Genomic DNA, 112,878 nt, shown 5'->3' with positions numbered 1-112,878 from the left:
CCGTGGGCCCGGATGCACGACGCCCCCGGCCGCCTCGACGCCCTGCTCGGCTGGTGGGAGCGCGATGTCGCCGCCGGCCTCGGCGAGCTGCCGTTCCCGCCCGACTTCCCCAAGATGCCGGGCGAGCCGCCCCGCGTGCAGCCCAGCCGCGCGAAGAAGGCCTAGCCGAGGACGTCGCCGAGGTCGTACGCGGTCGGCTGCTCCAGCTGCTCCATGGTGCAGGAGGCGGCGTCGCGGTCCGGGCGCCAGCGCTCGAACTGCACGGTGTGCCGGAAGCGGTCGCCCTCGCGCTGGTCGTAGCGGACCTCGAGCACGAGCTCGGGACGCAGGCGCACGAAGGAGGTGTCGCGGCCGCTCGAGAACCGGCTCCGCTCGCCCTCGCCGCGCACCGGCGCTCCCCCCGCGTCGCGCTCGACCGCGGGTGCGAGCTCCTCCAGCAGCTGCACGCGACGCTCGTCGCTGAAGGCCGAGGCCCCGCCGACCTGGCGGACCTCTCCGTCGTCGCCGCGCAGGCCGAGCAGGATCGAGCCCACGCCCGGCTTGGAGGCGTGCTCGCGGTACCCGATCGCGATCACGTCGGCCGTGCGGTGGTGCTTGACCTTGAGCACGGCGCGCTTCCCGGGGGAGTATGGCGCGGCCAGGGGCTTCGCCACGACGCCGTCCAGTCCTGCGCCCTCGAAGCGCTCCAGCCAGTCGCGCGCCAGGGCCTCGTCGTCGGTGGCGCGGCCGAGGTGCAGCGGATGCGGGACGCCGGCCATCACCGCGGCGAGCGCCTCCCGCCGCGCCGAGTACGGCTCCTCGAGCATGCTGCGCCCGTCCACGGCGAGCAGGTCGAAGGCGACGAGCATCGCCGGGGTGGTCTCCGCCAGCATCCTCACGCGGCTCGCGGCCGGATGGATGCGCTGCGAGAGCAGGTCCCAGTCGAGCCGCTGGGCACCCGGCTCGCCGGTCGCCAGGACGATCTCGCCGTCGAGCACGCAGCCGTCGGGGAGCAGCCGGAGGAAGGCCTCGACGAGCTCGGGGAAGTACCGGGTCAGCGGCTTGGAGCCGCGGCTCCCGATCTCGCACTCGCCGCCGGAGACCGAGACGATCGCGCGGAACCCGTCCCACTTCGGCTCGTAGGAGTATCCGCCCGCGACGGCGGTCTGCTCCGGCACCGCCGGAACGGCCTTGGCGAGCATCGGGGCGACGGGGAGCGCGAACGGGAGGTCCATGCCCTGATCATCCCGGCCGCGGTCTCGGACCGCACCCCCTTCCGGAAGGCTGTGGACCGGGACGTTCCGGGCCCGCCGCGGAGGTTCGAGGCGTAGCGTTCCCGGCATGAGCATTGACTGGAAGCGCTGGACGCCCGTCGCCGTCGTCCCCGCGGTCGTCGTCGCCGCGGCCGTCGCCCTCCCCCTCTCGGCGAGCGCCGCGGGGGACCTCCCCGAGAAGTCCGCCGCCGACCTCCTCGCCTTCGTCGCCGAGAGCGACGCCACGGCGTTCTCCGGCGAGATCCGGCAGACCTCGGACCTCGGCCTGCCCGACCTCTCGGCGCTCGGCGGCTCCGCCGGCTCGGCGTCCGCCGACCCCGCCGACTCCCTCGTCGAGCTCGCCACCGGCTCGCACCAGGCGCGCGTGTACGTCGACGCCGAGAAGGGCGCGCGCCTCCAGGTGCTCGACCGGCTGGCCGAGCGCGACGTCGTCGCCTCGACGACCGACGGAGTCTGGATCTACGACTCGAGCGCGAACACCGCCACCCACCTCGTGCCTCCCGCGGGCGGAGCCCCCGAGGCCTCGCCAGGCGATCAGGTCGTGACGCCGTCGTCCGCCGCCGAGCAGCTGCTCGCCGCGATCGACCCGACGACCACGGTCGCGGTCGGCTCGGACGTCAGCGTCGCCGGGCGCGATGCGTACGAGCTCGTGCTCACGCCCCGCGACGGCGGCACCCTCGTGGGCTCCGTGACCGTCTCGGTCGACGGCGAGACGGGCCTCCCGCTCGGGGTAGCCGTGACCGCCCGCGGGGGCACCGCGCCCGCGTTCAGCGTCGCGTACACGAGCATCGACTTCTCGACACCCGACGCGTCCCTCTTCTCCTTCACGCCCCCGGCCGGCGCCGAGGTGACGGAGCAGGCCGCTCCGGTCGACGACGAGGCGGACGCCTCCGACGCGCCCGCCGCGGACACGGCCGAGCACTCCGACGTCGTCACCACGGGCTCCGGCTGGACGAGCGTCGTCGAGCTGCCCGCCGGTGACGCCGACGCGCTCTCCTCGCTCGACGCGGTCACCACTCCCGTCGACGGGGGCCGCATCCTCTCCTCCGCCCTGCTGACCGTCCTCGTCACCGACGACGGACACGTCCTCGCCGGCGCGGTCCAGGCCGAGACGCTCCGCGACGCGGCCTCCGCTCGGTGACGGCGGGCGAGCTCGCCGTCGAGACGCGGGGCCTCACCAAGCGCTTCGGGCGCCAGGAAGCGGTCTCCGGTCTCGACCTCGCCGTTCCCCGCGGCGCCGTCTTCGGCTTCCTCGGCCCGAACGGCTCGGGCAAGACCACGACGATCCGGATGCTGCTCGCCCTCGCCGCGCCGACCGCGGGCAGCATCACCGTCCTCGGGCAGGCCATGCCCCGGCGCGCAGCCGAGGTCCTGCCCCGGGTGGGGGCGCTGGTCGAGGGGCCGGGCTTCTACCCGTTCCTCTCCGGAGCGGCCAACCTCCGGCGCTTCGACGCCGCGGAGGCGGGCACTTCGTCCCGCACCCGCGACACCCGCGCGAAGGAGGCCCTCGCCCGCGTCGGCCTCTCGGCCGCGGCGCGCAAGAAGGTCGGCTCCTACTCCCTGGGCATGAAGCAGCGGCTCGGCATCGCGGTCGCCCTCCTCTCGCCGCGCGACCTGATCGTGCTGGATGAGCCCACGAACGGCCTCGACCCGCAGGGCACCCGCGAGGTCCGCGCTCTCGTGCGCGGACTGAACCAGGACGGCACGACCGTCCTCGTCTCCAGCCACCTCCTGGCCGAGATCGAGCAGCTCTGCACCCACGCCGCCGTCATGCGCACCGGGCGCCTCGTCGCCCAGGGCGGGCTCGACGAGCTGCGCGGGGACGCCGCCTCGGTCGAGCTGCTGACGCCCGACCGCGAGCGCGCGATCGTGGCTCTGCACACCCGGGGTCTGGAGCCGCGCACCGCGCCGGGCCCGCACCCCGCCGATCCGCCGCTGGTCGTCGCCGCTCTGCCGCCCGGGCTCGCGGCCGAGACGCTGGTCGCCGACCTCGTGCGGGCCGACGTCCGCGTCCGCGGGTTCGCCGTCCGCCGCCCCTCGCTCGAGGAGCGCTTCGTCGAGCTGACCGGGGAGGGCTTCGATGTCGAGCGCTGACGCGACCGTCCGCCGCGCGGGGATCGGGTCCCTGCTCGCCTCCGAGCTCGCCCTGCTCTTCCGTCGGCGCCGCACCTGGGCGCTGCTCGCGGCCCTGGCCGCCATCCCGATCCTGCTCGCCGTCGCGGTGCGGCTCTCGGGCGGCGACGGAGGCGGGCCCTCCTTCGTGGGCGCGATCGCCGGCAACGGCCTCTTCACCGGCTTCGCGGCCATCACGGTCGCCGTCCCGCTGTTCCTCCCGCTCACGGTCGGGGTCGTCGCCGGCGACGCGATCGCGGGCGAGGCCTCGCTCGGGACGCTGCGCTACCTGCTGGTCAGCCCCGTCGGCCGCGTGCGGCTGCTCGCGGTGAAGTTCGCCGCCTCCCTCGCCTTCTGCCTCGCCGCAGCACTCACCGTCATGGTGGTCGGGATCCTGATCGGCCTGGCGCTCTTCCCGGCGGGACCGGTGACGCTCCTCTCCGGCAGCACCGTCCCGCTCGGCGACGCGATCGGCCGGGCCCTGGCGATCGCCGTGTACGCGGCGCTCTCGCTCGTCGGGCTCTCGGCGATCGGCCTCTTCATCTCGACGCTGACCGATGTGCCGGTCGGCGCCATGGCGGCCACCGTCGTCGTCTCCATCGCGGCGCAGATCGTCGGCTCGCTCTCGCAGCTGGACGCCCTCCACCCGTTCCTGCTGACGGACCGGTGGTTCGACTTCGCCGACCTCCTGCGCGACCCGATCGCGTGGAGCTCCTTCGGCGAGAACGCGCTGCTCCAGCTCGCCTACGTCGCCGTGTTCGGGTCGCTCGCGATCGGCCGCTTCACCACTCGCGACGTCCTCTCCTGATCCCGGGGACGACGGAGGCCGCCCTCCCGCACTGCGGTGGGGGCGGCCTCCGGGTCGACGGGGTCAGCCCTGCGGAGCGATCCCGAAGCTGACGGAGCCGCCCTCGTCCACCTGCGCGTCGAGGACCTTGTCGCCGAGAGCGACGGAGGCGGCGACGTCGAGGAACACGCGCGCTCCGTCCTGCTCCACGACGGCGTCCGTCGTCTCGGGGGCCGCGGCGACCGCGACAGCGAAGTTGCGGGCGTCGAGATCGGTGCCGCTGATGCGCAGGCCTCCCTCGACGGGGGTCTCGGTCTGCCCGGTGATGGTCTTGACGACGGTGCTGGCGTTGTCGGTGAGCGTGAGCATCGGGTCGTTCCTTCCGTCCGTGGTCGATGAGGGGGCCACGTTGCCGGGATCCGGCGGCACCCTCAAGGCGGCGGAGCGGATGTGGAGGGGATGCACACCTGGGCGGCCCGGGGAGTCGCGGCGCTCGCCGGAGCCGCGCCGGGCCGGGGGCGCCGCATCGCCTGCCACACTGGCCGGATGCATCCCGCCGACTCCTGCCCCTGCGGAAGCCGCCGCCACTACGCCGACTGCTGCCGCCCCGCCCACCTCGGCGAGGAGCCCTCGCCGACGGCAGAGCGCCTGATGCGCAGCCGCTACAGCGCTAACGTCCTCGGCAGCGCCCCCTACCTGCTCGGGAGCTGGCACCCCTCGACCCGGCCGCGCCGCATCGACCTCGATCCCGACGTCCAGTGGCGCCGGCTCCAGATCGTCGACACCTCGTTCGGCGGGGAGGGCGACGAGGAGGGCCTGGTCGAGTTCCGCGCCTCCTACCGCTCGCCCGCCGGCCCCGGCCTCGTGCACGAGCGCAGCCGCTTCCTGCGCGAGGACGGTCGCTGGCTCTACGTCGACGGCGAGATGCTCGGCGACGAGACCTGATCCGTCCGGGCCGTCCTACTCTGGAGGCATGGCCAAGGACTTCCGCCGGGCGGACGACGCGTCGCGCTACGAGCTCCACCTCGACGGCGCCCTGGTGGGCGTCCTCGACTACCGCGAGGCGCCCGGCAGCGTCTCCCTCGTCCGCTCCTTCACGACCCCGCCCTTCCGAGGCCGCGGGCTCGCAGGGGAGCTGGTCTCCTTCGCCGTCGACGACATCGAGGCCGCCGGCGGGCGGAGCGTCGTGCCGATGTGCTGGTACGTCGGGCAGTGGTTCGAGCAGCACCCCGAGAAGGCGCACCTCCTCGCTCCCTCCTGAGCCGCTCACTCACTCGCGGACCGCGGGCTCCACTCCGGCCAGGTCCGGGCCGAGGCCGATGTCGACCAGGCGCAGACGGCCCGCGTAGGAGTCGCCCGGAGGCAGCAGCAGACCGGCCTTGATCGCGCCGAAGGCGACCGTCACATCGGCGCGCAGCACGGTGGGATCGGGGACCGACCCGTCGTCGGGATGGACGCCGCTCGGCAGGTCGACCGCGACGACCACCGGGCGCTCGGCCCGCCGCTCCAGCGCGTCGAGCACCGCCTCGACGACGACGCGCGGCCGTCCCCGCAGCGCGGGCTCCGTCGCTCCGATGCCGAGGATCCCGTCGACCAGGACGTCCGCCCGCGCCACCGCCGCGGCGAGGCCGGGCGCGTCGTCGGCCGGCACCTGCCCGCAGCCCTCGTCGAGCGCCACGGCGAGGCCCCGGCGGTGCACCCGCTCGGCCGTGAGGACGAGGACGACGTCGGTTCCGGAGGAGGAGAGCTCGGCGGCCGCGTAGAGCGCGTCACCGCCGTTGTCGCCCGGACCGACCAGGACGAGCACCGAGCCCGGACGGGAGCGGTCGGAGCGCCCGGCGAGCACGAGACGCAGCTCGCGGGCGAGGCCGTCGGCGGCGCGCTGCATCAGCGGCTCCCGCCGGGCCAGGTGCGGAGCCTCGGCGGCCCGCACCTGCGCGGACGTGTATCCCTCGACCATGCGCTCCACTGTGCGCGCGGCGCAGCGGGGGTGCAACCCCGTCAGCTCTCCTGCACCGCCCGGTCCGACTCCTCGACGATCGCCCGCATCGCGGCCTCCGCAGCGTCCGCGTCGCCCGAGGCGACGGCGGCGGCCACCGCCCGGTGCAGCCGCACCGCGGTGGAGTCGGCCTCGCGCGGCATGAGCGCATTGCGGGTGCGGCCGGCGAGGACCTCGGCGACCAGATCGCCCAGCTGCGCGAGCATCCGGTTGCCGGACGCGGCCAGGAGGGAGCGGTGGAAGGCGGTGTCGGCGGCGAGGTAGGCGGACTGGTCGGCTGCGCGGGAGTGGGTGGAGAGGGCGTCGCCCGCCTCCGTGAGCGCCCGCCGCTGCTCCTCGGTCGCGTTCGCCGCTGCGAGCCTTGCGGCGAGCGGCTCCACCCCGAGTCGGAGCTCGCTGAGCTGGTGCAGCTGGCGCCGCCGGTCCGGGCCGTCCAGTCCCCATGCGACGACCCGCGTGTCCAGGGCGTTCCAGCACTCCGGAGGCTGGACCCGCGTCCCCGCGCGGCGGCGGGACGTCACGAGCCCGAGCGTCTCGAGGACGCGCACCGCCTCCCGCATCACCGAGCGGGAGACCCCGCGCCGCTCCGCACGCTCGTCGGCGCTGAAGGTGGTGCCCGGCGCGAGCTCGCCGCGCACGATCTGCGAGCCGAGCTCGTCCAGCACCGAGTGGTGCAGCGAGGGCGTCGGCGCGGGCATGCGGTCATCCTGCCATCGCCGGAGTCGCGCCCCGGCCGATCTTCGGGCATGATCGGGACACACGCAGGTTATGTCGGACAAAAGCCGGCCGCTGGCCGTCGGCTCGACCAAGGACGCTCATGACACCGACCCTCCTCCCCGCCCTCCGCGCCGCCGCCGGGGACGCCCCCGCCACCACCGCCGGGCAGGGGCAGCTGATCCTCGCCGCCGTCGTCGGCATCGCCGTGATCGTCGTGCTGATCACCTGGCTGAAGCTGCACCCCTTCGTCTCCCTGCTGATCGGAGCGCTGACGACGGGCCTGATCGCGGGGCTCGCGGCGGCGGACGCGGTCGCCAGCTTCGCGCTGGGGTTCGGCAACACCATGGGCGGCGTCGGCATCCTCATCGGCCTCGGCGCGATGTACGGCAAGCTCCTCGCCGACTCGGGCGGCGCGGACCGCATCGTGGACACCCTCATCGCCCGCTCGAGCACTCGCGCGCTGCCCTGGATGATGGGCTTCGTCGGCGCGCTGATCGGGCTGCCGATGTTCTTCGAGGTCGGGCTCGTGCTGCTGATCCCGGTCGTGATCCTGGTCGCCCGCCGGAGCGGTCTGCCGCTGATGAAGGTGGCGATCCCGACGCTCGCCGGCCTCTCGGTGATGCACGGCCTCGTCCCGCCCCACCCCGGACCGCTGGTCGCGATCGACGCGCTCGGCGCGAACCTCGGCGTGACCCTCGCGTTCGGCGTCCTGGTCGCGATCCCCACCGTCGTCGTCGCCGGCCCGCTCTTCGGCCGGGTCGCCGCCCGCTGGGCGCCGGTGGAGACGCCGCCGCTCTTCGGCGAGGGCGCGGGCGAGACGCGCGAGCACCGCCCGGGCTTCGCCGCCGCCGTCGCGAGCATCCTGCTGCCGGTCGTGCTGATGCTGGGCAAGGCGGTCGCCGACATCGCGGCCCCGGGCTCCACGGACGCCTGGAAGGGCGCCCTCGACTTCCTCGGCACGCCGACCATCGCGCTGGGGATCGCGCTCCTGGCCGGTCTGGTCCTGCTCGGCCGCGGCGGCCGGATGAACCGCACCGAGCTGCAGGCCTCGCTCTCGAGCTCGCTGCCGCCGATCGCGGGCATCCTGCTCATCGTCGGCGCGGGCGGCGGTTTCAAGCAGGTCCTCGTCGACACCGGGATCGGCGGGGTGGTCGCCCAGCTCGCGGAGGGGAGCGGCGCCTCGGCGCTGCTGCTCGCCTGGCTCGTGGCCGTCGTGATCCGCGTCGCCACCGGCTCCGCGACCGTCGCCACCGTGACCGCCGCAGGGATCCTCCAGCCGCTGACCGAGACCATGGACGGGCCGATGGTCGCCCTCATGGTGCTCGCGATCGGCGCCGGCTCGGTGTTCCTGTCGCACGTCAACGACGCCGGGTTCTGGCTGGTGAAGGAGTACCTCGGGCTCAGCATCGGCCAGACGCTCAAGACCTGGACCGTGATGGAGTGCCTGGTCTCGGTGACCGGGCTCGCCGGGGTCCTCCTGATCGGTCTCTTCGTAGGAGGTATCTGATGACCGCTCTTCCCACCGTCCCCGTCCGCGCCGTCGTCGTCATGGGCGTCTCCGGCAGCGGCAAGTCGACCGTCGCGTCGCTCCTGGCGCGCCGACTGGGCTGGGAGTTCCTCGAGGGGGACGACCTGCACCCGCAGGCGAATGTCGACAAGATGCACGCCGGCATCCCGCTGACCGACGAGGACCGGGCGCCCTGGCTGGCCGAGATCGCCCGCGTGGTGGACCAGCGGATCGCCGCGGGCGGCTCGGTCGTCGTGACCTGCTCTGCCCTGCGCCGCCGCTACCGCGACGTCCTGCGCCGCGACGACCTCGTCTTCGCGCACCTCGCGGGATCGAGGGACCGTATCGCCGGGCGGCTCGCCTCGCGGGTCGGCCACTTCATGCCGACCACGCTGCTCGACTCGCAGTTCGAGGCGCTCGAGCCCCTCGGCGACGACGAGCTCCACGTCACGGTCGACGTGGGCGGCGCTCCGGAGGAGGAGATCGCCGAGATCCTCGGGGGGCTCGGCCTCGCGCCCGCGGGCGCCTAGAGCAGCAGCGACTCCACCGGCACGGCCGGGAGGTCGAAGGCCGCGGCGACGGCGGTGTTCGTCACCCGGCCGTCGTGGGTGCTCAGGCCGCGGGCGAGCGCCGGGTCGGCGGCCAGGGCGGCCCGCCACCCGCGGTCGGCCAGCGCGAGCGCGTAGGGGAGCGTCGCGTTGGTGAGCGCGCGGGTCGAGGTCTCGGGGACGGCGCCGGGCATGTTCGCGACGCAGTAGTAGACGCTCCGGTGCACGGGGAACACCGGGTCGTCGTGCGTGGTCGGACGCGAGCCCTCGAAGCAGCCGCCCTGGTCGATCGCGATGTCGACCAGCACCGAGCCCGGCTTCATCGTGGCGACCATCTCGTCGGTCACCAGCTTGGGCGCCTTGGCGCCCGGGATGAGGACGGATCCAATCACGAGGTCGGCGTCGGCCAGCTGCGCGGCGATCTCGTAGGCCGAGGAGGCGCGGGTCTGGATCGCGCCCTGGAAGCGGTTCTCGAGCTGCGCGAGGCGGGGGAGCGAGAGGTCGACGATCGTGACGTCGGCTCCCATGCCGAGGGCGTTCGCCGCGGCGTGCTCGCCGGCCGTGCCGCCGCCGATCACGACGACCCTCGCCTTCGGAGTGCCGGGGACCCCGCCGAGCAGCGTGCCCCGTCCGCCGACGGCGCTCATGAGGTGGTAGGCGCCGACCGTGATCGACAGGCGCCCGGCGACCTCGCTCATCGGCGAGAGCAGCGGCAGCCGCCGGTCGTCCAGCTGGACCGTCTCGTAGGCGATGGAGGTCGTCCCCGCCGCGAGCAGCGCATCGGTGCACGGGCGGGAGGCGGCGAGGTGGAGGTAGGTGAAGAGCACCTGGTCGCGGCGCATCCGCGGGTACTCGGCCTCGATCGGCTCCTTGACCTTGAGGACCAGCTCGGACTCGCCCCAGACCTCGTCGGGCCCGTCGACGACGAGGGCGCCGGCGCGGCGGAAGTCGTCGTCCGACACGCGCGAGCCCAGGCCCGCGCCGGCCTCGACGAGGACCTCGTGGCCGCGGCGCACCAGCTCGTGGACGCCGGCCGGAGTGGCGGCGACCCGGTTCTCGTTGTTCTTGATCTCGGTGGGGATCCCGACGCGCACGGCGGCTCCTTCGCTGCGGCCCGCGGGGCGGGCGGTGGGCGCCGATCCTGCACCGGCTCTGCCCCCATCGTGCGAAGATCGTGCCCGGAGCGGGGGAACTCCGCAGGATCGGTCGGAAGTCACCGCACGGGCCGAAGGTTCGTCGGCGGAGTGAGGGAGCGGGCGCATGCCACCGAAGGATCTGCACGACCTCGACGACCTGGATCCGGTCGACCGGACCCTGGTGCGCCTCCTCCGCGCCGACGCGCGGACGCCCAACAGCCGGCTCGCCGAGCGCGCCGGCATCGCCCCGTCGACCTGCGTCGCACGCGTCCGGGGCCTCGTCGAGCGCGGCGTCATCACCGGCTTCACCGCCGAGCTCGACCCGGCGGCGCTCGGCCTGACCCTGCAGGCGCTGATCAGCGTCAGCATCCGCGTCGGCCAGCGCCAGGCGATCACGCGCTTCGCGGAGGAGATCCGCGCGCTGCCCGAGGTGGTGCAGGTGTTCTTCCTCGGCGGCTCGGAGGACTTCATCATCCACGTCGCGGTCCGCGACTCCAGCGACGTGCGGGACTTCGTGGTCTCGAACCTCTCGGCGAACCCGGCGGTGGCCTCGACGCGCACGAGCCTGGTGTTCGACCACCACCGCAAGGGCCCGGCGGTCCCCGAGTAGCGCGGGCAGGCGCGGGTCCGAGCGGCCGCTCGGCCCGCGCCCGTCCCTCGGGGCTAGTGCGCCCCGGGGTTCACGTCGCCGCCCCCGCGCTGCATGAGGCCGGGGATGCGCTCGGCGAGCCCCGGGATCGCCTCGTCCGAGATCGAGATGCGCGTGTCGCGCAGGCGCTGGCGCAGCAGGGTCTCGACGTCCTCCTCCGGTCGCAGCTCGGCGTCGCCGGCGACCTGCAGCAGCACGCCGCGCAGCTTCTCGTCGAGCTGCGCGTCGTCGCTGCCGTGCTGGATCGGGTGGTCCTGGGATGCGTTCGTCATGCCTCCATGCTGGCACCGGCGACCCCGAGCCGAGAGGACTTGCGCCGCGGCAGGATGGTCGCATGCCGTTCACCCGCGCCGAGCTCGCAGCGTTCCAGGACCGCACCGTCGAGGACCTGCTGGGCGACGACGTCCGGCTCCTCTTCGTCGGCATCAACCCGGGGCTGTGGACCGCCGCCACCGGCGCGCACTTCGCCCACCCCGGCAACCGCTTCTACCCGGCGCTCGTCGCGGCCGGGATCCTCGAGCGCGCGCCGCGCGTGTCCGAGGGGATGAGCGCTGCGGACCGCGCGGAGCTCGTCTCCCGCGGCGTCGGCATCACCAATCTCGCCTCCCGGGCGACCGCCCGCGCCGACGAGCTGACCGCGGAGGAGCTGCGCGAGGGCGCTCAGCGGCTGGTCGCCACCGTGGAGCGGGTGCGGCCCCGGGCCGTCGCGGTCGTCGGCATCACCGCCTACCGGATCGCGTTCGGACGCCGCAGGGCGGTGCAGGGCAGGCAGGAGGAGGACGTGGCGGGCGCGCCGCTCTGGGTGCTGCCGAACCCGAGCGGCCTGAACGCGCACGACACCGTCGCCTCGCTCGGGCGCGCCTACCGCGAGCCGGCGCTCGAGGCGGGGATCGTCTCTTCCGACGCGCTCCTGCCCGGGGACGTCGGACCCCGCCCGCAGGAATAGCCGTCGACCCCCGGAGGTTGCAGAAGTCCATGAGTATGCATGAAGTCAAGTTCGGCGTCGACACGTTCGGCGACGTCACCGCCGGCCCCGACGGCGCCCCGCTGCCGCACGGCCAGGTCCTCCGCGACGTGGTCGAGGAGGGAGTCCTGGCCGACCGGGTCGGCATCGACTTCTTCGGGATCGGCGAGCACCACCGCGCCGACTTCGCCGTGAGCGCACCGGACGTCGTGCTCGCCGCGATCGCGGCCCGCACCGAGCGCATCCACCTCGGCTCCGCCGTGACGGTCCTCTCCTCGGACGACCCGGTGCGCGTCTACCAGCGCTTCGCCACCCTCGACGGTCTCTCCGGCGGCCGGGCCGAGGTCATCCTCGGCCGCGGCTCCTTCACCGAGTCCTTCCCGCTCTTCGGCTACGACCTCGCGCAGTACGAGGTCCTCTTCGAGGAGAAGCTCGACCTCTTCCACGCCCTGATCCAGGGCGGCCCGGTCACCTGGCAGGGCACGACCCGCCCCGCGCTCACCGAGCAGAGCGTCTACCCGACCCTCGACAACGGCACCCTCCGCACCTGGATCGGCGTCGGCGGCAGCCCCGAGTCGGTCGTCCGCGCCGCCCGGTACGGCTTCCCGCTCGTCCTGGCGATCATCGGCGGCTCGCCGGCCCGCTTCCGCCCCTACGTCGACCTCTTCGGCCGCGCGCTCGACCAGCTCGAGCAGCCCCGCCTCCCGGTCGCCGTGCACTCGCCCGGCTTCGTCGCCGACACCGACGAGGAGGCGCGCGAGCTGTACTTCCCGCACCACAAGGCGATGATGGACGCCATCGGCCGCGAGCGCGGCTGGTCCCCGATGACCCGCGAGCGCTTCGAGGAGGAGGCCGGCCCCGACGGCGCCATCCACCTCGGCTCGCCCGAGACGGTCGCCCGGAAGATCGCGCGAACGGTCGAGGCCCTGGGCATCGACCGCTTCGACCTCAAGTACAGCGCCGGGACGTTGCCGCACCCGGCGATCATGCGCAACATCGAGCTCTACGGCACGCAGGTCATCCCGCGGGTGCGCGAGCTGCTCGCGCACTGACCCCCGCCGGGCGCCCGTTCCCCCGCTGGGCGCTCGGCGCGTTCCGAGCCGACGCGGTGCGCGCTCCCACCGGGCGCCCGGCCCGCGTCGATACACTCGGAACCCCCCGCCCCGACCCTCCCGGAAGCACATGCCCGACAGCCACGCCGCCCGCACCCCCTACGAGGTGCTGGGCGTCGCCGCCACCGCGTCCGACGACGAGCTCCGCCGGGCGTACCGGCTCCGCCTCCGCGAGACCCATCCGGACACGGGAGGCGACGCCGCGTCGTTCCACGCGGTGCAGCTCGCCTGGGAGCGGATCGGCAGCGCCTCCGCCCGCGGCGACTACGACCGAGGCGCTCCCGCCCCCGGGAGGTCCTCCCCGCAGTCGCCGTACACCGGCTCACCGCGCCCGCAGACCGCCTCGGCCGTGCGCGCCCGCTCCTACGGTCACCCGGGAGGCGCGGCGCGCGAGTACTACCTGCGCCTGGTGCGCGAGTGGCTCGGCCGCGGCGTCGAGACCGAGGACCCCTTCGACCCGGCGATCGTCCGCTCCGCTCCTCGCGAGGTCCGCTCCTGGCTCGCGAAGGCTCAGGCCGAGGAGGCGACGGCCGCGCTCGTCGGCGCGCTCGGCATCGCCTACACGATCTGGAACGACGTCGCGGTCGGCGACGGCGGGCTCAAGATCGACCACCTCGTGCTCGGGCCGGCCGGCCTGCTCGCGCTGACCTCCGCCGACTGGGGCGACCCGGTCCGTCTGAGGAAGGGCGAGCTCGAGGGCCCCGGGATCGCCGAGGACGACAAGCCGATCTCCTCGCTCGCGAAGGCCGCGCGCCGTCTCGGCCGCGAGCTGGGCGTCCGCTTCTCGACGAGCGTCGTGGTCGTGCCGGACGACGCGCTGGAGCAGCCGTTCGAGCAGGTCGAGCGCGGCAGGCACCAGGGCGCCGTCGTCATCCGCCGCTCGCTGCTGCCGCAGCTGCTGCGCTCCGGCACGGACGACCCGCGGCTCGGCGGGTACGGCGAGTCGTTCGAGGTCCGCACCCGCGTGCAGAACCGCATCCGCTTCGTCTGACGCCGCGCTAGCCGCCGCTCGCGACCGGGGCAAGGGGTTAGCGCGCATCCGGCGCCCCGCCCACCATGGGACGTGCCCCCGGGCATCCCACGACGAGCGGAACGAGGACGGACCATGGTGCGATTCGGATACACCCTGATGACCGAGCAGAGCGGACCCAAGCAGCTGGTGGGCTACGCGGTCGACGCCGAGAGGCTCGGCTTCGAGTTCGCGGTCTCGAGCGACCACTACTCGCCGTGGCTGACCGAGCAGGGGCACGCCTCCTACGCCTGGACGCTGCTCGGAGCGGTCGCGCAGGCCACGTCGACCATCGACCTCACGACCTACGTCACCGCGCCGACCATCCGCTACCACCCGGCCGTGGTCGCGCAGAAGGCCGCGACGCTCGCGATCCTCTCCGACGACCGCTTCACGCTCGGCCTCGGCTCGGGCGAGAACCTCAACGAGCACGTCGTCGGCGAGGGCTGGCCCTCGGTCGCCGTGCGCCAGGACATGCTCGAGGAGGCCGTCCACCTCATCCGCGAGCTGCACACCGGCGAGCTGGTGACCTGGGAGGGCGAGTACTTCCGCGTCGACTCCGCCCGCATCTGGGACCTGCCGGACAAGCCGGTCGAGATCGGCCTGGCGGTCTCGGGGGAGAAGTCGATCGCCCGCTTCGCGCCGATCGGCGACCACCTCATCACGACCGAGCCCGACGCGGAGCTGATCTCGCAGTGGACCGCGGTCCGCGGTGCGGACGCCGCCCCCTCGCGCACGATCGGCCAGATCCCGATCTGCTGGGCGCCGGACAAGGAGCAGGGAGTGTCGCTGGCCCACGAGCAGTTCCGCTGGTTCGCCGGCGGCTGGGCGGTCAACTCCGATCTGCCGACCCCCGCCGGCTTCGCCGGAGCGAGCCAGTTCGTGCGCCCGGAGGACGTCGCCGAGCAGATCGCCTGCGGCCCCGACCTCGACGAGCTCGCCCAGAGCTTCGTGCCCTACATCGAGGCGGGCTTCACCGACATCGCCCTCGTCCAGGTCGGCGACGAGCTGCAGCAGCGGTTCCTCGACGAGGCGGCGGAGGGGCTCCTGGAGCGCCTGCGCGCACTCGCCCCCTGAGGCCGCTGGCGGGTCGCGCGGTCAGAATCCGCGGAGGCGCTCGATGTCGCGCCGGTCGCGCTTGGTCGGGCGGCCCGCTCCGCGGTCACGGACGATCACGCCCGGCGCGGACTCCCGGGATGGCGGCGGGGGCGTCCGGTCCTCCATGCACTCGGCAGCCACCGGCGCACCGACCCGCTTGACCACGAGTCCGCGGACGATCAGCTCCCGGTCGAAGCCGCCGATCCGGGCGCGGACCTCATCGCCCACCCGCACGGTCTGCGCTGCCTTGGCCCGCTCGCCGTTGACGCGGATGTGGCCGGCCCGAGCCGCGGTCGTCGCGGCGGAGCGCGTCTTGTAGATGCGCACCGCCCAGAGCCACGCGTCCACCCGCACGGCACCGGTCACCGGGATCTGCATCCCCCCAGTCTACGAACGGCGCCCGCTCACCACCCACCCCGCGGTCCTACACTGGCCGCCGACAAGGAGGTTCCCATGAACCGAGACGACAGCATCTACACCGGAGCGGACGACGCGCTGCGGAGCGGCGACGACCGCATGGTCGCGGCGAACGACAGCTCCGGAGCCGGCGGAACCCGTGGCGACGTCGGCATGAGCACGACGAGCGGCGAGGGCACCGGGGTCCCCACCCGCGGCGCGCCTCCGCAGAGCGGATCCCCGTCCGAGCTGCGCCCCACCGGCTTCCCGCACGCGGGCCTGGAGTTCTCGCTCGTCCCGTCCGGGCACGAGGAGTGGCGGATCGAGCACCCGGGCGGTCGCACCGTCGGCGTCCTCGCCGTCATCTCGCACGCGGGCGAGGAGTCGGAGGCCGTGTTCGTCACGCGCCGCGTCGGCTCCGAGGACGCCGTGGCCGAGGGCACCGACTGGCGCGGCATCGTCTCGGCCGTGATCAACGACGAGGCGGCGGACGAGCGCGAGCCGGTCCAGCTCGACCCCACCGTCGAGCACGTCCGCGGCGGACTGATCAGCCGCGGCCCCGCGGACGTCGACGGCCTCTCCTGAGCCCTCTCTCCTCCGGGACGCCGTCCGCGCTCGGCGCGGGGCGTCCCACGGGGGAGGATCGGAGTCTCAGCGGGCGAGCAGCGCGGCGTTGATCCGGGCCGAGAGGTCGGCGTCGACACGGCGGTCGGTCCCGTCGACGGCGCGGACGGGAGCGGCGTTGCGTGCGCTCGAGACCAGCCACGCCGCGTCCGCCGCCTCCAGATCGCCCGCGCGCAGCGGACGCACCGCCGTCCCGAGGCCGAGGCCCGGCGCGAGCGCGAACAGGTCGGCCTGCGTGGTGCCGGGCAGCAGCCCGAGGCTCGGCGGAGGAGTCACGAGCTCCCCGCCCGTCAGCAGCACGAGGTTCGAGGTCGGCCCCTCGAGCAGGTAGCCGTCGCTCGACACGAACAGGGCGTCGTCGGCACCGCGCCGGGCGGCCTCCCGCGCGGCCGCACGGTTCACCGCGTACGAGAGCGTCTTCGCGCCGGCGAGCAGCCAGGGGGACGTCGACTGCACGTCCGAGCGCAGCCCGCGGTCCAGGAGCACCACGCGCACGCCGTCGCGGCGGGCCGGGCCGAAGTCCGGGCTGGTCTGGACGAAGACGACGCCGGTGGGCCGCCCGCCGCCCTCGACGCCGCGGGTCAGGATCGTCTTCACCATCGCCTCGGCGACGGGCGGGTGCGCGGCCACCGCCGCTCCGATCGCCTCGAGCCAGGCGGGCCGGTCCGGCCGGGGCAGGTCGAGCATCCGGGCCGAGCGCTCGAAGCGGTCCAGGTGCGCGTCGAGCGCCTGCAGCCGTCCGTCGACCAGGTTGATCGTCTCGAACACGCCGTCGCCGCGGGTGAAGCCGAGGTCGGTGACGTCCAGATCGCCGCGCCCGCTCGGATCGATGCGGTGCGCGGGTCCTCCCGGCGAGTGCGCCTCGGCGTCGAGGGAGGGTCGGTCGAGGACGACGAGGGTCTCAGCGGGCATGGGCGGTGCGGTCCTTCCGGGAGCGGCGGCGGGGGGAGAAGCGGAGCAGCGCGATCGTCAGCAGGGCGCCGATCAGGGAGCCGCTGCCGTTCGAGACGAGGTCCTGCACGTCGGAGACGCGGGTCGGCAGCCACAGCAGCTGCGCGGTCTCGACGGCCGCCGACACGGCGAGCCCGATGGCGGCGGCCCACAGGCGGCGCCCCGCCGGCAGCTGCGCGGCGATCAGCGCACCGAGTGGCACGAAGAGCAGCACGTTCGCGGTGAACTCCGCCACGTCGAAGTCGAACCAGCCGGTGAGCGGCGTGGAGGCGAGGAACGCGATGATCCCGCGGATCAGCGCGTTGGGCTCCCCGGCCGGGTAGGGCGCGGGCGTCAGCGTGATCAGGGCGATCAGCGCGAGCCAGGCGAGCGTCGCGAGGCGGAGGGGTCTCGAGCGGCGCATCGTCCGATTCTGCCAGCCCGTCGGGGTCGGGTGCGGCGGGCGCGGTGTGGGAGGCTGGAGGGCATGACCAGCGAGGACCCCGGCGCGGACGCCGTGCTCCCGCGTCACCCCTTCGACGCGTCGCTCGGCGACGGCTGGGTCGAGATCGGCGACGGACGCCGCTTCTGGGGGCGCTTCGGCGCCGCCGGCCTCCTCCTGCGCGATCCGTCGGGACGCGTCCTGCTCCAGCACCGCGTCAGCTGGAGCCACTTCGGGGACACCTGGGGGCTGCCCGGCGGCGCCCGTCACCCCGAGGAGACGGCCTTCGAGGCGGCCCTCCGGGAGTCGGAGGAGGAGGCGGGCGTCCCCGCCGACCTGATCCGGCCCGTGCTCTCCAGCGTCGTCGTGATCGGACCGTGGAGCTACTCCACAGTCCTGGCCGAGTCCCGCGAGCACTTCACTCCCCGCATCAGCGACGCCGAGAGCACCGAGCTGCGCTGGGTCGCCCCCGACGAGGTCGACTCCCTGCCGCTGCACCCGGGCTTCGGAGCGGCCTGGCCGGGCCTGCGCGCGCTCGGCTCCTCGATCCCGGTGCTCGTCGTGGACGCCGCCAACGTGGTCGGCTCACGCCCCGACGGCTGGTGGCGCGACCGCGCCGGCGCCGCGGAGCGCCTCCTCGCCACCCTGGCCCGCCTCGCGGAGGCAGGCGTCCCCGGCCGTCTCCTGGGGATCGACGCCGACACGGTCTGGCCGCGCATCGCCGTGGTGCTCGAGGGAGCGGCGCGCGCCGCCCGCCCGGAGGCGGGCGCTCTCACGGAGCGGCTCACGGTCCACTCGGCCGACGGCTCGGGCGACGACGCGATCGTCGAGCTGGTCGGCGCGCTCGAGACCGCGGTCGTCGTCACGGCCGACCGGGGACTGGCCGCCCGCGTCGAGGCGCTCGGGGCCGCCGTGGTCGGTCCGCGCTCGCTGCTCGACCTCCTCGATCCCGCCCGGGAATAGGCCGCGGGGGCACCCGGTTGCATCCCCCATGGCTACGACTGCGATGACCCTCGACTCCCACGACCAGACGATCGCCGACGGCATCGTCCTCATCGATTTCTGGGCCGACTGGTGCGGCCCGTGCAAGCAGTTCGCTCCGGTCTTCGAGGCCACGAGCGAGAAGAACGCCGACATCACGTTCGCGAAGGTCGACACGGAGGACCAGCAGCAGCTCGCCGCGAGCTACGGCATCTCCTCCATCCCCACCCTCGTGGTGTACCGCGACGGCATCCCGCTGATGGCTCAGCCCGGCGCCCTGCCCGCCCCCGCGCTCGACAACCTGATCGAGCAGGTCCGCGGCCTCGACATGGTCGAGGTGCGCCGCCAGTACCAGGAGGCGAAGGCCGCTCAGGAGGCCGGCGCCGCCCCACAGGCCTGATCCGCCCGGCGCCTCGACCCGCTCCGCAGGCGGGAGGCGCCCGCAGACGCACGAGAACCCCCGGCAGCCGTGAGGCCGCCGGGGGTTCCGTCGTTCCGAGCCGGGATCAGCCGGTGTTCTGCAGCCCCGCCGCGACTCCGTTGACCGCGAGCAGGAGCAGCCGCTGGTTCTGCTCCGTCCCGGATCCGCCCGGGTCGGTGCGGAGCGCCTTCAGTGCGCGCAGCTGCAGGAGCGAGAGCGCGTTGACGTACGGGGTGCGCAGGCGCACGGCACGGCCGAGCACGCGGTGGCCCGTGAGCAGGCTCTCCTCGCCGGTGATCGAGAGCACCCACCGGCGGGTGAGCGCCATCTCGTCGAGCACGAGTCCGGCGAGGTCGTCGCGGGAGTCGAGGGCGAGGTACCGGCGGGCGATGCCCTCGTCGGTCTTCGCGAGCGACATCTCGACGTTGTCGACCATCGTCGTGAACAGCGGCCAGGAGGCGTAGGCCTCGCGGAGCAGGTCGAGGTCGCCGACGGCCTCGAGCGCGCTGCCCAGCCCGAACCAGCCGGTCAGGTTGACGCGGGCCTGGGTCCAGGCGAAGACCCACGGGATCGCTCGCAGGTCCTCGAGCGACTCGACGGAGAGGCCGCGGCGGGCCGGACGCGAGCCGAGGGCGAGCAGGCCTACCTCCTCCTGCGGGGTGACCCGGGCGAACCACGGCGCGAAGCCGTCGGCCTTCACGAGCTCGAAGAAGCGGCGGCGCGACTCGCGGTCCATCGTCGCCGCCACCTCGGCGAAGCGCTCCGCGGCGCCCGCGTTGCGCTCGCCGACCGCGGGGGAGGAGGCGAGCAGCGTCGCTCCCGCCACCTGCTCGATGTGCCGGGTGGCGATGTCCGGGTTGCCGTAGCGGGCGAAGATGACCTCGCCCTGCTCCGTCAGCTTGAAGCGGCCGTCCACCGATCCGGGCGGCTGCGCGAGGACGGCCCGGTTGGCCGGCCCGCCGCCGCGGCCGAGCGCTCCGCCGCGCCCGTGGAACAGCGTGAGCACGATGCCCTCGTCGGCCGCCCACTGCGCGATGCGCGCCTGCGCGTCGTAGAGCGCGAGCGTCGCCGAGACCGGTCCGACGTCCTTCGACGAGTCGGAGTAGCCGAGCATCACCTCGAGCCGGTTGCCGGTGGCCGCGAGGCGCGCCTGCACCTGGGGGAGGCGGATCATCTCGGCGAGGATGTCGGTCGAGGCGTCGAGGTCGGCGAAGGTCTCGAAGAGCGGGACCGCGTCGATGATCGGCGGCTTGCCGTCGGTCGCCGCCTCGGCCAGTTCGAAGACCGTCCGCAGGTCGTCGGCCGACTGCGTGAAGGAGACGATGTACCGCCTCGCCGCGTCGGTGCCGAAGCGCTCCTGGACCTTCGCGATCGCCCGGAACACCGACAGGACCTCGAGGCCGCGCTCGTCGAGCTCCTCGCCGGCGCGGATCGCGGCGATCGTCTCGCGGTGCACCTTCGAGTGCTGGCGCACCTCGATCTCGGCGAGGTGGAAGCCGAAGGTCTCGAGCTGCCAGACGAAGTCCTGGAGGTCGCCGTAGGCGGCGCGGACGTCCTCGGCCTCGACCAGGGACTCCTGGAGGGTGCGCAGCTCGGCCAGCAGCTCGGCGGCGGCGGAGTAGGCCAGCGGCCCCTCGGACCGGGTCGCGGCCAGGCGCTCGGCCGCGAAGAGCAGGACGCGGCGGTGCGCCTCGTTGGGCGAGCGCTCGGCGATGTCGGCGGCGAGCTCGGGAGCCCGCTCGACGCAGGAGGCCCAGAGCGCCTCGACGGCGGCCGACGGGGGAGTGGTCGAGGCGTCGAGGGTCAGCGCGCGGCCCACGCGGCGGGCGACGCGCTCGAGACCCATGAGGACGTGCTCGGAGGCGATGTCGACCGCAGCGAGGGTCGTCTCGGCGGTGACGAAGGGGTTGCCGTCGCGGTCGCCGCCGATCCAGGTGCCCAGGCGGACGAAGGCCGGTGCGACCGGAGCCCGGGTGCCCGAGCCCTCGCCGAGCAGGGCGTCGTCGAGGCGGCGGTAGACGCGGGGGAGCACCGAGAACAGCGACTCGTCGAAGACGCTCATCGCGGTGCGCACCTCGTCGAGGGGAGTGGGCTTGGACTCGCGCAGCGGAGCGGTGCGCCACAGCGTGTCGACCTCGGCCAGCAGCCTGCGGCGGATCTCCACCAGCACGACGCCGCCCATGCGCGGGTCGTCGCGCTGCTCGAGCAGGTCGCTGATGCGGCGGATGGTCGAGGCCACCGCGCGGCGGCGCGCCTCGGTCGGGTGCGCCGTGAGGACGGGGCGGAACTCCAGTCGTGACAGGCGCGCGAACGCCTCGTCCTCCCCGAGCTCCCCGGTCAGCCGGCGCATCGAGGCGAGGATCGAGTCCTCGGGCGACTGCGCACCGGCGTCGGCCTCGCGCCGGCGCAGCACGCGGACGCGGTGGAACTCCTCCGCCACGTTGACGAGGTGGAAGTAGCAGGTGAACGCCCGGGCGACCTCCTCGGCGCGCTCGAGCGTGAGCGAGGCGACGAACTCCTCCGCCTCCGCGGTCCCGGCCGCGTCGCCGCTGTCGTAGGCGCTGATCGTGAGCGCGCGCAGGCGCTCCACGTCCTCGTAGAGGGAGGGCTCGCCCGACTCGCGGAGCACCTGGCCGAGCAGCTCGCCCAGCAGGTGGACGTCGGCGCGGATCCTCTCGTCGAGCGGAGGTGCGGTCGTCCCGTCGGCGGAGGAGGGGGCGGTGGCGGAGGCGGGTGCTGCGGTCGCGGCGGACGCGTCGGAGAACGGAGGCACGGGAGAGACCTTAGCGGCGGTGCGTATCGAGCACATGACGCCTGCGTCACGATCCGAACTGGAATGATCGAGGGGTGACCGTGACAACCGCACCCCCCGCTCCCGCCGTCCAGACCGAGCAGGCGGCACCCCATGTCGTCGTGCTGTTCGGCGCCGTCGGCGACCTGGCCCGGCGCAAGCTCATCCCGGGGATGGCCCACCTCGCGCTCTCCTCCCTCGCACCGGACCTGCAGATCGTCGGCACCTCGCTCGAGGAGCACGACGACGCCTCGTTCCGCGCCTTCGCGAAGCTGGCCTACGACGAGTTCGGGAGCCGCTCCCTGACGCCGGCGCAGTGGGACGAGTTCGCGTCCAAGCTCCGCTACGTCCCGCAGTCCGCCGGCCCGGCCGCGCTGGCCGCCGCCGTGACCGACGCCGAGGCGGTCCTCGGCCCGGACGTGAGCCGGCTGCACTACCTCAGCGTCCCGCCCAGGGCAGCTCTCTCCGTCGTGCGGATGCTCGCCGAGGCCGGGCTGGTCGAGCGCTCGCGGATCATCATGGAGAAGCCGTTCGGCGTCGACCTCGAGAGCGCGGTCGTCCTCAACGCGGAGCTCCACGAGACCTTCAGCGAGGAGCAGATCTTCCGGATCGACCACTTCCTCGGCAAGGAGCCGGCGCAGAACATCCTGGCCTTCCGCTTCGCCAACGGCCTCTTCGAGCCCATCTGGAACCGCAACTTCATCGATCACGTCCAGATCGACATCCCCGAGCGCCTCACGCTCGACCGTCGCGCCGAGTTCTACGAGTCCACCGGCGCCTATAAGGACATGGTCGTCACCCACCTCTTCCAGGTGCTGGCGTTCATGGCCATGGAGCCGCCGACCGCGCTGGAGCCCCAGGCCATCAGCGAGGAGAAGAACAAGGTCTTCCGCTCGATGCGTCCGCTCAACCCCGAGAACGTGGTGCGCGGCCAGTACATCGGCTACCGCGACGAGCCGGGCGTCGCCGCCGACTCCGAGACCGACACCTTCGTCGCGCTGAAGTGCGAGATCGACAACTGGCGCTGGGCGGGAGTGCCGTTCTACCTCCGCACCGGCAAGCGGATGGCCGAGGGTCAGCGCATCATCTCGATCGCGTTCCGCGAGCCCCCGAAGAGCATGTTCCCGCAGGGCTCCGGAGTCGGTGCCCACGGCCCGGACCACCTCACCTTCGACCTGGCGGACGCCTCGAAGGTCTCGCTCTCGTTCTACGGGAAGCGCCCCGGTCCCGGCATGCGGCTCGACAAGCTGAGCATGCAGTTCGCGCTCCAGGAGACCGACCGCGCGGGCGACGCGCTCGAGGCCTACGAGCGCCTGATCCTCGACGCGATGCGCGGAGACCACACGCTGTTCACCACCGCGGAGGGCATCGAGCGGCTCTGGGAGGTCTCCGCGCCGCTCCTGCAGGATCCGCCGCCCGTCCGTCTCTACGCGCCCGGCTCCTGGGGGCCGAACGCGATCCACCAGCTGATCGCGCCGCACGCCTGGCGCCTGCCGTTCGAGCGGGTCTGGCGCGACAAGCGCTGACCACGCCGCCGTGCGCCCCGCCTAGGCTGGGCGCATGGCGAGCACCGGTGAGGACCGGATCTGGACGGTCCCGAACGTCCTCAGCATGGTGCGTCTCGCGCTGGTGCCGGTGTTCCTCGTGCTCGTGGTCCTCGGCGAGGACGCGCTCGCGCTCCTGACCCTCGTCGTCTCGAGCCTCACCGACTACCTCGACGGCTGGATCGCGCGCCGCTTCGACCAGATGACGCGCCTCGGCCGCGTCCTCGATCCGGCCGCCGACCGCCTCTACATCTTCGCCACCGTCCTGGGCCTCGCGGCCCGCGGACTGGTGCCCTGGTGGCTGGTCGCCGTGCTGCTCGCCCGCGACCTGATGCTCGTGGTCCTGGCGGTCGTCCTGGCGAACAACGGCTACGGACCGCTTCCCGTGCACCACCTGGGGAAATTCGCGACCTTCTGCCTCTTCTACGCGCTCCCGCTGATCATGCTGGGGCAGGCGTTCCCGGCCCTCGCGCCCGCCTCGCTCCCCATCGCCTGGGCCTTCGCGCTGTGGGGCGCGTTCCTCTACTGGTGGGCCGGGATCGTCTACGCCGTCCAGACGCGGGACCTCGTCCTGGGGGTCCGCACAGGTGCTCAGGGGTCCGACGAGGGTCACGATTCGGATACGCTGACCTGATAGGAGGTACGTCTTGGTCGAGCCCGTCGGTGGAGCATCATCCGCCCAGCACAATTCCGTTCCCGGTGAGCCGTCGACGGAGACGACTCTGACGTTCACCGACGACATCGGCGCCCAGCTCGCCGCTCTCGACAACCGCGCGTCGCGCGAGGAGGCCGAGGCCGTCGGCGCTCTGCCCTCGGGATCCGCGCTGCTGGTCGTGCGGCGCGGACCGAACACCGGCGCCCGCTTCCTCCTCGACACCGACTCCACGACGGTCGGCCGTCACCCCGATGCGGGCATCTTCCTCGACGACGTCACGGTCTCGCGCCGGCACGCCGAGTTCGTCCGCCGGGGCACGGCGTTCGAGGTCCACGACCTCGGCTCCCTGAACGGCACCTACTTCGACGGGGTCCGGATCGAGTCCGCGATCCTCACCGACGGCTCCGAGGTGCAGGTCGGCAAGTTCCGACTCACCTTCTACGCGTCCCGCGCCGACCTCGTCGCCGCTCCGGACGCGTGAGCCGTGGGCCGCTCCTCCGCGCGCGCCCTCCCCACCGGCTCCGCCGCTCTGCTGAGCATCGGGCAGGTGCTGGCCAGGCTGACCAGTGAGTTCCCGGACGTCACCCCGTCCAAGCTGCGCTTCCTCGAGGAGCAGGGGCTCGTCTCGCCGGCCCGCACCGACTCCGGCTACCGCAAGTTCTCGGGCTCCGACGTCGAGCGGCTCCGGATGATCCTCGCTCTGCAGCGCGACCACTACCTCCCCCTCAAGGTCATCCGCGGATACCTCGACGACATCGACGCCGGACGCGAGCCCGCCCTGCCGGCCGGTGTCGGGGGTCCGAGCGCCTCGCTCCTCGGCCCCGCCACGCGGTTGACCCGCGAGGGCCTCGCGGCCGAGTCCGGTGCCACGCCCGCTCTCGTCCAGGAGGCCATCGCCGCCGGGCTCGTGCGGGGCGGCGACGTGTTCGGGGACGAGGCCGTGACGACGCTCAAGGCGCTCGTCGACCTCGGCCGATCGGGTATCGAGCCCCGTCACCTCCGACCGCTCCGCGTCGCCGTCGAGCGCGAGATGTCGCTCATCGAGAGCGTCGTCGCCTCCAGCGCCCGCCGCGGAGAGGCGTCCGGCTCCGCCGGTGCTGCCGAGAACGCGGTGGGGCTCGCGACCCAGCTGGGCACGATCCGCGGTGCGATGGTGCGCAGCGCCCTCTCGCGGATCGCCCGCTCGTGAGGGCCCCGCCGCCGGCCGACGGGCGGCCCGTGCGACACGCCGCGGCGCCGAGGCCGATGTCGTTTACTCGGCCTGCGCCGGTCGGTACGGTAGGGAGCGCGTTCGGAGGATCCGGCGTTCGGATCCGAGAGGCACAGGGATGAGAGAAGTCAGCCGCGACGTCAGCGGCCAGCGCGACCTCGTCCTGTTCACCGACGGACTGCCCGAGCTCGACGCCGACGCGGGCTACCGCGGGGCCGTCGCGGCGCGCGCCGCGGGGATCACCTACCGTCAGCTCGACTACTGGGCGCGGACCGAGCTCGTCGAGCCCACAGTGCGCGGCGCGTCCGGCTCCGGCACGCAGCGCCTCTACGGCTTCCGCGACATCCTCGTGCTGAAGCTGGTCAAGCGCCTGCTCGACACCGGGATCTCGCTCCAGCAGATCCGCACGGCGGTCAACCAGCTCCGCGAGTCCGGGGTCGACGACCTCGCGCAGACGACCCTGATGAGCGACGGCGCGAGCGTCTACCTCTGCACCTCGAACGACGAGGTCATCGACCTGCTCAGCCGCGGCCAGGGCGTCTTCGGCATCGCCGTCGGCAAGGTCCTCCGCGAAGTCGAGTCGAGCCTCGTCGAGCTCGACCATCAGTCGGTCGACCCGGGCGACGAGCTCGCCCAGCGCCGCGCCTCCCGCCGCGTCGGCTGACCGCCCACCCCTCGCGGGTCGGCCGCTGCTCCGGGGACTCCCGGGTCTCCTCCGCGCGCTCAACTGGTCAGGAGCGGACCCGCCTGTAGCCGTGCTGTGCAAGCAACGGGCGCCACCCGAGTCTCACCGTGCTGATCGAGTGGCGGGCTCCGCCCGCGCATCGAGAGTCCGCGCCGAACTCCGACGCCGAGCGTCCGCCGGCGCTGTCCCTGGCGCTCCTCGAGCACCGAGCATCGCCCGCGTCCCGAGACCTCGAGCCGGAGAAGTCCGGCGGACCCGCCGGCCCTAGGTCGCGGCGGGGACCTGCTCGCCGATGCGACCGGTGCGGATCACGCGGTCGAGCAGCAGGTCGAAGTTGTGCGCCATCTCCTGAGCGCTCTCCCCGGGCCAGACGTGGACGGGCTTCGCCGCGCCCTGCGCCTGCTGGAGGGAGGTGCGCTCCGGGAGCTGCGGGCTGAGGACGAGCGGCCCGAACATGTCGCGCAGCTCCTTGATCCGGAACTGGTGCTCCAGCGACTGGACGCGGGCGCGGTTGACGATGATGCCCAGCGGCTGGAGGCGCGGGCTGAGTCCGCGGCGGATCTCCTCGATCGCCCGGAGCGCCCGGTCGGCGGCGGCCACCGAGAACAGGCCCGGCTCCGTGACGACGGCGACGCGGTCGCTCGCGGCCCAGGCCGTGCGGGTCAGGGCGTTGAGCGACGGGGCGCAGTCGATCAGCACGAGGTCGTAGTCGGCCTCGACGCTCGCGAGGGCCTCCTCGAGCTTCCAGATGTCGCGGATGCTGGGGTGCGGCCCGTCGAAGTTGATCGCGGAGGGGCTGCCGATCAGCACGTCGATCGTGCCGTGGTGCTCCTTGGTCCAGCCGGAGGGGGCGATCGCCGAGCGGACGATCTTCTCCTTCGGCGACGTCAGGACGTCGGCGATGTTGAGGTGGCCGGCGACGTTGATGTCCATTCCGGTCGACACGTCGGACTGGGGATCGAGGTCGACGACCAGCGTTCGCAGGCCCTTCGAGAACGCCGCGGATGCAAGGCCGAGCGTCACCGTGGTCTTGCCGACGCCGCCCTTGAGGGAGCTCACGCTGAGTACATGCATGGCTGACTACTTTACGTTCCTCCGGGCGGCAGAACCTAACCGTTCGCTGCACGCGCCGTCCGCGCCGTCTCCGGAAGCGGGGAGCACTAGCAGTCGGAGCGCGCTCCGACCAAGCCGCCCGGCGCGATCCGGGCCCGCCGGTACACTCGTCCTGAGCGGAAGGAGGCTCGTTCGCATGGATGAGCGCAACGACGAACAGCCCGACACCGGCACCGGTCCCACGCCGCGGACCGCCATGGACGCGGCTCGGGAATCGGGTCAGTACTCCCCGCGAGCGAGCGACACCGCTCCGACCCTCCTGCCCGACGGCGTGCGGATCACCCCGCCCGGCCCGCGGCGCCGCTCCACCGCCCCTGCTCCGGTCGAGGACGAGGACGCGATCGACGTCGGCCGCCTCGGCTTGCCGCCCTCGCGCTCGCACGCTCTCGTGCCCCCGGAGCCGAGTCCTGCTCCGACCCCCTCACCGGCTCCCGCTCACCCGTCCGGCGCGAACGGACCGGTCTCGGCGGGGATCCCCGCCCGACCGGAGTCCGCCGAGAAGCCCGCGGCGTCCGAGTCCGCGGGGGAGCCCGCCGCCGTCCCCACGCGCCGCGACCGCCTCCGCGCCGAGTCCTCGAGCGCCGCTCCCGCCCCGTCCGCGCCGAGCGCCGCCGTCCCCGAGTCGGCGTCGATGCTCACCCCGGACAGGCTCCTGGAGGTCAACCGCAAGACCCGTCCCGCTCCCACGGGCGGCTGGCACCGCTTCCTCTACGGCCTGACCTTCCACACGGTCAACCTCGGCGACTCCGCGAAGGTGAAGGCGTGGAAGGCGATGGACGAGCGGATCGGCCGGCAGTTCGAGGGCGGCACCCGCTTCGTCCCGGTCATGACCCGCAAGGGCGGCGTCGGCAAGACCACGGTCACGACGCTCCTGGGCATGGCCCTCGCCGATGCGCGCGAGGACCGCATCATCGCGGTCGACGCGAACCCCGACCGCGGCACCCTGGCCGAGCGCGTCCCCAAGCAGACGCGGGCGACCGTCCGCGACGTCGTGAACCGCGCGGCCGGCGTGACCGGGTTCACCGAGTTCTCGACGATGGTCTCCCGCGACGAGACCCGCCTCGACGTCCTCGCCTCCGACACCGACCCGCAGCTCTCCGAGGCCTTCGACGAGGACGACTACAACGTGGTCGCCGACCTGGTCGAGCGCTTCTACTCGATCATGCTCACCGACTGCGGCACGGGCATCGTGCACTCGGTGATGCGGCCCACGCTGCAGCGCGCCGACACGGTGGTGATCGTCTCGGGCGGCAGCGTCGACGAGGCCCGCCTGGCCTCCGAGACCCTCACCTGGCTGGACGCGAACGGCTACGGCGCCCTGGTGCGCAACGCGGTCGTCGCGCTCAACACGGCGACGCAGGGCACGAGCCTGGTGAAGCTGGAGGAGATCGAGTCGCACTTCCGCTCCCGTGTCCGCGACATCGTCCGCATCCCCTACGACCCGGTGCTCGCCGCCGGCTCCGTGGTGAAGTGGGAGCAGCTGCGCGAGGGCACGAAGGACGCCGCACGCCTGCTCGCCGCGCTCGTGGTCGAGGGCATGCCGGTCCGACGTGTCTGAGCCCCGGGCTTCCGGGGCGGCGTCCGCCGCGCACCAGGACCGCACCGACGGACCCGACGCGACCACCGACGCCTTCGACCTGATCGTCATCGGGGCCGGCTCCGGCAACTCGATCGTCGGTCCGGAGTTCGACGGCCTGCGGGTCGCGATCCTCGACGACGGGGAGTGGTTCGGCGGCACCTGCCTCAACGCCGGCTGCATCCCGACCAAGATGTTCGTCCATGTCGCCGATGTGGTCACCGACGTCGACCAGGGCGGCCCGATCGGCGTCCACTCCCGCCTCCGCCGCCCCGAGTGGGCCGAGGTGCGCGACCGGGTGTTCGGCCGGATCGACGCGATCAGCGAGGGCGGTTTCGAGTACCGCGATCAGCGCTCCCCGAACGTGACCGTCCTCCGCGAGAGCTTCGGCTTCGAGTCGCTCGGAGACGGCGACCGCCCGCACGTCCTCGTCAGCGCCAGCGGTGCCCGCATCAGTGCGCCGCAGGTGGTCGTGGCCGCCGGCTCGCGGCCCAGGCCGCTCCTGGCCGCGTACGAGCCGGACCCCCGCATCCAGGACTCCTCCTCCGTCATGCGGCTCGATGAGCTCCCCGAGCGGATGCTGATCCTCGGCGGCGGCGCGGTGGCCGTCGAGTTCGCCCACGTCTTCTCCTCCTTCGGCACGGCCGTGACCGTCGCCGTCCGCGGCGACCGCCTCCTCCGCGCCCTCGACGAGGACGTCTCGCGCCGGTTCACCGGGATCGCCGCCGAGCGGTACACGGTGCTCACCGGAGTGAGCGCCGAGAGCGTCGACGCCCGCCCTGACGGGCTCCGCGTCGCCCTCAGCGACGGCACGACGGTCGAGACCGACCTGCTGCTCGTCGCGCTCGGCCGCGACCCCAACAGCGACACGGTCGCCGCCGCCTCCGTCGGGATCGATCTGCACGAGGACGGCCGGATCAGCGTCGACACCGAGCAGCGCGTCCTCTCCGGCGGACACCCCGTGCCCGGCCTCTTCGCCCTCGGCGACGTGTCGTCCCGCTGGCAGCTCAAGCACGTCGCCAACCACGAGGCGCGCCTCGTGGCGCACAACCTCCTGCACCCGGGCGAGCTGCTCTCCGACACCCTCTCGCCGGTGCCCGGCGCGATCTTCGCCCACCCGCAGATCGCCCACTTCGGGCTCACCGCGGCCGAAGCGCGGGACCAGGGCCTGGACGTCGTCACCGTCACCCAGGAGTACGGCTCCACCGCCTTCGGCTGGGCGCTCGAGGACGACTCCAGCGCCTGCCTCCTGGTCGTCGGACTCGACGGCGCCCTCCTCGGCGCGCACATCATCGGGCCGCAGGCCAGTATCCTCATTCAGCCGCTCGTCCAGGCCGCCAGCGCCGGCACCGGCATCCGCGGACTCGCCCGCAGCCAGTACTGGCCGCACCCCGCAGCGAGCGAAGTCGTCGAGAACGCCCTCCTGAGCGCGGAGGAGGCCCTGAGGGAGCGCACCACATGACCGAACGCCAGATCCGCATCTTCGGGGACCCGGTGCTGAAGACCCCGTCCACGACCATCGAGACGGTCGACGCCGGCGTCCGCGGCCTCGTCGAGGACCTCGTCGACAGCGTCCGACCGCCCGGACGCGCCGGCGTCGCAGCCCCCCAGATCGGCGTCAACCTCCGCGCCTTCAGCTACAACGTCGACGGCGTCATCGGGTACATCCTCAACCCCGAGATCATCGAGCTCAGCGGAGACCCGCGACCGGTCGACGAGGGCTGCCTCTCCGTCCCGAACCTCTGGTACCCCGCGATCCGCTACCCGCACGCGAAGGTCCGCGGCACCGACCTCGACGGCAACGAGATCGTCCTCGAAGGCGACGGCCTCATGGCCCAGGCCCTCCAGCACGAATGCGACCACCTCGACGGACGCCTCTACCTCGACCGCCTCTCCAAGGACGACCGCCGCGCCGCCATGAAGGCCGTCCGGGAATCCGACTGGTTCTGAGTTCGATTCCGGGCCGGTCCCTGCCCGGCCCGGCGCGGTCGGCTCAGCGAGGTGGGGGCGTTCCGTGGAGCGTCGTGCGTTCCGCCGACGGTGAAGCGCTGGCACGCGCTTCACCGGATACGGCTGTGTTGAGGGGGGAGCCGGTCCCTGCCCGGCCCGGCGCGGTCGGCTCAGCGAGGTGGGGGCGTTCCGTGGAGCGTCGTGCGTTCCGCCGACGGGAAAGCGCTGGGACGCGCTTGCCCGGATACGGCTGTGTTGGTGGGGAGCCGGTCCTTGCCCGGCTCCACGCAGTCGGCCGCTCGAGGTGGGCGCGTTCCATGGAGCGTCGTGCGTCCCCCCACGGTGAAGCGCTCGCACGCGCTTCACCGGATACGGCTGTGTTGAGGGGGAGCCGGTCCCTGCCCGGCTCCGCGCGGTCGGCTTTTCGAGGTGGGCGCGTTCTGTGGAGCGTCGTGCGTTCCGCCGACGGGAAAGCGCTGGGACGCGCTTTCCCGGATACGGCTGTGTCGAGGGGAGCCGGTCCTTGCCCGGCTCCGCGCGGTCGGCCTTTCGAGGTGGGCGCGTTCCGAGGAGCGTCGGGCGTTCCGCCGACGGGATAGAGCTGGGCGCGCTGTCCCGGAGGCGGCTGCGATCGGGACGGCCTGCTGGTAACGGCGGGAGAGCGCGGGGTCAGCGGAGGGAGATGCCCTCGGTGGCGGGGGCGGCGGAGTAGACGGCGGCGATGGTGTCGGCGAAGTCGGCGAGGATGACGTTCCGCTTGATGCTCATCTTCGGAGTCAGGTGACCGCTCGCCTCCGTGAACTCGGTCGGGAGGATCACGAACTTCCGGATCGACTCTGCACGGGAGACGCGCTCGTTCGCCGCGTCGACAGCCCGCTGCACCTCGGCCAGAACGACCGGGTTCACGGCCGCGTCCTCGAGTGAGAGGCCCTTGTCCTGCCCGTTGTTGGCGAGCCACGTCGGCAGCATCTCGGAGTCGAGCGTGACCAGAGCAGCGATGAACGGGCGCTGATCGCCGACGACGACGACCTGGCCGACCAGCGGGTTCGCGCGGATCGGATCCTCCAGCGCCGCCGGAGCGACGTTCTTGCCGCCGGCGGTGACGATGATCTCCTTCTTCCGCCCGGTGACGCGCAGGTACCCGTCCTCGTCCAGGGTTCCGAGGTCGCCCGTGCGGAACCACTCGCCGTCGAACGACTCGGCCGTCGCCGCCTCGTTGTTCCAGTAGCCGCCGAAGACGTCGATGCCGCGCACCTGGATCTCGCCGTCGCCCGCGATCCGGATCGAGACGCCGGGCATCGCCGGGCCCACCGAGCCGATCTTGAAACGCTCGGTGCGGTTGACCGTGGCGGGCGCCGTCGTCTCCGTGAGGCCGTAGCCCTCGAGGATCTTGATGCCGAGGCTGTGGAAGAAGTGCCCGAGCCGGTCTCCCAGCGGCGCCGAGCCGGACACCGCGAAGCTGACGTTCCCGCCCATGGCGGTGCGCAGCTTCGAGTAGACGAGCCGGTCGAAGAGGAGGAACTGCAGCTTCAGCGCGAGCGGCACCGAGCCCGCCTCGAGCGCCATCGAGTGGGCGACGGCGACGTCGGCCGCGCGGCGGAAGATCTTCCCCTTCCCCCCGGCCTCGGCCTTCTGCTCGGCGGAGTTGTAGACCTTCTCGAACACGCGCGGCACGGCCAGGAGGAACGTCGGCTTGAAGGACGCGAGCGAGGGGAGCAGCTGCCTGGTGTCGGCCTGGTGCCCCACCTTCACCCCGCCGTGCACGCAGAGGATCGCGATGAAGCGGGCGAACACGTGCGCCGTGGTGATGAACAGCAGCGTCGACGCGCCGGGCTGGTGGATCAGCTCCGTCAGGGCGACCGCCGAGTTGCGGCTGAGCTCGACGAAGTTCGAGTGCCGGATGATGCAGCCCTTGGGGCGCCCGGTGGAGCCGGAGGTGTAGATGATCGTCGCGATGTCGGTGCCGGTCGCCAGCGAGCGGCGGCGCTCGATCTCGGCGTCCGGCACGTCGACGCCGCGGGCGACGAGCTTGTCCAGATCGCCCAGCCCGATCTGCCAGGCGAGGCGGACCTCGGGAAGGTCGGCGCGGATCTCGTCGAAGCGGGCGAAGTGCTCGGGGGTCTCGACGATCACGGCGTGCGCGCCGGAGTCGGCGAGGTTCCACTGCACCTGCGCGGGGGAGGAGGTCTCGTACACCGGGACGAGGACCCCGCCGGCGAACCAGACGGCGAAGTCGATCAGCGTCCACTCGTAGCGCGTCTTGCAGATCAGTCCGACCTTCTCGCCCGGCTCGAGGCCGACGGCGACGAAGCCCTTCGCGAGGGCCGTGACCTGGTCGAGGAACTCCTGCGCCGTCACATCGCGCCAGCCGTCGCCGTCGGGCAACGCGAAGAGCGGGCGATCGGGCGTCTCGCGGACGCGGTCCAGCAGGAGGGCGGTCGTGTTGGCCTGGGGATCGGCCGGAACCACCAGGGGGGAATCGAACTGGTCCACGGCAACTCCTTCGGTACCTGAATGAACGTCGTCTCCACCCTACCGGCGCGGCGCAGGCTGTGGATCCGTTCAGGGTAACGATCCAGCGGTGGCTCCGCGAGGAGGGCCGACACGCGTCGCCGGGTCTCGCCGCTGAGCCGCATCGGAGCGCTCGCGGTCACTACACTCGTCCTGGCCGCCGCTCAGGGCGGCCCGCCGACGCTGCCGCGCCGGTGGCGACGGGAAGGCGGTTCGCGTGCACGCGATCGGGATCGACATCGGCGGCACGAAGATCGCCGGAGCCCTGGTCGACGAGTTCGGGGGGATCCTCCGCGAGGACCGTCGGCCCACGCCCGCCGGGCACCCCGAGCTGATCGTCGACGTCGTGGTCGAGATGGTCGAGCATCTGCGCTCCGGCCTGCTCCCGGGAGACGTCTCCGCGGTCGGAGTCGCCGCCGCCGGCTTCATCGACGCCTCGCAGTCGATCGTCTACTACGCCCCGAACATCAACTGGCGCAACGAGCCCTTCCGCGAGAAGCTCTCGGCCCGCATCGACCTGCCGATCATCATCGAGAACGATGCGAACGCCGCCGGCTGGGCCGAGTTCCGCTACGGCTCGGGCCGCCTCGTCAGCGACATGCTGATGCTCACCATCGGCACCGGAGTGGGTGGTGCGATCGTCATCAACGACCGGCTCCTGCGCGGCGGCTTCGGCGCCGCGGCCGAGATCGGGCACATGCGCGTCGTCCCCGGAGGCCTGCCCTGCGGCTGCGGCGCCCGCGGCTGCATCGAGCAGTACGGCTCGGGCCGCGCGCTCCAGCGCTTCGCCGGCGAGCTGGCCGACGCGGGCGGGATCGGCCAGGGCATCGCCGACGCCCGCGCCCGCAACGGCGGCGAGCTGAACGGCCACCTCATCTCCGAGCTGATCACCGCCGGCGACCTCGGCGCCCTCGCGGCGCTGCGACAGCTCGGCCACTGGCTGGGCGAGGCGGCGGCCAGCCTGAGCGCCGTCCTCGACCCGCAGATGTTCGTCATCGGCGGCGGAGTGGCGCAGGCGGGCGACCTCCTGCTGGACCCCATCCGCCAGGCCTACCTCGACAACCTCCCCGCCCGGGGCTACCACCCCGAGCCCGAGTTCCGCATCGCGGAGCTCGTCAACGACGCCGGAGTCGTGGGGGCCGCCGACCTGGCGCGCCTGCACGCGAGCTCCCTCTAGCGGCACCCGCCGCACCCGATCCGCCGCACCGCCGAGGAGCCCGATGTTCTACTGGTTCATGAAGCACATCGTCGCGGGCCCGCTCCTGAAGACGATCTTCCGGCCGTGGGTGGTCGGCGCCGACAAGGTGCCGCAGAACGGCGGCGTGATCCTCGCGAGCAACCACCTCTCCTTCATCGACTCCGTGATCCTCCCGCTGGTGATCGAGCGGAACATGGTCTTCCTCGCCAAGAGCGACTACTTCACCGGCAAGGGCCTCAAGGGCTGGGCGACGCGGACGTTCTTCACCGCCACGGGGATGCTGCCCATCGACCGCTCCGGTGGCAAGGCGTCGGAGGCCTCGCTCAACACGGGCCTCCGCGTCCTCGCGGGCGGCCACGCCCTGGGCATCTATCCCGAGGGCACGCGCAGCCCCGACGGCCGCATGTACCGCGGCCGCACCGGTGTCGCGCGCATGGTCCTCGAGGCCCGCGTGCCCGTCATCCCGGTAGCCATGATCGACACCGCGCGCATCATGCCCATCGGCAAGCGCCTGCCGAAGCTGGGCCGCATCGGCATCGTCTTCGGGGAGCCGCTCGACTTCAGCCGCTTCGAGGGCATGGAGGGCGACCGGTTCATCCTCCGCTCGATCACCGACGAGATCATGTACGAGCTCCTCGCCCTGAGCGGCCAGGAGTACCTCGACGTCTACGCGACCTCGGTCAAGGAGAAGCGCGCGGCCCTCACCCGCTGAGCGCCCGCTCGACGCCGGGGCCCCCTCCCGGCCGAGCGCTCTGCCAGGCGATAAGCTCGTCAACCGCTGCCGTCCGTCCGGACGGCGGCCCTCCGCGCGCCGCTGGCGCCCGTCAGAACCGGGAACACCCTCGTGGTCATCGATCCGAACGAACCGTACGTCCTCGCCGCCCCCTCCGTGGTCGCCGGCCTGGACTATTGGCGCGAGCTCGAGATCAAGCAGCAGCCGCAGTGGCCCGATGCGGAGGCCGTGCGAGCGGCGTCCGCCGAGGTGGCCGCGCTCCCTCCGCTGGTGTTCGCCGGCGAGGTGGACCAGCTGCGCGAGCGTCTCGGAGCCGCGGCCCGCGGCGAGGCGTTCCTCCTGCAGGGCGGCGACTGCGCCGAGACCTTCGCCGGAGCGACCGCCGAGCAGATCCGGAACCGCGTCAAGACCGTGCTGCAGATGGCCGTCGTCCTGACCTACGGCGCGAGCATGCCCGTCATCAAGATGGGCCGGATGGCCGGCCAGTTCGCGAAGCCGCGCTCGAGCGACCTCGAGACCCGCGGCGACGTGACCCTGCCCGCCTACCGCGGCGACATCGTCAACGGCTACGACTTCACCCCGGAGTCGCGCGCCGCGGACCCGCGCCGCATCGTGCAGGGCTACCACACCGCCGCCTCGACGCTGAACCTCATCCGCGCCTTCACGCAGGGCGGATTCGCCGACCTGCGCCTCGTCCACTACTGGAACAAGGGCTTCACCGAGAACCCGCAGAACCAGCGCTACGAGCAGCTGGCCCGCGAGATCGACCGCGCGGTCAAGTTCATGGTGGCGTGCGGGGCCGACTTCGAGGGCATGAAGCGCACCGAGTTCTACACCGGCCACGAGGGACTGCTGATGGACTACGAGCGCCCCATGACGCGCATCGACTCGCGGACCGGCACGCCGTACAACACCTCCAGCCACTTCATCTGGATCGGCGAGCGCACCCGCGAGCTCGACGGCGCGCACGTCGACTTCCTGTCGCGGGTGCGCAACCCGATCGGCGTGAAGCTCGGCCCGTCGACCACGCCCGAGACGATGCTCGAGCTGATCGACAAGCTCGACCCCGAGCGGGAGCCCGGTCGCCTCACCTTCATCACCCGCATGGGTGCCGGGAGGATCCGCGACGCCCTCCCGCCGCTGCTCGAGGCCGTCAAGCGGAGCGACGCCCTGCCGCTGTGGGTGACCGATCCGATGCACGGCAACGGGCTGACGACGCCGACCGGCTACAAGACCCGTCGCTTCGACGACGTGGTCGACGAGGTCAAGGGCTTCTTCGAGGCGCACCGCGCCGCGGGGACGCACCCGGGCGGCATCCACGTCGAGCTCACGGGCGACGACGTCACCGAGTGCCTCGGCGGCTCGGAGCACATCGACGAGGCGACGCTCGCCACGCGGTACGAGTCGGTCTGCGACCCGCGCCTCAACCACATGCAGTCGCTCGAGCTCGCGTTCCTCGTGGCGGAGGAGCTTCGGGGCCGCGCGATCTGATCCGGCCCCGACCGCCGGTCGAGTCCCCGTCGAGGGGCTCGACCGGCGGCGTCAGGTCGTGATGGTGATCGACAGCTGGATCGTCGTGCCGCGCTGCACGAGATCGCCGGCCTTGTTGGACTGGTTCGTGACCTTGGTCAGCTCGTTCGGCGCCGCGTCGATCAGCGGGCCGAGCGTCGTCAGGGAGTAGCTCCACGACAGGTCCGCCGCCTCGAGGGCCGCCTTCGCCTCGTCGCGGTTCATCCCCACGACGTTCGGCACGGCGACGGGCTCGGGCCCCTTCGACACGACGACCGAGACGGTGTCGCCGGTCACGGCGGGCGCCTCCGGGTTCGCCTGCGTGAGGACGACGCCCGCGGCCACGGTGTCGCTCCAGTCCTCGCCGCTGCGGTCGAGGGCGAGACCGGCCGCCTCCGCCTTCGCCGTCGCGTCGTCGATCGAGAGGCCGACCACGTTCGGGATCGGTCCGAGACTCACCACCATCGCGATGGTGCTGGTCTCGGACATCGTCTCGGGCAGCGCCGATCCGTCAGGCAGCGAGGCGGAGACGACCACACCCGCGTCGACGTCGGCGTCGAAGATCTTCGAGACGTCGCCGACGGTGAAGGAGCCGCCCGTCACCGCGGCGGCAGCGTCGGCCTCCGAGAGGCCGGCGAGCGACGGGACCGGCAGCTGGCGCGGCCCGCTCGAGACGGTCAGCGTGATGACGGAGCCCTTGTGCACCCCCTGCCCGCCGGGCGGATCGGAGCTCACCACCGTCCCCGCGGGCACGGTGAGGTCGGGCGTCTCCTGCGGCTGCACCTCGAAGCCCTGCGCCTGCAGCTGGGCCGTCGCGTCCTGCTGCGACTGGCTGACGACGTCCGGGATCGACACGATCGCGCCGGGTCCCTCGCCGAACCACCAGGCCGTCCCGCCGCCGATGAGCGCCAGGAGGAGGACGACCACCGTGAGCAGGACGCCGCGGCGCCGTCGGACGCGGCGCCTGCTCGCGAGCCGGGCGACGGTGTCGTCGTCCTCGTCGACCACGAGCACCGCTCCGGGGGCCGGCGCCGGGTCGAAGACCGAGGTCTGCCCGGGCTCCGCCGTATCGAAGACGGCCGTCGCGGGCGCCGGATCGGCGACGGGCGCCGGGAGCGGGGTGACCGCCTGCGTGTCGCCGCGGCGGTCGCTCGGTGTGATGCCCATGAGCCGCTCGGCCTCGAGCAGCTGCGCGAGCATGACACCGGCGTCGCGGGGCCGCATGTCCGGGTCGCGCTCGGTCGCCCAGAGGACGAGCTCGTCGAGCGAGGTGGGGACGGAGGCGACCGTCGCGCTGGGGTACGGGACGGAGTCGTTCGCGTGCTGGTACGCGATCTGCATCGGCTGCTCGCCCGTGAAGGGCTGCTCTCCGGTGAGCATCTCGTAGATCATGATCCCGATGGCGTAGATGTCGCTGCGGGTGTCGGCGGTGCCCCGCGTGACCAGCTCGGGGGAGAGGTAGGCGATCGTGCCGAGGAGGGCCTGACCGGAGGCGGTGTTGGCGGAGGCGGCGCGCGCGAGGCCGAAGTCGCCGATCTTGATCCGGCCGTCGTCGGCGAGGAGCACGTTCTCGGGCTTGAGGTCGCGGTGGAGGATCCCGGCGCGGTGCGCGGCGGCGAGACCCGAGAGCACGGAGTGCATGATGTCGACGACCTGCTGGGCGGTCAGCCGGCCGCGCTCCTTGAGCAGGTCGCGCAGGGTGATCCCGGGGAGGTACTCCATCACCAGGTAGGCCATGTCCGAGTCCTGGCCCTGGTCGAAGACGCTGACCACGTTCGGGTGGGCGAGACGGGCGGCGGAGCGCGCCTCCTGGACGAAGCGGTTCTTGAACGTCGCGTCGTCGGAGAGGTGGCCGTGCATGACCTTCATCGCCACGCGGCGCTCGAGGCGCTGATCGTGCGCGAGGTAGACCGTCGCCATGCCGCCGCGGGCGATCCTCGAGCGCACCTCGTACCGGCCGTCGACGAGACGGCCGAGGAGAGGGTCGAGCTGGCTGGTGGTCACGCGACGAGTCTAGGCAAGACCCCCGGGGGAACCGGTGAGCGACGCCCGGGCGGCGCAGGACGGGCCCGACTCCTTCTCCGGGGCGCCCGCAGTTGGCGGCCCTCCGGGCTCGTGGCAGTCTTGACGCGTGACCGACTCGTCCGCTTCCCCCGCCACCTCGACCGATTCCGAGCTCGAGTGGCTGACCGTCCCCGACCTCGTGGAGCTGACCGGGCTCGGCGCCGGCCGGGTCCGCCGCCTCCTCGAGGAGCGCCACCTGCTCGGCACCCGCCGCGACGGCGTGCTGAAAGTCCCCGCCCTCTTCCTCCGCGACGGGGAGCCGATGAGCGAGATCCGCGGCACCGCGATCCTGCTCGCCGACTCCGGCTTCACCGACGACGAGGCGGTCGACTGGATGCTGACGGTCGAGGAGAGCCTGGGCACGAGCCCGATCGTCGCCCTCCGCGCCGGCCGCAAGGCCGAGGTCCGGCGGGTCGCCCAGGCCCTGGCCTGATCCCGCCGGTCCGCTCCTAGGAGGTGCGGACCGTGACCTGGGCGGCCAGCTCGCGCAGCTCCGCCACGCCCTCCGTGCGGAGCGGCGCGTCGGGGAGGACCGCGATCGCCGCGGCCACCTCCTGGTCGATGCGCTCCTCGAGCCGCTCGAGGGCGCCGCTGCCCGCGATGATCTCCTGCGCCCGCGCGATGGACGCCGCGTCGGCGTCGCTCCGGCCCACGACCGCGTCGAGCTCGGCCCGCTCGCCCGGCGAGCACGCGCCGCGGGCGAGGCCGAGCAGCACGGTGCGCTTGCCCTCCCGCAGATCGTCGCCGGCCGGCTTGCCCGTCACTGCCGGGTCGCCGAAGACTCCGAGGACGTCGTCGCGCAGCTGGAAGGCGATCCCGACCGGGAGCCCGAAGCGGCGCAGGGCGTCCAGCTGAGCGTCGTCGCCGCCGGCGAGGGAGCCGCCGATCACCAGCGGCGCCTCGATGCTGTACTTCGCGCTCTTGTAGACCACCACCCGCTCCGCCCGCTGCAGGTGCTCGTGCTCGGGGTGCTGCACCCACGCGCTCTCCTCGAGGATGTCGAGGTACTGGCCCAGCGTGACCTCGGTGCGCATCAGGTTGAACTCCGCGCGCGCGCGCTCGGCTGCGACTCGATCCCCGAGCGACCACTCCGCCGCGGCGAAGATCTCGTCCGACCAGACCAGGAGGAGGTCGCCGAGGAGGATCGCGGAGGAGCGGCCGAACTCGTCGCGGTCGCCGGTCCAGCCGCCGTCGGCGTGGAAGGAGGAGAAGCGCCGGTGGGCCGCGGGAGCGCCGCGGCGGGTGTCGGAGTTGTCGATCACGTCGTCGTGGACGAGGGCGGCGGCGTGGAACAGCTCCAGCCCGGCGCCCACCCTCGCGATCGGATCGGAGTCGCTCGGATGGGCCTCGCTCGAGGTGCTCGACACCGCGTTCCAGCCCGCCTCGCAGAAGCGCGCGCGGAACCGCTTGCCCCCGCTGAGAAAGTCCCGCGAAAGGTCGCCGAGGGCGGAGACGTCCTCTCCTATGGAGCGCAGAATTGGCGTGCGCCCGGTGAGGAATTCATCGATTCGGAGCTGGACGCGATCGACCAGTCGAGAGCTGTGGTTCACCCGACCAGCCTATGCACCGAAGGTGCCTGGTGCCTGCGTCGGGCTCGGACTACACTGAAGCGCCGCCCGACCGGTCGAGCCCAGACGCCGCCTATTCCGGTGCCGATCCCCGAAAGGGTCGACGCCGCACCCTGAAGGGGTCACGATGCCGCTTTCGGAACACGAGCAACGGCTCCTCGATGAGATGGAGCGGAACCTCTACCAGAACGACGCCGATTTCGTGGCGGCGGTCGGCAAGGGACGCGGCGGCACCAACTACCGGGCCCTCGTGCTCGGCATCCTCCTCGGCATCCTCGGTCTCGCCGTGCTCGTCGCGGGAGTGGTCGTGCGCCAGCCCCTCGTCGGCATCCTCGGGTTCGCCTTCATGCTCGGCGGCGTGATCGTGGCCATGCGCCCGGCCGCCGGCGGCTCCTCCGAGCCCGGCCTGCCCGACGTCGGCCGTCCGTCGAAGCCCCGCTCGGGCAACCGCCAGGGGTCCGGCTTCATGGACCGTTTGAACGACAGGTGGGACAACCGCGGAGACGGACGCGGCTAGCCTCCCATCCGCTCCACCACAGGGTCGATCCTCACGGATCGGCCCTTTTTTCGTGCCCGCGGCCTCCCTCCCGCGGCATTCCCCCTCCACTTCGCCCCACTGTCGCGATTCCGCGGAAACACGCGGATGACCGGGGCCTCTCCGGCGCGCCCCGCGCCGCGCCGGGGTTGTGAGTGGGGGGAAGTGGAGTACTGTGGAGGACACACCATCCTTGGCCGGAAGAAGTGGGGGGCAGTCCGTGTTCCTCGGCACCTATTCCCCCAAGCTCGACGAGAAGGGCCGCGTGATCCTCCCCGCCAAGTTCCGCGACGAGCTCTCCTCCGGAGTCGTCGTCACGCGCGGCCAGGAGCGGTGCCTGTACGTGTTCAGCCAGGCCGAGTTCGAGGTGATGCACGAGAAGATCCGGCAGGCGCCGGTGACCAGCAAGCAGGCGCGGGACTTCCTCCGGGTGTTCCTCTCGGGCGCGAGCGCCGAGACGCCGGACAAGCAGAACCGCGTGACTCTCCCGGCTCCGCTGCGTGCGTACGCGGGCCTCGACCGCGACCTCACCGTCATCGGAGCGGGCAACCGCGCCGAGATCTGGGCGCAGGGCGCCTGGGAGACCTACCTGCAGGAGCAGGAGTCCGTGTTCTCCGACACCCAGGAGGAGGTGATCCCCGGCCTGTTCTAGGTCCTGTCGCGCGACTCCCAGCCACTCGGCGCCCGGACGCACCTTCCCCGGTGTCCGGACGCGAGGTGGATGGGGATCGGACGACAGGAACGGGAACGGCGGGACCGCCATGGCAGAGAACACTCCGAAGGGCGCTCCGCGCCCGACCGAGGAGCGGCACCTCCCGGTGCTGCTCGAGCGCTGCGTCGAGCTCCTGGCTCCGGCACTGGAGCGCGACGGGGCGGTCGTCGTCGACGCGACGCTCGGCATGGGCGGGCACTCGCTCGCGCTGCTCGAGCGCTTCCCCGGCCTGCACCTCGTGGGCCTGGACCGCGACCCCGAGGCGCTGCAGCTCGCGGGGGAGCGGCTCTCCGCCCACGCCTCCAGGATCGACCTCGTGCACGCCGTCTACGACGAGCTGCCCGACGTGCTCGACGAGCTGGGCATCGACACGATCGACGGTGCGCTCTTCGACCTCGGCGTCTCCTCGCTCCAGCTCGACGAGACCGAGCGCGGGTTCTCCTACTCCAAGGACGCGCCGCTCGACATGCGGATGGACTCGACCGCCCCGCTCACGGCGGCGAGCATCCTCGCCGACTACGACGAGACCGCCCTGCGCCGCATCTTCCACGAGTACGGCGAGGAGCGCCTCGCCGCGCGCTACGCCAAGAAGATCGTGGAGGCCCGCCGCGACGCTCCGCTGGAGCGCTCCGGCCGTCTCGTCGAGATCATCCAGGCGGCGACCCCGGTCGCGATCCAGCGGAACGGCCACCCCGCCAAGCGCGTCTTCCAGGCGCTGCGGATCGAGGTCAACCAGGAGCTGTCCGTCCTCGAGCGGGCGATCCCCGCCGCCCTGGGCCGGATCAACGAGGGCGGGCGGATCGTCGTCGAGGCGTACCAGTCGCTCGAGGACCGGATCGTCAAGCGCGCGCTCCAGGCAGCGTCCTCCTCCACCGCCCCGGCCGGCCTCCCGATGGAGCTGCCGGAGCACCGACCCGAGTTCCGACTCGTCATCCGCGGAGCCGAGCTCGCCTCCGACGACGAGAAGGCCCGCAACCCCCGAGCGACACCCGTGCGTCTGCGCGCGGCCGAGAGGATCAGGAGCACCGCATGAGCGCCACCGCCGTCATCGACCCCGCCGTCATCGACCCCGCCGTCATCGACACCGCCCGCCGAGCACGCCCCGAGGAGGAGGCGCCCCGCCCCCGCATCGAGGCCGTCCCGGCCGGTCAGGCGCAGTCGCGCCCGAAGCTCGTCTACGGGATCGTCGCCGTCGCCGGCCTCTTCGCGATCATCGTCGTCCAGCTCCTGGTGAGCGTCGGCCTCTCGCAGGGGGCCTACCAGATCTCGGCGCTGCAGACCGAGCAGAAGTCGCTCACCCGCAGCAACGCGGAGAAGCAGGACGCCGTCGACACGCTGAGCTCGCCGCAGAACCTCGCCACCGCCGCGCAGGGCCTGGGGATGGTCGCCAACACCGCGCCGGTCTACCTCCGCCTCTCGGACGGCGCCGTGCTGGGCGACCCCTCCTCCGCCGCGTCGAGCGAAGTCGCGGGCACCGCCTCCGCGCCGCTCGTGCCCAACGCCCTCGTCCCGGCTCTCCAGCCCGGCGCGAGCGCGTCCTCCCCGGCTGTCGACGGCGCGGCCGTACCGTTGCAGGGCGAGCTGCCCGCGCCCATCACGCACTGACGCACGGCGTCGCGGTCCGCCTCCGTGCGGGCACCCGCCCCGCGGGGCGCACGGCGACCATCCGGACCCGACGAACGGCGGCCCGCCCGCCCGGAGCAAGAAGGACACCGCCGCAGTGAGACACCACCGCTCGAGCAGACGCCGCACGGCCGTCACGTTCGTCATCATCGTCGCCGTCGTCGGACTCTTCATCGGCAAGCTGGTGGACATCCAGATCGTGCGGGCGAACGAGCTCACCGATGCGGCCGCCCAGAACCAGTCGAACAGCGTCGTCACCTACGGCCAGCGCGGCCCCATCGTGGACCGCTCCGGGACGGTGCTCGCGGACACCACCACGCGCTACCGGCTGACGACCTCGCCGAAGAACGTGGCCGAGTTCCCGCGCGAGCTGGGCGAGGACCAGAAGGTCATGGTCAGCGTGCAGCAGGCCGCCTCCGAGATCGGCGCGATCACCGGGCAGTCGGTCGAGCAGATCACCGGAGCGGTGGACGCCGCGCTCGCGAAGGACGCGAAGGCCAACTACCTGATCCTCTCGGAGGGGCTCGACCTCGAGGCCTACCAGAAGCTCGTCGCGCTCGACATCCCGTGGACCTACTTCGAGACCCAGCAGGGACGCAGCTACCCCAACGGCGCGGTGGCCGGCAACCTCGTCGGCTACGTCGGGGCGGACGGAGCGGCCCAGGAGGGCATGGAGTACGCGGAGAACACCTGCCTCGCGGGGCAGAACGGGTCCGAGAGCTACGAGCGCAGCGCCGACTACGTCCGGATCCCGGGCAGCACCGTCTCGGAGACCCCGGCCGTCGACGGCGGGACGCTGAAGCTCACCATCGACTCCGACCTCCAGTACTACTCCCAGCAGGTCCTCTCGCAGCGCGTCGCCGAGGTCGGCGGCAGCTACGGGATCGTCGTGGTGCAGGAGGTCAAGACCGGCAAGCTGCTCGCCGTGGCCGAGACGCCGACCGTCGACCCCAACAACGTCGAGGCGAGCGCCTCCGCCGACCGCAGCTCGCGCGCCTTCCGCGCGCCGTTCGAGCCGGGCTCGACCTTCAAGCCGATGACGGCCGCGATGCTGATCGACCAGGGCCAGGCGGGCCCGACGACCCAGGTCGTCGTCCCGGACTCCTTCGAGAAGGACGGCGCCTCGTTCAGCGACGACTTCGCGCACACCCCGACGAACTACACGCTGACCGGCATCCTCAAGGACTCGTCGAACGTCGGCATCTCGATGCTCGGCTCCCGCCTGTCGGCCCAGACCCGCTACGACTACCTGCAGAAGTTCGGTCTCGGCACGCCCACCACGAGCGGCTTCCCCGGCGAGGAGGGCGGCCTGCTCGCCGACTACCAGGACTGGGACAACCAGACGAACTACACGACGATGTTCGGCCAGGGCGTCTCGGCGACCGCGGTGCAGGTCGCGAGCATCTACCAGACGCTCGGCAACGGCGGAGTGCGGCTCCCGTCGCAGCTGATCGACGGCTGCACCACGGCCGACGGCTCCGTCGTGGACGTCCCCGATGCGACGGGCACCCAGGTGGTGTCGAGCTCGGCCGCGAAGCAGGTCGTCGACATGCTGCAGACGCACTACAACGAGGGCTGGCTGGCGAACGACATCCACGTCGACGGCTACAACATCGCCACCAAGACCGGTACCGCGCAGCAGCCCGACGGCAAGGGCGGCTACTCGAAGAGCTACACCGTCTCGCTCGCCGGGCTCGCGCCGGCGGAGGACCCGGAGTACGTCGTGACGGTCACCATCGCCGATCCGGTTAAGATGAACACGTCCCAGGCGACGGCTCCCGTCTTCCAGCAGGTCATGACCCAGGTGCTCAAGACCAACCGGGTGGAGCCGTCCACGGTGCCGCCCGTCGAGTACCCGACGACGTGGTGAGCCCCGCCGGGACCACGATCCACGCACCAGAACGAGAGAAAGAGCGGGCAGTGCACGACCCTCGCCCGCAGTCCTCCCTCCGCCCCGAGCACCCCGTGCCGCGGAGTCTCTCGCAGCTCGTGGCCGAGTTCTCCCTCGGCCCGGTCCGCGGCCTCGAGGGCGTCGAGGTGAGCGGAGTCACGCTGGACTCGAACCAGGTCGAGTCCGGAGACCTCTACGTCGGTGTCGCAGGACGCCGTGCCCATGGCGCGGCCTTCGCGTCGGCCGCCGCGGCGTCCGGAGCCGTCGCCGTGCTGACCGACCCGGCCGGAGCGGAGCTCGCCGCCGACAGCGGCCTGCCCGTGCTGGTGACCCCCGACCCGCGGGCCGCCCTCGGCGACGTCGCCGCGTGGATCCACCGCACCCGCGAGGACGTCCCGACGCTCTTCGGCGTGACGGGGACCAACGGCAAGACGAGCGTCGTCTACATCCTCGACGCGCTGCTGCGCCGGCTCGGAGTCGTCTCCGGCCTCAGCTCCACCGCCGAGCGCCGGATCGGCGACGTCGCCGTGGTCAGCTCGCTGACCACTCCCGAGGCGAGCGAGCTGCACGGCCTGCTCGCGCGGATGCGCGAGTCCGCCGTCCGCGCGGTCTCCATCGAGGTGTCGGCGCAGGCGCTCACGCGGCACCGGATCGACGGCCTCGTCTTCGACGTCGTCGGCTTCACGAACCTCAGCCACGACCACCTCGACGACTACTCCGATCTGCGCGAGTACTTCGAGGCCAAGGCCGACCTCTTCGAGCCGGAGCGCGCACGCCGCGGCGTCGTCACGGTCGACAGCGCCTGGGGGCGCGAGCTCGCCGAGCGCAGCCGCATCCCCGTCGCGACGCTCGCCGGCTCGCCGGTCGTCGGAGTCGCCCCGACGACGCCCGCCGACTGGTCGATGACGGTGCTGGACGCGACGCCCGACAGCACCACCTTCCGCCTGGAGGGGCCCGAGAACCGCTCCGTCGTCGTCACCGTCTCGCTGATCGGCTGGTACATGGCGTCCAACGCCGCGCTGGCGATCGTGATGCTGGTGGAGTCGGGCTTCGACCTGGACGCCGTCGCGCACGCGCTCGAGGACAGCCGTCTCGACGTCTACATCCCGGGCCGCGCAGAGCTCGTCTCGGGGGAGCGCGGACCGCGCGTCTACGTCGACTACGGCCACACCCCCGACGCGTTCCAGAACGCGCTCGAGGCGCTGCGGTCCATCACGCCCGGCCGCCTGTTCATGGTGTTCGGGGCGGACGGGGACCGCGACACGACCAAGCGGAGCGACATGGGCGCCATCGCCGCCCGCCTCGCCGACGTCGTGGTCGTCACCGACTTCCACCCGCGCTGGGAGGATCCGGCCGCCATCCGCGCCGCGCTCCTCCAGGGCGCCCGGGCCGCCGTGCCCGACCGGGAGATCCACGAGATCGCCGACCCGCGCGCCGCCGTGCGCGCCGCCGTCGCCCTCGCGCGCGAAGGGGACTCGATCCTCTACGCCGGGCCCGGCCACGAGGACCACCAGGAGATCGCAGGAGTGCACATGCCGTATTCGGCCAGAGACGACGTCCGTCACGCGCTGCGCGAGGCGGGCTGGCTGTAGATGATCGCCCTCACCCTCACCGAGATCGCCGAGGCCGTCTCCGGACGCCTCCACCTGGCCGGCTCGTCCGCCACGGCCGCCACCGTGATCGACGGAGCGACCGAGACCGACTCCCGCGAGATCGCGCCCGGCGGGATCTTCGTCGCCAAGCGCGGCGAGCACACCGACGGCCACCTCTTCGCTCCCGCCGCTCTCGAGCGCGGTGCCGCGCTCCTCATCGTGGAGCGCCCGCTCGACCTCGACGTGCCGCAGGTCCTCGTCGACGACTCCGTCGAGGCGCTCGGAGCGCTGGCGACCGAGGTCGTCCGGCGCGTCCGCGCGAAGGGCGGGCTCACCGTCATCGGCGTCACCGGCTCGAACGGCAAAACGACGACCAAGAACCTCCTCCGCACCGTCCTCGAGCGGGTCGGCGAGACGGTCGCTCCGCGCGGATCCTTCAACAACGAGGTCGGCGCGCCGATCACGATGCTCCAGGTCTCCGAGTCGACGCGCTTCCTCGTCGCCGAGATGGGCGCGAGCGCGGTCGGCGAGATCCGCCGCCTCGTCCGGATGGCCAGGCCCGACGTCGGCGTCGTCCTCGCCGTGGGCCTCGCGCACGCCGGCGAGTTCGGCGGGATCGAGCGCACGCTCGAGGCCAAGACCGAGATGGTCGCCGACCTCACCGCCGACGACGTCGCCGTGCTGAACGCCGACGACGGCCGGGTCGCCTCGATGGCGGGCCGCACCGCCGCCCGGGTCCTCTGGTTCGGCCGCGGCGAGAGCGCGGACGTCCGCGCCGTCGACATCGACGCGACCGCCGACGGCACCCGCTTCGCCATCGAGGTCTCGGCGGGGGAGGGCCGCGAGGCCGCTCGCGCCGAGCTCCTGCTGCGCGTCCTCGGCGAGCACCACGTGATGAACGCCCTCGCGGCGACCGCCGCCGCGCTCTCGGTCGGAGTGGCGCTGCCCGCGATCGTCGAGGCTCTCGCGACCGTCACCCTCGCCGAGCGCGGCCGCATGGAGGTCCTGGGCGGCGAGGACGTCCGCGTCATCAACGACGCGTACAACGCGAGTCCCGACTCCACCGCGGCCGCCCTGCGCACCCTCGCCCAGATCGCGAAGCCCGGGGGGCGCACCGTCGCCGTCCTGGGAGAGATGAGCGAGCTCGGCGAGTGGGCCGACGAGGAGCACGAGCGCGTGGGCCTGCTGGCCGTCCGCCTCAACATCTCCCAGATCGTGGTGGTGGGCCGAGGCGCCCGCCGGATCCACGTCGCGGCCGAGCGCGAGGGATCGTGGAGCGGCGAGTCCGTCTTCGCGGAGACCTCCGACGAGGCGTTCAACCTCCTCGAGGACTACCTGCGACCCGGCGACACCGTGCTGGTCAAGTCGTCCAACTCCGCGGGGCTGCGCTTCCTCGCCGACCGTCTCGGGGAGCGTCACCGATGAGGGCACTCCTCCTGTCCGGCGCGTTCTCGGGAGCCTTCACGCTCCTGATGACGCCCCTGTTCATCCGCCTCTTCCACCGCCTGCAGTGGGGCCAGTTCATCCGCGAGGACGGACCGAAGTCGCACCACGTCAAGCACGGCACGGCGACGATGGGCGGCATCGTCATCATCATCGGTACCGTGGTCGGCTACTTCCTCGGGATGCTGTTCGGCAACCGGGCGATCGCGCCGTCGGCCCTGCTGGTGCTCTTCATGATGGTCGGGCTCGGACTCGTCGGCTTCGTCGACGACTTCCTGAAGACCCGCAACCAGCGCAGCCTCGGCCTCGGCGGCTGGGCGAAGATCGCCGGCCAGGTCATCGTCGCCGCGGCCTTCGCGGTGATCGCGATCATGGTCCGCGACTCCAACGGGCTCACCCCCGCGTCCACCTCGATCTCGTTCATCCGCGACCTGCCGTTCGACTTCGCCTCCCTCGGCTGGATCGGCATCGGCCTGTTCGTGCTGTGGATCTGCATCATCGTCACCAGCACGTCGAACGGCGTGAACGTCGCCGACGGGCTCGACGGACTCGCGACCGGGTCCTCGATCCTCGCGATCGGCTCCTACGTCATCATCGGGTTCTGGCAGTCGAACCAGTGGTGCTTCGACCAGCACCTCAACCCCGAGGTCGTCGACAAGTGCTACCAGGTGAGCGACCCGTTCGACCTGGCCATCATCGCGGCGGCCGTCTCCGGTGCCCTGGTGGGCTTCCTCTGGTGGAACACCTCGCCGGCGCAGATCTTCATGGGCGACACCGGCTCGCTCGGCCTCGGCGGCGCGCTCGCGGCCCTGGCGATCCTCACCCGCACCGAGCTGCTGGTCATCCTCATCGGCGGCCTGTTCGTCATCGTGACCGGCTCGGTCATCCTCCAGCGGATCTACTTCAAGCTGACCCGGGGCAAGCGCATCTTCCTGATGAGCCCGCTCCACCACCACTTCGAGCTCAAGGGCTGGGCCGAGATCACCGTCGTGGTCCGGTTCTGGATCATCGCCGGCATCTTCGTCGCCGCCGGAGTCGGGCTCTTCTACCTGGAATGGCTGTCGCTGGCATGACCGATCCCGCCCGTCCCGACTCCCTCCGCAGCTGGCACTCGGACTGGCGCGGCCTGCGCGTCGCCGTGCTGGGCCTGGGCGTCACCGGGTTCTCGGTGGCCGACACCCTGACCGAGCTCGACTCCGAGGTGCTGGTCCTCGCCGACCGCGCCGACGAGGAGCGCGAGCGCCTGCTCGAGGTGATCGGCGCCCGCCTGCACCGGGCCGACCGCCTCGACTCCGCTCCGGAGGAGCTTCACGCGTTCTCACCGGAGCTGGTCGTGGTGTCGCCCGGCTTCCGGCCGACGCACCCGATCCTCGTGTGGGCGGCGGAGTCCGGGATCCCCGTGTGGGGCGACGTCGAGCTCGCCTGGCGTGTCCGCGACAAGGTCGTGCGCGCCGACGGCACTCCGGCCGACTGGGTGGCCGTCACCGGCACCAACGGGAAGACCACGACCGTCCAGCTCACGGCGACGATGCTCGTGGCCGGCGGCCTCCGCGCCGCCCCCTGCGGCAACATCGGCGTGCCCGTGCTCGACGCGGTCCGCGACCCGCAGGGCTTCGACGTCCTCGTCGTGGAGCTCTCGAGCTACCAGCTGCACTACCTGGGCGCGATCGAGCCGATCGCGAGCGCGTGCCTCAACATCGCCGACGACCACCTCGACTGGCACGGCTCGTTCGACGCCTACCGCGCGGCCAAGGGCAAGGTCTACGCCGGCACCCGCGTCGCCTGCGTGTACAACCGCGCCGACGCGGCGACCGAGCAGATGGTCCTCGACGCCGAGGTGGTGGAGGGCGCCCGGGCGATCGGGTTCGGCCTCGGCGTGCCCGGCCCGAGCGACTTCGGGATCGTCGACGGCATCCTCTGCGACCGCGCCTTCCTCGAGGACCGCCGCACCAGTGCCCTCGAGATCACCACCGTGGACGAGCTCGCCGAACGGAACCTCGCCGCTCCGCACATCGTCCAGAACGTGCTCGCCGCGGCAGCGCTCTCCCGAGCGTGCGGGATCGAGGTCACGGCCGTCCGCACCGCGCTGGCGTCCTTCGAGCTCGACGCCCACCGCATCCAGGTCGTCGCCGAGCACGACGGGGTGACCTGGGTGAACGACTCCAAGGCCACGAACCCGCACGCCGCCGACGCCTCGCTGCGCGCGTACCCGTCGGTCGTCTGGGTCGTCGGCGGCCTGCTCAAGGGCGTCGACGTGGACGCCCTCGTGGCCGCGCACGTCGGCCGCCTGCGGGGCGCCGTGGTGATCGGCGCCGACCGCTCGGCGCTGCTCGCGGCATTCCGACGACACGCGCCCGCCCTCCCCGTGAGCGAGGCGGTGCCGGACGACACTGGTGCGGTGATGCAGGCGGCCGTCGAGGCGGCCGCGACGCTCGCCCGCTCGGGGGACGTCGTCCTGCTCGCACCCGCCGCGGCCTCGATGGACCAGTTCCTCGACTACGCGGCTCGGGGCCGCTCCTTCGCGGCCGCCGTGGCGACACACCTGGGAGGGGGAGCCGATGACCGCTCCGACGACGAGCCGCCCCGCGGGCCGCTCGCGCACTGAGCCGCGCGGGAAGGACCGGAGCGGGGCCCGCTCCGCGCGGATCGTCCTGTCGAAGGTCTTCGCCTCCCACTCGCCGAACTTCTACCTCCTCTTCGGCACCACGCTCTTCCTGGTGCTGTTCGGACTGACAATGGTGCTCTCCTCCTCGTCGGTCACCTCCTACGTGTCGAGCGACGACTCCTTCGGCGGCTTCCTGCGCCAGGGCGGGTTCGCCCTCCTCGGGATCCCGATGATGCTGGTGGTCTCGCGGCTGCCCCTCGGCGTGTGGAAGCGCGTGACGCCGATCCTGCTCATCGCCGGCTGCGTCCTCCAGTGCCTCGTGCTCTTCACGCCGCTCGGCGACTCCGTCGGCGGGAACCGCAACTGGATCCGACTCGGCGCCTTCAGCATGCAGCCCTCCGAGATCATCAAGCTCGCGCTCGCCCTCTGGCTGGGGCTCCTGCTCGCCCGCCGCTACCGGTCGCCGAAGGACTGGAAGGACGCGCTCATCCCCGTCCTGATCGTCGGCGGCGCAGCGATCGGACTGGTCCTCATCGGAGGCGACCTGGGCACGGTCGTGATCATGGCGGGCATCGTCCTCGCCGCGCTCTTCTACGCGAACGTCCAGATGAAAGTCCTCGTGCCGATCGTGGTGGTCGGTGCGATCGGAGCGGTGCTGTTCGCCGTCTCCAGCGACAACCGCCTCACCCGGATCATGTCCTTCCTCGGCGACTGCTCCAACGTCGAGGAGTACCAGAACTCGTGCTGGCAGCCGGTGCACGGCACCTGGGCGATGGCCTCCGGCGGGATCTTCGGCGTGGGCCTCGGCAACTCCAAGGCCAAGTGGTCCTGGCTGCCCGCCGCGGACAACGACTACATCTTCGCCATCATCGGCGAGGAGCTCGGGCTGATCGGAGCGATCGTCGTCCTGGCGCTGTTCGTGGTCCTCGCGGTCGCCTTCTTCCGCGTCATCCACGCGTCCTCCGATCCGTTCGTGCGGATCAGCACCGGCGCGATCATGGTCTGGCTGATCGGCCAGGCGTTCGTCAACATCGGCGTCGTCCTGGGGGTGCTCCCGGTGCTGGGGGTCCCGCTGCCGCTGATCTCCTCCGGAGGCACCGCCCTGCTCAGCTCGCTCCTCGCCATCGGCGTCGTCCTCTCCTTCGCCCGCACTCAGACCGCGCCCCTGCCCGGCGCGGGCGTGCTGCGCCGCAGGAAGGCGGCGGCGGAGTGACCCGCTACCTCCTCGCCGGCGGCGGCACCGCCGGCCACGTCAATCCGCTGCTCGCGACGGCCGACGAGATCCGCAGGCGGAACCCGGACGACGAGGTGCTCGTGCTCGGCACCGCCGAGGGGCTCGAGGCCCGCCTCGTCCCCCTCCGCGGCTACGAGCTCTCGGTGATCCCGCGGCTGCCGTTCCCGCGCCGTCCGAACGCGGCGGCGCTGCGGTTCCCCGGAGCCTTCCGTGCGACCATCGCCGGCATCGTCCGGACGATCCGCGACCGGCGGATCGACGCGGTGGTCGGCTTCGGCGGGTACGCGGCAGCACCCGCCTACCTGGCGGCGCGCCGCGCCGGCGTCCCCTTCACCGTCCACGAGGCCAACGCGCGCCCCGGGCTCGCCAACCGTCTCGGCGCGCGCGCGACCCGCTCGGTCGGCGTGGCCTTCGAGGGCACGCCCCTGCCGCACGCGCGGGTCGTCGGCATGCCGCTGCGCCGCGAGATCGCCGAGCTCGACCGGGCCGCGCGCCGCGACGAGGCGATGGCGGCGCTGGGTCTCGACCCGTCCCGGCAGACCCTCCTGGTGACCGGCGGCTCCCTCGGCGCTCGACGGATCAACGCGACGGTGCACGCCGCCGCCCGGGATCTCGTCGCCACCGGCTTCCAGGTCCTCCACATCACGGGCGACCGCGCCGAGATCACGGACCCGGGGGTGGCCGGCTACCACCTCCTCGCCTACTGCGACCGGATGGACCTCGCGCTGTCCGCCGCGGACGTGGCCGTCTCCCGCGCGGGGGCAGCGACGGTCAGCGAGCTGACAGCCCTCGGCCTGCCCGCGGTCTACGTCCCGTACCCGGTCGGCAACGGCGAGCAGCGCTACAACGCGCGCGGCGTCGTCGACGCCGGGGGAGCGGTCCTCGTCGAGGACGCCGCCTTCCTCCCCGGCTGGGTCCAGCGGGAGCTCGTACCGCTCCTGGGCGACACCGCCCGTCGCGACGAGATGGCGCGCCGGGCCGCCCGCGTGGGAGTCCGCGACGGCTCCGGGCGGCTCGTCGACCTGATCGAGTCGACCCTCTCCGACCCGCGCTGAGCCCGCTCCGCGCGGCTCGGGAGAGCACTCCCGCCCACCGTCTACACTGATCCGGCGCACCGCGGGAGGCCCCTCCCGCCCGCCGCGACCCACCCGAAAGCGAGAGCCCCGTGATCAAGCCCGACCTCGGCATCACCGTCCCCGACGAGCTCGGCTCGGTCCACTTCATCGGCATCGGCGGCTCCGGGATGAGCGGGATCGCCCGGCTGTTCCACCACGCCGGGCACCGGGTCACCGGTTCCGACGTCCGCGAGTCCCACCCCATCGAGCAGCTGCGGGAGCTCGGCGTCCCGGTCGCCATCGGCCACGACGCGGCGAACCTCGGGGACGCCGAGGCGGTCGTCGTCACCTCCGCCCTGTGGCCCGACAATCCGGAGTACCTGCTCGCGAAGGAGCGCGGCCTGCCCGTGCTGCACCGCTCGCAGGCCCTCGCCTGGCTGGTGCGCGGCAAGCGCCTGGTCGCGGTCGCCGGAGCGCACGGCAAGACCACGTCGACCGGGATGATCGTCACCGGCCTCCTCGGCGTCGACGCCGACCCCAGCTTCGTCAACGGCGGCATCATCGAGAGCCTCGGCACCTCCTCCGCCGCCGGCTCCGGCGAGGTCTTCGTCGTCGAGGCCGACGAGTCGGACGGCAGCTTCCTCCTGTACGACACCGCGGTCGCCCTCATCACGAACGTCGACCCGGACCACCTCGACCACTACGGATCGCTGGAGGCGTTCGAGGAGGCCTTCGTCACCTTCGCCTCCTCCGCGAGTGAGCTCGTCGTCATCTCCTCCGACGACCCCGGCGCCGTCCGCGTCACCGAGCGGCTGGACGGCGGACGGGTGCTGACCTTCGGCGAGGCCGAGGGGGCGGACGTCCGCGTCGTCGACCTCGACCTCGTCGGCCCCGTCGGCTTCTCGGTCGAGTACGAGGGCAGGCGCTACTCGGCCCGCCTCCGCATCCCCGGCCGGCACAACGCGATCAACGCGGCCGGCGCGTTCGCAGTGCTGGTGGGCCTGGGCTTCGATCCGGCCGCCTCGCTCGAGGCCGTGTCGGCGTTCGGAGGCACGGAGCGCCGTTTCGAGCTGCACGGAGCGGTCCGCGGAGTCAGCGTCTACGACGACTACGCCCACCACCCCACCGAGGTGGCCGCCGCCCTCTCCGCCGCGCGCACCGTGGTCGGCGAGGGCCGCATCATCGCCGTGCACCAGCCGCACCTCTACAGCCGCACCCGCCTCTTCGCCCGCGAGTTCGCCGAGACGCTCGAGCGCTACGCCGACGAGACGATCGTCCTCGACGTCTACGGGGCGCGCGAGGATCCGGAGCCCGGAGTGACCGGAACGCTGGTCAGCGAGAAGTTCGCCGACCCGTCGCACGTCTCGTTCGTCCCGGACTGGGCGGAGGCGGCCCGCCTCGCGGCCGGCATCGCGCGCGAGGGCGACTTCGTCATCACCCTCGGCTGCGGCGACGTCTACCGGATCATCCCGCAGGTGCTCGAGTCGCTCGGCGCGAGCGAGGCCGCGCCGGTCGCACGATGACCGCGGTCCTCGCGCCCGAAGCGGGGGAGCGGCCGTGAAGCGGCCCGACGGCGGACGCCCTCCGGCGCGCGGTCGGAGCGTCCCCACGCGCGGCGGCGAGCCGGAGCCGGACACCGAGCCGATCCGGATCGTCCCCGCGATCCGCGTGGACCCGGAGCCGGCCGAGCGAACTCCGTCGCGCGCGGGCGCGGTCCGCCGCACCCTCTCGGGCCTGCGTCTGCCCGGTGCCGAGAACCGGGCCGTCTCCCGGGCCGCCCGCGAGCGGAGGCGCTACGAGCGGGGGGAGGTCCGCCGCTTCACGAAGCGCGCGCGTCGGCGCCGCCTGATCGCCCTGGTCGTGGCCGGGTCGCTCGTCGCCCTCGCCCTGATCGTCGGAGTCGCGGCCTTCTCGCCGCTCATGGCCGTGCGCACGATCGAGATCTCGGGCACCCAGCGCGTCGACGCCGCCGCCCTGCAGAGCGAGCTCGACGACCAGCTCGGCGTCCCGCTCACCCTGGTGGACCGGGACGAGGTCGGCCGCGTGCTGGGCGCGTCCCCGCTCATCCAGAGCTACTCGGTGCAGACCCGGCCGCCGAGCACCCTCGTGGTGTCGATCGTCGAGCGCACGCCCCTCGGCGTGATCGCGGCGGGGGGCCGCTTCGAGCTCGTGGACGCGGCCGGAGTCGTCATCGAGACGGCGGACTCGGCGCAGCCCGGCTACCCGGTCCTCACCACCGCGTCCGGCGACGCCTCGGGAGCCGGCTTCCGCGCGACCGCGCGGGTGCTGCGCTCCCTGCCCGCATCGCTCGCTCCGCAGGTGACGGCCGCCACGGCCACGACCGGCGACGACGTCTCGCTCACCCTGCAGAACGGCACGGAAGTCGTCTGGGGCGGGTCGGACGAGTCGGCGCTCAAGGCCGTCGTGCTCGAGAAGCTGATGGCCGCGACCGACCCCGCCGTCGTCGGCACCTACGACGTGTCCTCGCCCCAGGCCGCCGTCGTGGCGCCCCGGCCTTGACCGGCGGCGGATCCGCGCGTTCTTTCGAGCGTTGCGGGCGTGTCTGCTGGGAGCGCGACCGGACTCCGCCTACCGTCGGAGCCGAACCCCAAATGCATACTCAGCATAACTTTAAGCCTCAACTACAGGTTTAAGGTTCAGCCCGGAGGCCGGAGACGTGACTTCAAACCAGAACTACCTCGCCGTGATCAAGGTCGTCGGCATCGGCGGTGGCGGCGTCAACGCCGTCAACCGCATGATCGAGCTCGGCCTGCGCGGTGTCGAATTCATCGCGATCAACACGGACGCCCAGGCGCTCCTGCTCAGCGACGCCGACGTCAAGCTCGACGTGGGCCGCGAGCTGACCCGCGGACTCGGCGCCGGCGCCGACCCCGAGGTCGGCCGCCGCGCCGCCGAGGACCACGCCGAGGAGATCGAGGAGGTCCTCGCGGGGGCCGACATGGTCTTCGTCACCGCGGGCGAGGGCGGCGGTACCGGCACCGGCGGCGCGCCCGTCGTCGCGCGGATCGCCAAGTCGATCGGCGCCCTCACCATCGGCGTCGTGACCAAGCCCTTCGGGTTCGAGGGACGCCGTCGGCAGACGCAGGCCGAGGCCGGCGTCGCGACGCTGAAGAACGAGGTCGACACGCTCATCGTCGTTCCGAACGACCGCCTGCTCGAGATCAGCGACCGCGGCATCTCGATGCTCGAGGCCTTCGCGACCGCCGACCAGGTGCTCCTCGCCGGCGTCCAGGGCATCACCGACCTGATCACCACGCCCGGCCTGATCAACCTCGACTTCGCCGACGTGAAGTCGGTCATGCAGGGCGCGGGCTCGGCGCTGATGGGCATCGGCTCGTCGCGCGGCGCCGATCGCGCGATCAAGGCGGCCGAGCTGGCCGTCGCCTCACCGCTGCTCGAGGCCAGCATCGACGGCGCGCACGGCGTGCTCCTCTCGATCCAGGGCGGCTCGAACCTCGGCATCTTCGAGATCAACGACGCGGCGCGCCTCGTCCAGGAGGCGGTGCACGCCGAGGCGAACATCATCTTCGGTGCCGTGATCGACGACACGCTCGGCGACGAGGTGCGCGTCACCGTCATCGCCGCGGGGTTCGACGGCGGAGAGCCGGGCGGAACCGCTCAGGCCGCAATCGCCCAGCCGCGCCAGCAGCAGAGCTCGGCGAGCGAGTCGGCCGCCGAGCCCGTCCCGGCTCCCGCAGCCGCCCCTGCGGCCGGCTCGATCTGGTCGAGCACCCCCGTCGCCGCCCCGGCCCCTGTCGCCGACCCGTCCTTCGACGACGACGACAGCGACCTGGACATCCCCGACTTCCTCAAGTAGTCGTGCCGGATCCGGAGCTGGCCGCGCGCTGGGCCGAGGTCTCCGAGCGGGTCGCCGACGCGACCCGCTCGGCCGGTCGCGAGGCGTCCTCGGTCACGACCATCGTGGTGACCAAGTTCCACCCCGCGTCGCTGCTCCGCGACCTCCTCGAGCTGGGCGTCGTCGACTTCGGCGAGAACCGGCACCAGGAGGCGCAGGAGAAGTCGGCCGAGCTGGCGGGGACCGCTGCGCGCTGGCACTTCATCGGGCAGCTCCAGAGCAAGAAGGCGCGCCAGGTGCGCCGCTACGCCGACGCGGTCCACTCCGTCGACCGGCTCGCGCTCGTCCCGCTGCTGGAGGCGGGGGAGGAGCCGCTCGACGTGTTCCTGCAGGTCAACCTCACCGAGGATCCCGACCGCGGGGGAGCGTCGCCCGCCGACGTCGAGCCCCTCGCCGAGGCTCTCGCCGGGGCGCCCGGCCTCACGCTGCGCGGCGTGATGGCGGTCGCTCCGCTGGACGAGGAGCCCCGTCCGGCTTTCGCCCGGCTCCGGTCGATCTCCGACCGCGTGCGCGCCGTCGAGCCCTCCGCCACGGCGATCTCGGCGGGCATGTCGAACGACTTCGCCGAGGCGATCGCGGAGGGTGCGACACACCTGCGAATCGGATCGGCAATCACCGGAGAACGCCCCGCCCGCACCTAACCTCGTGGTGACCCACCTGTGGGAGCACACACGACACGGAGGACACCCCATGGCCAACCCGCTGAAGAAGACGATGGTCTACCTCGGACTCGCCGACGAAGAGGTCGAGTACGAGCGCGCAGAGCCCGTCGAGGCGGCCCCGGCGACGGCCCACCGCGCACCGGTCTCCCCGGTGCAGCCCGTCCCTCCCGTCGAGCCGGTGCAGCAGCCCCGCGCGACGGTCACCCCGCTCCGCAAGCCCACCCCCCAGACCCCGAAGGCGACGGCACCCGCCGAGATGAACGAGATCCTCACCGTCCACCCGAAGCAGTACCGCGACGCGCAGGTCATCGCGGAGAACTTCCGCGACGGCATCCCCGTGATCATCAACCTCTCGCAGATGAGCGATGCGGACGCCCGCCGCCTCATCGACTTCGCGAGCGGACTCTCGCAGGGCCTCTACGGCCGCATCGAGCGCGTGACGAGCAAGGTCTTCCTGCTCTCGCCGTCGCACATCACCGTCGCCGGCGACTCCGCCTCCGCCGAGAGCGACGCCGACGCGTCGTTCTTCGCGAAGTCCTGATCCCGGGGAGCCCTGGCCCCCGGTGACCTCCGTCGTCTCGCTCCTCGGGAGCGTCCTGTACTTCGTGCTGCTGCTCTACTTCTTCGCGATGTGGGCGCGGTTCGTGCTCGACCTCGTCCGCGTGATCCGACGGGACTGGCGCCCCCGCGGTGCCGGCCTCGTCGCCGCGGAGGGCGTCTACACCGTCACGGACCCGCCGATCGGCTTCTTCCGACGCTTGATCAAGCCGGTCTCGATCGGTCCGATCGCCCTCGATTTCGGCTGGAGCCTCACCATGCTCTGCGTCATCGTGGGCATGTACATCGCCACGTGGCTCCAGCGCGCCTGACCGTCCCTGTATCGTTGGCACGTCCGGACGTTCCCCGCGGTGTCAGCACTGCGCCGTGCGCCTGAAGTTGCTAGCTTTAGTCGCGCGTTGTTAAACGTGTACCTACTTGAAATCGAAGGTGGAAAGCCATGGCGCTCACTCCCGAAGACGTTGTCAACAAGCGGTTCCAGCCGACCAAGTTCCGTGAGGGATACGACCAGGACGAGGTCGACGACTTCCTCGACGAGGTCGTCGTGGAGCTCCGCCGCCTGAACCAGGAGAACGAGGAGCTTCGTCAGCGCCTGTCCTCCGGCGACAGCCGCCCCTCGGACGCCCGAGTCTCCGACGCCCCGCGCGAGAGCACTCCTGCTCCCGCCCCGGTGGTCGACGAGGCACCCGAGCCGGAGCCGCAGCCCGAGCCCGAGCCCACCCCGGCTCCCGCACCGGTCGTCGCTCCCGTCAGCTCCTCGCAGTCGGCTCCGGTCGACGAGGCCGAGAGCTCCAGCGGACTCCTGCAGCTCGCCCGCCGCCTCCACGAGGAGCACGTGCGCGAGGGTGCCGAGAAGCGCGACGCGCTCGTCGCCGAGGGCCGTGCCACGGCCGCCCGCATCGTCGCCGAGGCCGAGGCCAAGCAGCGCCAGCAGGTCGCGAAGCTCGAGGAGGAGCGCGCGACGGTCGAGCACCGCATCGACGAGCTCCGCACCTTCGAGCGCGAGTACCGCCAGAAGCTGAAGAGCTACATCGAGGGCCAGCTCCGCGACCTCGACACCCAGCCGGCGTCGACGGAGTCCTCGCTGTCGGGCTTTGGGGCGTAGTCCCGCCGCAGCGGACGTCAGGCCGAGGGTGCTCGTCACCCTCGGCCTCGTCGCGCTCGCGGTCTTCGCGATCGATCAGACCGCGAAGTTCCTGGTCACGACGAACCTGACCCTGGGCGAGGACGTCCACGTCCTCGGCGACGTCCTGATCCTGCACTACGTGAAGAACCCGGGTGCCGCCTTCTCCCTCGCGAGCGGGTCGACCTGGATCTTCTCGATCATCGCGGCGTGCGTCGTCGTCGCCGTGATCTGGTTCTCGCGCCGGATCCGCTCCACCGCGTGGGGCGTCTTCTTCGGCCTGCTGCTCGGCGGCACCCTCGGCAATCTCTTCGACCGGCTGTTCCGAGAGCCCTCCTTCGGGCTCGGACACGTCGTCGACTTCCTCTTCACGCCGTGGCTGCTCCCGGCGATCTACAACGTCGCCGACATCGCGATCTGCACGGCGATGGCGCTGTTCGTCCTCCTGAGCGTGCGGGGCGTCGGCCTCGACGGCACCCGCGAGCGCGCGGGCCGCGACGAGCAGGAGCAGGTCGCGTCCGAGGACGGCGCTCCCGCCACCCCCGGAGCGGGCGCCCCCGCAGCGGCCTCCTCCGTCGAGGAGGCGGCCCGCGACGCCGACCGCCCCGGCGGACGCTGATGGCGCAGTCCCGAGAGCTGCCGGTCCCGGACGGGCTCGACGGCCTCCGCGTGGACGCGGCCGTCGCGAAGCTGCTCGGCTTCTCGCGCACCTTCGCGGCCGAGGTCGCCGAGGCGGGCGGAGTGAGCGCCGACGGACGGGTCCTCGACAAGAGCGACCGCGTGCACGCCGGAACCTGGCTGAGCGTCGAGTGGAGCCCGCGCGAGGAGCCGCGGATCGTGCCGATGGCGGTCCCCGGCCTCGGCATCGTGCACGACGACGACGACATCGTGGTGATCGACAAGCCCGTCGGAGTGGCCGCGCACCCCGCCGTGGGCTGGGAGGGACCGACGGTGCTCGGCGCCCTCGCCGCCGCGGGCTTCACCGTGTCGACCTCCGGTGCGGCCGAGCGCGCGGGCATCGTGCACCGGCTCGACGCCGGCACGAGCGGCCTCATGGTCGTCGCGAAGTCCGAGCGCGCCTACACGCACCTCAAGCGCGCGTTCCACGACCGCACGGTCGAGAAGGTCTACCACGCGGTCGTGCAGGGCCACCCCGACCCGCTCGCCGGCACGATCGACGCCCCGCTCGGCCGCCACCCGTCCTCGGACTGGAAGTTCGCGGTCCGCGCCGACGGCAAGCCCTCGGTGACCCACTACGAGACGATCGAGGCCTTCCCGTTCGCCTCCCTCCTCGAGATCCACCTCGAGACCGGCCGCACCCACCAGATCCGCGTGCACATGGCCGCCCAGCGCCACCCGTGCGTCGGCGACGCGATGTACGGCGCCGATCCGACCCTCTCGAAGCGGCTCGGCCTCACCCGCCAGTGGCTCGACGCGGTCCGGCTCGGCTTCACCCACCCGGGCTCGGGGGAGTGGGTGCAGTTCGAGGCGTCCTACCCCGAGGACCTGGTGCACGCCCTCGAGGTGCTGCGCGGGGAGTGATCCGCGCTCTCCCGGCCGGACCCGCGTCCGGCGCGGTTAGACTTCTTCCCGCCGTGTCCACGGGCCCTCCCTTGTCGCCGGCCATCCCTCCCCTGCCCGCAGTCCGCCGGAGGCGCATCCTTGCCGAGTAACGATTCCTTCGTCCACCTCCACGTGCACAGCGAGTACTCGATGCTCGACGGTGCAGCGCGGGTGAAGCCGCTGATCGACGCGGCGGTCGAGGAGGGCATGCCGGCCATCGCCGTGACCGACCACGGGAACGTGTTCGGCGCCTTCGACTTCTGGCGCACCGCGACGGCGGCGGGGATCAAGCCGATCATCGGCACCGAGGCCTACCTCACACCGGGGACGCACCGCTCCGACAAGACCCGCATCCGCTGGGGCGACGGCGGAGGGGACGACGTGTCCGGCTCCGGCGCGTACACCCACATGACGCTGCTCAGCTCGACCACGACGGGCATGCACAACCTCTTCCGCCTCTCCTCGCGCGCGTCGATCGAGGGCTACTACTTCAAGCCGCGCATGGACCGCGAGATCCTCTCGCAGTACTCCGAGGGCCTGATCGGCACCACGGGCTGCCCGAGCGGCGAGGTCCAGACGCGCCTGCGTCTCGGCCAGTACAAGGAGGCCCGCCAGGCGGCCGCCGACTACCGCGACATCTTCGGCAAGGAGAACTTCTTCGCCGAGATCATGGATCACGGCCTCGACATCGAGCGGCGGGTGATCGGCGACGTCATCCGGCTCGCGAAGGACCTCGACCTCCCGCTGGTCGCCACCAACGACCTGCACTACACGCACGCGCACGACGCGACCTCGCACGCGGCGCTGCTCTGCGTGCAGTCCGGAACCACCCTCGACGACCCCAAGCGCTTCAAGTTCGACGCGGACGAGTTCTACCTCAAGTCGCCGCGCGAGATGCGCCAGGTCTTCCGCGACCACCCCGAGGCCTGCGACAACACGCTCCTCATCGCGGAGCGCTGCGACGTCCAGTTCGACACCTCGGCGAACTACATGCCCCGCTTCCCGGTGCCGGAGGGCGAGACGGAGGACACCTGGTTCGTGAAGGAGGTCGAGGCCGGACTGCGCGAGCGCTACCCGGACGGCATCTCCCAGGAAGTGCGCGACCGGGCGGACTACGAGACCCGCGTCATCCTGCAGATGGGCTTCCCCGGCTACTTCCTCGTCGTCGCCGACTTCATCAACTGGTCCAAGCGCAACGGGATCCGCGTCGGTCCCGGCCGCGGCTCCGGTGCCGGCTCGATGGCGGCCTACGCCATGAAGATCACCGACCTCGATCCGCTGCGCCACGGCCTGATCTTCGAGCGCTTCCTCAACCCCGACCGCGTGTCCATGCCCGACTTCGACGTCGACTTCGACGACCGTCGCCGCGGCGAGGTCATCCGCTACGTCACCGAGAAGTACGGCGACGAGCGCGTCGCGCAGATCGTCACCTACGGCACCATCAAGGCGAAGCAGGCTCTCAAGGACGCCTCGCGCGTCCTCGGCTTCCCGTTCGGGATGGGCGAGAAGCTGACGAAGGCCATGCCGCCCGCGATCATGGGCAAGGACATCCCGCTCAGCGGCATCAACGACCCCGCCCACGCGCGCTACAAGGAAGCGCTCGACGTGCGCAACGTCATCGCCGAGGACCCGCAGGCCAAGCTGGTCTTCGACACCGCGCTCGGACTCGAGAACCTCAAGCGCCAGTGGGGCGTGCACGCGGCCGGCGTCATCATGTCCAGCGATCCGCTGCTCGACATCATCCCGATCATGAAGCGGGAGCAGGACGGCCAGATCGTCACGCAGTTCGACTACCCCGCGTGCGAGTCGCTCGGGCTGATCAAGATGGACTTCCTGGGGCTGCGGAACCTCACGATCATCGACGACGCCCTCGACAACATCCGCGCCAACCGCGGACAGGACCTCGTGCTCGAGGACCTCGAGCTCGACGACCAGGCCGCCTACGACCTCCTCGCGCGTGGCGACACGCTCGGCGTCTTCCAGCTCGACGGCGGCCCGATGCGCGGGCTTCTCCGGCTGATGAAGCCCGACAACTTCGAGGACATCTCCGCAGTCCTCGCGCTCTACCGGCCGGGCCCGATGGGCGCCGACTCCCACACCAACTACGCGCTGCGGAAGAACGGCGTGCAGGAGATCACCCCGATCCATCCGGAGCTCGAGGAGCCGCTCTCGGAGGTGCTCGGAGGGACCTACGGCCTGATCGTGTACCAGGAGCAGGTCATGTCGATCGCGCAGAAGCTCGCGGGCTTCACGCTCGCGCAGGCCGACCTGCTGCGGCGCGCGATGGGCAAGAAGAAGAAGTCTGAGCTGGACAAGCAGTTCGAGGGCTTCTCGGGCGGCATGATCGCCAACGGCTACTCGATGGAGGCCGTCAAGACCCTCTGGGACATCCTGCTGCCCTTCTCCGACTACGCCTTCAACAAAGCGCACTCGGCGGCGTACGGCGTCGTCTCCTACTGGACGGCGTACCTCAAGGCGCACTACCCCGCGGAGTACATGGCCGCGCTGCTCACCAGCGTCGGCGACTCCAAGGACAAGATGGCCGCCTACCTCAACGAGTGCCGGCGGATGGGGATCAAGGTGCTCCCGCCGGACGTCAACGAGTCGATCGGCTTCTTCACCGCCGTCGGCACCGACATCCGCTTCGGCCTCGGCGCCGTCCGCAACGTCGGCATGAACGTCGTCGAGGGCATCCGGGCCGCCCGCGAGGAGAAGGGGCGCTTCGAGACGTTCCACGACTTCCTCCGCAAGGTGCCGCTGCAGGTGACCAACAAGCGCACCATCGAGTCGCTGATCAAGGCCGGCGCCTTCGACTCGCTCGGCTCGACGCGCCGCGCCCTGGTCGAGGTGCACGAGGACGCCGTCGAGGCGGCGGTGGGGGAGAAGCGCAACGAGGCGAACGGCCAGGTCGGCTTCGACTTCGACAGCCTCTGGGACGAGCCGCAGGCCGCGATCCAGGTGCCCGAGCGGCCCGAATGGGCCAAGCGCGACAAGCTCGCCTTCGAGCGCGACATGCTCGGGCTCTACGTGTCCGACCATCCGCTCGCCGGACTCGAGACCGAGCTCGCCAAGCACTACAGCACCACGATCGCCGACCTGCTGATCTCGGAGACGATCGCCGACGGCGAGACCGTGGTCATCGCGGGCCTCGTCACGAGCGTCCAGCACCGCATGGCCAAGGCCTCCGGCAACCAGTACGGGATGATCCAGGTCGAGGACTTCGGCGGCGAGATCACCTGCATGTTCATGGGGAAGGCGTACCAGGAGTTCGCCCCGGCGCTCACGAACGACTCCATCGTCGTCGTCAGAGGCCGCGTCAGCATGCGCGACGACGGGATGAACCTGCACGCGTTCAGCCTGTTCGCCCCCGAGATGAGCCAGGACGGCGACTCGGGACCGCTCACCGTCTCGATGCCCGAGTCGCGCGCGACCACCGACACGGTCTCGCAGCTCAGCGACGTGCTCATCCGCCACTCCGGCCAGACCGAGGTGCGGCTGAAGCTCATCAAGGGCGAGACGGCCCGCGTGTTCGAGGTGCCGTTCCCCGTGCGCATCACCCCGGACCTCTTCGGCGAGCTGAAGAGCCTGCTGGGGCCGAACTGTCTGTATTGAATTCCGAGCCGGTCCCTGCCCGGCTCGGCGCGGTCGGCTGGGGAGGGTGGCCGGGTCGGTGAGAGCGTCGTGCGTCCGGCTACGGCGATCCGCTCGCACGCGGATCGCCGGTTCGCCTCGGAGGGTGCGGCGAGAGGGTGGCGGATCGGAGTGCGAGCCTGCGGCCGCCGGTGCCCTTCTGGTGGTCGAGTAATGGCGGCGCGGGTATAGGGACCGGGCGGGCCCGTAGATGGTGGTCGAGTAGCCGCGGAGCAGCGTGTTCAGACCGGGCGGGACGGGGTCCGGGCGGGGGAGCGCGCGGCGAGGGAGCGGGGGAGGGCGGCGCGTAGACTGGGGCGGCCATGATCCAGACTCTCGACCTCCGCGGCCGTCGTCCCTCCTCCGCCGAGCTCCTCGCCCTCGTGCCCCGCAATCCGGGCACCTCCGCCTCCGTCGGGCCCGTCGTCGCCGAGCTGATCGCCGACGTCCGAGAACGCGGCGCGGAGGCGCTCCTCGACCAGGCGGAGCGGCTGGACGGCGTGCGCCCCCCGCACCTCCGCGTGCCCGCCGAGCAGATCGCCGAGGCGCTCGACCGCCTCGACCCGGCCATCCGCAGCGCACTCGAGGAGGCGATCGCGCGCGTCCGCCGCGCCAGCGCCGCGCAGATCCCCCCGCCCCGGACCACCGAGCTCGACGACGGCGCCACGGTCACCCAGCGCTGGCAGCCCGTCGCCCGCGCCGGGCTGTACGTCCCCGGCGGCAAGGCGGTCTACCCGTCGAGCGTCGTCATGAACGCCGTGCCCGCGCAGGCCGCCGGAGTCGCCTCCATCGCCCTGGTCTCGCCGCCGCAGAAGGCGTTCGGCGGCTCCGTCCACCCCACGATCCTCGCGGCGGCCGCTCTGCTCGGCATCGACGAGGTCTACGCGGTCGGAGGCGCCGGAGCCGTCGCCGCGCTGGCCTACGGCGTCGACTCGATCGGGCTGGATCCCGTCAGCATCATCACCGGGCCGGGCAACGTCTGGGTCACCACCGCGAAGCGCCAGGTGCTCGGCCAGGTCGGCATCGACTCCGAGGCGGGCCCGACCGAGATCCTCGTGATCGCCGACGACTCCGCCGACCCGCGCCTGGTCGCCGCCGACCTGGTCAGCCAGGCCGAGCACGACGAGGCCGCCTCCGCCGTCCTGGTCACCGACAGCGCCGAGCTCGCCGCCGCCGTCGAGCGCGAGGTCGCCGTCCAGGCCGCCGCCACCCACCACGCGGAGCGCGTGGCCATCGCGCTCGACGGCCCGCAGTCCGCGCTCGTGATCGTCGACGACCTCGAGCTCGCCTGCGCGTTCAGCGACGCCTACGGCCCCGAGCACCTCGAGCTGCACACGGCCGACCCCGTCGCGACCGCCGAGCGGATCCACGACGCCGGCGCGATCTTCCTCGGCCCGACCACCCCGGTGAGCCTGGGCGACTACCTCGCCGGCTCCAACCACGTGCTCCCGACCCTCGGGCAGGCGCGCTTCTCCTCCGGGCTCGGCGCCTACACCTTCCTCCGGCCGCAGCAGCTGATCTCGTACGACCGCGGTGCGCTCGAGCGCGTCGCCCCGCACATCCGCGCTCTCAGCGACGCCGAGGCGTTGCCCGCCCACGGCGACGCCGTCGACGCCCGCTTCGCCTGAGACCGAGAGGCCCTCGATGTTCTGCCCCTTCTGCCGGCACCCCGACTCCCGAGTGATCGACTCGCGCACGAGCGACGACGGCCTCTCGATCCGCCGCCGCCGGCAGTGCCCGTCGTGCGGCCGGCGCTTCTCGACGACCGAGACCGCGAGCCTCGTCGTGATCAAGCGCAGCGGAGTCGTGGAACCGTTCAGCCGCGAGAAGATCGTCAGCGGCGTCAGGAAGGCCTGCCAGGGCCGACCCGTCACCGACACCGATCTGGCCGTCCTCGCGCAGCGGGTGGAGGAGAGCATCCGCTCCACGGGCGCGTCGCAGATCGACGCGAACGACATCGGCCTCGCCATCCTGCCGCCGCTGCGCGAGCTCGACGAGGTCGCCTACCTCCGCTTCGCGAGCGTCTACCAGGCGTTCGACTCGCTGGACGACTTCGAGTCTGCGATCACCCTGCTCCGCGCCGAGCGCACCTCCGTGCCCCACAGCGCCGACGAGATCTGAGGCCCGGGTGTACCCGCTCCTGTTCCGCACCGTCCTGCGCCGCCTCGACCCGGAGCGGGCGCACCACCTGAGCTTCCCGGTGATCCGGGCCCTCGGAGCCCTCGCTCCGGTCCTGCGCCGGACCACCGTCCCGCGCGGAACGCCCGCGGTCGAGACGCTCGGGCTCCGCTTCGAGACCCCGTTCGGCGTCGCGGCCGGCTTCGACAAGGACGCCACCGCGGTGCTGGGCTTCGGTGCGCTCGGCTTCGGACACGTCGAGGTCGGGACCCTGACCGCGCGGGCGCAGCCGGGCAACGACCGGCCGCGCCTCTTCCGGCTGATCGCGGACCGCGCCGTCGTCAACCGGATGGGCTTCAACAACCACGGGGCCGAGGCCGCGGCGCTGCGGCTGATCCGGCTGCGCAGCGCGCGCCGCCGCCCCGTGATCGGCGTCAACATCGGCAAGAGCCGGGTGGTCGAGGTGGACGACGCGATCGAGGACTATCTGATCAGCACGCGCCTTCTCGCGCCGCTCGCCGACTACCTCGTCGTGAACGTCAGCTCGCCGAACACCCCCGGGCTCCGCGGCCTGCAGGAGATCGACCGCCTCGAGCCGCTCCTCGCGGCAGTCAAGGACGCCGCCGACACGACGCCCCTGCTGGTCAAGATCGCCCCCGACCTCTCCGACGACGAGGTCGGCCGGGTCGCCGAGCTCGCCGTCCGCCTGAGTCTGGACGGGATCATCGCGACCAACACGACGCTCTCCCGGGAGGGCCTCTCGACCGATCGTGCCGTGGTCGAGGCGGCCGGCGCCGGCGGCCTCTCCGGTGCCCCGCTGGCCGCGCGCTCGCTCGAGGTGCTCCGCGTGATCCGCGGCGTCGTCCCCGCGGCCTTCTGCGTGATCTCCGTCGGAGGAGTCGAGACGGCCGAGGACGTGCGCGAGCGCCTCGACGCGGGCGCCACCCTCGTCCAGGGCTACACCGCCTTCATCTACCGCGGGCTCCTGTGGGCTCGGGACATCAACCGGGGACTGGCCCGCGCCTCCTGACCCGCCGTGCACGACGAAGGGCCCCGGAGCCGCGCGAGGCGCGACCGCAGGGGCCCTTCGTGGTCCGCCGTCCGACTACTCGGGGAAGGCGCGGCGCTTGACCTGGGGCTTCGGCAGTCGCATGACGCGCAGCTGGAGGGCGCGCATCGCGGCGTACCAGCGGATGCCCTTCTCGACCTTGTCGGCGCCGTAGCGCTCGGCGAGCTTCCGGCGCATCCGCATGCCGAGGAGGATGCAGTCGATCACCGCGAGGAGGAAGAACACCCAGAGGATGACGAGCGTCGCGTACTGCAGCTCCGGCTGCGGGAAGAAGCTCAGCAGCAGGACGACGACCATCACCGGGATGAGGAACTCGCCGAGGCTGAAGCGCGCGTCGACCCAGTCGCGCACGAACTTGCGCTGGGGACCCTTGTCACGCAGCGGCAGGTAGCGCTGGTCGCCGGCGGCCAGGCCGATGCGGGCCTGCTCGCGCGACACGGCGGCCTTCTCGCGGGCGTCGCGGGCGGCCTGCTTGCGGTCGGTGACGACCAGCGGACGCTTGCGGGCCAGCTCCTGCTCGCGCCGGGTCGGCGTCGGCCGGCCCTTCCCGGAGCCGGGGGAGCCGGCGTCGTCGGGCGTGTCGGTTGCGATCGGGTGCTTGGCCACGGGGAACGTCCTTGGAATCGGGGGTCTCTTAAGATTACCTCCATGGCTCACGACGCTCCGACTCCGCCCGCACTCTCCTCCGACGAGGAGGCCGTCCTCGCCGCCGTCCGCGACGATCTGCCGCGCTCGCTCGCCCAGCTCGGGCAGCTCGTGCGGATCCCGTCCGTCTCGTGGGACGGCTTCGACGCCACCCGCGTGGCCGCCAGCGCCGAGGCCATCGCCGAGCTCGCGCGCGAGACGGGCGTCTTCGACGACGTCGCGATCCACAGCGCCACGATCGACGGCACCGACGTGCTCGGCCAGCCTGCCGTCCTGGCCACCCGCGCCGCCCGCAACGGAGCGCCGACCGTCCTCCTCTACGCCCACCACGACGTGCAGCCGCAGGGCGCCGAGTCGGCGTGGGAGACGCCTCCGTTCGAGCCGACCGTGCGCGGCGACCGCCTGTACGGGCGCGGTGCCGCCGACGACAAGGCCGGAGTCGTGTCCCACCTCGCCGCGGTGCGCGCACTCCGCGAGGTCGCGGGCGAGGACCACGACCTCGGGCTCGTCCTCTTCATCGAGGGGGAGGAGGAGTTCGGGTCGCGCTCGTTCCCGACCTTCCTCCGCGAGCACCACGACGCACTCCGCGCGGATGCGATCATCGTCGCCGACAGCGACAACTGGGACGTCGACACCCCCGCGCTGACGGTGGGCCTGCGCGGCAACGTCACCCTCACCCTCACCGTCAGCACTCTCGCGCACGCCTCGCACTCGGGCATGCTCGGCGGAGCGGTCCCGGACGCGATGCTCGCGGCGGTCCGCCTGCTCGCGACGCTCTGGAACGAGGACGGCTCGGTCGCCGTCGCAGGCCTCACCGAGCACGATGGAGCGGTGCCCGAGACGACCGAGGAGGACCTCCGCCGCGACTCCGGGCTGCTCGACGGGGTCTCGCCGATCGGCACCGGCGCGATCCTCTCGCGCCTGTGGTCGAAGCCGGCCGTCACGGTCACCGGGATCGACGCGCCCAGCGTCGTCGACGCCTCCAACACCCTCGTCCCGTCCGTGCGCGTGAAGATCAGTGCCCGCATCGCCCCCGGCCAGGACGCGGAGGAGGCGTTCGCCGCCATCGAGAGCCACCTGCGGGCGAACTCCCCGTTCGGCGCCCACCTCGCGATCGAGGACGTCGACACCGGCAGCCCGTTCCTGGTCGACGCGACCGGCTGGGCCGTGGACCTGGTGAAGGGCGCGATGGCGGACGCCTGGGGACGCGAGCCCCTCGAGACCGGGATCGGCGGGAGCATCCCGTTCATCGCCGACCTCGTGCGCGAGTTCCCCGAGGCGCAGATCCTCGTCACCGGTGTCGAGGACCCCGACTCGCGCGCGCACAGCCCCAACGAGTCGCTGCACCTGGGCGTCTTCAAGCGCGCCGCGCAGACCGAGGCGCTGTTCCTGCTCCGCGCCGCCGCTCACCGCGACTGACCACCGGTCGTGGAATACCCGGGTGACCATCCGGGTTGCAGCCGTAGAATCCCGGAAGGCACGACGACCGTTCCGCCCGTCCCCTGAGGAGTGACATGTCAGACACACTGACCGACCAGACGGCTACCCCCCTCGCCACCCCGCCCAGCGCGGCCCACGGCGTCTCGATGACCCCGACCGCCGCCGCCAAGGTCAAGAGCCTGCTCGAGCAGGAGGGCCGCGACGACCTGCGCCTGCGCGTCGCCGTGCAGCCCGGCGGCTGCTCCGGCCTCATCTACCAGCTCTACTTCGACGAGCGCACCCTCGACGGCGACGCCGCGGTCGAGTTCGAGGGCGTCGGCCTCGTCGTCGACAAGATGAGCGTCCCCTACCTCGACGGCGCCTCGATCGACTTCGAGGACACCATCCAGAAGCAGGGCTTCACCATCGACAACCCCAACGCGGGCGGCAGCTGCGCCTGCGGCGACAGCTTCCACTGACGCCGCGCGGCCCCGGGCCGCAGCGCCTCCGAACGGCGTCCGACAGTCCACTCCGGTGGCCCGTCGGGCGCCATTCGTCATGACTGCACCACTCGGCCGGGACGTCAAGAGCGGGTCGTCGTGCACCGGGCCGCCGGAGCGGAAGGGTAGGCTGGAGCCGGTCTAATACAGTTTCGTGTGAACTGGTCCCCAGTCTTCCGAAAGGTCACCGGTGCGCTTCAATCGCCGAATCCGCAGATGGGTCGCTGCCCCCGTCGCAGGAGCCCTCGCCCTCGTCCTCGCGGGCTGCACGCAAGAGCAGCTCCAGGGCTGGCTCCCCACCGAACCCGGCACGACGAACCACGTCGACCGCGTCATCGGACTCTGGGTCACCTCCTGGATCGTCCTGCTCGCCGTCGGCGTCGTCACGTGGGGTCTCACCATCTGGGCGGTGGTCGTCTACCGCCGTCGCAAGGGGCAGACCGGCCTGCCGGTCCAGCTGCGCTACAACATGCCGATCGAGATCTTCTACACGATCGTGCCGCTGATCCTCGTGATCGGCTTCTTCGCCTTCACCGCGCGCGACCAGGCCGCCATCGAGCAGCCCTACGACGACCCGGACGAGACCATCCAGGTGTACGGCAAGCAGTGGGCGTGGGACTTCAACTACGTCGACGAGGACGTCTACTCCGCCGGTATCCAGGGCCAGTACCAGGAGGGCGGAGACGCCGCCGGCTCGCTCGTCGAGTCCGAGATCCCCACGCTCTACCTGCCCGTCGGACAGAAGATCAAGATCCAGCTCGACGCGCGCGACGTGATCCACTCCTTCTGGGTCGTCGACTTCCTCTACAAGAAGGACATGATCCCCGGCAAGACGAACTACATGTACGTCACGCCTCTCAAGGAGGGGACCTACGCGGGCAAGTGCGCCGAGCTCTGCGGCGAGTACCACTCCGCGATGCTCTTCAACGTCAAGGTCGTCTCGCAGGGCGAGTACGACGACTACATCCAGTCGCTGCGCGACGCGGGCCAGACCGGTCAGCTCGGCGCCGAGTACAACCGCAATTCGAACCTTCCCGGAACCGGCGCGCCGGCCCGCGAGAACGAGGAGTAAGGGAGCATGAGCACCGCCACGGCACCCCGCCCGACGCGCACCGCCGGCACTCCGCCGGTCCAGCGCAAGGCGAACGTCCTCGTCCGCTGGATGACGTCGACCGACCACAAGGTCATCGGGTACATGTACCTGATCACGTCGTTCATCTACTTCTGCATCGCCGGCGTGATGGCCCTGGTCATCCGCGCCCAGCTGTTCGAGCCCGGCCTGAACGTGGTCGAGACGCGCGAGCAGTACAACCAGCTGTTCACGATGCACGGCACGATCATGCTGCTGATGTTCGCGACGCCGCTCTTCGCCGGCTTCGCCAACGTCCTGATGCCGCTGCAGATCGGCGCCCCCGACGTCGCGTTCCCCCGCCTCAACGCCTTCGCGTACTGGCTCTACAGCTTCGGCTCGCTCATCGCGGTCGCCGGATTCGTCACCCCGCAGGGTGCGGCGTCGTTCGGCTGGTTCGCGTACGCGCCACTGTCGAGCACGACGTTCTCGCCAGGGCTCGGCGGCAATCTCTGGGTCTTCGGCCTCGCGCTCTCGGGCTTCGGCACGATCCTCGGCGCGGTGAACTTCATCACGACGATCATCACGATGCGCGCCCCCGGCATGACGATGTTCCGGATGCCGATCTTCACCTGGAACATCCTGGTGACGTCGATCCTCGTGCTGCTCGCGTTCCCGGTGCTCGCCGCCGCGATGTTCGCCCTCGGCGCCGACCGGGTGTTCGACGCCCACATCTACGATGCGGCCAACGGCGGTGTCCTGCTCTGGCAGCACCTGTTCTGGTTCTTCGGCCACCCCGAGGTGTACATCATCGCGCTGCCGTTCTTCGGCATCGTGTCCGAGGTCTTCCCGGTCTTCAGCCGCAAGCCGATCTTCGGCTACAAGACGCTGATCTACGCGACCATCGCGATCGCCGCCCTCTCCGTGACGGTGTGGGCGCACCACATGTACGTCACCGGATCGGTCCTGCTGCCGTTCTTCTCGCTGATGACCATGCTCATCGCGGTTCCGACCGGCGTGAAGATCTTCAACTGGGTCGGCACCATGTGGCGCGGATCGGTGACCTTCGAGACCCCGATGATCTGGGCGATCGGCTTCCTGATCACCTTCACCTTCGGTGGACTCACCGGCGTCATCCTCGCGTCGCCCCCGCTCGACTTCCACGTCTCGGACTCGTACTTCGTGGTGGCGCACTTCCACTACGTCGTGTTCGGAACCGTCGTCTTCGCGATGTTCTCGGGCTTCTACTTCTGGTGGCCCAAGTGGACCGGCAAGATGCTCAACGAGACGCTGGGCAAGTGGCACTTCTGGCTGCTGTTCATCGGCTTCCACACCACCTTCCTCATCCAGCACTGGCTGGGCGTCGTCGGCATGCCCCGCCGCTACGCCAGCTACCTGCCCGAGGACGGCTTCACCTGGATGAACCAGGTGTCGACGGTCGGAGCGATGATCCTCGCGGTGTCGCTGATCCCGTTCTTCCTGAACGTGTACATCACGGCCCGCAAGGCGCCCAAGGTGACGGTGAACGACCCGTGGGGCTTCTCCCGGTCGCTCGAGTGGGCCACCTCATGCCCGCCGCCCCGCCACAACTTCACCTCGATCCCGCGCATCCGGAGCGAGGCCCCGGCGTTCGACCTCAACCACCCCGAGGCCGGCATCCCCGTCGGAATCGGTCCGGCGAAGGACGCTCCGGACGCCCCCACGTACGACAAGTCCGAAGGCACGGTGAAGTAGGGCCATGCGCGCCAACGTCAATCTCTTCTGGCTCCTTGCGGGCTTCTTCCTCCTCGCCGACATCACGTACATCGTGTGGTCGCTGCTCGACACGGGCCAGGTGGAGTGGGTCGGCACCGTCGGCATCGGCCTCTCGGCCGTGCTGGGCGCGTTCATCGCGTTCTACGTCGGCCGCGTCCACAAGGCGCAGGGTGCTGAGCTCCCCGAGGACCGCCTCGATGCGGACATCGACGACGGAGACCCCGAGCTGGGCTTCTTCAGCCCGTGGAGCTGGTGGCCGCTGATCCTGGGCGGTTCCGCGGCTCTCGGATTCCTCGGCCTTGCCGTGGGGTTCTGGATCACCTACATCGCCGTCGGGCTCTTCCTGGTCGCCATCGCCGGCTGGGTGTACGAGTACTACCGCGGGTACTTCGCCCGCTAGGGCGCAGCGCACGGCCGAGGGCCGGGTGCACGAGGGCTTCGGCTCCGTGCACCCGGCCCTTTCGCTTATCCAGGAGGAAGCGACGCGCGGTCGGGGCCCGGTCGGCTCGGCCGTTCGGCTTCGTGCAGGGGCGGCACTCGCCGATCGGTGGCGGATCGAGCCTCCCGGTGAGAGGCGGGACCTCCCGGTGAGGGCCGGGACCGCTCAGTGAGGGATGACGAGGTGAGCTGGATCTCTCGCGGTGTCATGCGCGCGGGACACCGAGGCGTCCTGCGCGGAGGAACTCGTCTGGGCACATCCCGGCGGCCCGCGACGTGGAAGCTCGCAGGGGAGTGCAGCGGGCGACGCCGAGCAGGAGCGTCGGCCCGCGTCATCACCCCTACGGGTCTGCGCTGCGACGGCTCCTGCTCCGGTCGCGGGTGAGCGGGCTACGCCTGTGGCGGCTCTCCTGTGCGCCTGTGGGCGTGCCGACGGCGGTGGCGCGCTACGGATCGCGGATACTGCTGCGCCTGCGGCTGTACTGGGGCTGCTGCGCCTGTTCTGGCGCCTGCGCCGCCCTGCGGACCTCTGCACACCGTTCTAAACCCAGTGGAGCCTGCACCCCGACGGAACCGCGCGCGCCCCTGCAGCTCGTGGAGCTCCTCGGTACTGCTAACGGGTTGTGTGCCGGTCGGCGCGACGACCGGGAGCCTGAGACGTCGCTGCAGCGACGGTCGTCGATGTCCGGAGGTCGCCTCCTCTGCGCACCGGCGAGCGTCGCCGTCGCCGATCACAGAGGGTTCGACCGTGAGTGGGGGGAGGGCAGTCCTGATAGGCCTGCTGGGGACGGGTGCCCTCGAACTAATCCGGAGCGTCTCGACGTGTAAGGGAACCGAGTACCTCACCGGACGACCACACTGCGAGCACGCAGAGGGAATGGATCACTCCATGATCGGACGGGGGCGGACGTCTCCAGCTCGGCGGTGAGACGGCGTCACGTGATCCAAGGAGCGGAGGTCTCGAGGTCCGGAGTATCGCCCCACCTTCCTGCCGGCTTGTCGCCGTCGAGGCGCTGTGATCCGGTCTCACCGGCTCCCGGTCTACCGCCGACCTCCACCGCTCCAGGAGTCAGGCGCCGCCCCGCTGCAGGAACGACGAAGGGCCCGGACGAATGAACGTCCGGGCCCTTCGGGGGAGGATCAGTGCTCGCTGTGCGAGCTCTCGAGCTCCTTCTGGGTGACGGGGGTGATCCGGTCCTCGAAGAACCAGCGGGAGAGGCCGGCGCGGACGCGCTGCGGGGCGGTGATGCGGCCACGCGAGTCCGGACGGATCATCAGGGGCTCGTATTCGTCCTGACCGACGAGCTTCCAGCGCTCGTACTCGTCGAGCTGCTGGTGCACCTCGATGAACTCGCCGCCGGGGAGGCGGACGATACGGCCGGACTCGAAGCCGTGCAGCGCGATCTCGCGGTCCTTCTTCTGCAGCGCCAAACAGATGCGCTTGGTGATGAAGTACGCGATGAACGGACCCGCGATGAGCAGGAACTGCAGGCTGTGGATCACGCCCTCCATCGTGAGGTGGAAGTGCGTCGCGATGAGGTCGGACGACGCGGCGGCCCAGAGGACGGCGTAGAAGCTGACTCCGGCGGCGCCGATCGCGGTGCGGGTCGCGGCGTTGCGCGGGCGGTCGAGCAGGTGGTGCTCGCGCTTGTCACCGGTGATCCACGCCTCGAGGAACGGGTAGAGCATGACCACGGCGATGAACAGTCCGAGGCCGACGAGCGGGATCAGGATGTTGAACGACAGGGTTCCGATGCCCGGGATGGCCCACTCGAGTCCCGGCGGGACGAGGCGCAGGGCGCCGTCGGCGAAGCCGATGTACCAGTCGGGCTGGGTTCCCGCGGAGACGGGCGAGGGGTCGTACGGGCCGTAGTTCCAGATCGGGTTGATCGTGAACAGCGAGGCGATGAGGACGACGACGCCGAAGACGATGAAGAAGAATCCACCGGCCTTCGCGGCGTAGACCGGCAGCACCGGGTAGCCGACGACGTTCTGCTCGGTCTTGCCCGCACCGGGGAACTGGGTGTGCTTGTGGACGACCACGAACACGAGGTGCAGGGCGATGAACGCGAGCACCAGCGCCGGCAGCAGCAGGATGTGCAGCGTGTAGAGGCGGCCGACGATGTCGGTGCCCGGGAACTCGCCGCCGAAGAGCAGGAACGAGATCCAGGTGCCGACGATCGGGATGCCCTTGACCATGCCGTCGATGATGCGGAGGCCGTTGCCCGAGAGCAGGTCGTCGGGGAGCGAGTAGCCGGTGAAGCCCTCGGCCATCGCAAGGATGAAGAGGACGAAGCCGATGACCCAGTTGAGCTCGCGGGGCTTGCGGAACGCACCGGTGAAGAAGATGCGCAGCATGTGCAGGCCGATCGAGGCCACGAACAGCAGTGCCGCCCAGTGGTGGATCTGCCGCATCAGCAGGCCGCCGCGGATGTCGAAGGAGATGTCGAGCGAGGACGACATCGCCGCCGACATCTCGATGCCCTTGAGGGGCAGGTAGCTGCCCTCGTAGTGCGTCTCGACCATCGAGGCCTGGAAGAAGAAGGTGAGGAAGGTGCCCGACAGCAGGATGATGACGAAGCTGTAGAGCGCGACCTCGCCGAGGAGGAAGGACCAGTGGTCGGGGAAGATCTTGCGACCGAACTCCTTGACGACCGCGGAGATGCTCGTGCGCTCGTCGATGTAGTTCGACGCCGCTCCGACGTACCCCTTCTGGAACTTGCCGGATCCGAGGATGACGCCGTCCTCGGGCTCCGCGGGGGAGCTGGAGGGGCGTGAGGGGGTGGTGGTGGACATGTGAGTCATCGCTCCCAGAAGGACGGTCCGACGGGCTCCGTGAAGTCGCTTCTGGCGACCAGGTAACCCTCGGCGTCGACGGTGATGGGGAGCTGCGGAAGCGGACGCTTCGCCGGGCCGAAGATGACGGCGGCCTCGCGCGTGATGTCGAATTGCGACTGGTGGCACGGGCACAGCAGGTGGTGGGTCTGCTGCTCGTACAGCGCCACAGGGCAGCCGACGTGCGTGCAGATCTTGGAGTAGGCGACGATTCCGTCGTAGTTCCAGGTCTCGCGACCCTCACTGACGATGAGGTCCTCCGGCTTCAGGCGCATCAGGAGGACGGCGGCCTTGGCCTTCTCCTCCAGCTTGCCCTCGGCGTCGTTGAGGCCCTCGGGGATGACGTGGAAGGCGGATCCGAGGGTGACGTCCGATGCGAGGATCGGCGCTCCCGACGGGTCCAGGGTGAGCCTCGTGCCCTCTTCCCACAGGGTGGTCTTGAGGAGGGCGACGGGGTTCTGGTCCTGCGGGCCGAGGCCCCGGAACAGGATCACGGCGGGCAGGGGGAACACGACGAGGGAGGCGATCAGGCTGTTCCGGACGAGGGAGCGGCGGCCGAAGCCGGACTCCTTGTCGGACTGGTCGAAGATCTCGAGCGCACGGGCGCGGGTGGGCTCCGCGCTGCGGACGGGGTGGCGGATGTCGATGCCCTCGTGGTCCGACATCAGCTGCTTGCCCCAGTGGACGGCGGCGATGCCGATCCCCAGGAGGGCGAGGGACATGCCCAGGCCGATGAACAGCGTGTTCAGCCGGACCGACGCGACGTCCTCGGTGATCGGGAACGCCATGTAGGCGGCGACCGCGAAGATCGAGCCCGCGAAGGAGAGGTAGAAGAGCGTGTACACCGTGCGCTCGGCACGCTTCTCGACCTTGGGGTCGAGGTCGGTCATCCGGGGGCGGTGCGGCGGGAGGCCCGGGTCCTGGACGCGATCCCGCGTCACGACCGCGGTGCCGGCCGGAGCCGTTCCGTGCCCGGTGGCCGACGAGGTGGCGAGGTCCGTGCCACCCTCATCGTGCTCTGCCATGGTTCTCCTTTTCACGCCGTGTCGGCACCAGTCGGTGCCGTGGGTCAGTCGCGCCCGTCAGGGCGCTGCAGTCGTCTAGTTGGATCGGGCGGTGATCCACACCGTCAGGGCCACGATCGCGCCGAGGCCGAAGATCCAGAGGAACAGGCCCTCCGCGACCGGCCCGAGGGAGCCGAGCGCGAATCCGCCCGGGGACGGGTTGGCCTCGATGTACTTGAGGTACGAGATGATGTCGCGCTTGTCCTCGGGCGAGATGTTCAGGTCGTTGAAGACCGGCATGTTCTGCGGGCCGGTGACCATCGCCTCGTAGATGTGCGCCTCGGTCACGCCGCCCAGCGGGGGAGCGAACTTGCCCTCGGTGAGCGCGCCGCCGGCTCCGGCCACGTTGTGGCACATGGCGCAGTTGATGCGGAACAGCTCGGCGCCGTTCGCCGCGTCGCCCTGTCCGTCGAGGACCTCGCCCTCGGGGATCGCGGGGCCGGGGGCCAGCGACGCGACGTAGGCGGCGAGTTCGCCGACCTGCTCGTCGGTGAACTGCACCGGCTTCTCGAGCGCCTGGGGGCCGTGCATCTGCATCGGCATGCGGCCGGTGCCGACCTGGAAGTCGACCGACGCCGCGCCCACTCCGATGAGGGAGGGCGCGTTGTCGGTGCCCGCGGCGTCGAGGCCGTGGCAGGTGGCGCAGTTCGCGGCGAAGAGCTTCGAGCCCTCGTCGATCGTCTGCTGGCTGGTGGACGACGTCTCCGCGGAGGCGGACGTCGCGACGCCGACCGCGGCGTAGGTCCCGCCGGTGAGCCCGAGGCCGATGGCGATCAGGGCCAGGGTGGCGAGCGGGTGGCGGCGACCCTTCTTGGCTCGGCTCTTCGTCTTCGGGGAGGCCATCGAGGCGTCCTTCCTGCGGGGGTCGGGAGTGGAGTGGGGCATCGGCGGGCGCGTCACTTGAGGAAGTAGATGACGGCGAACAGGCCGACCCAGACGACGTCGACGAAGTGCCAGTAGTACGAGACGACGATGGCGCTCGTCGCCTCCTTGTGGCCGAAGTTCTTGACCGCGAAGCCGCGGCCGATGACGAGGAGGAACGCGATGAGGCCGCCGGTGACGTGCAGGGCGTGGAAGCCGGTCGTCAGGTAGAAGGCGGAGCCGTAGGCGTTGCTGGAGAGCGTGACGCCCTCGGAGACGAGGGTCGCGTACTCGAGCACCTGGCCGGAGACGAAGACCGCGCCCAGGGCGTAGGTGAGGAAGAACCACTCGACCATGCCCCACTTGAACGGGCTGAGGCCCGTCGCACGCGGCTGCAGCCGCTCGGCGGCGAACACGCCGAACTGGCAGCTGAACGACGAGGCCACGAGGATCACCGTGTTCACGCCCGCGTAGGGGACGTTGAGGATCTGGGTCTCGGCGCCCCAGAGCTCGGGGGAGGTGCTGCGCAGGGTGAAGTAGATCGCGAAGAGGCCTGCGAAGAACATGACCTCGCTGCCCAGCCAGACGATCGTTCCGACCGCGACCGGGTTGGGTCGGTTCACTACGGGCGCGGTGGCCGTGGGGGAGAGAGAGGTGCTCGTCACACAGACCATTATGGCCGATGGCAGGGGAGGGAAGTCGCACTAGCCGGGAGGCGATCCTCGTCGCATAATCTGGGAGCCATGTCGGAAACCCTGTCCTGGCCGCACGTTCTCAGCGCACTCCTCGAGTCCTCCGATCTGAGCGTCTCCGAGGCGACGTGGGCCATGGAGCAGGTGATGGAGGGCGCGGCGACTCCGGCGCAGCTCGCCGGACTGCTGGTGGCCCTCCGGGCGAAGGGCGAGACCGTCGACGAGATCGTCGGCTTCCGCGACGCGATCCTCGACCACGCGGTGCCGCTGGACGTGGACCCGATGGCCCTGGACATCGTCGGGACGGGCGGGGACCGCTTCGGGACCGTCAACATCTCCTCCACCGCGTCGATCATCGCGGCCGCCGCCGGCACGCCCGTCGTGAAGCACGGGAACAAGGCCGCGTCCTCCTCCTCCGGCTCCTCCGACGTGCTCGCGGCACTCGGGGTCGACCTCTCCCTCTCCCCCGAGCGGGTGGCCGAGGTGTTCCGGCGGACGGGGATCGCCTTCGTCTTCGCGTCCCTCTTCCACCCCGGCTTCCGGCACGCCGGTCCGGTGCGCGCCGAGCTGGGCGTGCCGACGGTGTTCAACTTCCTCGGCCCGCTCTGCAATCCAGCGCGTCCCGAGGCCTCTGCGGTCGGGGTGGCGCACCTCGACCGGGTGCCGCTGGTCGTCGGCGTGTTCCGGACGCGCGGGGCGACGGCTCTGGTGTTCCGCGGGGACGACGGCCTCGACGAGCTCACGACCACGGGTCACAGCCACATCTGGGAGGTGTCGCGCGGCTCCGTGGTCGAGCACGACCTCGACCCGCGCGACCTGGGCCTGCCCCGCGCGCGGATCGACGACCTGCGCGGCCGAGACGCCGCCTACAACGCGAGCGTGGTGCGCTCGGTGCTCGCGGGAGACGGCGGCCCCGTCCGCGACATCGTCCTTCTGAACGCGGCCGCAGGCCTCGCGGCGTTCGACCTGGCGCGCGACCCGGACCTGGTGCGCACGCCCGTCCTGGAGCGCCTGCGGACGTCGATGGACCGCGCGGCAGAGGCCGTCGACTCCGGGGCCGCCACGGCCAAGCTCGAGGAGTGGGTCCGCGAGACGCAGCGCGCCGTCGTCCCGCTGCCGTAGGCGCGAGCGCAGGGCGTAACGTGGGGATGCTGTCCGCGACGGTGCGGGCGGCGATCCACCACGCGCCGGATCGCCCGCAGGTCACGGGACGCCCGAGTGGTGGCCCGATCCTGGAGGAGACCTCGATGAAGAAGCTCATCAACGACCCGAAGAACGTCGTCACGGAGTCGGTGGCCGGCTTCGGCCTGGCGCACGCCGACCTGGTCCGGGTGGTGTCGGATCCCCTGTTCGTGGTGCGGGCCGACGCGCCCCGCTCGGGCAAGGTGGGCATCGTCAGCGGTGGCGGCAGCGGGCACGAGCCGCTGCACGCGGGCTTCGTCGGATTCGGGATGCTGGACGCCGCCGTCCCCGGTCCCGTCTTCACCTCGCCCACGCCCGACCCGATCGTCGCGGCCACGCAGGCCGTCGACGGCGGCGCGGGTGTGCTGCACATCGTGAAGAACTACACGGGCGACGTCCTGAACTTCGAGACCGCGGCCGACCTCGCCGGCGCCGAGGGGATCGAGGTGCGCAGCGTGATCGTCGACGACGACGTCGCGGTGAAGGACTCGCTCTACACCGCGGGCCGCCGCGGCGTGGCCGGCACCGTGCTGGTCGAGCGGATCGCGGGCGCGGCGGCCGAGCGGGGCGACTCCCTCGACGAGGTCGCGACGATCGCCGAGACGGTGATCTCCAACGTGCGCTCGATGGGCGTCGCCCTCACGCCGTGCATCGTCCCGCACGCGGGCGAGCCGAGCTTCGAGCTGGGCGAGGACGAGATCGAGATCGGCATCGGCATCCACGGCGAGCCCGGCCGGGAGAAGATCGCGCTGGAGCCGGCCGACCGCATCGTCGACCGGATCCTCGGCCCGATCCTGGAGGACCTGCCGTTCTCCTCCGGGGACGAGGTGCTGCTCCTGGTGAACGGCATGGGAGGCACGCCGCAGATCGAGCTGTACCTCGCCTACCGCCGCGCAGCCGAGGCGCTGGCCGAGAAGGGGATCACCGTCGCACGCAGCCTCGTCGGCAACTACACGACGTCGCTCGAGATGCAGGGCTTCTCGCTCACCGTCCTCAAGCTCGACGACGCCCTGACCGAGCTGTGGGACTCCCCGGTGCAGACCGCGGCGCTGCGGTGGGGACGCTGAGCGCCCGCGCGCACACCATGACCGGAACGACAGCCGCAGGAGCGGCCCACGAGGAGGAGACGACCATGCAGGACGCACAGGGAGCCGGGCTCGACGCGGCGTGGGCGACGGCGTGGATCCGCCGCGCCGCCGAGTCGATCGCGGAGCACCGGGTCGAGCTGATCACGCTCGACCGGGCGATCGGCGACGGGGACCACGGCGAGAACATGGACCGCGGCTTCCAGGCCGTGGTCGCGAAGCTGGACGGGGCGCCGGAGCAGGGGCTCCCGGCGGACGTGCTCAAGCTGGTCGCGACGACGCTCATCTCCACCGTCGGCGGCGCCTCGGGCCCGCTGTTCGGCACGGCGTTCCTGAAGGCCTCCGCCGCGGTCGCGGGCGAGGACGCGCTCGAGGGCGCTGACGTCGCAGCTCTCCTGGCCGCGGCGAGGGACGGCATCGTGCTCCGCGGCAAGGCCGAGGTGGGCGACAAGACGATGGTGGACGCGTGGACGCCGGCGGTCGACGCGGCCGCGGCCGCCGCCGAGGAGGGAGCGGCTCCGGCCGACGTCCTCGCCGCGGCGGCGGAGGCGGCGCAGAGGGGAGCGGAGTCGACGGACCCGCTGGTCGCCCGCAAGGGACGCGCCAGCTACCTCGGCGAGCGCGCCATCGGGCACCGTGATCCCGGCAGCGTGTCGACCGTGCTCCTGCTCCGCGCAGCAGCCGAGGCGGCGGCGTGAGCGTCGGGCTGGTCCTGGTCTCGCACAGCGCGCAGCTGGCGGAGGGGCTGGTCGAGCTCGCGGAGCAGATGGCGGCCTCGGTCGCGCTGGTCGCCGCGGGCGGGACGGACGACGGCGGCATCGGCACCAGCTTCGACCGCATCACGGCGGCCCTGGCGGAAGCGGACTCCGGCGAGGGGGTCGTCGTCCTCTGCGACCTCGGCTCGGCGATCATGACGGCGGAGACCGCGGTCGAGTTCCTCGACGACGACGCGCGCGCCCGGGTCCGGATCGCCGACGCCCCGCTGGTGGAGGGGGCGGTCGCGGCCGCCGTCGCCGCGGGCACGGGGGCGTCGCTGGACGAGGTGCTCGCCGCCGCGGAGTCGGCCCGGGGCGAGGCGCTCGCTGCTCCCGCCGAGGAGGCCTCGCCCGGTGACGAGCGCGTGCAGCGCCGCGTCCGCCTCATCAACCCGAACGGCCTGCACGCCCGTCCCGCGGCCGACTTCGTCACGCTCGCCGCCACCTTCGACGCCCGGATCGACGCGAACGGCAAGGACGCCACGAGCCTGCTCGGCGTGATGTCGCTGGGGCTCGACCGCGGGGACGAGGTCGTCCTCTCGGCGTCGGGGCCGCAGGCCCAGGAGGCGGTCGGCCGGCTCGGCGATCTGGTCGAGTCGGGCTTCGGCGAGGTGTAGCGCGCTGTCGACCGGTCCAGGGACCGCGGAGGCGCCTCCTCCTACGCTGAGCGCATGGCCCTCCGCGGAACCCGACCCCCGTCCGTCCTGCTCCGCCGACTCGTCACCGTCCCGCGCGTCGTGCGCCGGGCGGACGCTCGTGCGGCCCGGCGGCTGAACGCCCGTCGCCCGTCGCCCGTCGTCGACGGGGCGCTCGTGGGGCTCTCCCGGGCCGCGGACCACGGAGTCCTCTGGGCCGGCGTCGGCGTCCTGCTGCTCCTGGCGGGCCGTCCCCGCGAGGCTCTGCGGGGGACCGCCTCGCTCGCCGCGGCCAGCGCGCTCGCGAACCTGGTCGGCAAGCGCGTGTTCGGCGGCGACCGGCCGCTCCTCGTCGACGTCCCGGTCGGCCGGCGCCTGGCGACGGTGCCGACGTCGGCGTCCTTCCCCTCGGGTCACGCGGCGAGCGCCGCCGCCTTCGCCGCCGGGGTCGCGCTCGAGTCGCCCCGAGTGGGGGCGGCGGTCGCCCCGCTCGCCGCCGCCGTGGCCTTCTCCCGCCTGCACGTCGGCGTCCACTGGCTCTCGGACGTCCTCGGCGGCGCGGCGCTCGGCGCGGCGGTCGCGGTCGTCGGCCGAGCCGTCCTGCCGGCCGAGCCGCGCCACGTGCCCGTCTCGGAGCGCGCGACCCGGCCCCCCGTCGACCGCAGCCCGCTGGGGGACGGCGCCGCCCTCCTCGTGGTCCTCAACCCCGGCGCGGGCCGGGACTCGCACCGCCCCGATCCCGAGCCGCTGGTCCGAGCCCGGTTCCCGAAGGCGCGCGTGCACCGGCTGACCGAGGGGGAGGACCTCGCCGACGTGGTGCGCGAGGCGCGCTCGGGGGACTCTCCGCCCCGGGTGCTCGGGATCTACGGCGGGGACGGGACCATGTCGGTCGGTGCCGCTCTCGCCCGCGCCGAGGGGATGACGCTGCTCGTGCTGCCGGGCGGGACCATGAACCACTTCGCGAAGGCGCTGGGGCTGCTCACCGTCCAGGACGCGCTCGACGCGGCGACGATCGGCGAGCGCCGCGACGTCGACGTGGCCGAGGTCGTCGCGGACGGGGGAGACCCGGTCACGGTGCTCAACACGGTCTCGATCGGCGTCTACCCGGAGTTCGTCGCGGCCCGCGAGAAGCGCGAGAAGCGGATCGGGAAGCCGCTCGCCGCCGTGATCGCGGCCCTCTCGGTCGTGCGGCGCACCGATCCGTTCGAGCTCCGGCGCGACGGGCGCACGCAGCTCGTCTGGTCGTACTTCGTCGGGGTGAACCAGGAGCACCCGCGCACGGCCGCCCCGCTCGCCCGGCGTCGGCTCGACGACGGCCACCTCGACGTGCGCATCCTGCACTCAGGACGGACTCCTCGCACCCGGGGAGCGTTCTCGCTCCTGCTCGGCCGTACGGCGACCCCGGTGGTCGGCCGTGTGCCCGGCTGGCGGGCACCGGTGGTGGAGTCGTTCTCGACGCCGGAGATCACCGTCGGCGCGCGCCGGCCCGCGGGGGACGACCCCGAGTGGGCGCACGACGGCGAGACCGAGCGCTTCGACGGCTCCCGCGACGGGTTCGACGAGGCCGTGGTGCGGATCGTGCCGCTGGGCCTGCGGGTCTACGCGACCGCGGACTAGGGGGCGGTGCCGGCCCGGTCCCCGCCGTCCGGATCCGCCAGCAGCTCGGCCAGCGCGTCGAGGGCGGCGACCTGCCCGGCCACCACCAGCGAGCGGGCCTCGTCGAGCGGGTGCCACCGGGCGTCCTCCAGCTCGGGGAAGCTGCGCAGCACGCCGGAGCCCCGCGGCCACTCCAGCTCGAAGGTGTTGCTCGCGACGAAGGCGGTGTCCACGTGTCCGCGCCCGGCGAAGACCGTGACGGTCTTGGCCGCGCTCTGCCGGAACGCGCCGAGGAGGGTCAGCTCCCCGTCGGGCGGAGGAGCGCCGGTCTCCTCCTCGAACTCTCGTCGCGCGGCGTCCAGCGGCGTCTCGTCGCCGGTGTGCACGCCCTTCGGGATCGTCCACGCGCGGGGGCGCCGGGTCCAGAAGGGGCCGCCCATCCGCCCGAGGAACACCTCGGTGCCGGAGGGGCCCTCGCGGTGCAGCAGGATCCCCGCGCTCGTCACCGCGGCCATCGCGTCTCTCCGGTCATCCCGCCATCCTGCCCCGCGCCCGTGGAAGGATCGGCAGGACCCGCCCGCGACCGCACGGAGTGAACCATGCACGACCACGAGATCCTCCGACAGCTGCGCGACGCGCTCGGCGACGCGGTCCTGACCGAGGGCCCCGGGTTCGAGGCCGTGCACACCGACAAGTCGGGCTTCTCCGCACCGGGTCGCGCGCTCGCGCTCGTCGCTGCCCGCTCGGTCGAGGACGTGCAGGCGGCGCTGCGCATAGCGACGGAGCACCGGCTCTCGGTCGTGCCGCGCGGAGCGGGAACGGGCCTCGCTGCCGGGGGAGTGGCGAGCGAGGGAGCGCTCGTCCTCTCGACCGCCGCCATGGACCGCATCCTCGAGGTGTCGCTCGAGGACGAGCTGGCGGTGGTCGAGCCCGGGGTCATCAATCAGGCGCTGTCGGACGCCGTCGCTCCGCACGGCCTCGTCTTCTCGCCCGACCCCGCGAGCCGCGCGATCTCGAGCATCGGCGGCAACATCGCGACGAACGCCGGGGGGCTGCTGTGCGCCAAGTACGGCGTGACCCGCGAGGCGGTGCTCGGGTTGACGGTCGTCCTCCCCGACGGACGCCTGCTCCGCACCGGCCGCCGCAGCGTGAAGGGAGTCACCGGGTACGACCTCACCGCGCTCCTGACCGGCTCCGAGGGGACGCTGGGCGTCATCGTGGAGGCCACCGTGAAGCTCCGCCCGATCCCGACCGGGCGCGTGGTCACGGTCGGCGCGTACTTCCCGAGCGTCGTCGCCGCGGCCGCCGCCTCCGCCGCGATCACCGCCGCGCGGCTCCGTCCCGCGGTGATGGAGCTGATGGACGAGGCGGCGCTCGCCGCGATCTCGCGCTACACCGGAGCGATGCTGGACCGCGGTGCCGCCTACCTCCTCGTCCAGACGGACGGCGGAGGAGCGGCGGAGGAGTCGCAGCGCGTCCTCGAGATCGTGACCGCCTCCGGGGGCGCCGCCGAGGCGACCGAGGACCCGGCCGAGGGTGAGGCTCTGCTGGCCGTCCGCCGGGCCTTCCACCCGGCGCTCGAGGCGGAGGGCCGCGTGCTGATCGAGGACGTCTGCGTGCCCCGCTCCGCGCTGCCGGCGATGTTCGCGGCGATCCGCGGCATCGAGGAGCGGACGGGGCTCAGCATCCCCACCGTCGCCCACGCGGGGGACGGGAACCTCCACCCGAACTTCGTGCTGCCCGCGGGGGACGGACCCGTGGAGGAGGACGTCTGGGACGCCGCCGCGGAGCTCTTCCGCACGGCCCTGGCCCTCGGCGGCACGCTCACGGGCGAGCACGGCGTGGGACTGCTCAAGCAGCGCTGGCTGGCGGAGGAGCTGGGCGAGGACTCGCTGGCGCTCCAGCGCGGGATCAAGGCCGTGTTCGACCCGCTGGGGATCATGAACCCGGGGAAGGTCTTCTGAAAAGGGCGCCCCGGGCTACAGCAGCTCGGCCGTGATCATCGAGGCGGTGAGCACGATCGTCGCCGCGGACATGAGCCAGTAGAGGACCGTCTCGCGCCAGGACCCGGCGGAGCCCAGGACGGGCAGCGCGGCGTAGCCTCCGGTGGTCCAGACGTGGCGCAGCGGCGTCCGGCGCAGGCGCCGCGGCAGGCGCACGCGCAGCGGCCACAGCCAGTTGATCCCGCCGGTCGTGAGGGCGTCGCCGGCCACGTGCACGAGGTAGCCCAGCGTCGCGGCGACCCGGAGCCACGCCCAGGTGCCGTCGGCGAGCGCGACGAGCAGGACCGTGACGACCGTCGCCCCGGCCCAGGCGATGCGCCAGGAGGGGGCGGCCCGGACGGCCTTCGCGGCGAACGCGAGGGCGGGCAGCGTGAGCACGGCGGCCACGGCGACGGGGCCGACGATCGGCACCGGGAAGCGCAGCGCCGTGAGCACCGGCACCAGGTACCAGACGACGGCGACCGCGAGCAGCGAGTGCATCCCGTGCCGGTGCCCTCCGCTGATCCGGCCCGCGGTCGCGGTGAGCAGGGAGGCGCCCGGCGCCGAGCGGGAGACGGTCGCGCTCGCGTGGTCCGCGTCGGGCACCAGGGCCCAGCCGGCGGCGACTCCGAGGCCGACCAGCCGGAGGTCCAGCGGGAGACCCGCGAGGCCGAGGGGCCCGGCGACGGCGGGCACGGAGGCGGCGACGGCCCAGGCGAGCGCACCGGAGACGGCGTGCGAGCGGCCCATCATCGCGGGTCGGCTCCTTCGACTGGGCGCTGCGACGACGGAGGACGGCCGCGGCGGGACGAGAGAACCCCCGGCCGAGTGCGTGAGCACGGACCGGGGGTGAGGGTGGGCGATACCGGACTCGAACCGATGACCTCTTCCGTGTGAAGGAAGCGCGCTACCAACTGCGCCAATCGCCCAGGGGGACGTGCTGGACGACCCGAGAGACGATCGTAGCGGATCCGCGGGGCCCGGATGCACCGCCGACGCCCGCCACGCCCGGGTGAACGGACGGCGACGAGCCGGTTTCGCGCGGAAAGACGCGGATCGGACTCCGAGCGGCGGGATCGGCGTCCGCTCGATTTGGATTCCGGCGCCGCTGTCGTATACATTCTTCTAGGTCGAGCCGGGCAGCGAAAGCGCCGGACAGGCAGCACGACAGCACGACACGCAAGACGGCAACACCAGTACGACCTACATGCGGATGTGGCGCAGCGGTAGCGCATCACCTTGCCAAGGTGAGGGTCGCGAGTTCGAATCTCGTCATCCGCTCGAACACCGGTCCTCGGACCGGCGTCATCGGGACGGCACCCTCGGGTGCCTCCCACCTGGTCGGCCCTCGGGCCGCCGACACCGAATCCCGTACACGGTGGATTGGCCGAGAGGCGAGGCAGCGGCCTGCAAAGCCGTATACACGGGTTCGAATCCCGTATCCACCTCGATCGTTCACCGAACGAGGCGCTCCGCACGGAGCAACGGGCGATTGGCGCAGCGGTAGCGCGCTTCCCTGACACGGAAGAGGTCACTGGTTCGATCCCAGTATCGCCCACCACGAGAACCCCCGGCCCCTGGCCGGGGGTTCTGTCGTTCCCGGCTCCGGCGCTACCCTCGCAGGATGCCCGCCCCGATCCCCGTCGACGACCAGGGCACCCTCCTGCGGCTCGTCTCGCGGGACGACGGACCGGCCCTCGCCGCCGCGTACCGGCGCAACCGCCGGCACCTCGCGCCCTGGGAGCCGACGCGCTCGACCCGCTTCTTCGAGGCGGGGGGCCAGACCGACGCCGTCGCGGACGCGCTCGCCGCGCACCGGGCCGGCAGCGTGCTCCCGCTCGTCCTCGACGCGGGCGGCGTGATCGTCGGTCGGCTGACCCTCGCGAACATCGTCCGCGGCGCCTTCGACAGCGGCGAGCTCGGCTACTGGCTCGACAGCGATCTGGAGGGCCGCGGCGTGATGACCCGCGCGGTCGGAGCCGTCCTGCGCACCGCACGGGAGGATCTGGGGCTGCACCGCGTGCAGGCCGGGACGCTCCTCCACAACGTCGGATCGCAGACCGTGCTGCAGCGCAACGGGTTCGAGCGGATCGGCGTCGCGCGGCGCTACCTGCGGATCGCCGGGGAGTGGCAGGACCACGTCCTCTTCCAGGCGCTTCTCGAGGGCGGCCCGCTCCAGCCTCCGCCGACTCCGCTCGTCTAGGGTGAGCGGCGCCGGCCTTCTCCCGGCGCTCCGAGCGGGAGGGACGCGCCCATGACCACGCGGCACATCGGCGGACGAGAGTTCGACTTCGAGCGGCAGGTGGCCGTGATGGCGGTCGTGAACCGCACACCCGACTCCTTCTACGACAAGGGCTCCACCTTCGCCCTGGACAGCGCCATCGCGGCCGCCGTGCGCGCCGCGGAGCTCGGCGCCGACTGGGTCGACATCGGCGGAGTGCCGTTCGGCCGGGGCCCCGCTGTCACGCTCCAGGAGGAGCTCGACCGGGTCGTCCCCGTCGTGGCGGGCATCGCGGAGCGGAGCGACGTGGTCGTCTCGGTGGACACGACGAGCGCCGAGGTCGCGCGCGCGAGCATCGCCGCGGGCGCCTCCGTCATCAACGACACGAGTGGGCTGCACGACCCCCGGATGCTCGAGGTCGTCGCCTCCTCCTCCGCTCAGCTCGTCATCACCCACAGCGTGGGCGCTCCCCGCAGCGAGCCGGAGAGACCCGAGTACGACGACGTCGTGGCGACGGTGGTCGACCACCTGCGGAGCCGCGTCGATCGCGCGCTCTCGGGTGGAGTGCCTGCCGGGAGGATCATCGTCGATCCGGGTCACGACCTGAACAAGAACACCCTGCACACGCTCGAGCTGACCCGCCGGCTGGGCGAGGTGGCCGCGCTCGGCTTCCCGGTGCTCGCCGCGGTGTCCAACAAGGACTTCATCGGCGAGGCGCTGGACCGGCCGCAGGGGGAGCGCCTCGAGGGCTCCCTCGCCGCCGCGGTGATCTGCATCCTGAACGGTGCGCGGATCGTGCGCATGCACGACGTGCGCCAGGCGGTGGACGCCGTGCGGATGACGGAGGCGGTGCTGGGCTGGCGGGCGCCCGCCTTCCTCCGCCACAACGTGGAGCCGGCGGCGTGAGCGCCCGCATCGACGGCCTGTCGCCGGCCGGGCAGGACCTGTCCGACGAGGCTCTGCTGGCCCTCTACGCGGACGGGGCGGGCGAGGAGTGGCTCCGGGTCAACTTCGTCGCGAGCGTCGACGGAGCGGTCACCCGTGACGGCGTCTCGGGCGATCTCGGGGGCGCGGCGGACCTGCGCGTGTTCGACCTGCTCCGCCGGCTCGCCGACGTCGTGCTCGTCGCGGCCGGCACGGTTCGGACCGAGGGCTACGGCCCGATGGTGCTGAGCGACGAGTCCGTGCGGGCCCGGCTCGGCACCGGGCTCGCCCCGCAGCCCGTCTTCGCGATCGTCTCGGGGTCGCTCGACCTCGATCCCGCTTCGCGGATCTTCACCGAGGCGCCGGTGCGTCCGATCGTCGTGACCACCGGCTCCTCGTCGGCCCGCCGCCGCGCGGAGCTCGCCGAGGTCGCCGACGTGCTCGTCTGCGGCGACGCACGGCTCGACGCGACGCGGATGCGGGCGCAGCTCGCAGAGCGGGGGCTCGGCAGGATCCACTGCGAGGGTGGTCCGTCGCTGCTCGGGACCCTCCTCGCCGCGGACGCCGTCGACGAGCTCTGCCTGACCGTCGCTCCGACGCTCGAGGCGGGGGACTCCGGGAGGCTCGCCCGCGGCGATGTCCCCGGACCTCGCCCGCAGCACCTGGCGCACGTGCTCAGCGCCGGCGACACGCTGCTCCTGCGCTACCTCCGCCGGCGCTGACCCGCCCTACTCGCGGCGCCGCTCGTTCCCGTCGCGCTTGGCCTCGGAGGCCGGTCGGGCGGCGATCACGGGGTGGGCGCCGGTGAAGCCGTCCCGGGCGGACGCGATCGCCAGGATGCGCGGCTTCGCGACGTGCCAGCCCACGATCAGGGCGGGCACGCCGACCACCGCGACGATCCCCACGGTCCAGGTGCCGGTCGGGAAGTCGACGGCGATGAGGACCACCACGATCACCAGGAACGCCAGGGTGAGCCACGAGGTCACCGGGGCGCCGGGCATCCGGAAGGACGGGCGCTCCAGGCGGCCCTGGGCCGCCCAGCGCTGCAGCTGCATCTGGCAGAGGACGATCATGCCCCAGCCCGTGACGATGCCCAGCGCCGAGACGTTGAGGACGATCTCGAAGGCCTCGGACGGCACGAAGAGGTTCAGCACGATCCCGATCAGGGTGATGCTCGCCGTGAGCAGGATGCCGCCGTAGGGGACGCCCTGCTTGTTCATCCGGCCGGTGAAGGCGGGGGCGGAGCCGTTGAGCGCCATGGAGCGGAGGATGCGGCCGGTCGAGTAGAGCCCGGCGTTGATGCTGGAGAGCGCGGCCGTCAGCACGACGAAGTTCATGATCGATCCGGCGATCTCGCCCGAGGAGCCGTCGCCCAGCGAGCTGAAGAACGTGACGAACGGGCTCTCGCCCTTCGAGTAGGCCGTGTAGGGCAGCAGCAGCGTCAGCAGCAGCACCGAGCCGACGTAGAAGACGGCGATGCGCAGGATGACCGAGTTGATCGCGCGCGGGATGACCTTCGCCGGCTCCGCGGTCTCGCCCGCCGCCGTGCCGACCAGCTCGACTCCGGAGTAGGCGAACACCACGCCCTGGACGACCAGGACGCTGGCGATCAGGCCGCCGGGCAGGATGCCGCCGTTGTCGTTCCAGAGGCTGATCCCGGGGTCCACGGCGACGCCGCCGGACTGCAGCGGCCAGCCCGCGGCGAGCACGACGACGCCGATCACCAGGAAGACCACCAGCGCCGTGACCTTGATCAGCGCGAACCAGAACTCCAGCTCCCCGAAGACCTTGACCGAGACGAGGTTCAGCGAGAGCACGACGACCAGGGCGATGAGTGCGAGGAGCCACTGGGGCACGGAGGAGAAGAGCGACCAGTACTTCACGTAGAGGGCCACCGCGGTGACGTCGGCGATCGCGGTCATCGCCCAGTTCAGGAAGTACATCCAGCCGGCGACGAAGGCGGCCTTCTCGCCCAGGAACTCGCGGGCGTAGGAGATGAAGGAGCCCGAGCTCGGCCGGTGCAGGACCAGCTCGCCGAGCGCGCGGAGGATCAGGTAGGCGAAGACGCCGCAGACCGCGTACACGACGACGAGCGAGGGACCGGCGGTGGCGAGTCGGCCGCCCGCGCCGAGGAAGAGGCCGGTGCCGATCGCGCCGCCGATGGCGATCATCTGCAGCTGCCGGGGCTTGAGCCCGGGACGGTAGCCCTCCTGCTCCTTCGAGAAGTCGGGCTGCACGGGCCCGCGGTCGTCGTCGCTCTGCGTCACGGGGGCTCCCTCGTCACCGGATCGCGCCGGGCGGCTGCTCCGGCACGCCCGTCAGGGTAAGGGCGCGCTGCTCGGAGGAGGCGGGTGGCGCGGTCCGCGGCATGCGGATCCTCTCAGGATCGGGGCGCCTACCCTGGAGGCATGAGCGGTCCCGACCTCGCACGGCAGTCCTCGCTCGAGGGCGTCCGGATCCCGTCGCCGGCGAGGCGCCTGAACGGCGGCACCGATCCGGCGCTCGTCTGGCGCAACGAGCTCGACGGGCTGACCTTCCGCGTGGACGCCGGGTACCTGAAGTGGAATCCCCGGTCCACGGGCGTCGACCTCCGTCGCGAGATCGCGCGTCTGCGCTGGCTGGAGGGGCGGATCGACGCGCCCCGGATCCTGGAGGCGGGCGAGGACGAGGAGGGGCAGTGGCTCCTCACCGCACCGCTGCCCGGGCGGAGCGCCGTCGATCCGAAGTGGACAGCCCGGCCGGAGGAGGCCGTCCGCGCGATCGCGGCCGGCCTGCGGGCGGTCCACGCGCTCCCCGTCGACGCGGTGCCCGAGGAGCTGCGCGGCGACTCCTGGTTCGCGCGCCGGCCGTCGGCGCTCGGCGCGGCTCCGGAGCTCGTGGACCCCGTCGTGGTGCACGGCGACGCGTGCGCTCCGAACACGCTGGTCGACGACGACGGACGCTGGAGCGGCACGGTCGACGTCGGCGACCTGGGCGTGGGCGACCGCTGGGCGGATCTGGCGGTCGCCGCGGTCAGCCTCGGCTGGAACTACGGCCCCGGCCACACCCCGCTGCTCCTCGCGGAGTACGGAGCGGATCCGGACGACGAGCGCGCGGCCTACTACCGCGCGCTCTGGTCGTCCGAGTCCTGAGTCATTTCTTCTTCGCGGCCTCGTCGTCCTGGGCCGCGCCCTCGTCGCTGCGGTTCTCGCTCGCCAGGCGCAGCCAGCGTCCGTCGCGGACGTCCTTCTCGTGCACGGCCGCCTTCTTGTCGCTCGCGGCGGTGTCGCGCGGGGGGAGCTGGATGGTCTCCTCCGCCTCGATGCCCGCCTGCAGCTCGCGTCCGCGCTCGAGCTCGGCGTCGAACTCCGCGCCGAAGAGCAGGGCGATGTTGGTGATCCAGATCCAGAGGAGGAAGACGATCACCGCGCCGAGCGAGCCGTAGGTCTTGTTGTAGTTGGAGAAGTTGGCCACGTAGAACGCGAAGCCGGTCGAGGCGATCAGCCAGATCGCCAGGGCGACGATCGATCCGATGCTGATCCAGCGGAACTTCGGCTGGCGGATGTTGGGCGCCCAGTAGTAGAGGATCGCGACGATCACGATCGCGATGACCACGAGCACCGGCCATTTCGCGATGTTCCACACGGTGAGGGCGGCGGGCCCGAGGCCCACGACGTCGCCGACGGCGGTCGCGACCGGTCCGCTGAGCACGAGGATGAGCGCCGCGATCACGATCAGGACGACCGTCACCACGGTCACGCCGAGCATCGTCGGGCGGAGCTTCCAGAAGGGGCGCCCCTCGTCGATCTGGTAGACGCGGTTCATCGCGCGGCCGAAGGCGCCGACGTAGCCGGAGGCGGACCAGATCGCTCCGACGACACCGGTCACGAAGGCGAGACCCGCGGCGGAGGAGCTGGTCAGCGCCTGGATCGGGTCGCGCAGCAGGTCGACGACCTCGCTCGACGCGAGGTTCCCGATCAGGTCGAGCACCAGATCGGTGGTGGCCTGCGCCTGGCCGAAGAGCCCCAGCACCGACACGATCGCGAGCAGGGCGGGGAAGAGCGCGAGCACGGCGTAGTAGGTGAGCGCGGCGGCGAGGTCGGTGCACTGGTCCGCACCGAACTCGCGAGCCGTCTTCTTGAGGACGTAGAACCAGGAGCGCTTGGTGATGTCGGTGACGTCGTCGGGCTTCCGGGAATCGTCGGGATCGGGCGCTGTCTTCTCGCGGGTCGTGCTCTGCTCGGCCATGCGGACACGCTACGGGGCCGACAGTCGTCGGACGGCCCCCTTGACGGCGCGGCCGGTCGTGTCGCGGGTCAGGCCCGGCGCTGGCGCGCAGCGGCGAGGGTGCCGAAGAGGAGGAAGGAGCAGGTCGCGGCGAGGACGGTCAGCAGGGGAGCCTCCCAGCCGCCGCTCGCGTCGTGCGCGAACCCGATGACGGTCGGGGCGGTGGCGGCCACGGCGTAGCCGATCCCCTGCACCGTTGCCGAGAGCCGCGACGCGTGGGCGTCGGAGCGGGAGAGCCGCACGACGAGCACGAAGACCACCGTGAATCCTCCGCCCTGGGCCGCGCCGCCCAGCACGCACCAGAGCGCCCAGAGCTGCGGGGCGAGCAGCAGCCCCGCCGGCACCGTGCACCAGAGGAGGCCGACGAGCACGATGCTCCCCAGGGGTCCGAGCCTCCGGACCAGGAGCGGGACGCCGAGGGCGCCGGCGACCGCGGCGAGCTGGAACACCGAGGCGCTCGCGCCCGCGGTCGCGATCGAGAAGCCGTTGCGGTCGACGAGCAACGAGGGGAGCCACGCCGTCACTCCGTAGTACGAGAACGCCTGGCTCGAGAAGCAGAGCGCGAGCGCCAGCACGGTCGCGCTGCGGAAGATCCGCGGAGCCGGTGCGGCCGGTGCGCGGTCGGCGCGGGCCGGGCGGGGAGTCGGACGCAGGGCCGCCCGAGGCCCCACGGCCACGAGCCAGCCGGCCAGAGCGAGGGCGTTGAGGGCGAGCCAGACGAGCAGGGCGCCGCGCCAGCCGAGCGCCAGAGCGAGCGGAGCGGTGCCGAGCGAGGTGATCGTCGAGCCGATGTTGAGGGCCGCGGTGTAGACGCCCGTCGTAAGGTCGACGCGCTCGGGAGCGACGTCCCGCCGGATCACGACGGGGAGGACGACGTTGCCGATCGTGATGGAGACGCCGATCAGGATCGTGCCCGCCACGGCCGGTCCCACGTCGCCGATCGAGCGGACGATCGTGCCGAGCGCGACGCCGATCACCGTGACGGTCACGGCGGCGTCGGGTCCCGCGCGGCGGATCACCAGGAGGGCGAGCGGAGTCGCCAGGGCGAAGCAGAGCACGGGGATGCTGGTGAGGATCCCCGCCTGGCCCGCGGACAGCGCGAGGTCCTCGCGCACCGCGTCGATGATGGGCGCGACGGCGACGATCGGACCGCGCAGGACCAGCGCGACCAGGGCGACCGCCACGACGAGGAGCCAGGGAGCGCTCCGGCGCGCGGTCATCGGGGCGTCGAGGGCCGCGGCACCCCGGTCAGCCGGCCAGGCCGGGGACCCCGGCCGAGAGGTTGCCGACGATGGTGAAGACGCCCGACACCAGACCGAGGGTCCCGGTGACGAGTCCTGCCGTCGCGAGCCCGCGACCGCCTCCGACGACCGGTGCGGCCGCCCGGCCCCTCGCCGAGAAGACGATGGCGAGGATCGAGGGGATCAGCAGCGGATTGATCAGCAGGCTCAGGACGCCGAGCACGAGGCTCGCGATCGCCATCGGGTTGCGGCCCGCCGCGGAGGACGGGGCGGACGGATAGGCGAACAGCTCCTGCTCCGGAGCGCCCGGGGGCGTGCCGTAGGCGGGAGCGGGCGCCGAGGAGGACGGGCGGGACCGGTCGGTCCACGCCGCGCCGTCCCAGTAGAGCTCCGAGCCGAGGTCGGCCGGGTGCGGGTACCACCCGGGCGCGGGCAGCGGAGCGGAGTCGTCGGGCATGGGGCGAGTCTAGAGCGGCACCGATCAGCTCTTGGGCTGCTCGATGCCGAGCGCGTTCCCGTCGGGATCGAGGATCCAGGCCGCCCAGACGCTGCCGCGGTCGGCCACGCCGTTCTCGGTGCGCAGCTCGTCGCTGTCGTAATCCTGCGGAGCCACGCCAAGAGCCGCCAGCGCGTCCAGCTCGGCGCGCAGGTCGGCCACCCGCCAGGCGGCCTTGGTCTGCTCGTCCTTCGAGCCCGTGGTGCTGGCGGTGACGGTGAGCCGCGTGCCGCCGCAGGAGTAGGCGATCGCCGACTCGCTCTCCTCGAGGACCTCCAGCCCCAGGGAGCCGGCGTAGAAGGCGCGGGAGGCGGCGAGGTCGCGGGTGAGCAGAACGGGGCCGATGGGGGAGTCGGAGAGCACGGTGCGTCCTTTCGTCGGTGGGCCTCCAGTCGACGCCCGCTGCGGTTCGGCGCGGAAGGGGTTGCCACCGGGCGGGCCGGAGGGGGGCGGGCGCGGCAGAATGGCCTCGGCCGTGCCCGCCGCGCGGCCGGGAGGAGCCCTCATGAGCTGGACCATCGACGAGGTGGCGTGGACCCACCCGGACGCCGAGCGTCTGCGCGACGCGCAGCGGCGCGAGCTCGACGAGCGCTACGGCAACGACGACCACGAGCCCGGCACGCCGCCCTCGGCCGACGACGTGCCCGTCTTCCTCGTCGCCCGCGACGCGAGCGGCACGGCGGTGGCCTGCGGCGGACTGCGGCCTCTCGACGACGACGTCCTCGGACCGGGGGCGATCGAAGTGAAGCGGATGTTCGCCGACCCCGCCGCCCGCGGCACCGGAGCGGCCACGGCCGTCCTGCGCGCGCTCGAGGCGCGGGCGGCCGCTCTGGGCACGACACGCCTGGTGCTGGAGACCGGGACGCTCCAGCCCGACGCGATGCGGTTCTACCTCCGGGAGGGCTACCACGCCATCCCGCCGTTCGGCGCCTGCATCGGGTCCGAGCACTCGGTCTGCTACGCCCGCGATCTCGATCTCGGCGACTGAGCGTCAGCGGCGCAGGGTCTCCACCGGGTACTCGCCGAAGCGGCGGTGGTACGCCCCCGAGAAGCGGCCCTGGTTGAGGAAGCCCCAGCGCGCGGAGACGGCGCGCACGGTCTCCTCGCCCGGAGCGCCCTCGCGCAGCTCGACGCGCGCCCGGTCGAGACGCACGCCGCGCAGGTAGCCGAGCGGAGTGTCGCCGAAGTGCCTCCGGAACGCGGCCTGCAGCGCCCGCGGAGTGAGCCCCGCCGCTGTCGCGATGTCGGACACGGTGACGGGCGACGCGGCGAACGCGTGCAGGAACTCGGCGGCACGCAGCAGGTGCTCGAGCCCCGGCCGCAGCACCTGCGCCGGAACGACGACCGGCCGGTGCGCGAAGGTCGCGAGCAGGTGCAGAGCGACGCCGCGCTCGGCCGCCACGAGCTGCAGCGCTGTCGCCTCGCGGCCCGACCGGAGGACGCCCGCGAAGTCGTCGACCGCCCGCCACCAGCCCGGGAGTGCCGACGCGGAGGCGATCGAGCGGTGGTCGAAGACGAGCGGCAGCGGCACGCCGTCGCCGGCCTCGGACGCGACCTGCTCGAGGAGGCCGGCGGCCACGTGCACGAGCCGCTGCTGGAAGTCGCGGCTGACGAACTCGAACGGACGCGCGCTGGGGAACACGACCGGCCGCCCCGGCAGGTGGACGATCCGATCGCCCTCCGGGTCCACCACGCTCGTGCCGGAGAGGAACCACGAGACGACGTACTCGCCCGCCGGACGCAGCCCCCCGGACACGGAGCCCCGGAACACAGACGTCCGCAGGCTCACGCCCTCGCTCCCGGAGACGTCGTAGCGGAAGGAGAAGGGCCGCTCGACCGGTTCCGTCCGGAATCCCGACCCGCCGTAGCCGTCCGAGTAGAAGCGCCGCGCCTCCTCCAGGTCGGCCCCGGAGCGCGTGAAGCGCTGCAGCGCAGGACCGGCACCCATCGGACCAGGATGCCACCTGGACGGATTGCGCACCGGTCGCCCCCGCGCCCCTCTCCGGGGTACGTCCTGTCGGCAGGGTGACGGGGTCGGACGACACGGACGGAGACGCATGGAGATCAGCGCACGCAGACTCGCGGCACGCGACGCGGTGGCCGTCGTCGCCGTGCTCGCCGCACTCGAGGGGGCGCTCGCCGTGGACGCCCTGCCGCCCGGCCTGGAGGAGGTCCTCCTGCACCAGCTCGAGCGCAGCTCGCTCGTGCTCCCCGGCGCCGACCGGGACGAGCTCGCCTCCGCTCTGCGCGCGCTCGGCGTCCGCGTGCTCGACGCGCTCGGGTAGAGGCCGCCGCCGACTACAGTCGAGGGGTCAACCGAGCCCGAGGAGTGCCCGCACGTGTCGAACGAACCGTCGAATCCCGCAGAGAACGAGTCCCACTCGGTCGTCACCGAGGCGGGCACGGGATTCACGCACTTCACCGACCGGGCCGTGGTCGCGATCCGCGTCAACGGGGAGCTCAAGGACCTCGCCGCCGACGTCGTGCCGGGCGATCGCATCGAGCCGGTGCTCATCTCCTCGCCGGACGGGCTGAACATCCTCCGCCACTCCGCGGCCCACGTGCTCGCGCAGGCGGTGCAGCAGATCAACCCGGAGGCGAAGCTGGGCATCGGCCCGCCCGTCACCGACGGCTTCTACTACGACTTCGACGTCGAGGAGCCCTTCACGCCCGAGGCGATGAAGGCGCTCGAGAAGGCGATGGACCGCATCGTCCGCCAGGGCCAGCGGTTCGTGCGCCGCGTCGTCTCCGAGGAGGAGGCGCGCGCCGAGCTCGCCGGCGAGCCCTACAAGCTCGAGCTGATCGGGATCAAGGGCGGGGGAGCCGAGGACGAGAGCGTCGAGGTCGGCGGCGCCGAGCTCACCATCTACGACAACGTCGACCCGCGTTCCGGCGAGACGGTCTGGAAGGACCTCTGCCGCGGCCCGCATCTGCCCAACACCCGCATGATCGGCAACGGCTACGCCCTGACCCGCAACGCTGCCGCCTACTGGCGCGGCTCGGAGAAGAACCCGCAGCTGCAGCGCGTCTACGGCACCGCGTGGCCCACGAAGGACGAGCTTCGCGAGCACCAGGCCCGCCTCGAGGAGGCGGCGCGCCGCGACCACCGCAAGCTCGGCCACGAGCTCGACCTGTTCTCCTTCCCGGACGAGATCGGCTCCGGCCTCGCGGTCTTCCACCCCAAGGGCGGGATCATCCGCTACGAGATCGAGCAGTACATGCGCGAGCAGCTGCTCGCCCACGACTACGAGCTCGTCTACACGCCGCACATCACCAAGGGCGACCTGTTCCTCACGAGCGGGCACCTGCAGTGGTACTCCGAGGGGATGTTCCCCCCGATGCACCTCGACGAGCTGCAGGACGAGGACGGCAACGTCACCCGCCAGGGCCAGGACTACTACCTCAAGCCCATGAACTGCCCGTTCCACAACCTGATCTTCCGCTCGCGCGGCCGAAGCTACCGCGAGCTCCCGCTGCGCCTGGCCGAGTTCGGCACCGTGTACCGCTACGAGAAGAGCGGCACCCTGCAGGGCCTCACCCGCGTGCGCGGCCTGACCCAGGACGACGCCCACATCTACGTCGCGCAGGAGGACGTGTCGGCCGAGCTGACCCGCAACCTCGAGTTCGTGCTGCAGGTGCTGCGCGACTACGGTCTCGACGACTTCTACCTCGAGCTGTCCACGAACGAGGAGGGCAACCCGAAGTTCGTCGGTGCGCCCGAGCAGTGGGAGGAGGCGATCGAGTCGCTGCGCGCGGTCGCCGTCGCCTCCGGTCTCGAGCTGGTGCCGGATCCGGGAGGAGCGGCGTTCTACGGTCCGAAGATCTCGGTGCAGGCGCGCGACGCCATCGGCCGCACCTGGCAGATGTCGACCATCCAGCTCGACTTCAACCAGCCCGAGCGCTTCGAGCTCGAGTACACGGCCTCGGACGGCTCGAAGAAGCGGCCCGTGATGATCCACCGCGCGCTCTTCGGCTCCATCGAGCGCTTCTTCGCGATCCTCACCGAGCACTACGCCGGGGCGTTCCCGGTCTGGCTGTCGCCGGTCCAGGTCGTGGGCATCCCGATCGCCGACGAGTACCTGCCCTACCTCGAGGAGGTCGTCGGCGAGCTCAAGCGGTCGGGCATCCGCGCCGAGATCGACTACTCCAGCGACCGGATGCAGAAGAAGATCCGCAACGCCACGCTGCAGAAGGTGCCCTTCCAGATGATCGTGGGGGAGAAGGACCGCGACGCCGGAGCCGTCAGCTTCCGCTTCCGCGACGGCACGCAGGAGAACGGGATCCCGGTCGCCGACGCCGTCGCGCGCATCCGCGAGGCCGTCGCCTCGAAGGCGCAGGTCTGAGCGTGAGCGACGGCTGCGTGCCCGAGGGGGCGGAGGGCTCGGCGCACCTCGCCGGGGTTCCCGACGAGTTCCAGCGCCTGTGGACGCCGCACCGGATGGTCTACATCCAGAAGGGGCAGCCCGGAGCCGACGACTGTCCCTTCTGCGTGGCGCCGACGCTGAGCGACGAGGAGGCCCTCATCGTCGCCCGCGGGGAGCACGCCTACGTCCTACTGAACCTGTTCCCGTACAACTCCGGCCACCTCCTGGTCTGCCCGTACCGGCACATCCCGCTCTACGACGAGGCCACTCCCGAGGAAGTGGCCGAGATCGGAGCGCTCACGCAGACGGCGATGCGCGTCGTCCGCTCGGTCTCGAACAACGACGGCTTCAACCTCGGGATGAACCAGGGCGCGGTCGCGGGAGCGGGGATCGCCGCGCACCTGCACCAGCACGTGGTCCCGCGCTGGGCGACCGATGCGAACTTCTTCCCGATCATCGCCCGCACCAAGGCGCTCCCGCAGCTGCTCGGCGACGTGCGGGCGAGCCTCGCGGCGGCCTGGCCGAGCCTCTAGACCGCCGCCCGGCCCCCTGTCCAGCGCCGCGGACGGCGGGCGCCGTCTCGTAGACTCGGAGCTGCCGTCGGCGGAAGTCGCCGCACAGAACAGGACTCGCGAACATGACCGACACCACCACTCCGTCCTCGTCCGCTCCCGAGCAGTTCGGCTCGAGCCGCGTCAAGCGCGGTCTCGCCGAGATGCTCAAGGGCGGCGTCATCATGGACGTCGTCGACGCCGATCAGGCCCGCATCGCGGAGGACGCCGGCGCGGTCGCCGTGATGGCGCTCGAGCGCGTCCCCGCCGACATCCGCTCGCAGGGCGGCGTCGCACGCATGAGCGACCCCGACCTGATCGACGGCATCGTCTCCGCCGTGTCGATCCCCGTCATGGCGAAGGCGCGCATCGGCCACTTCGTCGAGGCGCAGATCCTGCAGGAGCTCGGCGTCGACTACATCGACGAGTCCGAGGTCCTCTCGCCCGCCGACTACGTGAACCACATCGACAAGTGGAACTTCACCGTCCCCTTCGTCTGCGGAGCGACCAACCTAGGCGAGGCGCTGCGCCGCATCACCGAGGGCGCAGCGATGATCCGCTCGAAGGGCGAGGCCGGCACCGGCGACGTCTCCGAGGCGACCAAGCACATCCGCACGATCTCCGGCGAGGTCAACCGCCTGAAGGCGATGACCAAGGACGAGCTCTACGTCGCCGCCAAGGAGCTGCAGGCCCCCTACGACCTGGTCGTCGAGATCGCCCGGACCGGCAAGCTCCCCGTCGTCCTCTTCACCGCCGGCGGGGTCGCGACCCCGGCCGACGCGGCGCTGATGATGCAGCTGGGCGCCGACGGCGTGTTCGTCGGCTCCGGCGTCTTCAAGTCGGGCGAGCCCGCCAAGCGCGCGGCCGCGATCGTGAAGGCGACCACCTTCTTCGACGACGCGAAGGTCGTCGCGGAGGCCTCGCGCGGCCTGGGCGAGGCGATGGTCGGCATCAACGTGGCCGACGTGCCCGCGCCGCACCGCCTCGCCGAGCGTGGCTGGTAGCGCCGACGCGCCGCTCGCCGGCGCAGGATCGACGCGGGAGTCCCTCGAGGGGCTCCGCGTCGGGGTCCTCGCGCTGCAGGGCGACTTCCGCGAGCACGCGCACGTCCTGCGCGAGCTGGGCGCCGAGGTGGTGCTGGTGCGACGCCCGGAGGAGCTCGCCACCGTCGCGGGGCTGGTCATCCCGGGCGGCGAGTCCACGGTGATGGACAAGCTGTCGCGCCTCTTCGGCCTCGCGGAGCCGGTCGTCGAGGCGATCAGTGCGGGGATGCCCGTCTACGGGACCTGCGCCGGGCTGATCATGCTCGCCGACCGGGTCCTCGACCGCATCGACGGCCAGAGCAGCTTCGGCGGCCTGGACGTGTCGGTCCGGAGGAACGCGTTCGGCAACCAGCTCGACTCCTTCGAGACCGATCTCGACGTGCCGGCGATCGGCGATCCGCCGGTGCACGCGGTCTTCATCCGCGCACCGGTCGTGGAGGAGCTGGGGGAGCGGGCGACCGCGCTCGCCAGCGTCGCCGACGGGCGGGTGGTCGCGGTCGAGCAGGGCAACCTCCTCGGGACGGCGTTCCATCCCGAGATCACCGGCGACTACCGGTTCCACGAGCTGTTCCTGCGGAAGGTCGCGGCGACGCGCTTCGGCGACTGACCCGCTGCCGTCCCCTCCGCCAGGGGTGGACGGTGCGGGACCCGCGGGCCAGGGTGGTCGCATGCCCGAACTCCCCGAGGTCCAGGCCCTCGCCCTCGATCTCGACGCGCGCCTGGGCGGACGCGTCCTCGAGCGGCTCGACGTGTTCGCGATCTCCGCCCTCAAGACCGTCGCCATCCCGCCGTCCGCTCTGTCCGGCGAGACCGTCCACGGAGTGTCGCGGCACGGCAAGTTCCTCGACCTCGCAGTCGGCGAGGCCCACGTCCTCCTGCACCTCGCCCGCGCCGGCTGGGTCCGCTGGCGGCCCGAGCGGCCGACGGCGCCGGCGAAGCCCGGCCGGGGACCGCTCGCCGCGCGGCTCGTCCTCGACGACGGGTCGGGGTTCGACGTGACGGAGGCCGGCACCAAGAAGAGCCTCGCGCTCTCGATCGTCGCCGATCCGCTCGACGTCCCGGGCGTCGCCCGGCTGGGTCCCGATCCGCTGGACCCGGAGTTCACCGAGGAGATCCTCGGCGCGATCCTCGCCACGGCGGGCCGGGCGCAGGTGAAGGGCGTCCTCCGCGACCAGTCCCGCATCGCGGGCATCGGCAACGCCTACTCCGACGAGATCCTCCACGTGGCGCGCATGTCGCCCTTCAAGCCCGCCGCGCTCACCGCCGACGAGCTGGACCGCCTCTATGCGGCCCTCCGCTACACACTCGAGGAGGCGCTCGCCCGCGCCGAGGGCCTGCACGCGGCCGACCTCAAGCGCGAGAAGAAGCTCGGCATGCGCGTCCACGGCCGCACAGGAGAGGCGTGCCCCGTCTGCGGCGACACGATCCGCCAGGTGGTCTTCCACGACTCCACGCTCCAGTACTGCCCCACCTGCCAGACCGACGGCAGGATCCTCGCCGACCGGCTGCTGTCACGGCTGATCAAGTAGCGAGCCGGTCCCTGCCCGGCTCGCCGCGGTCGGCTTCCGGAGATGGCGGGGCGGGTGGAGCGGGTCGCGTCCGCCTACAGCGATCCGCTGGCACGCGGATCACTGGTTCGGCTGTGCTTGTGGCGAGCCGGTCCTCGCCCGGCTCGCCGCGGTCGGCTTCCGGAGATGGCGGGGCGGGTGGAGCGGGTCGCGTCCGCCTACAGCGATCCGCTGGCACGCGGATTACAGGTTCGGCTGTGCTTGTGGCGAGCCGGTCCCTGCCCGGCTCGCCGCGGTCGGCTTCCGGGGGTGGCGGGGGTGGGTGGAGCGGGTCGCGTCCGCCTACAGCGATCCGCTGGCCCGCGGACCGTGCGTTCGGCGGTGCGGGGGCGCGCCGGGAGGGCGGCTCGTCGTCGGCGAGACGGGCGCGGAAGGCTCGGCGCTCGGGCCGAGACGGGCGCGGACCGGCTCTCGAATAGACTGGCCCCTGCCATCAGCGGCGCCCTCGGGGGCCGCACGCAACGAGATTTCCGAGGGAGCACCGTGTCCGGGCATTCCAAGTGGGCCACGACCAAGCACCAGAAGGCGATCAAGGACTCGCGCCGCGCGAAGTCCTTCGCCAAGCTGATCAAGAACATCGAGGTGGCCGCCAAGATCGGCGGCGCCGACCTCTCCGGCAACCCGACGCTCGTCGACGCCGTGCAGAAGGCGAAGAAGACCTCGGTGCCCAACGACAACATCGACCGCGCGATCAAGCGCGGCGCCGGCCTCACCGGCGAGGTCATCGACTACACGACGATCATGTACGAGGCCTACGGCCCCAACGGCATCGCCCTGCTCGTCGAGTGCCTCACCGACAACAAGAACCGCGCCGCGGCGGACGTCCGCACCGCGATGACCCGCAACGGCGGCACCATGGCCGACCCGGGCAGCGTCGCCTACAACTTCGCGCGCAAGGGCGTCATCTCCGTGCCCCACGGAGAGAGCGTCACCGAGGATGACGTGCTCGGCGCGGTCCTCGACTTCGGTGTCGACGACGTGCTCGACCACGGCGAGAGCTTCGAGGTCCGCGTCGAGCCGAGCGAGCTCGTCCCGGCCCGCTCGGCCCTGCAGGAGGCGGGCATCGACTACGACTCCGCCGACATCGAGTTCGTCGCCTCCCTCCAGGTCGAGGCCGACGCCGAGACGGCTCGCAAGGTCTTCCGCCTGATCGACGCGCTCGAGGACTCGGACGACGTGCAGAACGTCTACACCAACCTCGACATCACGGCAGAGGTGCGCGCCGAGCTCGAGAACGAGGAGTGACGCGGTGAGCCCGGCCCGATCCTGGAGGGCGGCCTGATGCGCGTCCTCGGGATCGACCCCGGGCTCACCCGCTGCGGCGTCGGCATCGTCGACGTCTCGCGCGACCGCCGCGCGACCCTCGTGCACGTGACGGTCCTCCGGACACCGCCCGATGACGCGCTGGAGCGCCGCCTGCTGGCCCTGGGCGACGGGCTCGAGGCGCTGCTCGACGAGCACCGCCCCGACGCCGTCGCGATCGAGCGGGTCTTCGCGCAGAACAACGTCAGCACCGTGATGGGCATCGCGCAGATCAGCGGCGTCGCCCTCGTCGCGGCGGCCCGGCGCGGGCTCCCGGTCGGGATGCACACGCCGAGCGAGGTGAAGGCCGCCGTCACCGGCTACGGAGCCGCGGACAAGCGCCAGGTCACCGCGATGATCCAGCGCGTCCTCCGGCTCGACGCCCCGCCGCGGCCGGCCGACGCGGCCGACGCTCTCGCCCTGGCCGTCTGCCACGCCTGGCGGGCCCCTCTCGCCCCCTCCTCCGGGTCGGCGGGAGCCGGTGCCGACGGAGCGGCGGGCGGCACAGCAGCGCAGCGGGCGTGGCGCGCCGCCGAGGCCGCGAGTCGAACGCCTGTTCGAGCATCTAGACTGACGCGGTGATCTCCTCCCTCCGCGGCACCGTCCTCTCCGCCCGCGGGAGTCTCGCCGTCCTCGACGTCCACGGCGTCGGCTACGCGGTGAACGTGACCCCGCAGCACGCGCTCGAGATGCGCGTCGGCGACGAGACCACGGTCAGCACCGTGCTCGTCGTCCGCGAGGACTCGCTCACCCTCTACGGCTTCCCCGACGAGGAGCAGCTCGAGATCTTCGAGCTGCTGATCGGCGTGACCGGCGTCGGCCCGAAGTCCGCCCTCGGCGTTCTCGGCGCGGTCGAGCCGGACCGGATCGCGCAGGCGGTCGCCGACGAGGACGACGGGGTGTTCCGGAAGGTCAGCGGCATCGGCCCGAAGACGGCCAAGCTGATCATCCTGTCCCTCGCAGGCAAGGTGACCGTCCGTCCGCGCGCCGCCCGCGGCTCCGGTCCCGCCGCCACCGCCGCGCAGAACGTGCTCGTGGCGCTCGTCGGCCTGGGCTGGCCCGAGCGCACCGCGGCCGATGTGGTCGACGAGATCCTGCTCGACGCGCAGGCCTCCGACGCCGCGAACGTGCAGGCGCTGCTCCGGCTCGCCCTCGCCCGCCTCGGTCCGGCGGCCCGCTCGTGAGCGACGAGGTGCTGGGCGCCGAGGTCGCATCGGAGGCCGAGGTCGCCTTCGAGGGCGCCCTGCGGCCCAGGAACCTCAGCGAGTTCGTCGGCCAGCGCAAGGTGCGCGGCCAGCTCGAGCTGCTGCTCAAGGCCGCGGCCATGCAGGGCCGGACCCCCGACCACATCCTGCTCGCGGGCCCGCCCGGGCTCGGCAAGACGACCCTCGCGATGATCGTGGCGGAGGAGAGCTCCTCGCCCCTGCGGCTCTCCAGCGGCCCCGCGATCCAGCACGCGGGCGACCTCGCCGCCGTCCTCTCCTCGCTGCTGCCCGGCGAGATCCTCTTCATCGACGAGATCCACCGCATGGCGCGCTCCGCGGAGGAGATGCTCTACCTCGCGATGGAGGACTTCCGGATCGACATCATGGTCGGCAAGGGGGCGGGAGCGACGTCCGTCCCGCTGGATCTCGCCCCGTTCACGCTCGTCGGCGCCACGACCCGCTCCGGCCTGCTGCCCAATCCGCTCCGCGACCGCTTCGGCTTCACCGCGCACCTCGAGTTCTACGCGGAGGACGAGCTGCGGCAGGTGCTCGCCCGGGCGGCACGGCTGCTCGAGCTCGACATCGACGCGGACGCGATCGCCGAGATCGCCGGCCGCTGCCGAGGCACCCCGCGCATCGCCAACCGCCTGCTCCGGCGGGTGCGGGACTTCGCCCTGGTCCACGGCGGACGGGCCGACGTGACCGCCGTCCGCGCGGCGCTGGAGCTCTACGACGTCGACGCGCTCGGACTCGACCGGCTCGACCGCGCGGTGATGGAGATCGTGCTGACCCGCTTCGACGGCGGGCCGGTCGGCCTGAACACCCTCGCCGTGTCGGTGGGGGAGGAGGCGGAGACGGTCGAGGCCGTCGTCGAGCCGTTCCTCGTGCGGATCGGATTGCTGACCCGGACGCCGCGCGGCCGCGTGGCGACCCCCGCCGCCTACCGCCACTTCGGCATCGACCCCCGGGGGACGGCGGCTCAGCCGCCCCTGTTCCCCGATGATCTATGATTCTCTAGGCCCGACGGGCCGCTCGATCCGCTCCGCCTCGACCTGAGGCCGCGCGGCGGATCGCCCATCCACTCCGGAAGGCCCACCCATGGATCCGACGATCATCCTGCTCGTCCTGCTGCTCGCCGTGATGATCATCTTCATGTTCCGCAACAACAAGAAGCGCCAGCGCGACGCGGAGAGCATGAAGAACAACCTCCAGCCGGGGGTGGAGCTCATGACCGGCTCCGGCCTCTTCGGCACCGTCGTGTCGATCGACGACGAGGCGAACAAGATCGTCATCGAGTCGACCCCCGGCACGCTGCTGACCATCCACCGTCAGGCGATCGCCCGGCTCATCGACCCGAGCGAGAACGCCGTCGTCGTCGAGACCGAGGACGAGGCCGACCCGCTGACCGCGACCGGCTCGCCCGAGTTCGGCGAGCGCGACTCCGCGCACCGCGACCCGCTGGTGGACCCGGTCGAGCGCGACCGCCGCCCCGACGCGCAGTAGTCTCCTGGGCGGGCCGGGCGCATCGGCGCCCGCCCGCCCTTCTCCACGCCCGGGCGACCCCGGGCCGATCACCGTCGACCGAAGAGAAAGCTGAGCCCTGGGTGGCCGCATCAACCCCCGTCCGGAAGGCCCGCCGCTCCCTGAGCTGGCTCGGTGTCCTGATCCTCGCTCTCGTCGGACTCAACACGGCGGCCGTCCTCTGGGGCGGCGGCTCCTGGACGCCCAAGCTCGCCCTCGACCTCGAGGGCGGCACGCAGATCGTCCTGCAGCCTCAGCTGAACGACGGCGACACCGTCTCGTCGGAGCAGCTGACCCAGGCCGTCTCGATCATCCGCCAGCGCATCGACGCGTCCGGCGTCTCCGAGGCCGAGATCACGACCCAGGGCTCGAGCAACATCGTCGTCTCGATCCCGGGCACGCCCGACGACGAGACGCTCCAGCGCATCGAGGCCTCGGCGAAGCTCGACTTCCGCCCGGTCCTCGTCGCGAGCCAGGCCACCAACAGCTCGGTCGGCGGCGACGCGACGTCCTCGCCCACGCCGACGCCCGTCGATCCGTCGCTCTCGACGGAGCCGACCGCCTCGCCGACGAACGCGAGCGACCTCGCCTACCTCACGCCGGCGCTCGAGGCCCAGTACACCTCGTTCGACTGCGCGTTCCTCAACGGCCAGGACCCGAACCTCGCCCCGGCCGACCAGCCGCTCATCACCTGCGACGACAGCGGGACGGTGAAGTACGTCCTCGGCCCGGTGGAGATCACCGGCGAGGACATCTCGGACGCCTCGAACGGCCTGATGACGACCTCCTCCGGCGCCAGCACCGGCACCTGGGCCGTCAACCTCTCGTTCGACGACCAGGGCACGCAGGCCTTCGGCGACGTGACCTCGCGCCTCGTGGCGCTGCAGGGTGCGCAGAACCAGTTCGCGATCGTCCTCGACGGCCGGGTCATCTCGGCCCCGTCGACGAACGCCGCCATCACCGACGGCAACGCGCAGATCTCGGGCTCCTTCACCCAGGAGTCGTCGAAGACGCTCGCCGACCAGCTCAAGTACGGCGCGCTGCCGATCGGCTTCCAGGTCCAGAGCTCGGACAGCATCTCGGCGACGCTCGGCTCCGCCCAGCTCGCCAGCGGCCTGCTCGCCGGCCTCATCGGCCTGATCCTCGTCATCGTCTACTCCATCGCGCAGTACCGCGTGCTCGGAGCCGTCACGATCGCCTCGCTGCTCGTCGCGGCGATCGTCACCTACCTCGTCGTCACGCTGCTGTCCTGGCGGGAGGGACTGCGCCTCTCGCTCGCAGGAGTCGCGGGTCTCATCGTCGCGATCGGCATCACGGCCGACTCGTTCATCGTGTACTTCGAGCGCATCCGCGACGAGCTCCGCGACGGACGCGGCCTCGAGTCCGCCGTCGAGTCCGGCTGGCGGCGCGCGCTGCGCACGATCTTCGCGTCCGACATGGTGAACCTGCTCGCCGCGGTGGTCCTCTTCCTCCTCGCCGTCGGCAGTGTCCGCGGCTTCGCGCTCACCCTCGGGATCACGACGATCATCGACCTGATCGTGGTGGCGCTGTTCACCCACCCGATCCTGCAGCTGATGGCCACGAGACCGTTCTTCGCCGAGGGGCACAAGGCCTCGGGCCTGGATCCCCGGGCGCTCGGGGCCGTCTACCGCGGCCGTGCCGCCTTCCGTCCGCAGGACCAGGTGGTCGCCGGCAAGCGCGCCTCCGCGTCCCGTGAGGCGGCCAAGCGCCAGACCATCGCCGAGCGGAAGGCCGCCGAGGCGGCCGGCCTGCGCGACTCCAACGACTCGAACGGGAAGGACGCGTGATGGCCAGCTTCTCGCAGTTCGGAAACGACCTCTACACCGGTGCGCGATCGATCGACTTCGTCGGCCGGCGCCGCACGTGGTACCTCGTCTCGCTCGCCCTGATCCTGATCACGCTGCTCGGGACGGTCGCCCGCGGCGGCTTCAACTTCGGCATCGAGTTCACCGGCGGCTCGCAGTTCACGGTGTCCTCGCCGTCGAGCCTCGAGCAGGCGACGGCGACGGACGCGGTGACCTCGGTCGCTCCGGAGACCGTGCCGCGCGTGTCCATCGTCGGCGACGACTCCATCCGCGTGCAGACCGGCCAGCTCTCGACCGACGAGTCGACCGCGGTGCGGAACGCCCTGTCGGAGGCCTACGACGTGCCCACCGACCAGGTCGCCTCCTCCTTCATCGGAGCGGCGTGGGGCAACGACGTGACCCAGCAGGCCCTGCGCGGCCTGGTGATCTTCGTGGTCCTCGCGGCCCTGGCCATGTGGGCGTACTTCCGCACCTGGAAGATGTCGCTCGCGGCGATCGTCGCGCTCCTGCACGACCTCGTGATCGTGGCAGGCGTCTACGGCATCACCGGCACCGAGGTGTCGCCGGCGGCGGTGATCGGACTGCTGACGATCCTCGGCTACTCGCTCTACGACACGGTCGTGGTTTTCGACAAGATCCGCGAGAACACCGTGGAGGCGCTCGGCAGCACGACCCGCACCTTCTCCGAGACGGTGAACCTGGCCGAGAACCAGACTCTCGTGCGCTCCATCAACACCTCCATCGTCGCCGCCCTCCCGGTGGCCGCGATCCTCGTGATCGGCGCGTTCGTCCTCGGCGCGGGCACTCTCCGCGACATCTCCCTCGCCCTGCTGATCGGCATCATCGTCGGCACGTACTCGACGATCTTCGTCGCGGCGCCGCTGTACGCCCAGCTGCGCAGCCGGGAGCCCGAGATCTCCAAGCACGACAAGCGCGTGGAGTCGGCCCGGGCGAAGGCGACCGCTCCGGCCGCGCCGGCCGTGCAGGGCTGAGCCGTGGCCGACTACGCACAGGTCACGGCGGCCGACGCCGTCGGACTCGTCGAGCGCGACGAGGTCTGGCTGCTCGACGTCCGGGAGCCGCACGAGTGGGCGGCGGGGCATGCTCCGGCCGCCCACCACATCCCGATGGGGGAGATCGGCGCCCGGCAGGACGAGCTCCCGGCCGACACGGCGATACTGGTGGTCTGCCACTCCGGAGTCCGCTCCGCGATGGTGACGCAGGCCCTCGACGGCGCCGGCTACGAGGTCGCCAACGTCGACGCCGGCATGACCGCCTGGGCCGCGGCGGGCGGCGACGTGGTCGACGGCGAGGGGCGCCCGGGACGCATCGGCTGACGCCGGCGCCGTCCGCCCCGGGCGGAACGGTCATCGGCGCCGTCCGCACGGGCGATAATGGGGCGATGGAGATCCTCGCGTGACGGAAACGACGACGACGTCCTCGACCGCTGCCCTGCGCAGACTGGTCCCGCGGATCTTCTCGCGCGCGCAGCCCTCCGGTGCTGTCGACACCCTCGTCCGCACCGTCCGGATGCACCACCCCAAGAGCGACATCGCGCTCATCGAGCGCGCGTACTCGGTCGCGGAGCGGGCGCACGCGAACCAGAAGCGCCGCAGCGGCGAGCCCTACATCACGCATCCGCTGGCCGTCGCGCAGATCCTCGCCGACCTCGGCATCGGCTCGAAGACGATCGCCGCCGCGCTGCTGCACGACACCGTCGAGGACACCGACTACCAGCTCGACGAGCTCCGCGCGGACTTCGGCGACGAGGTCGCGATGCTCGTCGACGGCGTCACCAAGCTCGACAAGGTCAAGTACGGCGACAGCGCGCAGGCCGAGACCGTCCGCAAGATGATCGTGGCGATGTCGAAGGACATCCGCGTCCTGATCATCAAGCTCGCCGACCGCCTTCACAACGCGCGGACCTGGGGCTTCGTCCCCGCCGAGTCCGCGGCCCGCAAGGCCACCGAGACCCTCGAGATCTACGCGCCGCTGGCGCACCGCCTCGGCATCCAGGCCATCAAGTGGGAGCTCGAGGACCTGTCCTTCGCGGTGCTCTACCCCAAGATCTACAACGAGATCGAGAGCCTGGTGAAGCGGCGGACGCCGCAGCGCGAGGAGTTCGTGCAGAACGTCATCGACCTGATCAGCGAGGACCTGCGGGCCGGGCGGATCCGCGGTCGCGTCGTCGGCCGGCCGAAGCAGTACTACTCGATCTACCAGAAGATGGTCGTCCGCGGTCGCGAGTTCGACGAGATCTACGACCTGGTCGGCATCCGCGTCCTCGTGAACTCGGTGCGCGACTGCTACGCCGTGCTCGGCTCGATCCACGCCCGCTGGACGCCGATGCCGGGCCGGTTCAAGGACTACATCGCCACTCCGAAGTTCAACCTCTACCAGTCGCTGCACACGACGGTCGTCGGGCCGAAGGGCCGCGCAGTCGAGATCCAGATCCGCACCAACGAGATGCACCAGCACGCGGAGTTCGGCATCGCGGCGCACTGGAAGTACAAGGAGCAGATGGCCACCGGCAAGGTGCCCACCTCCGGATCGAACGACACCGACCTCGCCTGGCTCGCGCACCTCTCGGACTGGCAGTCGGAGACCACCGACCCGAACGAGTTCCTCGACTCCCTCCGCTTCGAGATCGGCGCCAAGGAGGTCTACGTCTTCACCCCGAAGGGACGCGTGATCGGCCTGCCGACCGGTGCGACCCCGGTCGACTTCGCCTACGCGGTGCACACCGAGGTCGGGCACCGGACGATGGGCGCCAAGGTCAACGGGCGCCTCGTGCCGCTGGAGTCGGCTCTGACGACGGGCGACGTGGTCGAGGTCTTCACCTCGAAGAACCCCGACTCGGGACCGAGCCAGGACTGGCTCCACTTCGTGCAGAGCCCGCGGGCCCGCAATAAGATCCGGCAGTGGTTCACCAAGGAGCGGCGCGACGAGGCGATCGAGCAGGGCAAGGACTCCATCGCCCGGGCGATGCGGAAGCAGAACCTGCCGCTGCAGAAGCTGATGAGCCAGGACACCTTCACCGAGGTGGCCAGCCAGCTGCGCTACAACGACGTCGAGGCGCTCTACGCGGCCGTCGGCGAGGGCCACGTCTCGACCCAGTCGGTGCTCGAGAAGGTCGTCTCCTCCATCCAGGGCGATCCGGAGTCGGACGAGAACGAGGTCACCCTCCCGCGCTCGCCCCGGCCGCGGAGCCGGAGCAGCGAGTCGGGCGTCCTCGTGAAGGGCGCGCCGGACATCCTCGTGAAGCTCGCGAAGTGCTGCACTCCGGTTCCCGGCGATCAGATCGTCGGATTCGTGACGCGGGGAGCCGGCGTCTCCGTGCACCAGGCGAACTGCCACAACGTGCAGGAGCTGCTGAAGGAGCCGGAGCGGATCGTCGACGTCGAGTGGGCGCCGTCCTCCAAGAGCATCTTCCTCGTGCAGATCCAGGTCGAGGCGCTGGACCGCTCGGGCCTGCTGAGCGACGTGACGCGCGTGCTCTCGGAGCACCACGTCAACATCCTCTCGGCGACGGTCTCCACCTCGAGCGACCGGCTGGCGATCAGCCGGTTCGTCTTCGAGATGGGCGACACCACCCACCTGGACCGCGTGCTGAACGCCGTGCGCCGGATCGACGCCGTCTACGACGTCTACCGGGTGAACGCGGGCTGATCCCCGGGCGGCGCCTCGCCGAGCGCCGCCCGCAGCCGTCGTCCGACGTTCCTCCGTCCGGCGACGGCGCTGCCCTCCTCCAGCCTCGCGAGGACGGCGTCGAGGCCGGTCCGGGTGCTCCGAGAGAGCGCTCGGAGGATCGCGCCCGCGTCCTCCGTCCGGGCGAGGTCGATCAGCGTGCGAGCAGGCGACGTGACCGGGGCGCCGCCGAGGAGGACGACGTCGTCCTCGTCGAGCAGGACCTCGTGGCAGCGCAGGCGGGGGTTCGACGGCGCCTGTCGGCGCTTCCGCCGGTCGATCGAGGCGCTGTGCACCCGCGGCGGACGGTGCATCGCTCCGTGCACCCACGCGGCGGAGAGACGATCGGCGACGGCGCCGCGGGGGAGCAGCGAGCGCAGGGAGGCGGCCCGCTCGGACGCCCCCAGGGGCAGGTCCGCGACGAGGAAGCCCTCGTCGAGCGCGACCAGCTCGCCGTCGAGGCGGGCGGCGCACAGCTCCGCGAGAGGGAGGTGCCCGGGGAGGAGCACGGAGGGGAGGCGCATCCGGCCATGCTGGCCGATGCGCCTCCCCTCCGGAACGTCGCGAGCGGATCTGTGGAGGGATCCGCCGGCGCGGGTCTAGCCGATCGCGTCGAGCCAGACCTTGCGGGCGTCGAGCGCCTCCTGCGCCTGGGCGATCGCGTCGCGGTCGCCGCGCGCCTTCGCCTCGTCGAGCTCGTCCTGGAGCTTCTGGATGGCGGCGGTCAGCTGCGAGGCGAGACCCTCGGAGCGGGCCTTGCGCTCCGGGTTGCTGCGGTTCCAGTGCTCCTCGTCGAGCTTGCGGACGTGCGCCTCGACCTTGCGGAGGCGGTCCTCGACGGTGCGCACCTGCTCGCGCGGCACGCGGCCGACGGCGTCCCAGCGCTCCTGGATCGAGAGCAGCACCCGCTTGGCCTTCTCGCGGTCCTGCTCCTGCAGGAGCGGCTCCGCCTCTTCGAGGAGGGCGAGCTTGAGGTCGAGGTTCTCGGTGTACTCGACGCTCTCCTGCGCGACGATCTCGGCCTTGGCGCCGTAGATCGCGTCGCCGGCGGCCTTGAAGCGCGCCCAG

General features: G+C 72.1%; 112 protein-coding genes and 4 tRNA genes (2 of these 116 running past the window's edge). 86 read left to right on the top strand and 30 right to left on the bottom strand.

The window, feature by feature from the left end; translation table 11 throughout:
• Nucleotides 1-165: the end of a non-homologous end-joining DNA ligase gene (gene ligD / locus GTU71_RS06145; protein ID WP_208543613.1), read on the top strand. The gene continues 858 nt to the left of window position 1, outside the view; only the last 165 of its 1,023 coding nucleotides appear in the window; its start codon lies beyond the left edge, outside the window; it ends in the stop codon at nt 163-165.
• Here ligD and GTU71_RS06140 read toward each other — a convergent pair.
• A complete protein-coding gene (locus GTU71_RS06140; RefSeq protein WP_159939484.1) occupies nt 162-1,214 on the bottom strand; it encodes an ATP-dependent DNA ligase in 1,053 nt (350 codons plus the stop codon). The genes ligD and GTU71_RS06140 overlap by 4 nt on opposite strands.
• 106 nt (nt 1,215-1,320) lie before the next feature.
• Between GTU71_RS06140 and GTU71_RS06135 the strand changes: the two genes are divergently transcribed.
• The 3 genes from GTU71_RS06135 to GTU71_RS06125 are packed head-to-tail and all read left to right on the top strand — an operon-like array spanning nt 1,321 to nt 4,173.
• A complete protein-coding gene (locus GTU71_RS06135; RefSeq protein WP_159939483.1) occupies nt 1,321-2,394 on the top strand; it encodes a DUF2092 domain-containing protein in 1,074 nt (357 codons plus the stop codon).
• Nucleotides 2,391-3,347 carry an ATP-binding cassette domain-containing protein gene (locus tag GTU71_RS06130; RefSeq protein WP_104225399.1) on the top strand — a complete coding sequence of 319 codons (957 nt, stop codon included), beginning with the start codon at nt 2,391-2,393 and terminating at the stop codon, nt 3,345-3,347. The genes GTU71_RS06135 and GTU71_RS06130 overlap by 4 nt, the downstream gene beginning before the upstream one ends.
• Nucleotides 3,334-4,173 carry an ABC transporter permease subunit gene (locus tag GTU71_RS06125; RefSeq protein ID WP_104250736.1) on the top strand — a complete coding sequence of 280 codons (840 nt, stop codon included), beginning with the start codon at nt 3,334-3,336 and terminating at the stop codon, nt 4,171-4,173. Before GTU71_RS06130 ends, GTU71_RS06125 begins: the two co-directional genes overlap by 14 nt.
• A 63-nt stretch (nt 4,174-4,236) precedes the next feature.
• Here the strand turns inward: GTU71_RS06125 and GTU71_RS06120 are convergent, their stop codons facing one another.
• Complete coding sequence (locus GTU71_RS06120) at nt 4,237-4,521, bottom strand: hypothetical protein (RefSeq protein ID WP_104225397.1); 285 nt, start codon at nt 4,519-4,521, stop codon at nt 4,237-4,239.
• A 177-nt stretch (nt 4,522-4,698) separates the two neighbouring features.
• Here GTU71_RS06120 and GTU71_RS06115 point away from each other — a divergent pair, with 177 nt between their 5' ends.
• Nucleotides 4,699-5,097, top strand: coding sequence for a YchJ family metal-binding protein (locus GTU71_RS06115; RefSeq protein WP_104261143.1), 399 nt, complete (start codon nt 4,699-4,701; stop codon nt 5,095-5,097).
• 28 nt (nt 5,098-5,125) lie between these two features.
• Entirely contained in the window at nt 5,126-5,413 is a 288-nt protein-coding gene (locus GTU71_RS06110; protein ID WP_104222554.1) for a GNAT family N-acetyltransferase, read from the top strand.
• A gap of 9 nt (nt 5,414-5,422) precedes the next feature.
• Here GTU71_RS06110 and GTU71_RS06105 read toward each other — a convergent pair whose 3' ends face one another.
• Both GTU71_RS06105 and GTU71_RS06100 read right to left on the bottom strand, forming a co-directional pair.
• Nucleotides 5,423-6,112 (bottom strand): NAD(P)H-hydrate epimerase, encoded by a 690-nt coding sequence (locus GTU71_RS06105; RefSeq protein ID WP_104340109.1) that lies wholly within the window; start codon nt 6,110-6,112, stop codon nt 5,423-5,425.
• Nucleotides 6,113-6,153: 41 nt separating this feature from the next.
• Nucleotides 6,154-6,849 carry an FCD domain-containing protein gene (locus GTU71_RS06100; RefSeq protein WP_104225394.1) on the bottom strand — a complete coding sequence of 232 codons (696 nt, stop codon included), beginning with the start codon at nt 6,847-6,849 and terminating at the stop codon, nt 6,154-6,156.
• Nucleotides 6,850-6,968: 119 nt separating this feature from the next.
• On the opposite strand from GTU71_RS06100, the gene GTU71_RS06095 reads away from it, so the two are divergent.
• Together GTU71_RS06095 and GTU71_RS06090 are read left to right on the top strand one after the other, a co-directional pair.
• Nucleotides 6,969-8,375, top strand: coding sequence for a gluconate:H+ symporter (locus GTU71_RS06095; RefSeq protein ID WP_159939482.1), 1,407 nt, complete (start codon nt 6,969-6,971; stop codon nt 8,373-8,375).
• Nucleotides 8,375-8,905, top strand: a complete 531-nt coding sequence (locus GTU71_RS06090; RefSeq protein ID WP_104225392.1) for a gluconokinase — start codon at nt 8,375-8,377, stop codon at nt 8,903-8,905. Before GTU71_RS06095 ends, GTU71_RS06090 begins: the two co-directional genes overlap by 1 nt.
• On the opposite strand, the gene ald is transcribed toward GTU71_RS06090, so the two are convergent.
• Entirely contained in the window at nt 8,902-10,017 is a 1,116-nt protein-coding gene (gene ald / locus GTU71_RS06085; RefSeq protein ID WP_104247156.1) for an alanine dehydrogenase, read from the bottom strand. The two genes, GTU71_RS06090 and ald, sit on opposite strands and share 4 nt — an antisense overlap.
• A gap of 166 nt (nt 10,018-10,183) precedes the next feature.
• On the opposite strand from ald, the gene GTU71_RS06080 reads away from it, so the two are divergent.
• A complete protein-coding gene (locus tag GTU71_RS06080) occupies nt 10,184-10,669 on the top strand; it encodes an Lrp/AsnC family transcriptional regulator (protein ID WP_104222560.1) in 486 nt (161 codons plus the stop codon).
• Between the two features lie 53 nt (nt 10,670-10,722).
• On the opposite strand, the gene GTU71_RS06075 is transcribed toward GTU71_RS06080, so the two are convergent.
• Entirely contained in the window at nt 10,723-10,980 is a 258-nt protein-coding gene (locus tag GTU71_RS06075) for a hypothetical protein (protein WP_159939481.1), read from the bottom strand.
• 62 nt (nt 10,981-11,042) lie between these two features.
• Between GTU71_RS06075 and GTU71_RS06070 the strand changes: the two genes are divergently transcribed.
• The 4 genes from GTU71_RS06070 (at nt 11,043) to GTU71_RS06055 (ending at nt 14,870) form a co-directional block, all read left to right on the top strand.
• Nucleotides 11,043-11,654, top strand: coding sequence for a mismatch-specific DNA-glycosylase (locus GTU71_RS06070; protein WP_104222562.1), 612 nt, complete (start codon nt 11,043-11,045; stop codon nt 11,652-11,654).
• Nucleotides 11,655-11,689: 35 nt separating this feature from the next.
• Nucleotides 11,690-12,724: an LLM class flavin-dependent oxidoreductase gene (locus GTU71_RS06065; protein WP_104225389.1), complete on the top strand. Its 1,035-nt coding sequence runs from the start codon at nt 11,690-11,692 to the stop codon at nt 12,722-12,724.
• Nucleotides 12,725-12,854: 130 nt separating this feature from the next.
• Complete coding sequence (locus tag GTU71_RS06060; RefSeq protein WP_159939480.1) at nt 12,855-13,775, top strand: J domain-containing protein; 921 nt, start codon at nt 12,855-12,857, stop codon at nt 13,773-13,775.
• 114 nt (nt 13,776-13,889) lie between these two features.
• Nucleotides 13,890-14,870 (top strand): TIGR03557 family F420-dependent LLM class oxidoreductase, encoded by a 981-nt coding sequence (locus GTU71_RS06055; RefSeq protein WP_159939479.1) that lies wholly within the window; start codon nt 13,890-13,892, stop codon nt 14,868-14,870.
• A 21-nt stretch (nt 14,871-14,891) separates the two neighbouring features.
• Here the strand turns inward: GTU71_RS06055 and GTU71_RS06050 are convergent, their stop codons facing one another.
• The gene (locus GTU71_RS06050; RefSeq protein WP_208543612.1) at nt 14,892-15,269 is read right to left on the bottom strand and encodes a S4 domain-containing protein; all 378 of its coding nucleotides are present in this window, start codon (nt 15,267-15,269) and stop codon (nt 14,892-14,894) included.
• A gap of 75 nt (nt 15,270-15,344) precedes the next feature.
• Between GTU71_RS06050 and GTU71_RS06045 the strand changes: the two genes are divergently transcribed.
• Nucleotides 15,345-15,872 (top strand): hypothetical protein, encoded by a 528-nt coding sequence (locus tag GTU71_RS06045; RefSeq protein WP_104233360.1) that lies wholly within the window; start codon nt 15,345-15,347, stop codon nt 15,870-15,872.
• Nucleotides 15,873-15,938: 66 nt separating this feature from the next.
• Here the strand turns inward: GTU71_RS06045 and GTU71_RS06040 are convergent, their stop codons facing one another.
• Complete coding sequence (locus tag GTU71_RS06040) at nt 15,939-16,823, bottom strand: aminotransferase class IV (RefSeq protein WP_159939478.1); 885 nt, start codon at nt 16,821-16,823, stop codon at nt 15,939-15,941.
• Entirely contained in the window at nt 16,813-17,265 is a 453-nt protein-coding gene (locus GTU71_RS06035) for a VanZ family protein (RefSeq protein WP_104225384.1), read from the bottom strand. The genes GTU71_RS06040 and GTU71_RS06035 overlap by 11 nt, the downstream gene beginning before the upstream one ends.
• A gap of 63 nt (nt 17,266-17,328) precedes the next feature.
• Between GTU71_RS06035 and GTU71_RS06030 the strand changes: the two genes are divergently transcribed.
• On the top strand, nt 17,329-18,246 hold the full coding sequence (locus GTU71_RS06030) for an NUDIX domain-containing protein (RefSeq protein ID WP_104315567.1): 918 nt from the start codon (nt 17,329-17,331) through the stop codon (nt 18,244-18,246).
• Between the two features lie 28 nt (nt 18,247-18,274).
• Complete coding sequence (gene trxA, locus GTU71_RS06025; protein WP_159939477.1) at nt 18,275-18,664, top strand: thioredoxin; 390 nt, start codon at nt 18,275-18,277, stop codon at nt 18,662-18,664.
• 106 nt (nt 18,665-18,770) lie between these two features.
• Here the strand turns inward: trxA and GTU71_RS06020 are convergent, their stop codons facing one another.
• Complete coding sequence (locus tag GTU71_RS06020) at nt 18,771-21,356, bottom strand: phosphoenolpyruvate carboxylase (RefSeq protein ID WP_244230676.1); 2,586 nt, start codon at nt 21,354-21,356, stop codon at nt 18,771-18,773.
• 182 nt (nt 21,357-21,538) lie between these two features.
• Here GTU71_RS06020 and zwf point away from each other — a divergent pair, with 182 nt between their 5' ends.
• From zwf to GTU71_RS05995, 5 genes are all read left to right on the top strand, one after another.
• Nucleotides 21,539-23,002 (top strand): glucose-6-phosphate dehydrogenase, encoded by a 1,464-nt coding sequence (gene zwf, locus GTU71_RS06015; protein WP_104225448.1) that lies wholly within the window; start codon nt 21,539-21,541, stop codon nt 23,000-23,002.
• A gap of 34 nt (nt 23,003-23,036) precedes the next feature.
• On the top strand, nt 23,037-23,654 hold the full coding sequence (locus GTU71_RS06010) for a CDP-alcohol phosphatidyltransferase family protein (RefSeq protein ID WP_159939475.1): 618 nt from the start codon (nt 23,037-23,039) through the stop codon (nt 23,652-23,654).
• 88 nt (nt 23,655-23,742) lie between these two features.
• On the top strand, nt 23,743-24,156 hold the full coding sequence (locus GTU71_RS06005; RefSeq protein ID WP_181027143.1) for an FHA domain-containing protein: 414 nt from the start codon (nt 23,743-23,745) through the stop codon (nt 24,154-24,156).
• A gap of 3 nt (nt 24,157-24,159) precedes the next feature.
• A complete protein-coding gene (locus GTU71_RS06000) occupies nt 24,160-24,864 on the top strand; it encodes a MerR family transcriptional regulator (protein WP_104222574.1) in 705 nt (234 codons plus the stop codon).
• Between the two features lie 139 nt (nt 24,865-25,003).
• Nucleotides 25,004-25,549 (top strand): MerR family transcriptional regulator, encoded by a 546-nt coding sequence (locus GTU71_RS05995; RefSeq protein ID WP_104222575.1) that lies wholly within the window; start codon nt 25,004-25,006, stop codon nt 25,547-25,549.
• A 285-nt stretch (nt 25,550-25,834) separates the two neighbouring features.
• On the opposite strand, the gene GTU71_RS05990 is transcribed toward GTU71_RS05995, so the two are convergent.
• Nucleotides 25,835-26,644: a ParA family protein gene (locus GTU71_RS05990; protein ID WP_104222576.1), complete on the bottom strand. Its 810-nt coding sequence runs from the start codon at nt 26,642-26,644 to the stop codon at nt 25,835-25,837.
• Nucleotides 26,645-26,819: 175 nt separating this feature from the next.
• On the opposite strand from GTU71_RS05990, the gene GTU71_RS05985 reads away from it, so the two are divergent.
• Genes GTU71_RS05985 through def form a run of 3 tightly spaced genes read left to right on the top strand, consistent with a single transcriptional unit; the run spans nt 26,820 to nt 30,209 of the window.
• Nucleotides 26,820-28,241 (top strand): MinD/ParA family protein, encoded by a 1,422-nt coding sequence (locus GTU71_RS05985; protein ID WP_244230647.1) that lies wholly within the window; start codon nt 26,820-26,822, stop codon nt 28,239-28,241.
• Nucleotides 28,234-29,721, top strand: a complete 1,488-nt coding sequence (locus GTU71_RS05980; RefSeq protein ID WP_159939474.1) for a mycothione reductase — start codon at nt 28,234-28,236, stop codon at nt 29,719-29,721. The genes GTU71_RS05985 and GTU71_RS05980 overlap by 8 nt, the downstream gene beginning before the upstream one ends.
• Nucleotides 29,718-30,209 carry a peptide deformylase gene (gene def / locus GTU71_RS05975; RefSeq protein WP_104346152.1) on the top strand — a complete coding sequence of 164 codons (492 nt, stop codon included), beginning with the start codon at nt 29,718-29,720 and terminating at the stop codon, nt 30,207-30,209. Before GTU71_RS05980 ends, def begins: the two co-directional genes overlap by 4 nt.
• A gap of 669 nt (nt 30,210-30,878) precedes the next feature.
• On the opposite strand, the gene GTU71_RS05970 is transcribed toward def, so the two are convergent.
• On the bottom strand, nt 30,879-32,702 hold the full coding sequence (locus GTU71_RS05970) for an AMP-dependent synthetase/ligase (RefSeq protein WP_159939473.1): 1,824 nt from the start codon (nt 32,700-32,702) through the stop codon (nt 30,879-30,881).
• 235 nt (nt 32,703-32,937) lie between these two features.
• On the opposite strand from GTU71_RS05970, the gene GTU71_RS05965 reads away from it, so the two are divergent.
• The 3 genes from GTU71_RS05965 (at nt 32,938) to GTU71_RS05955 (ending at nt 36,142) form a co-directional block, all read left to right on the top strand.
• Nucleotides 32,938-33,897, top strand: coding sequence for an ROK family glucokinase (locus tag GTU71_RS05965; RefSeq protein WP_104222580.1), 960 nt, complete (start codon nt 32,938-32,940; stop codon nt 33,895-33,897).
• Nucleotides 33,898-33,940: 43 nt separating this feature from the next.
• Entirely contained in the window at nt 33,941-34,630 is a 690-nt protein-coding gene (locus GTU71_RS05960; protein ID WP_104222581.1) for a lysophospholipid acyltransferase family protein, read from the top strand.
• 177 nt (nt 34,631-34,807) lie between these two features.
• The gene (locus tag GTU71_RS05955; protein ID WP_104222617.1) at nt 34,808-36,142 is read left to right on the top strand and encodes a 3-deoxy-7-phosphoheptulonate synthase class II; all 1,335 of its coding nucleotides are present in this window, start codon (nt 34,808-34,810) and stop codon (nt 36,140-36,142) included.
• A gap of 51 nt (nt 36,143-36,193) precedes the next feature.
• On the opposite strand, the gene pknB is transcribed toward GTU71_RS05955, so the two are convergent.
• A complete protein-coding gene (gene pknB / locus GTU71_RS05950; protein ID WP_104222582.1) occupies nt 36,194-38,164 on the bottom strand; it encodes a Stk1 family PASTA domain-containing Ser/Thr kinase in 1,971 nt (656 codons plus the stop codon).
• Between the two features lie 127 nt (nt 38,165-38,291).
• Between pknB and GTU71_RS05945 the strand changes: the two genes are divergently transcribed.
• Nucleotides 38,292-38,657, top strand: coding sequence for an Rv2175c family DNA-binding protein (locus GTU71_RS05945; protein ID WP_104222583.1), 366 nt, complete (start codon nt 38,292-38,294; stop codon nt 38,655-38,657).
• Nucleotides 38,658-38,673: 16 nt separating this feature from the next.
• Here the strand turns inward: GTU71_RS05945 and GTU71_RS05940 are convergent, their stop codons facing one another.
• On the bottom strand, nt 38,674-39,774 hold the full coding sequence (locus GTU71_RS05940; RefSeq protein ID WP_159939472.1) for a polyprenyl synthetase family protein: 1,101 nt from the start codon (nt 39,772-39,774) through the stop codon (nt 38,674-38,676).
• A gap of 145 nt (nt 39,775-39,919) precedes the next feature.
• Between GTU71_RS05940 and GTU71_RS05935 the strand changes: the two genes are divergently transcribed.
• The 24 genes from GTU71_RS05935 to GTU71_RS05820 all read left to right on the top strand — a co-directional run bounded on the left by GTU71_RS05935 (nt 39,920) and on the right by GTU71_RS05820 (nt 67,043).
• The gene (locus GTU71_RS05935) at nt 39,920-40,309 is read left to right on the top strand and encodes a DUF3040 domain-containing protein (protein ID WP_104233350.1); all 390 of its coding nucleotides are present in this window, start codon (nt 39,920-39,922) and stop codon (nt 40,307-40,309) included.
• Nucleotides 40,310-40,547: 238 nt separating this feature from the next.
• Nucleotides 40,548-40,979, top strand: a complete 432-nt coding sequence (gene mraZ / locus GTU71_RS05930; RefSeq protein ID WP_104222586.1) for a division/cell wall cluster transcriptional repressor MraZ — start codon at nt 40,548-40,550, stop codon at nt 40,977-40,979.
• Nucleotides 40,980-41,088: 109 nt separating this feature from the next.
• Entirely contained in the window at nt 41,089-42,072 is a 984-nt protein-coding gene (gene rsmH, locus GTU71_RS05925) for a 16S rRNA (cytosine(1402)-N(4))-methyltransferase RsmH (protein ID WP_104354519.1), read from the top strand.
• A complete protein-coding gene (locus tag GTU71_RS05920; RefSeq protein ID WP_104295644.1) occupies nt 42,069-42,644 on the top strand; it encodes a hypothetical protein in 576 nt (191 codons plus the stop codon). Before rsmH ends, GTU71_RS05920 begins: the two co-directional genes overlap by 4 nt.
• A 115-nt stretch (nt 42,645-42,759) precedes the next feature.
• On the top strand, nt 42,760-44,532 hold the full coding sequence (locus GTU71_RS05915) for a penicillin-binding protein 2 (RefSeq protein WP_244229623.1): 1,773 nt from the start codon (nt 42,760-42,762) through the stop codon (nt 44,530-44,532).
• A gap of 50 nt (nt 44,533-44,582) precedes the next feature.
• Nucleotides 44,583-46,145, top strand: coding sequence for a UDP-N-acetylmuramoyl-L-alanyl-D-glutamate--2,6-diaminopimelate ligase (locus tag GTU71_RS05910; protein ID WP_104222589.1), 1,563 nt, complete (start codon nt 44,583-44,585; stop codon nt 46,143-46,145).
• Complete coding sequence (gene murF / locus GTU71_RS05905; protein ID WP_159939471.1) at nt 46,146-47,570, top strand: UDP-N-acetylmuramoyl-tripeptide--D-alanyl-D-alanine ligase; 1,425 nt, start codon at nt 46,146-46,148, stop codon at nt 47,568-47,570. It begins immediately after the preceding gene.
• Nucleotides 47,567-48,661, top strand: coding sequence for a phospho-N-acetylmuramoyl-pentapeptide-transferase (gene mraY, locus GTU71_RS05900; RefSeq protein WP_104222591.1), 1,095 nt, complete (start codon nt 47,567-47,569; stop codon nt 48,659-48,661). The genes murF and mraY overlap by 4 nt, the downstream gene beginning before the upstream one ends.
• Nucleotides 48,658-50,193: a UDP-N-acetylmuramoyl-L-alanine--D-glutamate ligase gene (gene murD / locus GTU71_RS05895; RefSeq protein WP_159939470.1), complete on the top strand. Its 1,536-nt coding sequence runs from the start codon at nt 48,658-48,660 to the stop codon at nt 50,191-50,193. The genes mraY and murD overlap by 4 nt, the downstream gene beginning before the upstream one ends.
• The gene (gene ftsW / locus GTU71_RS05890) at nt 50,147-51,406 is read left to right on the top strand and encodes a putative lipid II flippase FtsW (RefSeq protein WP_104222593.1); all 1,260 of its coding nucleotides are present in this window, start codon (nt 50,147-50,149) and stop codon (nt 51,404-51,406) included. Before murD ends, ftsW begins: the two co-directional genes overlap by 47 nt.
• The gene (murG, locus tag GTU71_RS05885) at nt 51,403-52,482 is read left to right on the top strand and encodes an undecaprenyldiphospho-muramoylpentapeptide beta-N-acetylglucosaminyltransferase (RefSeq protein ID WP_159939469.1); all 1,080 of its coding nucleotides are present in this window, start codon (nt 51,403-51,405) and stop codon (nt 52,480-52,482) included. The genes ftsW and murG overlap by 4 nt, the downstream gene beginning before the upstream one ends.
• A gap of 110 nt (nt 52,483-52,592) precedes the next feature.
• Nucleotides 52,593-54,005, top strand: a complete 1,413-nt coding sequence (gene murC / locus GTU71_RS05880) for a UDP-N-acetylmuramate--L-alanine ligase (protein ID WP_159939468.1) — start codon at nt 52,593-52,595, stop codon at nt 54,003-54,005.
• Between the two features lie 34 nt (nt 54,006-54,039).
• Nucleotides 54,040-55,002, top strand: coding sequence for a cell division protein FtsQ/DivIB (locus GTU71_RS05875; RefSeq protein WP_104328910.1), 963 nt, complete (start codon nt 54,040-54,042; stop codon nt 55,000-55,002).
• Between the two features lie 157 nt (nt 55,003-55,159).
• Nucleotides 55,160-56,320, top strand: a complete 1,161-nt coding sequence (ftsZ, locus tag GTU71_RS05870) for a cell division protein FtsZ (protein WP_104222597.1) — start codon at nt 55,160-55,162, stop codon at nt 56,318-56,320.
• A 2-nt stretch (nt 56,321-56,322) separates the two neighbouring features.
• Nucleotides 56,323-57,000, top strand: a complete 678-nt coding sequence (locus tag GTU71_RS05865; protein WP_159939467.1) for a YggS family pyridoxal phosphate-dependent enzyme — start codon at nt 56,323-56,325, stop codon at nt 56,998-57,000.
• Nucleotides 57,001-57,049: 49 nt separating this feature from the next.
• Nucleotides 57,050-57,562, top strand: coding sequence for a cell division protein SepF (gene sepF, locus GTU71_RS05860; protein WP_104222599.1), 513 nt, complete (start codon nt 57,050-57,052; stop codon nt 57,560-57,562).
• A gap of 22 nt (nt 57,563-57,584) precedes the next feature.
• Nucleotides 57,585-57,890, top strand: a complete 306-nt coding sequence (locus GTU71_RS05855; protein ID WP_258059242.1) for a YggT family protein — start codon at nt 57,585-57,587, stop codon at nt 57,888-57,890.
• A gap of 128 nt (nt 57,891-58,018) precedes the next feature.
• Nucleotides 58,019-58,684 (top strand): DivIVA domain-containing protein, encoded by a 666-nt coding sequence (locus GTU71_RS05850; protein WP_104222600.1) that lies wholly within the window; start codon nt 58,019-58,021, stop codon nt 58,682-58,684.
• Nucleotides 58,685-58,712: 28 nt separating this feature from the next.
• On the top strand, nt 58,713-59,321 hold the full coding sequence (gene lspA / locus GTU71_RS05845) for a signal peptidase II (RefSeq protein ID WP_104283727.1): 609 nt from the start codon (nt 58,713-58,715) through the stop codon (nt 59,319-59,321).
• Entirely contained in the window at nt 59,321-60,244 is a 924-nt protein-coding gene (locus GTU71_RS05840; protein WP_104328909.1) for an RluA family pseudouridine synthase, read from the top strand. Before lspA ends, GTU71_RS05840 begins: the two co-directional genes overlap by 1 nt.
• 120 nt (nt 60,245-60,364) lie before the next feature.
• The gene (dnaE, locus tag GTU71_RS05835; RefSeq protein ID WP_159939466.1) at nt 60,365-63,877 is read left to right on the top strand and encodes a DNA polymerase III subunit alpha; all 3,513 of its coding nucleotides are present in this window, start codon (nt 60,365-60,367) and stop codon (nt 63,875-63,877) included.
• Between the two features lie 341 nt (nt 63,878-64,218).
• Nucleotides 64,219-65,523: a histidinol dehydrogenase gene (hisD, locus tag GTU71_RS05830; RefSeq protein WP_104224658.1), complete on the top strand. Its 1,305-nt coding sequence runs from the start codon at nt 64,219-64,221 to the stop codon at nt 65,521-65,523.
• A 16-nt stretch (nt 65,524-65,539) separates the two neighbouring features.
• Nucleotides 65,540-66,016, top strand: coding sequence for a transcriptional regulator NrdR (gene nrdR / locus GTU71_RS05825; RefSeq protein WP_104224657.1), 477 nt, complete (start codon nt 65,540-65,542; stop codon nt 66,014-66,016).
• Nucleotides 66,017-66,023: 7 nt separating this feature from the next.
• Nucleotides 66,024-67,043, top strand: coding sequence for a quinone-dependent dihydroorotate dehydrogenase (locus tag GTU71_RS05820; protein ID WP_159939465.1), 1,020 nt, complete (start codon nt 66,024-66,026; stop codon nt 67,041-67,043).
• Between the two features lie 75 nt (nt 67,044-67,118).
• Here the strand turns inward: GTU71_RS05820 and GTU71_RS05815 are convergent, their stop codons facing one another.
• Nucleotides 67,119-67,688 (bottom strand): DUF3043 domain-containing protein, encoded by a 570-nt coding sequence (locus tag GTU71_RS05815; protein ID WP_181027102.1) that lies wholly within the window; start codon nt 67,686-67,688, stop codon nt 67,119-67,121.
• A gap of 42 nt (nt 67,689-67,730) precedes the next feature.
• Here GTU71_RS05815 and GTU71_RS05810 point away from each other — a divergent pair, with 42 nt between their 5' ends.
• The 5 genes from GTU71_RS05810 to GTU71_RS05790 all read left to right on the top strand — a co-directional run bounded on the left by GTU71_RS05810 (nt 67,731) and on the right by GTU71_RS05790 (nt 72,870).
• The gene (locus GTU71_RS05810) at nt 67,731-69,146 is read left to right on the top strand and encodes a dipeptidase (protein WP_159939464.1); all 1,416 of its coding nucleotides are present in this window, start codon (nt 67,731-67,733) and stop codon (nt 69,144-69,146) included.
• A 95-nt stretch (nt 69,147-69,241) separates the two neighbouring features.
• Nucleotides 69,242-69,625 (top strand): iron-sulfur cluster insertion protein ErpA, encoded by a 384-nt coding sequence (erpA, locus tag GTU71_RS05805; RefSeq protein ID WP_104224654.1) that lies wholly within the window; start codon nt 69,242-69,244, stop codon nt 69,623-69,625.
• Nucleotides 69,626-69,836: 211 nt separating this feature from the next.
• Complete coding sequence (coxB, locus tag GTU71_RS05800; protein WP_104224653.1) at nt 69,837-70,718, top strand: cytochrome c oxidase subunit II; 882 nt, start codon at nt 69,837-69,839, stop codon at nt 70,716-70,718.
• A gap of 6 nt (nt 70,719-70,724) precedes the next feature.
• On the top strand, nt 70,725-72,449 hold the full coding sequence (gene ctaD / locus GTU71_RS05795; RefSeq protein WP_104224652.1) for a cytochrome c oxidase subunit I: 1,725 nt from the start codon (nt 70,725-70,727) through the stop codon (nt 72,447-72,449).
• Nucleotides 72,450-72,453: 4 nt separating this feature from the next.
• Nucleotides 72,454-72,870: a cytochrome c oxidase subunit 4 gene (locus GTU71_RS05790; protein ID WP_104224651.1), complete on the top strand. Its 417-nt coding sequence runs from the start codon at nt 72,454-72,456 to the stop codon at nt 72,868-72,870.
• 1,178 nt (nt 72,871-74,048) lie between these two features.
• On the opposite strand, the gene GTU71_RS05785 is transcribed toward GTU71_RS05790, so the two are convergent.
• The 4 genes from GTU71_RS05785 to GTU71_RS05770 all read right to left on the bottom strand — a co-directional run bounded on the left by GTU71_RS05785 (nt 74,049) and on the right by GTU71_RS05770 (nt 78,342).
• Nucleotides 74,049-75,704, bottom strand: a complete 1,656-nt coding sequence (locus GTU71_RS05785) for a ubiquinol-cytochrome c reductase cytochrome b subunit (RefSeq protein ID WP_104224650.1) — start codon at nt 75,702-75,704, stop codon at nt 74,049-74,051.
• Nucleotides 75,705-75,709: 5 nt separating this feature from the next.
• Nucleotides 75,710-76,768, bottom strand: coding sequence for a Rieske 2Fe-2S domain-containing protein (locus GTU71_RS05780; RefSeq protein WP_104225358.1), 1,059 nt, complete (start codon nt 76,766-76,768; stop codon nt 75,710-75,712).
• A gap of 75 nt (nt 76,769-76,843) precedes the next feature.
• A complete protein-coding gene (locus GTU71_RS05775; protein WP_104224648.1) occupies nt 76,844-77,650 on the bottom strand; it encodes a c-type cytochrome in 807 nt (268 codons plus the stop codon).
• A gap of 53 nt (nt 77,651-77,703) precedes the next feature.
• Nucleotides 77,704-78,342: a heme-copper oxidase subunit III gene (locus tag GTU71_RS05770; RefSeq protein WP_104224647.1), complete on the bottom strand. Its 639-nt coding sequence runs from the start codon at nt 78,340-78,342 to the stop codon at nt 77,704-77,706.
• A gap of 69 nt (nt 78,343-78,411) precedes the next feature.
• On the opposite strand from GTU71_RS05770, the gene trpD reads away from it, so the two are divergent.
• The 5 genes from trpD to GTU71_RS05745 all read left to right on the top strand — a co-directional run bounded on the left by trpD (nt 78,412) and on the right by GTU71_RS05745 (nt 83,634).
• Entirely contained in the window at nt 78,412-79,482 is a 1,071-nt protein-coding gene (gene trpD / locus GTU71_RS05765) for an anthranilate phosphoribosyltransferase (RefSeq protein WP_104246758.1), read from the top strand.
• A 125-nt stretch (nt 79,483-79,607) separates the two neighbouring features.
• Nucleotides 79,608-80,609, top strand: coding sequence for a dihydroxyacetone kinase subunit DhaK (gene dhaK / locus GTU71_RS05760; protein WP_104283717.1), 1,002 nt, complete (start codon nt 79,608-79,610; stop codon nt 80,607-80,609).
• Between the two features lie 65 nt (nt 80,610-80,674).
• Nucleotides 80,675-81,325: a dihydroxyacetone kinase subunit DhaL gene (gene dhaL / locus GTU71_RS05755; RefSeq protein ID WP_104251072.1), complete on the top strand. Its 651-nt coding sequence runs from the start codon at nt 80,675-80,677 to the stop codon at nt 81,323-81,325.
• Complete coding sequence (gene dhaM, locus GTU71_RS05750; RefSeq protein ID WP_104296187.1) at nt 81,322-81,999, top strand: dihydroxyacetone kinase phosphoryl donor subunit DhaM; 678 nt, start codon at nt 81,322-81,324, stop codon at nt 81,997-81,999. Before dhaL ends, dhaM begins: the two co-directional genes overlap by 4 nt.
• Before the next feature lie 54 nt (nt 82,000-82,053).
• A complete protein-coding gene (locus tag GTU71_RS05745) occupies nt 82,054-83,634 on the top strand; it encodes a bifunctional phosphatase PAP2/diacylglycerol kinase family protein (protein ID WP_104239316.1) in 1,581 nt (526 codons plus the stop codon).
• Here GTU71_RS05745 and GTU71_RS05740 read toward each other — a convergent pair.
• The gene (locus GTU71_RS05740; RefSeq protein WP_159939463.1) at nt 83,631-84,128 is read right to left on the bottom strand and encodes an NUDIX domain-containing protein; all 498 of its coding nucleotides are present in this window, start codon (nt 84,126-84,128) and stop codon (nt 83,631-83,633) included. The two genes, GTU71_RS05745 and GTU71_RS05740, sit on opposite strands and share 4 nt — an antisense overlap.
• An 84-nt stretch (nt 84,129-84,212) precedes the next feature.
• Between GTU71_RS05740 and GTU71_RS05735 the strand changes: the two genes are divergently transcribed.
• On the top strand, nt 84,213-85,577 hold the full coding sequence (locus tag GTU71_RS05735; protein ID WP_159939462.1) for an FAD-linked oxidase C-terminal domain-containing protein: 1,365 nt from the start codon (nt 84,213-84,215) through the stop codon (nt 85,575-85,577).
• A 15-nt stretch (nt 85,578-85,592) separates the two neighbouring features.
• Here the strand turns inward: GTU71_RS05735 and GTU71_RS05730 are convergent, their stop codons facing one another.
• Complete coding sequence (locus tag GTU71_RS05730; protein WP_104283713.1) at nt 85,593-86,348, bottom strand: metal-dependent hydrolase; 756 nt, start codon at nt 86,346-86,348, stop codon at nt 85,593-85,595.
• Between the two features lie 103 nt (nt 86,349-86,451).
• A tRNA-Val gene (locus GTU71_RS05725) sits at nt 86,452-86,524 on the bottom strand.
• 280 nt (nt 86,525-86,804) lie between these two features.
• Between GTU71_RS05725 and GTU71_RS05720 the strand changes: the two genes are divergently transcribed.
• The 6 genes from GTU71_RS05720 to GTU71_RS05695 all read left to right on the top strand — a co-directional run bounded on the left by GTU71_RS05720 (nt 86,805) and on the right by GTU71_RS05695 (nt 89,462).
• A tRNA-Gly gene (locus tag GTU71_RS05720) sits at nt 86,805-86,876 on the top strand.
• 96 nt (nt 86,877-86,972) lie between these two features.
• Nucleotides 86,973-87,043, top strand: a tRNA-Cys gene (locus GTU71_RS05715).
• 38 nt (nt 87,044-87,081) lie between these two features.
• A tRNA-Val gene (locus GTU71_RS05710) sits at nt 87,082-87,156 on the top strand.
• Between the two features lie 63 nt (nt 87,157-87,219).
• Nucleotides 87,220-87,798 (top strand): GNAT family N-acetyltransferase, encoded by a 579-nt coding sequence (locus GTU71_RS05705; protein WP_159939461.1) that lies wholly within the window; start codon nt 87,220-87,222, stop codon nt 87,796-87,798.
• 51 nt (nt 87,799-87,849) lie between these two features.
• Complete coding sequence (gene folP, locus GTU71_RS05700; RefSeq protein ID WP_104224638.1) at nt 87,850-88,722, top strand: dihydropteroate synthase; 873 nt, start codon at nt 87,850-87,852, stop codon at nt 88,720-88,722.
• A complete protein-coding gene (locus tag GTU71_RS05695; protein ID WP_104251077.1) occupies nt 88,719-89,462 on the top strand; it encodes a pyrimidine reductase family protein in 744 nt (247 codons plus the stop codon). The genes folP and GTU71_RS05695 overlap by 4 nt, the downstream gene beginning before the upstream one ends.
• A 6-nt stretch (nt 89,463-89,468) precedes the next feature.
• Here GTU71_RS05695 and GTU71_RS05690 read toward each other — a convergent pair whose 3' ends face one another.
• Nucleotides 89,469-91,007, bottom strand: coding sequence for an amino acid permease (locus GTU71_RS05690; RefSeq protein ID WP_244229624.1), 1,539 nt, complete (start codon nt 91,005-91,007; stop codon nt 89,469-89,471).
• Between the two features lie 141 nt (nt 91,008-91,148).
• Between GTU71_RS05690 and GTU71_RS05685 the strand changes: the two genes are divergently transcribed.
• Nucleotides 91,149-91,871 carry an aminoglycoside 3'-phosphotransferase gene (locus tag GTU71_RS05685; protein ID WP_104256166.1) on the top strand — a complete coding sequence of 241 codons (723 nt, stop codon included), beginning with the start codon at nt 91,149-91,151 and terminating at the stop codon, nt 91,869-91,871.
• 1 nt (nt 91,872) lies between these two features.
• Here the strand turns inward: GTU71_RS05685 and GTU71_RS05680 are convergent, their stop codons facing one another.
• The 4 genes from GTU71_RS05680 to GTU71_RS05665 form a co-directional block, all read right to left on the bottom strand.
• On the bottom strand, nt 91,873-92,967 hold the full coding sequence (locus GTU71_RS05680; protein ID WP_104239455.1) for a YihY/virulence factor BrkB family protein: 1,095 nt from the start codon (nt 92,965-92,967) through the stop codon (nt 91,873-91,875).
• A 68-nt stretch (nt 92,968-93,035) separates the two neighbouring features.
• Nucleotides 93,036-94,226: an MFS transporter gene (locus GTU71_RS05675; protein ID WP_159939460.1), complete on the bottom strand. Its 1,191-nt coding sequence runs from the start codon at nt 94,224-94,226 to the stop codon at nt 93,036-93,038.
• A gap of 28 nt (nt 94,227-94,254) precedes the next feature.
• Complete coding sequence (locus GTU71_RS05670) at nt 94,255-94,704, bottom strand: DUF2510 domain-containing protein (protein ID WP_159939459.1); 450 nt, start codon at nt 94,702-94,704, stop codon at nt 94,255-94,257.
• Nucleotides 94,705-94,728: 24 nt separating this feature from the next.
• Nucleotides 94,729-95,106, bottom strand: a complete 378-nt coding sequence (locus GTU71_RS05665; RefSeq protein ID WP_159939458.1) for a VOC family protein — start codon at nt 95,104-95,106, stop codon at nt 94,729-94,731.
• Nucleotides 95,107-95,248: 142 nt separating this feature from the next.
• Here GTU71_RS05665 and GTU71_RS05660 point away from each other — a divergent pair, with 142 nt between their 5' ends.
• Nucleotides 95,249-95,731, top strand: coding sequence for a GNAT family N-acetyltransferase (locus tag GTU71_RS05660; protein ID WP_159939457.1), 483 nt, complete (start codon nt 95,249-95,251; stop codon nt 95,729-95,731).
• Between the two features lie 3 nt (nt 95,732-95,734).
• Here the strand turns inward: GTU71_RS05660 and GTU71_RS16275 are convergent, their stop codons facing one another.
• Complete coding sequence (locus GTU71_RS16275; protein ID WP_104327523.1) at nt 95,735-96,691, bottom strand: AraC family transcriptional regulator; 957 nt, start codon at nt 96,689-96,691, stop codon at nt 95,735-95,737.
• 109 nt (nt 96,692-96,800) lie between these two features.
• Between GTU71_RS16275 and GTU71_RS05650 the strand changes: the two genes are divergently transcribed.
• From GTU71_RS05650 to GTU71_RS05580, 15 genes are all read left to right on the top strand, one after another.
• Nucleotides 96,801-97,028 carry a hypothetical protein gene (locus GTU71_RS05650; protein ID WP_159939456.1) on the top strand — a complete coding sequence of 76 codons (228 nt, stop codon included), beginning with the start codon at nt 96,801-96,803 and terminating at the stop codon, nt 97,026-97,028.
• A 147-nt stretch (nt 97,029-97,175) separates the two neighbouring features.
• Nucleotides 97,176-99,086: a threonine--tRNA ligase gene (gene thrS / locus GTU71_RS05645; protein ID WP_244230674.1), complete on the top strand. Its 1,911-nt coding sequence runs from the start codon at nt 97,176-97,178 to the stop codon at nt 99,084-99,086.
• A 2-nt stretch (nt 99,087-99,088) separates the two neighbouring features.
• Complete coding sequence (locus GTU71_RS05640; RefSeq protein WP_244230646.1) at nt 99,089-99,640, top strand: HIT domain-containing protein; 552 nt, start codon at nt 99,089-99,091, stop codon at nt 99,638-99,640.
• 104 nt (nt 99,641-99,744) lie between these two features.
• Nucleotides 99,745-100,662, top strand: a complete 918-nt coding sequence (pdxS, locus tag GTU71_RS05635; RefSeq protein ID WP_104224629.1) for a pyridoxal 5'-phosphate synthase lyase subunit PdxS — start codon at nt 99,745-99,747, stop codon at nt 100,660-100,662.
• A complete protein-coding gene (gene pdxT / locus GTU71_RS05630) occupies nt 100,652-101,308 on the top strand; it encodes a pyridoxal 5'-phosphate synthase glutaminase subunit PdxT (RefSeq protein ID WP_104246769.1) in 657 nt (218 codons plus the stop codon). Before pdxS ends, pdxT begins: the two co-directional genes overlap by 11 nt.
• A gap of 61 nt (nt 101,309-101,369) precedes the next feature.
• Entirely contained in the window at nt 101,370-102,230 is an 861-nt protein-coding gene (locus GTU71_RS05625) for a DNA-formamidopyrimidine glycosylase family protein (protein WP_104225339.1), read from the top strand.
• A gap of 522 nt (nt 102,231-102,752) precedes the next feature.
• On the top strand, nt 102,753-103,514 hold the full coding sequence (locus GTU71_RS05620; protein ID WP_104224772.1) for a YebC/PmpR family DNA-binding transcriptional regulator: 762 nt from the start codon (nt 102,753-102,755) through the stop codon (nt 103,512-103,514).
• Between the two features lie 36 nt (nt 103,515-103,550).
• Nucleotides 103,551-104,153 carry a crossover junction endodeoxyribonuclease RuvC gene (gene ruvC / locus GTU71_RS05615; protein WP_104225338.1) on the top strand — a complete coding sequence of 201 codons (603 nt, stop codon included), beginning with the start codon at nt 103,551-103,553 and terminating at the stop codon, nt 104,151-104,153.
• Entirely contained in the window at nt 104,150-104,755 is a 606-nt protein-coding gene (gene ruvA / locus GTU71_RS05610) for a Holliday junction branch migration protein RuvA (protein WP_159939455.1), read from the top strand. Before ruvC ends, ruvA begins: the two co-directional genes overlap by 4 nt.
• Nucleotides 104,752-105,786 carry a Holliday junction branch migration DNA helicase RuvB gene (gene ruvB / locus GTU71_RS05605; protein ID WP_104224769.1) on the top strand — a complete coding sequence of 345 codons (1,035 nt, stop codon included), beginning with the start codon at nt 104,752-104,754 and terminating at the stop codon, nt 105,784-105,786. Before ruvA ends, ruvB begins: the two co-directional genes overlap by 4 nt.
• A gap of 88 nt (nt 105,787-105,874) precedes the next feature.
• Entirely contained in the window at nt 105,875-106,279 is a 405-nt protein-coding gene (gene yajC, locus GTU71_RS05600) for a preprotein translocase subunit YajC (RefSeq protein ID WP_104233318.1), read from the top strand.
• A gap of 101 nt (nt 106,280-106,380) precedes the next feature.
• Nucleotides 106,381-108,105 (top strand): protein translocase subunit SecD, encoded by a 1,725-nt coding sequence (secD, locus tag GTU71_RS05595; RefSeq protein WP_104261519.1) that lies wholly within the window; start codon nt 106,381-106,383, stop codon nt 108,103-108,105.
• Nucleotides 108,105-109,115 (top strand): protein translocase subunit SecF, encoded by a 1,011-nt coding sequence (gene secF, locus GTU71_RS05590; protein WP_104233316.1) that lies wholly within the window; start codon nt 108,105-108,107, stop codon nt 109,113-109,115. Before secD ends, secF begins: the two co-directional genes overlap by 1 nt.
• 3 nt (nt 109,116-109,118) lie before the next feature.
• Nucleotides 109,119-109,460 (top strand): rhodanese-like domain-containing protein, encoded by a 342-nt coding sequence (locus GTU71_RS05585; RefSeq protein WP_104224765.1) that lies wholly within the window; start codon nt 109,119-109,121, stop codon nt 109,458-109,460.
• Between the two features lie 79 nt (nt 109,461-109,539).
• Entirely contained in the window at nt 109,540-111,792 is a 2,253-nt protein-coding gene (locus GTU71_RS05580; protein ID WP_104225334.1) for a bifunctional (p)ppGpp synthetase/guanosine-3',5'-bis(diphosphate) 3'-pyrophosphohydrolase, read from the top strand.
• On the opposite strand, the gene GTU71_RS05575 is transcribed toward GTU71_RS05580, so the two are convergent.
• Nucleotides 111,771-112,334: a type IV toxin-antitoxin system AbiEi family antitoxin gene (locus tag GTU71_RS05575; protein ID WP_159939454.1), complete on the bottom strand. Its 564-nt coding sequence runs from the start codon at nt 112,332-112,334 to the stop codon at nt 111,771-111,773. The genes GTU71_RS05580 and GTU71_RS05575 overlap by 22 nt on opposite strands.
• A gap of 75 nt (nt 112,335-112,409) precedes the next feature.
• A protein-coding gene (locus GTU71_RS05570; RefSeq protein ID WP_104224762.1) for a DUF349 domain-containing protein crosses the window boundary here: on the bottom strand, nt 112,410-112,878 show its final stretch. The gene runs 755 nt beyond the window's last position; 469 of the gene's 1,224 nt are visible here — the last part of the coding sequence; the start codon falls outside the window, past its right edge; it ends in the stop codon at nt 112,410-112,412.

Source organism: Rathayibacter sp. VKM Ac-2762, from assembly GCF_009866585.1.
Lineage (GTDB): Bacteria > Actinomycetota > Actinomycetes > Actinomycetales > Microbacteriaceae > Rathayibacter.
The sequence above is the reverse complement of the archived record's forward strand: the minus strand, read 5'-3'. Positions and strand labels throughout refer to the sequence as shown.

Coding starts and splice junctions, on each gene's coding strand:
- GTU71_RS05775 (WP_104224648.1), bottom strand. CDS start 77,650: ATGGCCTCCCCGAAGACGAAGAGCCGAGCCAAGAAGGGTCGCCGCCAC.
- ruvC (WP_104225338.1), top strand. CDS start 103,551: ATGCGCGTCCTCGGGATCGACCCCGGGCTCACCCGCTGCGGCGTCGGC.
- GTU71_RS05995 (WP_104222575.1), top strand. CDS start 25,004: ATGAGAGAAGTCAGCCGCGACGTCAGCGGCCAGCGCGACCTCGTCCTG.
- GTU71_RS06100 (WP_104225394.1), bottom strand. CDS start 6,849: ATGCCCGCGCCGACGCCCTCGCTGCACCACTCGGTGCTGGACGAGCTC.
- GTU71_RS06060 (WP_159939480.1), top strand. CDS start 12,855: ATGCCCGACAGCCACGCCGCCCGCACCCCCTACGAGGTGCTGGGCGTC.
- trxA (WP_159939477.1), top strand. CDS start 18,275: ATGGCTACGACTGCGATGACCCTCGACTCCCACGACCAGACGATCGCC.
- GTU71_RS05785 (WP_104224650.1), bottom strand. CDS start 75,704: ATGTCCACCACCACCCCCTCACGCCCCTCCAGCTCCCCCGCGGAGCCC.
- dhaL (WP_104251072.1), top strand. CDS start 80,675: ATGCAGGACGCACAGGGAGCCGGGCTCGACGCGGCGTGGGCGACGGCG.
- dhaK (WP_104283717.1), top strand. CDS start 79,608: ATGAAGAAGCTCATCAACGACCCGAAGAACGTCGTCACGGAGTCGGTG.
- GTU71_RS05745 (WP_104239316.1), top strand. CDS start 82,054: ATGGCCCTCCGCGGAACCCGACCCCCGTCCGTCCTGCTCCGCCGACTC.
- GTU71_RS06115 (WP_104261143.1), top strand. CDS start 4,699: ATGCATCCCGCCGACTCCTGCCCCTGCGGAAGCCGCCGCCACTACGCC.
- GTU71_RS05660 (WP_159939457.1), top strand. CDS start 95,249: ATGAGCTGGACCATCGACGAGGTGGCGTGGACCCACCCGGACGCCGAG.
- GTU71_RS05650 (WP_159939456.1), top strand. CDS start 96,801: ATGGAGATCAGCGCACGCAGACTCGCGGCACGCGACGCGGTGGCCGTC.
- sepF (WP_104222599.1), top strand. CDS start 57,050: ATGGCCAACCCGCTGAAGAAGACGATGGTCTACCTCGGACTCGCCGAC.
- GTU71_RS05670 (WP_159939459.1), bottom strand. CDS start 94,704: ATGCCCGACGACTCCGCTCCGCTGCCCGCGCCCGGGTGGTACCCGCAC.
- GTU71_RS06045 (WP_104233360.1), top strand. CDS start 15,345: ATGAACCGAGACGACAGCATCTACACCGGAGCGGACGACGCGCTGCGG.
- ftsW (WP_104222593.1), top strand. CDS start 50,147: ATGACCGCTCCGACGACGAGCCGCCCCGCGGGCCGCTCGCGCACTGAG.
- mraY (WP_104222591.1), top strand. CDS start 47,567: ATGAGGGCACTCCTCCTGTCCGGCGCGTTCTCGGGAGCCTTCACGCTC.
- GTU71_RS05625 (WP_104225339.1), top strand. CDS start 101,370: ATGCCCGAACTCCCCGAGGTCCAGGCCCTCGCCCTCGATCTCGACGCG.
- GTU71_RS05675 (WP_159939460.1), bottom strand. CDS start 94,226: ATGACCGCGCGCCGGAGCGCTCCCTGGCTCCTCGTCGTGGCGGTCGCC.
- nrdR (WP_104224657.1), top strand. CDS start 65,540: ATGTTCTGCCCCTTCTGCCGGCACCCCGACTCCCGAGTGATCGACTCG.
- GTU71_RS06030 (WP_104315567.1), top strand. CDS start 17,329: ATGACCAGCGAGGACCCCGGCGCGGACGCCGTGCTCCCGCGTCACCCC.
- GTU71_RS05770 (WP_104224647.1), bottom strand. CDS start 78,342: ATGGTCTGTGTGACGAGCACCTCTCTCTCCCCCACGGCCACCGCGCCC.
- GTU71_RS06135 (WP_159939483.1), top strand. CDS start 1,321: ATGAGCATTGACTGGAAGCGCTGGACGCCCGTCGCCGTCGTCCCCGCG.
- GTU71_RS06110 (WP_104222554.1), top strand. CDS start 5,126: ATGGCCAAGGACTTCCGCCGGGCGGACGACGCGTCGCGCTACGAGCTC.
- GTU71_RS05790 (WP_104224651.1), top strand. CDS start 72,454: ATGCGCGCCAACGTCAATCTCTTCTGGCTCCTTGCGGGCTTCTTCCTC.
- GTU71_RS06080 (WP_104222560.1), top strand. CDS start 10,184: ATGCCACCGAAGGATCTGCACGACCTCGACGACCTGGATCCGGTCGAC.
- GTU71_RS06010 (WP_159939475.1), top strand. CDS start 23,037: ATGGCGAGCACCGGTGAGGACCGGATCTGGACGGTCCCGAACGTCCTC.
- GTU71_RS05705 (WP_159939461.1), top strand. CDS start 87,220: ATGCCCGCCCCGATCCCCGTCGACGACCAGGGCACCCTCCTGCGGCTC.
- GTU71_RS06120 (WP_104225397.1), bottom strand. CDS start 4,521: ATGCTCACGCTCACCGACAACGCCAGCACCGTCGTCAAGACCATCACC.
- erpA (WP_104224654.1), top strand. CDS start 69,242: ATGTCAGACACACTGACCGACCAGACGGCTACCCCCCTCGCCACCCCG.
- GTU71_RS05935 (WP_104233350.1), top strand. CDS start 39,920: ATGCCGCTTTCGGAACACGAGCAACGGCTCCTCGATGAGATGGAGCGG.
- GTU71_RS05735 (WP_159939462.1), top strand. CDS start 84,213: ATGCACGACCACGAGATCCTCCGACAGCTGCGCGACGCGCTCGGCGAC.
- ctaD (WP_104224652.1), top strand. CDS start 70,725: ATGAGCACCGCCACGGCACCCCGCCCGACGCGCACCGCCGGCACTCCG.
- GTU71_RS05685 (WP_104256166.1), top strand. CDS start 91,149: ATGAGCGGTCCCGACCTCGCACGGCAGTCCTCGCTCGAGGGCGTCCGG.
- GTU71_RS16275 (WP_104327523.1), bottom strand. CDS start 96,691: ATGGGTGCCGGTCCTGCGCTGCAGCGCTTCACGCGCTCCGGGGCCGAC.
- murF (WP_159939471.1), top strand. CDS start 46,146: ATGATCGCCCTCACCCTCACCGAGATCGCCGAGGCCGTCTCCGGACGC.
- GTU71_RS05680 (WP_104239455.1), bottom strand. CDS start 92,967: ATGGCCGAGCAGAGCACGACCCGCGAGAAGACAGCGCCCGATCCCGAC.
- GTU71_RS06040 (WP_159939478.1), bottom strand. CDS start 16,823: ATGCCCGCTGAGACCCTCGTCGTCCTCGACCGACCCTCCCTCGACGCC.
- GTU71_RS05740 (WP_159939463.1), bottom strand. CDS start 84,128: ATGGCCGCGGTGACGAGCGCGGGGATCCTGCTGCACCGCGAGGGCCCC.
- GTU71_RS05780 (WP_104225358.1), bottom strand. CDS start 76,768: ATGGCAGAGCACGATGAGGGTGGCACGGACCTCGCCACCTCGTCGGCC.
- GTU71_RS06070 (WP_104222562.1), top strand. CDS start 11,043: ATGCCGTTCACCCGCGCCGAGCTCGCAGCGTTCCAGGACCGCACCGTC.
- yajC (WP_104233318.1), top strand. CDS start 105,875: ATGGATCCGACGATCATCCTGCTCGTCCTGCTGCTCGCCGTGATGATC.
- GTU71_RS06095 (WP_159939482.1), top strand. CDS start 6,969: ATGACACCGACCCTCCTCCCCGCCCTCCGCGCCGCCGCCGGGGACGCC.
- GTU71_RS06050 (WP_208543612.1), bottom strand. CDS start 15,269: ATGCAGATCCCGGTGACCGGTGCCGTGCGGGTGGACGCGTGGCTCTGG.
- GTU71_RS06035 (WP_104225384.1), bottom strand. CDS start 17,265: ATGCGCCGCTCGAGACCCCTCCGCCTCGCGACGCTCGCCTGGCTCGCG.
- GTU71_RS05810 (WP_159939464.1), top strand. CDS start 67,731: ATGGCTCACGACGCTCCGACTCCGCCCGCACTCTCCTCCGACGAGGAG.
- GTU71_RS05990 (WP_104222576.1), bottom strand. CDS start 26,644: ATGCATGTACTCAGCGTGAGCTCCCTCAAGGGCGGCGTCGGCAAGACC.
- GTU71_RS06125 (WP_104250736.1), top strand. CDS start 3,334: ATGTCGAGCGCTGACGCGACCGTCCGCCGCGCGGGGATCGGGTCCCTG.
- GTU71_RS06140 (WP_159939484.1), bottom strand. CDS start 1,214: ATGGACCTCCCGTTCGCGCTCCCCGTCGCCCCGATGCTCGCCAAGGCC.
- GTU71_RS05575 (WP_159939454.1), bottom strand. CDS start 112,334: ATGCGCCTCCCCTCCGTGCTCCTCCCCGGGCACCTCCCTCTCGCGGAG.
- GTU71_RS06090 (WP_104225392.1), top strand. CDS start 8,375: ATGACCGCTCTTCCCACCGTCCCCGTCCGCGCCGTCGTCGTCATGGGC.
- trpD (WP_104246758.1), top strand. CDS start 78,412: ATGTCGGAAACCCTGTCCTGGCCGCACGTTCTCAGCGCACTCCTCGAG.
- GTU71_RS05920 (WP_104295644.1), top strand. CDS start 42,069: ATGAGCGCCACCGCCGTCATCGACCCCGCCGTCATCGACCCCGCCGTC.
- GTU71_RS05850 (WP_104222600.1), top strand. CDS start 58,019: ATGGCGCTCACTCCCGAAGACGTTGTCAACAAGCGGTTCCAGCCGACC.
- rsmH (WP_104354519.1), top strand. CDS start 41,089: ATGGCAGAGAACACTCCGAAGGGCGCTCCGCGCCCGACCGAGGAGCGG.
- murD (WP_159939470.1), top strand. CDS start 48,658: ATGACCGATCCCGCCCGTCCCGACTCCCTCCGCAGCTGGCACTCGGAC.
- GTU71_RS06105 (WP_104340109.1), bottom strand. CDS start 6,112: ATGGTCGAGGGATACACGTCCGCGCAGGTGCGGGCCGCCGAGGCTCCG.
- GTU71_RS05985 (WP_244230647.1), top strand. CDS start 26,820: ATGGATGAGCGCAACGACGAACAGCCCGACACCGGCACCGGTCCCACG.
- GTU71_RS05730 (WP_104283713.1), bottom strand. CDS start 86,348: ATGATGGGCCGCTCGCACGCCGTCTCCGGTGCGCTCGCCTGGGCCGTC.
- GTU71_RS06075 (WP_159939481.1), bottom strand. CDS start 10,980: ATGACGAACGCATCCCAGGACCACCCGATCCAGCACGGCAGCGACGAC.
- GTU71_RS05960 (WP_104222581.1), top strand. CDS start 33,941: ATGTTCTACTGGTTCATGAAGCACATCGTCGCGGGCCCGCTCCTGAAG.
- secF (WP_104233316.1), top strand. CDS start 108,105: ATGGCCAGCTTCTCGCAGTTCGGAAACGACCTCTACACCGGTGCGCGA.
- pdxS (WP_104224629.1), top strand. CDS start 99,745: ATGACCGACACCACCACTCCGTCCTCGTCCGCTCCCGAGCAGTTCGGC.
- GTU71_RS06055 (WP_159939479.1), top strand. CDS start 13,890: ATGGTGCGATTCGGATACACCCTGATGACCGAGCAGAGCGGACCCAAG.
- def (WP_104346152.1), top strand. CDS start 29,718: ATGACCGAACGCCAGATCCGCATCTTCGGGGACCCGGTGCTGAAGACC.
- folP (WP_104224638.1), top strand. CDS start 87,850: ATGACCACGCGGCACATCGGCGGACGAGAGTTCGACTTCGAGCGGCAG.
- GTU71_RS05840 (WP_104328909.1), top strand. CDS start 59,321: ATGGCGCAGTCCCGAGAGCTGCCGGTCCCGGACGGGCTCGACGGCCTC.
- GTU71_RS06065 (WP_104225389.1), top strand. CDS start 11,690: ATGCATGAAGTCAAGTTCGGCGTCGACACGTTCGGCGACGTCACCGCC.
- hisD (WP_104224658.1), top strand. CDS start 64,219: ATGATCCAGACTCTCGACCTCCGCGGCCGTCGTCCCTCCTCCGCCGAG.